The sequence below is a fragment of the Martinezella rhizogenes genome (genome assembly GCF_007002745.1).
GTDB classification, from domain to species: Bacteria; Pseudomonadota; Alphaproteobacteria; order Rhizobiales; family Rhizobiaceae; genus Agrobacterium; species Agrobacterium cucumeris.
The window spans coordinates 57672-173014 of record NZ_SGNY01000010.1; the positions used below are offsets into that span (position 1 = coordinate 57672).

Genomic DNA, 115343 nt, shown 5'->3' on the forward strand with positions numbered 1-115343 from the left:
AGGGCGTCCGTCCGGTATTCGCTACCGGCATCCTTGATCAGCGCAATGATTTCGGCGGTCAATGCGCCGTCATCAATCGGCTTGGGTGCGAGCCCTTGTTGTTCTCTGCTTTTGATCTCAGCCAGGTAATCCAAGTAAAGGTTCATCGCTATCCCAACGTCCTGATATGTATGGAGCCAAAACCCAGCACCACCGAACTGTCACGTCAATAGGTCTGGGTCTTTTACCGGTTTCGAGTACGCCAACCGGGGCCGGCTGACAAGATGTCGCATTTCAGTATAATCGTTTCAATCGTTCCGTTGTCCGACTGTCGCGACAAAAATGGGCGGCCCTTCTGCGAACCGCCCATTCCTATATCAGACCATCGTCTTTTCGGCGATCAAAAGGAGCCGTGAATCCGCCGTCAAAAACGCGGCAATCATCAAAACTCCTCCCAGCTATCCGCAGAGGTGTTCAGTGCGGCATTGCCGGAAAATGCAGCCCTGATCCTGCCGCCGAGCGCGCGCGCCGGAGATGCCGCGGGCCTGTCGGACGAAGAGACGGTGCGGACCGGAGCGGAAGCTTCGTTGTAACCGCCTTCGGACAGCTTGAACTGGGCAATAAGGCCGTTGAGCGAAGACGCCTCGCGTGCAAGGCCGTGGCTTGCAGCCGTGCTTTCTTCCACCATGGCGGCGTTCTTCTGGGTGTCCTGATCCATCTGGTTCACAGCCGTGTTGATCTGCTGGAGGCCGGAGGACTGTTCCTGTGCCGATTCCGCGATCGCCGCGACGTGCCGGTTGATGTCCTGCACTTCGGTGACGATCAGTTCCAGCGCCCTGCCGGTTTCGCCAACCAGCTGCACGCCCTGCTCCACCTGACTGTTCGATGTCGTGATCAGGTTCTTGATTTCCTTGGCGGCACCGGCGGAACGCTGCGCCAGTTCACGAACTTCCTGCGCGACAACGGCAAAGCCCTTGCCCGCATCACCGGCACGCGCCGCTTCCACGCCGGCATTCAGCGCCAGAAGGTTGGTCTGGAAGGCGATCTCGTCGATCACGCCGATGATGTTGGAAATCTGATTGGCGGATGTCGCGATCTGTTCCATCGCCGCGACGGCCTTCTGCACAACTTCGCCCGACTTTTCCGCACCGACCTTTGCGCGGCCGACGAGATGACCGGCTTCCTGTGCACGTTTGGTGGAGTCCTTCACCGTGATGGTGATTTCTTCCAGCGCCGCCGCAGTCTCTTCAACGGCTGCCGCCTGCTGTTCGGTACGTCTCGCCAGATCATCTGCCGCAGACCGGATTTCGTTGGCGCCGGCATCGATGCCACGGGCATTCTGCGCGACCTGGGTAAGGGTCGACTGCAGCTGTTCTGCCGCCCGGTTGAAATCACCGCGAATACCGTCAAGGCCGGCAACGAACGGCTGCACGATCCGATAGGTAACGTCGCCCTGAGCGATCTTCGAAAGCGCGGTGGCAAGATTGTCGACGGCAAACTGTACGTCGGCACCCTCTTTCGCCTTCTGTTTCTCGCGCGCTATCCGGTCCTTTTCAGAAGTCGACCGGTTGGCCTCGGTTTCATTTTCAAGCCGCACACGCTCGATTGCGTTTTCACGGAAGGCCTGAACCGCAGCGGCCATCTGGCCAACTTCATCCTTCCGGTCCATTCCGTCGATTTCGCCTGCCGTATCACCGGCCGCCAGCGATCCCATGCGCTCACGAAGCCGCGCAATCGGGGTGGTGATGCCACGCGACGAGACAAACAGGCCAAGTGCGATCAGGGCCAGGGAAACAAGCGCAATGCCGATCAGGCCCGTCCAGATCGTCGTATCGGTGCTGGCGCTGAGCTGCTGCCGGCCGTCATTCATGACTTGGATAAGCTGCTCGTTGCCGGCACTGATCTTCGGCGACACTTCGCCGATTTTCCGAAGGACGTTCAGCGCCATCTGCTGCGCTTCGGCGGTTTTTCCCGCCTGCATCAGGGTGATGACCTGATTGCCGATCTCCTCGACTTCAACGACACCCTTCAGGATATCGCGGGCGGCATCCGTGCGGGCCGGCACCAGTTCCATGATCTTGTTCTGGCGCTCTTCGAGCTGTTTGCGGTCTGCCCTGAACGTCTTGACCGCCGATTCGAAATCACTGCCGGCGGGATCATTGAGGCTGGCGCGAAGCATCTGCATGCCGAGCGCATTGAGATTGCCGCTGGTCCGGGCGTTCAGCACCGCCGCAAGAGCCTCGTTGGCAATGAAGTCGCTATAGACGCGGTCGGTATTGTTATATTGCAGGCTGACGTAGCTAATGCCGGAAAGCGACATCAAACTCATCAGCGAGATGACAAAAACGACCTTCGTTTTTATCTTGGTATTCTTCAGGAAAGACATGAATGGCCTCGGGGCAAGCGCTCCGCCAGCCGTCCGCATGGGGTGGCCGGGGAGAGATATAAAGAAACATCGCGGGTAGCTGTGCCCTTCATAGGGCTACAAGCGGACATCAACTCAAAACCGCAAAGGCGTGGGTGAGATGGGGGTCCGATTGCTCTACCGGCTCCGCCGATGAAACCTTGGAACCTGCGTATTTTAGATTTCACAAAACCACTGAATGAAGTGTTACCCGGCCCATGCAAGTCATGACAATTTGCGACACTGCTAAATTATTTAGACGCTAATTTTCGTCAGCCGATCTGCGTCTCCGGGTGTCACGAAAGCGTTAAGGAAAGTCATTAGAAACGCCGCCGACCCGTTAAAAAATGCACGGCTGTGCAAAAGCGGGCCAGCGCCGTTCCGATCTTTCCAAAAAGGGTCAGCGCTCAACAATTCCACTCGCCGAGAGCACTGGAGACAGAGATGAAACGCCGCACCTTCATGATATCAGCAGCAGGCGCCGCCGCTGGCCTTGCCATTGCGCCGCGCATGAGCTTCGCCGCCCCGGGCACGATCGACTGGTATACTGGCGCCGACAGCAACATCCTCGATTTCTGGACCAACACGGTCAAGCCCGCTTTCGAGGCGGCAAATCCGGGCATCAAACTCAACCTCGTGGACGCCGGTGATAATGCCGGCATTATCGCCATCGGCGAACGCGCCATTGCAGCAAAGCAGACAGGCACCGACCCGCAGGCTGACTATTTCGAGCATTCCGATCCGCTGCTGCCCGCAGGCGCGATCGATGCCGGCATCTATGTGAACATGGCGAAAGCCGGTCTCTCCAACTATTCGCGCGTCAACCCGCTTGCCATCCGCAGCGAATACAGCCTGCCCTATCGCGGCAGCCAGGTTCTGCTCGCCTATGACACAGCCAAGCTGAAGCCCGCAGATGCCCCGAAGACCTGGGAGCAGCTGGTCACCTGGATCAAGGCCAATCCCGGCCAGTTCGTCTATAACCGTCCCGACAAGGGCGGTTCCGGCGGCAATTTCGTCCGCCGCGCCATCCATCAGGCCAATGGTCTCGACCCCAAGGCTTTCACGGTCGACAACTACACCCAGGAATTCGGCGACAAGGCGCTGGGCAAGGCGTGGGATCTGCTGACCGATATCGCCCCGTCGCTTTATGACAAGGGCGCCTATGCCTCCGGCAACACCCAGTCTCTGCAGCTTCTGTCGCAAGGCGTCGTGACGATGACGCCCGTCTGGTCCGATCAGGTTCTGAAGGCGATCGATCAGGGTGTGCTTCCTGCGGAAACGGGCCTCGTTCAGCTTCAGGATCTCGCGCTTTGCGGCGATTTTTCCCGGGCCGTGGTGCTGGCGAACGGCACCAATCGCGATGCCGCCCTCAAGCTGGCGAATTTCGTTCTCTCCGAAGAAATCCAGGGCGCCATCCTCACCGAACTCGGCGGTTTCCCCGGCGTTTCCTGGGACTATGTCCCAGCCGATTTGCGCAAGCGCTTCGCCGACATCATTCCGCAGACCATTCCGACCTTCCCGGCCGGTAAATGGGAAACCGCCATCAATGACGGCTGGTACCGTCACGTTGCTCCGAACGTCGACCGCAAGTCGTGACCGAGGCAGCAGAAAGAGCGGTCCGCCCGCTCATCGACAATATGGCAGGCAGGAGGCCAATCGGCCTCCTGCTCGTCGCCATTCCCGTTTTCCTGATGATCTGGCTCGTCATCTGGCCGGCCATCAACGCCATAGGGCGCACCGTCTGGCGTACCGGGACCAATGGAGAAACGACGTTCGATCTTTCGAGCTACGTCTTCTTCTTTTCGGATCGCTATAGCCTCGACAATCTTGCCGTCACGCTCTGGACCACTCTGGTCTGCGCCATGCTGCTTCTGGTGATCTGCCTGCCGATCGCGCTTTATCTGCGCTTTTCCCAGTGCCGCCTTTCGGCCTATGTGCAGGCGCTGGCGATCTTTCCGATGTTCGTGCCCTCCATCATCCTCGCCTTCGCCTTCATCCGCGTGCTTGGGCCCAATGGCATGGTGGATATTCTGCTCAACGCGGTCGACCTGCCGAAAATCCGCACGCCCTATCTCACCCCCTGGGGACCGGTCATCGGCCTTGTCTGGGACAATATCCCGCTGACGGTGCTGATTTTGCTGGCGGGCCTCGGCAGCGTCGCCAACCAGTCCGTGGAAGCGGCGCGGGATGTGGGCGCCAACGCGCTGCAGGTCTTCTGGCACATCATCCTGCCGCGCATTTCCAATTCCATTCTCGTGGCGCTTTCCTTTTCGGTGCTCGGCATCTTCTCCTCCTTCACCCTTCCTTATCTGCTTGGCCCCGCATCGCCGGAAATGATTGGTCCCTTCATGCAGCGCACCCTTCGCGATATGCAGGATCCCATCGGCGCCATGACCCAGGCCGTTATCGCCTTCGGCTTCTGCATTGCCTTCGGCCTCTTTTATGTGCGCTCAGTCGCACGCAATCAGGGGAAGTAACATGGCCGCTTTTGCACCGGCGCGCAGGCGCCTCGACTGGCCCGGCATATTCTTCGCCGCCCTTCTGACCGTTGCGATCGTCGGGCCGCTCATCGTCGTCGGCACCTGGGCTTTCACCGAAGTCTGGCGTTACCCCAACGTCGTGCCGCAACAGTTCGGCTTCCGTTTCTGGGGCCAGACACTCGGACGCCCCGATGTATGGAACGCCCTGATGCTGAGCTTTCGGCTGACGACGGTGGTGACCCTGCTTTCGGCGCTGATCTGCCTTCCCGCCGCCTATGCCTTTGCCCGCATGAGCTTTCCCGGCCGCAATCTCTTGTTCTTCTCCTTCCTTGCCGGTCATGCCTTCCCGAAATTCGGGCTGCTGGTGGCAATTGCGGCGATCTTTCTGCAGCTCAACCTCATCGGCACATTCTGGGGCGTCGTCCTGATCCAACTCGTCGGCACGCTGATGTTCATGATCTGGATACCCGTCGCCGCGTTTCAGGCCGTCGATCGCCGCATGGAAGAGGCGGCCCGCGATGTGGGGGCCAGTCCCCTGCGGGTCTTCTGGTCGATCACGCTGCCACAGGCCGGGCCGACCATTGCCGCCGCCGTGCTCCTGAGCTTCGTCGGCACCTTCTATGAAACCGAAGGGGCATGGCTCATCGGCGCCCCCGGCATCCGCACGATGCCGGTGCTGATGATCAGCTACATCAACAACCAGATGGTCATCCAGTATGGCGCGGTCCTGTCCGTCGTGCTCTGGGTGCCGTCATTCATTGCCCTCATGTTCGCCCGCCGCGTCATTGGCGGCGGCGCCTTCGCCCGCGGCTTCGGCGGTTAGGAATATTCATGTCCGTACTTCATATCCGCGGGGTTACGAAAACCTTCGCCGGTGGCACCAAGGCAGTCGACAACTTCTCGCTCGACGTCGCCGATGGTGAACTCGTCTGCCTTCTCGGCCCCTCCGGTTCCGGCAAATCAACGCTGCTGCGCATGGTCGGTGGTTTCGAACAGCCGACCGGCGGACGGATCACCATCGACGGCGAAGACGTCACCCATCTGCCACCCGAGCGCCGGCCCACCGGCATGGTGTTCCAGAGCCACGCGCTCTGGACCCATATGAACGTCTTCAAGAACCTCGCATTCGGCCTCAAGCTGCGGCGCATGCCGGCCTCCCAGATCAAGGGGAAGGTCGAAGCGGTACTCGAACTGGTCGGGCTTTCCGGTTATGGCGAACGCGCCACCAGCCAGCTCTCCGGCGGCCAGCAGCAACGCGTGGCGCTCGCCCGCTCACTGGTCCTGGAGCCGAAAATCCTGCTTCTGGATGAACCCTTCGCCAGCCTCGACCAGCATCTGCGCGAGCGCCTGCGGGAAGAGGTGCGCGATATCCAGCAGCGTCTCGGCATCACCACGCTGTTTGTCACGCATGGACAGGATGAGGCCCTTTCCATGGCCGACCGCATCGTCGTGATGGCCAATGGCAAGACCGAGCAGATCGACCGACCGAACGTCATCTACCGCGAGCCGCAGACCCCCTTCGTCGCCGGCTTCATCGGCACCATGAACCTGATCGAAGGCGTGGTTTCGGGCGGAACCTTCACCCATGCCGGCCTTACCGTGCCACTGCCCGTCTCCGACGGTCCCGCCATTCTCGCCATCCGCCCCGAGGCCGTTGATCTGAAGGCATCCGAGACGCCGCAGGCAAGCGTTCACCGGGTGACCGATTACGGCACCCATGGCCTTGTCGATCTCGATCTTCCCGATGGCGTCAGGATCAAATCGATGGTCGCCCATCCCGATCTCTTCCGGGCCGGACAGGGGGTCGATATCCTGCCCCGCGCCGTCACGGCCTTTCGCGACAACCGGCAAATCTACCGGAGCTGACCATGAACATGCCCATCCTCCTCGAACGCGACGGCCATCGCACCTGGCTCAAATGGCATCGCGGCCGCCGCCGCGCAGCCGATCCCGCCTTCACCGGCGAGCGCATCATCGAGGCCATGTGCCTTGGCGCGAGCATCGAAGTCGATCTCGTCATTCACGCCGACCACGGCTGCGCCGTGCTGCATGATCTGACGCTGGAGCGGGAAACCACCGGCGCCGGAAGGGTGCGAGACGCCTCCGCCGCCAGCCTGCGCCAGCTGCATCTGCGCGACAATCACGGTCAGCCCGTATCCTCAAGGGTGATGCTGCTCGAAGACCTCTGCACCCTGCTCGCCCGCGAGATCATCCATCCCGATGCCCTGCTGCAGCTCGATTTCAAGGAGGACCGGCACGCCCTCACCCCGCAGGTCATCGCGGGTTTCAGCGCAAGCATCGCGCCATTGGCGGGCTCCATGATCCTGTCCGGCGGGGATTTCGACGCCATCGCCGCGCTTGCCGGATCGGTCCCCGATCTCAAGACGGGATATGACCCGTGTGAGGACGACACACTCGCAAGGCTGCAGACGGGCGAAGACTTTTCCAACTTCATCGAACAGGCGCTCGCCACGGCACCGGCTGCCGGAATGATCTATCTCGATTATCGGATCATCCTTGCTGCAGAGGATGCCGGCATTGATATCATCGCCCCCGTCCACGCCGCCGGCCGCCGTGTCGATGCATGGACCATCAACAGCATCACGCCGCAATCGATCACCGATGTCGAGCGGCTGTTGCGGCTCAAGGTCGACCAGATCACCACCGATGACCCGGAAGGGCTAACCGAGGCATTCAGCCGATGACCGTCAACTACACCGCCATTCTGGAAGACATGATCGCCACCACCCGCGAGGCCGGCGCATTGACGCTCCAGCATTTCAGGCGCTTCCGCGACATCGAGATCGGCGTCAAGGGACCGGGCGACTTCGTGTCCGATGCGGACCGGCAGTCCGAAACGCTGATCCGCGAACGCCTGCTCGGCCGGTATCCCTGGGGGTTGACCGGCGAGGAATTCGCTCCGGTTGACGGTTCGGATGCCGAACATCGCTGGCTGGTCGATCCCATCGATGGCACCACCAATTTCATCTATGGCCAGCACTACACCATCACCATTGCGCTGCGCCGCGGCAACGAGACGATCTGCGGGCTTGTCTATAATCCAGTCGCCGACGAGATGTTCACGACGATCAAGGGCGAAGGCGCATATCTCAACGGCGAACGCCTGCGCGTCAATGCCAGCAGCGATATCGCGCTCATGTGCGTCGGCACCGGCCTGCCAACACCCAATCTTTCGCTTTATCCCGGCGCCTACCAGCGTCTGGACGATATTCGGGGCCCAATCGGCGCGGTGCGGGTCGTCGGCAGCGCCGCCAATTCCTGCGCTTACGTGGCCTGCGGCCGGCTTACCGGTTATTACGAGGAGACAGGGTTTGTCGATACCGCAGCCGGTATCCTGCTCGTTGAGGAAGCCGGCGGCATCGTGACGGACTGGTGGGGGCGCGGGCCTGAAATCTATGAGCGGACCGGCACGCTGATCGTCGCCAATGCCGCAACCCACGCCTATCTTCTCGAACGGCTTCGCGGCGTTCCGCCCAAGGACCCCTGAGCGGCACAGCGCGCGTGGTCAGTACATCCGCCGGCACGTATCCGCCAATATGCGGGTCCTGCGAAGGATAGCGTGATCAGTAACCGCCCGTCATCAGCACGGTTTCACCGGTCATGAAACTGCAGGCCTGCGACGACAGGAAGATGGCGGCACCCACCATTTCTTCCGGCTGCCCGGCACGGCCCATCCAGTTCAGCGTCCGGACGTATTCCGCCCAGCCTTCGGGGTCCTCATCACGACGGTGGGCATTGCGGTCGGTGTCGATGAGGCCGGGCGCGAGTGTGTTGAGCAACACATTGTCGCGCGCATAATCCCGCGCCTGACTCTGGATCAGATTGTGCTGCGCAGCCTTGGTGGCGGCATAGGCGGTGACGATGCCCTTCGGACGCAGCTGATTGACCGAGCCGATGGAAACCACCCTGCCCCATTTGCGGGCCGCCATGCGCGGCAAAGCCGCCTGCAGCATATCCACCGTTGAGCCCAGATTGACCGCCAGCTGAAACGCCAGATCGTCCGGTGTCAGTTCCGAAAGCGCGGCGTTGATCTGGGCGCTGGCATTGATGACAAGAATATCGACCGGTGCTATCGCCTCGGCCCGTTCGATGAGGTCACGACCGGCACCGGGTTCGGAAAGATCGCCCGCCAGTTCCTGCGCCGTGCTGCCGCTTGCAAGGATCCGGTGCTGCACGGGCGCGGCAGCGCCCGGCTTTATGCCATGCAGGATGACATGGGCGCCCGCGCCCGCCAGCCCCTCGGCAATGGCGGCGCCTATGCCACGGCTGGAACCGGTGACGAGCGCCGTGCGGCCCTTCAATCCAAAGACGCTTTCGAGACGCATCCTTTATCCTTCAAACAGCGAGATGCGCGCGCCGGCAATTCCCGGGCGGCAGGAAAACAGGCCGCCGGAGAGCGGCGCATCGGCGAGTGTCGAGGCAGGCAGGCGCGTGCGGGCGCTGGTGATGAACAGCGTCGACAGGTCCGGCCCGCCAAAGGCGATGCTGGAAGGGCGCGGCACCGGCATGTCGATCACCTGGTCCAGCTTGCCGTTCGGAAGATAACGGCGCACGCACCAGCCATCCCAGATGGCGCACCAGACACCGCCTTCGGCATCCACGGCCAGACCATCCGGCCGGCCATCGGCCACCGGAATGCGGGCGAATTCACGGCGCTGCGACAGCGCGCCCGTCGCCGGATCACAATCATAGGCATGGATGAGGCCGGGCACGGTATCGACGAAATAGAAGGTCCGGCCATCGGGGCTCCAGCCGAGACCGTTGGAGACGATGATGCCGCCTTCCTTGCGCTCGGATGCGCCATTGGCATTGATGCGATAAAGCGCACCCGTGGGCTTGGAAGCATCGATGCGCATCGAGCCGACCCAGATCGCGCCATCCGGCCCGCATTTGGCATCGTTCAGGCGGTTATCGGCAATGCCAGCCTCCGGGCTGACGAAGGGGGTCAGCCGGCCGGAGGCGAAATCCAGCCATTCGACGCCATCCTGTGACGCCACCAGCAACCGCCCGCCGGTGACCGGAATGACGGCGCTGACCAACTTGCCTGTCTCGCAGGTTTCGTTGCGGCCGGTGGCAGGATCGAAGCGGTGCACCGCCGGATGCAGGATATCCACCCAGTAGAGCGCGTTTTCCCCCTCGTGCCAGACCGGGCTTTCCCCCAGCTGCGCACCCCACGGCAGAATACAGCTGAGTTCGGCGCTGGGGCGGCCCGTTGCCGAACGCGGGCGTGGCCGCGAACTGATCGCCACGGCCCCGGCTGCACCGGTAATGCGGCGGGCGGCAGCAATCAATTCACGCCCGGCGGGATGGATATTGGAGGAATCCAGCCGCGACGACGGCCCGAGCGCGACGAGCACGCCCATCGGCGTATTGTCCCGGCCCATGACAGGGGCGGCGACCGAATTCACGCCCGGCAGATGCTCCTCGTAGGAAATCGAATAACCCCGCGCCCGCGTCAGCGTCAGATCGGCCTGCAGCGCATCGAGGCTGGTAATGGTTTTGGGTGTCTGCAGATCGAGCGTCAGGCGATCCAGCAGCGCGCGGCCAACGGCGGGGTCCTGAAAGGCGAGCAGCGCCTTGCCCGGTGCGGTGCAATGCAGGGGCACGCGGCGTCCCACCTCGACGCGCACCGAAAGACCGTTCGGCGAACGTTCGGCGAGATATTGCGTCATGGTGCCGTCAAGCCGGCACAGTGCAACCGTCTCCCCCAGCTCGGCTGCCAGCCGCTCCAGTTCAGGCGTCGCCGCCGAGACGAGATCGAAGCTCTCCCAGACCTTATGGGACATTTCCAGAAAACGCTGGCCCAGCACATAGGTGCCACGGGCCTCATCCTGACGGACGAGGCCATAAGCGATAAGGGTGCGCAGGATGCGCGCGAATGTCGGCTTCGGCAGACCGGAGGCGCGCAGCAGCTCGGCAAAACGCAACGGTTCCGGCGCATCGGCAACCATGTCGAGCAGGGTCAGGCCCTTGGCCAGTGCCGCCGTGCCGCCCGGCGTCTCCGGTTTCATTGCCTCTGCTCCTTCGCGAGTCGCTGCCGCCTTGCGGCCGCCGCGTCGTCCAGCATCCGGTCCATCGTCCATTCCGCTTCAAACCCCAAAGTGTTTCTGATCCGCTCGTTGGACGTATGGTAATAAACGCCGTCGCCGGGAAAATCGACTGTCACGATGGGCAGGCCGGTCAGCGCCGCAATTTTCGGCAGAAGCGCTGCGAAATCGGCCGGTTCATCGGCACCGAGATTGAAGGTGCCGCCCGCCGCCCCGGGGTGATCGAGAGCAAGCAGAATACCCGCCACCATGTCACGCGTATCGGTTATATGCATACGGAACGGCCGGCCTTTTTCATTGCGCGCCAGAATGTGCGACGGCTCACCGATATCGCGGGACTGGAGCAGTTCGGCGATGGCAGTGTTTCCGAAATTCTGCTGCTGGCGAATGCGCGGCCGCAGGAAAAACCGGGGGCCGGAAAAGAAACTGTCCTCATCCAGCAGCTCCGCCGCATCCTGCGTATGAGAAAACCGCAGGATCACCGTTTCCATGGTGCCGCTTCGCTGGTGAAAGCGCACCAGCTCTTCGCCCAGAAGCTTGGTCAGACCATAGGGCGAATTGGGGCAGAGCGGATGGTCCTCGGTGACCGGCAGGAACTCCGGCCGGTTTTCCGGATAGACCTCACCCGACGAAGCGAAGACGAACCGCCGCACGCCAGCTGCTGAGGCCGCATCCAGAAGCCGGCGCGTGCCCTCGACATTGACGGCGAACATGCGGTCGCGATCCGCCGGAGCCCATGACATGAAGGCGCCCAGATGCAGGACGGCACTCACGCCCTTGATGGCTTCGGACAGCGCCTGCGCGTCCTCCAGCGACCCGACGACTTCCTCGCCGCCGGTTGCCGATGGCCTCAAATCAAAACCGCGAACGGCGCGGCCCTGCGCGCGCAAGGCGGCGACAACGGCACGGCCGACACGGCCTGCCGATCCGGTGACGAGGATCATAGCCGTGCTCCCGTCTTTGCATCGAAGAGATAAAGCTGGGCCGGATCGAAACCGAGCCGGAGCGCCTCATTGCCGGGAAGGCTGCCGGTATGCGAGACGCGCGCGATCAGCCCCTTGGACTTACCCTCCTCGCCATCCGCGACCCTTGCGCCTTCCGCATCGAAATAGACATATTTTTCCGATCCCAGGCTTTCCACCAGCGTCGGACGGACATCGAAGGCAACAGGCGCATCGCCCAGAACGAGATGTTCCGGCCGCAGGCCGACAATCACGCCGCCCTGGCGGCCGACGGCACCGGGCAGAGAAACCGGTTGCCCAAACAGGGTAACAGTGCCGTCACGCAGTTCCGCATTGAGGAAATTCATGCCCGGCGAGCCGATGAAACCGGCAACGAAAAGATTGGCCGGATTGTTGAAAAGCTCGTCGGGTGCGGCGATCTGCTGGATGATGCCGCCCTGCATGATGACGACGCGGTCCGCCATTGTCATCGCTTCGACCTGATCATGCGTCACATAAACGGTGGTGACACCGATGCGCTTGTGCAACGCGCCGATTTCGGCACGCATGTGGACGCGCAGCTTGGCATCGAGATTGGACAGCGGCTCATCCATCAGGAAGGCCTGCGGCTGGCGCACGATGGCACGGCCAAGTGCCACGCGCTGGCGCTGGCCGCCCGAGAGATCCTTGGGCTTGCGATCGAGATAGGGTGTCACTTCCAGAATGCGCGCCGCATCATCAACCCGGCGGTCGATCTCGGCCTTGTCGGTGCCGCGCATCTTCAGGCCGAAGCCGATATTCTGGCGAACGGTGAGGTGCGGATAAAGCGCATAGTTCTGGAACACCATGGCGATGTCGCGGTCACCCGGCGCCAGATCCGTCACGTCGTTGTCGCCGATGAAGATCTGGCCTTCGCTTGCCGGTTCGAGACCGGCGAGGATTTTCAGCATCGTCGACTTGCCGCAGCCGGAAGGCCCGACCAGCACCACGAACTCGCCGTTCTCGATCTCAAGCGAAAACGGCCTGAGCACGTTGAGCGCGCCATAGGACTTGCTGACGTTGCGAATGGAAATATTGGCCATGCTTATTTCTCCGCGCCAGCGGTGAGGCCGCCGACCAAATAACGTTCCAGGAATAGGTAGATTGCGATGATCGGCAGTGCGATGAACACGGATGCGGCGGAAATGTCGTTCCAGTAGGTGACATATTCGCCCTGCATCGTGGTGATGCCGAGATTGGCCGTCCAGTTGTCCGGCGAGTTGACGAGGAAGGTGCGCGCATAGGCATAGTCTGCCCAGCTGAGCACGAAGGCATAAAGTGCGGTGGCGGCAAGCCCCGGTGTGGCGATGGGAAGCACGACGCGCACCATCGCGCCGATCGGCGAGCAGCCGTCGACCATGGCAGCCTGTTCCAGTTCCTTCGGAATGGTGTCGAAATAGCCTTTCAGCATCCAGGTGGCGAAAGGAATGATCATCGTCGAATGCGCCAGAACCAGCGTCCACAGGCTGCCGATCAGGCCGAAGCTGGAAAAGATCGAAAATAGCGGAATGACCAGCAGCGTCGCGGGCAGCATCTTCGCCGTCAGGACGAAGAGGCCCATGGTCGCGCCACCCCGCATGGAATAACGCGACAGCGCGTAACCGGCGCTGACCGAGACCAGCATCGACAGCGCCACCGAGCCGATGGCCGCCAGCATCGAATTCCAAAGCCACAGCAGGATCGGTTTTGCCGCCCAGACGCGGGCGAAGATGTCCCACTGCGGATCGTCCGGCCAGAAGGTCGGCGGCAGGCGGTAAAGCTCATCGGTGGTGGAAAGTGCCGTGACCAGCAGCCAGTAGACCGGAAACAGGATCATCACCAGCGTGAAGATCACAGTCGCGTAAAGGGCAAGGCTCTGTAAAAATGTCCGTTTCATCAAAGCCTCCTCAATAGATCGATTTCGAACGCCGGCCGAGCATCAGGAGGCTCGCGACGATGCAGATCACCAGCGTGAGCACGCCGACGGCGGCGGCACGACCGAAATTGTGATACTGGAACGCCTGGTCATAGGTCATGATCGACAGCGTCTGTGTTGAACGCAGCGGCCCGCCGCCGGTCAGAACCTTGATGATGGAAAAGTCGCGGAATACCCAAAGCAGCGTCAGCACCAGCGTCACGCCCAGCACCGGCATCAAAAGCGGCATGGTGATCCAGCGGAAACGCTGCCACACACTCGCGCCATCGACCTTCGCCGCCGCATAATAATCGGCGGGGATGGACTGAAGGCCGGCTAGACACATGATCGAGACGAAAGGAAAACCCTTCCACACCATGGTGATCGCCACGGCCCAGAATGCGGCCGTGGAACTACTGACCCACGGGATCATCTGATCGGTGAAACCGAGCTTGATCGCCAGCCAGCCGAACAGGCCAAAGGAAGTGTCGAACATCCACGCAAAGATGACGACCGCGATGATTTCCGGCACCGCCCAGGGTAGCGCCATTCCCAGCCGCGCGATGGTGCGGCCCTTGAAACGGTTATTGGCCAGAAGCGCCGTGCTGAGGCCAACCGCGACGCTGCCGGCGGTAACGACGATGACCAGTTTCAGCGTTACCCAGCAGGCCAGCCAGAATTCCGGCGACGAGAACAGCCAGGTGTAATTGCTCAGCGAAAACGGCCGGCTGGCGCCGCCAAGCCTTGGTATCTTGACCTGCTGGAACGACAGGTCGATGGCCAGCACGAGCGGCCAGACGATGATGGCGGCAACCATCAGGACCGCGGGCGCGATCAGAATATAGCCGAGGAGATGTTGCCGGCTGGGACGCGCAAGATCGAAGAACTTGCGACGCCCAGCCCGAACGGGTTCGGTCATGGATGGTCCTCCTGCCGGATGCGAATGATGGCCATGGCCCTTTACGGGCCATGGCAGGACAACGGGATCAGGACGATGGGGGATCAACCCTTGATGGCTTCGGCCTTTGCCTGCATGGTTTTCGCCACCTCCGCCGGATCGAGATCCTGAATGATCATCCGCTGGCTTTCTTCCATCACCATCTTGCTGAACTCGTTGTAGAAAAGCTCAAGCCCGGTCGGAATGCGGTCGATACCGGCTTCAGACGCGGCCTTCATCGTTTCGATCAGCACCGGAAAATGCGGGATGGTCTTTTCAACACCCGAGACATCCGCCTTCGGGCTTGGCGGGGTGTTGCCGCCAAGGGTGGCGTAACTGCGCTGAAATTCCGGCGTCATCGTCAGCTTGATGAAATCCCAGACCAATGCCTTCTGGTCGTCGGGAATATCGGCAGGCATCGCCAGCACGTTGGACGAGCCGCCAAGCGGCGGATGAAGCGGCGGCGCGACATAAACGATGTCACTCTTGGCCGAACCCTTTTCAGTCGTGCCATAAAGCCACGGTCCATCGAGCCGCATGGCCATCTTGCCATCGGCAAACAGCTTGCGCACGTCGCTGGCGCTCATGTCCACCGGGCTGATGCCGCTCTTCATCACGGTTTTCCAGCGTGAAAGGCCCTCGACCATCTGGGGCGTATCGATGGTGATGTTGCCATCCTTGTCAGTCCAGTAGGCGCCGGCATCGATGATGTAGTTCAGCATTTCCGTCAGATATTGCCCCGGACCACCCTTGGTTTCGTGGCCGGTGCCGAACTGGTCGATGATGCCGTCGCCGTTCAGATCCTTGGTCGTGGCTTTTGCAGCGGCCAGAAACTCGTCATAGGTTTTCGGAACCGCGACGCCCGCTTCTTCCAGCAGCTTCTTGTTATAGGCCATGACGAAACCGAAATAGTTGGTCATGATGCAGACGGTTTCGCCGTTCCATTCGCATTTCTGCTGGCCAGCCCAGCCGGTCATGTCGATGCCATCCTTCTTCAGCCACGGGTCGAGCGGTTCCAGCCAGCCGCTATCGGCAAACATCTGGAATTCGAAGGACGCCAGATGCACGATCTGCGGCGGCTGGTTGGCGGCGAAAAGCGTGGTCATCGTATCCGCGTAGGAACTGCGCTCCGCCTTGGTGAATTCGATCTTCACCCCCGGATGCTGTTTCTCGAAGGCGGCGATGGCGGAATGCCACCATTCACCCGTTCCGGCATCATCTGTCTGCCAGGAAATGAACTTCAGCACGGTATCAGCCATGGCGGGCGCACCAGCGCCCATGGTCATCAAAACGGCGGTCGCGGTGCTGAGCGCCAGCTTTTTCATTCTTTTGGTCATGGTTTCCTCCTCCAAAAAACCAAATCAGATACGTTCAATCAGACCGAGCGCCGCCTCCGACGGTCTTACCCCAAGTCCCGGTCCCGACGGCAGGTGATACCTGCCTTCGCGGCAATCCATGTCGCCGTCCAGCAGGCGGCGGTTCGGCTCGAAGATCGAGTGCTGGAATTCGTGTCCCTTCAGCATCGACAATGTCGACGACGCCTGCAGGCTGGCGGCAAGGAAGATGCCGGCGCCAACGGTGGCGTGCGGGATCACGTCAATGCCGTGTTCGGCGGCAAGAGCGCCGATGCGGATGAAATTGGTGATGCCCTTATGGCCCATTTCCGGCTGCACGATCGCGATGCGGCAGCGTTCGATGCGGGCGCGCATATCCCAATGGGTGCGCCATTCCTCGCCGACGGCAATCGGCACGTCGGTATTCTTCGAAACCTTCTCCAGACCGGCAATGTCCTCCGTCCAGACGGGCGCTTCGGCGAACCACGGGTCGAAAGGCTGCATTTCGGCAATCAGTTCCAGCGCCCGTTCCGGCGTCTGGTTCCAGTGCATGTCGGCGGCGACCTTCGCCTGGGGCCCAAGCACCTGCCGGAGATTGGCAATTTCCGCCGCCGGGCCGTCATCGGCCACCGGCGTTGCGAATTTGAAGGCGTTGAAACCGCGATCCTGCCAGTATTTCGCCAGTTCCCCGCGCGCCTTCAGCGTTTTTTCAGGCAGGCCGGAAACATAGGCTGGAAACGTATCTACCCCGCCGCCGAGAAGGTCGCGAACCGATTTTCCGGCTTCCTGCCCGGCAATATCCCAGAGCGCAATATCGAGCGCGGCGAGCGCATCGACGTAAAAGCCGCCGGTATAACCGCGCACCCGCATCATGTCGTAGAGGTCGTCATAAACAGCCGAAGGATCGGACGCATTGCGGCCGATCACGAAACCGGCGAGAAGATCATTGATGAGGGCGGCGACCGCACCGGGGGCGACGATGCCATAGGTCTCGCCCCAGCCGACAGTGCCGGCCTCGGTGGTCATGCGCACCAGCACGCTGCGGTCGAAGGTGGGGTAGACCGTGCGATTGCCCTTGCGCACGATGTAGCCGTTGGGATTGACCACCTCGCCTTCCCTGAGCGCGCCAAGATAGGGCACCTTGCGCGGCTGGGTCAGCGTGAAGACTTCGACTGTTGCGATGGGGCTGTTCATGCGGCCTCCGCGGCAACAAGGCCGAGTTCGACCAGATTGGCGTCAATATCGGCAATGGCCGCCGCATCAAGCTCGGGTGTCGGCGCACGCACGCCGACGCCTTCGATCACGCCGCGACGGGCGAGCACATATTTGGTCAGCCGCATGCGATAGACCGCCTGCAACACCAGAAGCGGCAGGGTGCGGACATAGATCCGGCGAGCCTCTTCCTGCCGCCCGGCGACAAGCGCACGGTCGATGGCCACATGTTCCTCGGCGATCTCCAGCGCCGGCATGGCCGCCGTAGCACCCCGGGCATATTCATCGAGAATGTAACGCGCGCCGCCGCCACCGATGACACCCTTCAGTGTCGAAGGCGCATGGGCGATGATGTGGCTGATGGCCGGGCCGGCGGGAAGCGTTTCTTCCTTGACATAGGTCACCTGCGGCAAGGCGCGCACGATCTCCACGATCGCCTGCGGCGAAAGGTCGGAGCCGCGCGGCGCAGGCGCATTCTGCAGGATGATTTCAACCTCGGGTAGCGCCTCGACGATCCGGCCGAGGAATTCGATCAGCGCCGGCGCATCCGTGCCGACGGATTTGGGCGGCTGCACCATCAGGTGGCGAATGCCGAGCGCCGATGCCGCCCGCCCATGCTCGACCACCTCACGCCAGTCGGCCGCACTGGCGCCGGCCACAACAGGCACCCGGCCGGCCACCGCATCCACGACGATCTTCAGCAGCGTTGCACGCTCGGCGGCATTCAAAGCCTCCACCTCGCTGGCGAAACCGGGAAACACGACACCATCCACGCCCTTGTCGAGCGCAAAGACCACCAGCCGCTTCATACCCGCTTCGTCAATGCCGCCATCAGCCAGAAACGGCGTGGGCAGAACAGGCAAAATCCCCTTGAGGCCAGCCACCATCTTTCTCCTCCCAATTAAGTATCATATTTTGATACCTTGAATTCACTAATTGACACTACATAGACTCGCACCCTATGACAAGCCCCAAGATGAAATGAACGAGGAGGTTCAAGACATGGCAGCAGCGGCGACATCGATCATCGTTGATTGGGGAACGACATCACTGAGGGCGGCGCTCGTTGGTGAAGGCGGCGAAGAACTCGATCATCTGGAAACCGCCGACGGTATTTCGAGCCTTGGCAAGGGTGAGCATGAGGCGGCACTGATGGCGGCACTTGCACCCTGGTTCTCGCGCCACGGGACCTTGCCCGTCGCCGCACTCGGCATGATCACCAGCCGCAATGGCTGGGTTGAAGTCGCTTACGTGCCGTGCCCCGCAGGCCCGGCGGAACTTGCCGCCGGCACGGTGCGCAGGACGCTGCCGAACGGCTCCGACCTCGTCTTCCTGCCGGGTCTCAACGACCCCGCCCGCCAGCCCTTTCCGGATGTGATGCGCGGCGAAGAAACCCAGATCGTCGGCCACGGCCTTGGCGAAGACGCCACCCTCATCATCCCCGGAACCCACAGCAAATGGGCGCGGGTGAAGGCGGGGCGGATCGACGGTTTCCAGACATTCGTGACCGGTGAAATCTTCAACCTGCTCATCAATCATTCCTTCATCGCGCGCGGTTCAACGCAGCCGCCGGTCGATGATCCCGAGGCCTATCGCTGGGGTCTGAAAGAGGCAAAACGATCCGCCGCCATGTTGTCGCTGCTGTTTTCAGCGCGAACCGGCGGGCTTGCCGGCCGGCTTTCGACGGATCAGCTGCGCTCCTATGTGCGGGGACTGGTCATCGGCCAGGAGTTTCGGCAGGCCCGCGATGCCGGATGGTATGCGGAGGGAGACGAGGCAGCTATCGTCGGCAATGACGGGCTGAACGATCTCTATCTGGTTGCCGCAGATGTATTCGGGCTCAGGACATCGATCGGCGCGGACGACATCCTGACAAAAGGGGCGCTCGCCGTCCTCAAACAGACGCTTTCCTGAGCGCCGACCATCGTCGGGTGCAATTCCGACAGATCAGGGTTCAGGCAGAGCCTGTTCCTTTCATGAAACGAGGCGGCCCACAGGCCGCCTCGTTTGGTATCAGCACAAGCCAGACCTCAGGCAGGTCGTTCTTCACCCGCATTCGGCCGCCAGGTGATCAGCCTCTTCTCGGCAACATCGAGAATAAGGTCGATGATGAGAACGAAGACGGCGGGAATGCGGGCCACCAAAGTTTTCGCCGCAAACCGCCCGCAACGCGGACGATCCGGTTGCTCGGAATTCCATCCGCCATTTCCCGATACCGCCCTCCGACGCAATATTTTTTTATGACAGGGTCCTAAAGAGCAAATCCTGCTCGTCTAAACAACGAGAGAGAATTTGAACGTCCCGTCTCTCGGTGTGAGGAGAACCATGTGATGTATCTGACCAGGGAATCTGAAATCGCCATCGGCATTCTGACGAACTTCGTACACGAAACAGAGGAAGCCCATACGACGCGAAAGCTTGCTCATCGGCTCGGGGTCACAAAAGATCACGCCGCAAGGGTGGTCGCAATTCTGGTCAGAAACGGGCTGCTGCAAAGCAGGCGCGGACGGACCGGCGGCATCGTTCTCAATGTCGATCCGGAAAGTCTTTCCGTGGGCATGATCCTGCGGGCAACACAGCCGACGATTGTCAGGCGGCCGCGCACACGCAATGCCAATCCTTCCGGCACGGCAGGCATTTTCCACATGCTGGCGGAGGCAACCTCCGACTATTTCATCGAACTGGCGGACACCTGCAAGATAACCGATGTCACCCCGACGAAGCTCAGCAGTTCAAAGTGTCGCAGCCGACGAATGACGCTGCCAGCGCCATCTGCGGGAGAAACCGAAGCTGTAAGCCGGTTGAATGCGACAATCTGAAATCATGTTGAGGAGAGTTGCATTTGATACGCATCGTCAGAGCCAAGTTACACGGCATCACCGTAACGGGAGCCGATCTTGATTATCACGGGTCGATCACCCTGGATCCTGAGCATTGCGACCTCGCAGGTATCAGGCCTCTTGAATTCGTTGATATCTGGAACAAGCAAAGCGGCGCCAGAATTTCGACATATGTGATTTTCGGCGAGGCAGGATCAAAATGCTGCATCCTGAATGGTGCGGCGGCACGCACCTGCCAGCGTGGCGATCAGGTCATCATATGCTCGTCGTCTTACGTTCAGGAGAGCGCGCTTTATGACACCGCGCCCATGGTCCTCACATTCACGCCGAAAAACGACGTGAAGGATGTTCTGCGCTATCGCGTCAAGGAAACGGCACGTCGTCCCTTCGACTTCTTTATCGAAACCCTGCCCAATGGGCAAAACACCGATATGGAAGACGAGGAGATGGCAGATCGAGCCATAGCCTGAAAAAATACGCCGGCCTTAACCGGCTGGCGCGACTAGCTGCGATAGCCGGACTGTCTGGCGACCAGAGGCTGAGGCTGGTCATCATCTGCCATGGAGATCGTTGCCTGGTGGCGGGACGCCATCAGGCCGCAATCCAGACAACTGACACGGAGATTACTGTCAGGCGCAATCAGGTCGGCAACCGTGAAGCGATCGAGAAGGCGGGCAAAAAAAGACGATGTCGTGGAGACGATGCGGCCAAGCAATGCTTCGGCGTCCGACTGGGGCGATGGGAGGTTATCTGCGCCTTCCCCGAGCAATTCGGGCTGTATCAGCCGCAGCACCTCGGTCAGCTTCACTGCCTCCGGCTCCCTTGCCAGTTTAAGGCCGCCACCGGGGCCTCGTTCGCTCAGCAGCAGACCGTTTCGCGCCAGCAGGGCGACAACCTGATAGGTGTGGTCTTTCGTAGAACCGATTTCCTGCGAGACCTTTTGAACCGATACGATTTCGTTCCCCTGTCGCGCGCATACTGCAAGTATGCCAAAGGCGATTTCAGTCTGCCGTTTCAGATGCATCGTTTATGAACGTCCTCATGACGAGTTGGGGATCGTCGATCCGGTTCTCACACTACCGTGTTATATCGCTCCGTTCAATTGTTCCAGGGATATAAGCCGGCCTCCGGCATGCCGTATGGATGATCCTGCCCTTATTGCCTTACCTCGCGCGCGAGCCAGCGCTGCAGGAACAGGCCGCCCTTTATGGTTTCCTCGATAATCAGCGCCCACCATACGCCCGTCACTCCGAGATCGAGGAACGAGCAGAAAAACCAGGCCATGGGAAGGCCGAGCCCCCATGTCACGGTCAGGCTGACCAAAACCGGCCAGCGGACATCTCCGACAGCCCGCAGCGATTGAAACAGGATCGTGTTGAATGCAAATCCGGGCTGAATGAATATCGTCAGAAACAGCAGGCTGCCGACCAATTCGATGATCGCCGGGTTGTCGGTAAACAACCGGGTATAGGGAACCGAGGCGAGCCAGATCAGCGTGGCTAGCCCGGTTGTTGCGGCTGCCGCGACGCTTGCCGACCGGAGAGCCTGACGGGTCGCCGCGTCAAGCTTGCGTTCGCCGAACCGGTAACCGATCAGAACTTCGTTGCCCTGACTGATTGCCATGACGACAACGATCAGAAAAGCCATGGCAAGCATCGTGTAAGTGCGCCCCAGCACGGCCTCGACGCCGAATCTGGCGACCAGCCCCAGAAGAATGATCTGGTAAAAACTGTAAGCGATGTAATCGGTCACGCTCGGCAGGGCGATTGCGATCATCCGCCGGGCCGTCGCCAGACGCGCAATCGTATCGGCAAGCGAAAAACGCAGCCCGAGCTTGCGCACCAGAACCGGCGTCAGAACGGCAGCGGTCAGCAGGCGAACGCTCAGGGTGCCGATTGCCGCGCCCGTCACGCCCATGCCCGGCAGAGGCCCGGCTCCCAGAATGAGAACCCATTCAGCAAGGAGATAAAAGGCCGATACCCCCACCCCGAATGCCAGGATCAGCCGGCTGTGACCGAATGCGCGCAGGCAGGCCAGACCGGCAGCAATGAAGCCGTTAAAGATCATGGCAACCGCGACGATGTTCAGATAGAGGCCAGCTTCAGCACTCAGCGACGTCGAACCCGCCAGTTGCTCAAGCACAAGGGGACCCGCAACGATCAATGACAGCCCAAGCGCAAGGCCAACGATCGTGTTGGTCAAAAGCGCGACCGCAACCACCTGCCGCGCCGCCTCCACCTCACTCCGGCCAAGGTGCCGGGAAATGACGATGACGGCGCCGATGCCGATAAGTCCGGATAATTCAAACGCTATCAGCAGAACCTGTTTGGCGACAGCAACGGCAGCCGCGGCTTCTGCCGAATAGGCACTTATGATCGCCGTATCAGCCAGATTGACGAAGAAGCTCAGCAGCGAATGAAGCAGGAGCGGAAAGCTCAGCTGGAATAAGGTGGGCTTTCCATGCGTGTTGATGTCTTCTGTCCCGGCGGTTGCGGCGCCCTGTTCCATGGCTGTTATCCTGATCGGCTTCATGGTCAGGTCAGGCGAAATTGCCTGACCTGATGCGCCGCTGCAATTGCCGTTCACGCCCCTGTACCCTGGTGTCGCTTCGCCCCCGTCCACTCTCCGATGGCTCGGCTTTGCCCTGCTGCAGATCGATTATGTGGCCAGCCAGCGTTTGCAGTGTCGGGAAACGGAAGAAATCCGTGACTTCCAGCTCGATGCCAAGCGCATCGCGAACCCTCGCGGGCATGGCGACGATCAGCAGGGAATCGCCTCCCAGCTCGAAAAAATTGTCGCTGACGCCAATATCCTCGCGCTTCAGCATCTGCTGCCAGACTGCGTGCAATGCCTGTTCGACCCGGTTTCCCGGAGAGCTGATTTCGGAAACCGCCCTTTCAGAGCGATCCGGCAGCGGCAGACGCTTGCGATCCACTTTGCCATTCGCATTCATGGGAAACTCTTCCAGAAGAATGAAATGCGACGGCACCATGTAACGCGGCAACCGAGCCGAAAGCGCCCTGCTGAGCCGGATACCCATGGCACCCTTGTCGACCTTGCCGGAGCGATCCTCAAGGAGAACATAGGCCAGAAGCTGCTCCCTGTTCGCATCGAGCAGAACCAGAACCTGATCGACGCCCTCTTCTTCCTGAAGCAGGCTCTCGATTTCTCCAACCTCGATGCGATAGCCGCGCAATTTGATCTGGAAGTCGGTTCGTCCGACGAAGTCCAGATTGCCGTCCGGCCTGCGCACGACAAGGTCACCTGTTTTGTAAAGGCGGGAGCCCGGCGTCAATGTCCGGTCATAGGGATCGGGAACGAATTTTTCGGCCGCAAGCGCCGGCCGGTCCCAGTAGCCACGGCTGAGGCTTATGCCACCAATGTGCAGCTCTCCCGGCACGCCTTCGGGAACGGGATCCATATAGGCGTCGAGGACGAGGAACGAGGTGTTATCCAGGCGACCGCCGATCGGCACCTTGCCGCTTCTGGAATGTGCCTCTTCCACCAGCAATGCACCAGCCCAGATCGTCGTCTCGGTCGGGCCATAGACATTCCAGAGAGAACCGATCTTTTGAATGAGCCGGCCGGCAAGCTGGGCATCGAGAGCTTCACCACCGCATAGTCCGGTGAGGGATTTTTTTCCTTCCCAGCCGCTGTCCAGCAGCATTCTCCATGTGGCGGGGGTCGCCTGAAAATGCGAAATATCATATTCGCCGATTGTCCTTCCCAGCTTCTCGGGTTGAAGCAAAAGGTCCGGTTCGCGCATGACGGCCGTGGCGCCGACGCTCAATGGCCAGAGCATTTCCAGAACGGAGATGTCGAATGCCGGCGTCGTCACCGAGAGCACCCGGTCTCCAGCCCCTATACCGGGGTGGCGCGCCATGGACTGGAACTGATTGAGCAGGCCCGTATGCGTAATCGGCACTCCCTTGGGTCGCCCCGTGCTGCCGCTTGTGTAGAGAATATAGATGTCACTGTTATCAGGCATCGCCGGAAGCCGGGCATCCGGCTGATCTTCAAGATGATGAACAGGATCGATGCAGGCAATGCCAGGGAAAAGCCCCGCATTGTCAGTCAGCACCAGAACCGCTGCGGCATCCTCCAGCACGTAACCGATCCTGTCTGCCGGGTGGCGCGGATCGATCGGAACATAGACCGCGCCGGCCTTTATGATCGCAAGGAAAGATATGATGCAGCTCGCCTGCCCCGGCAGCGAAACCGCCACGCGCATTCCCGGTTTCACCGGCCGGTCCAGTCTCAGAAGCGCTCTTGCGAGATTATTCGACGCCTCTTCGAGCTGACTATACGTCCAGCTCCTGTCCAGGCATTCAATGGCAATCTTTTCGGGATGGAGACGTGCCGCACCGCTTATCAGGTCGTGCACCCTCTTGACCGGGAGAGGCCGCGCCACGAGCGCGCCCGCCGACAGAAGACCCTCACGCTCGCCGGCGGAGATATATTCGAAGGTCGGTAAAAGCGCGTCGGGGGAAGCAACGACCGACCGCAGCAGGTTTTCAAAATGCTCCAGCTGCCGCTCCATTCGCACCGCCTCGAACCGACCGGACCGGTACTCGACGGTGACGAGCGCGCCCGATGCGCGCTCCATGATCATCCAGCTCATGTCGAGCTTTGCTTCCGCGACCGGTATCGCTTCCTGCCTCACCCGCAGGCTGGCATTGCCCAGATCGAAGCCCTGCGCATTCTGCTGCCTGTAGCCCTGGGTCTGGACCTGAAAGGAAATCTGGAATGGCGAATTTTCCACCCCTTCGCGGTTGCTGCCCAGCACATCCATCAACTCCGCAAAGGGATAGTCCTGATGTTCCAGCGCGTTGGCGAAATCTTCCTGTATGCGTCTCGCCCAGTCCCGGAATGACATGGCCGGGCTGAGATCATTGCGCAACACGATCGTATTGGTGAACAGGCCAATCAATCCTGCCAAATCGGGATCGCTCCGACCGGCAACGGGGACGCATACGGCAAGGTCACGGCGACCGGTATAGCGATGGTGCAAAAGCTGGAAAACGGCGGCAAACACCACAAAGGTCGTCGTACCGAGCCTGGCGGCCAGAGCAGACACTTCCGCCATCAGATCCCGCGAAATCTCCTTCACCAGCGTTTCGCTGGCCATGTCAGCCGTTTCGTGGCGGGGATAGTCGGCCGGAAACTCCTGCGGCTCGAGATTTTGCAGCCGGTTGACCCAGTATTGTTTTTGCCGCTCGTAATCCTTCGTGCCGGTCCATTTTTGCCTCGCGCGGACAAAGTCGCCATAGGATTGCGGCAAGGGATCGAGAACCGGTTCCTGACCGTTCGCCACAGCAGCGTAACACAACGAAAATTCGCGCATGAGAATGCCGCGCGACCATCCGTCGGCAACCGTGTGATGAAAGACGAACACAAGAATATGCTCGTTTTCTCCAAGCTGCAGCAGATGCGTGCGCATCAGCGGCGCCTTGGACAGATCGAAAGGGGTGCGGGCGATCCGGCCTATCGCCTCGTCACAATCGGAATCAGACATGTTCCGGCAATCGGAAACGACCAGTTCGGGCACCATACTGCCGTGAACCTGCTGCCACGGCCTTCCCTCTTCGAGCGGAAACGCCGTGCGCAACGGCTCGTGCCGCGCGACGAGAATTTGAAGCGTGCGGATGATGGCGTCGTGGTCCAGCGGGCCATCAATATGCCACCTGAACGGAATGACATAGGCCGAACTATCAGGGTAGATCTTCTGCTGCAGCCAGAAATGCATCTGCGATGACGTCAGCGGCAATCGCCCGGCAGCTCCGCCAGCATCGCCGTCGTCAGGAGCAACATCCTGCCAGGACATGCCGCGTGCTTCAAGCTGCGAGCGCAGCCGTGCCCGCTGCTCCGGGTCAAGATTTGCGATGCGGTTACGCAATAGAGCAATCGTCTCGGCATTCGACATCATCGCTAATCCTTCAGACCGCTCTGGCAATGCGAACCGGCGGGCGGTTTGCTTCCACGAGTTTCAGCAGAAATGGCAGGCTGCCCATGACGAGGTCGTAATCCTGAACGAAATCGATCAGGCAGGCGATTTCATCGACGCCCATCTCCGCCAATGTGTCGACCGTCGACTGGCAGCTTTCCGGCGTGCCGATCAGCGACCTGCCTTTCATGAAACCCTCGATGCCGAACTCGATCAGGCTGTCGAGGTCGTCATCGCTGAAGTTATCGAGCGTAATGTCGACACCCATGCTCCGCCCAAGGCCTTCGAGAAGATGATAATGCGTGCGAAGATAATCTCCGAAAGGTTTGGAAACATTTGATTTTACCTTACCGGCATCATCGCCCAGAAACGTGTGGACCATCATGCTGACGGTTCCCGCCGCCGGATCATGCCCATGTTTTTCCCGCGACTTGCGGTAGGCCTCGATCTTCGGCGCAAGCGACTCCGTCGTCTCACCAAGCAGGGCCGTCAGAACATTGAGGCCACGGCGGCCTGCTTCGATGAAAGTCTCCGTGGACTGGCATGCAACCCAGAAGGGGATGCGCGACTGCACGGGCCGCGGCAGGGTTTTTGCGTCAACGATGTTACCGTCCGCATCCTCGAATGCGACCGCCTCGCCGGCGAGAAGACGGCTGATCTGCTCATAAGAGCGCCACATGGTGCTGCGGCGGTTCCCGTGCGGTTCCTTCGAGAAGACGAATTCGTCTTTGGTCCAGCCGGCCGCAATCGCAATGCCTGCCCTGCCGCCGGACAGATTATCGACGACCGCCCATTCCTCCGCCACGCGGGCAGGATGATGCAGGGCCGCAACGACGCTTCCGGCCCTCAGCTGTACCTTGCGCGTGACCATCGCCAATGCGGCACTGACGATCGAGGGATTGGGGTAGAGGCCCCCAAATGCGTGGAAATGCCGTTCCGGCACCCACAGTGCCTCCAGGTCATTCGCATCCGCAAACTGTGCGCTGTCCATCAACAGGCGGTAGTTTTCCTGACCCGGACGCGACCCGTCACCGTCAAAATAAAAAAGGCTGAATTTCATCAGAATGATCCCGATTGTGTGTGTGCGTTATCGGCGTCTTCAACGCCCGGCCTCGACGTCATCAAGCATCGAGGCAAGCATATCCGCCTCATGGTTGCGGGCGTCGAGACCCTCCTGAATGACCCTGGCGAGGCCGGCGGCCGTCGGTGCGTCGAAAAGCAGGGCCCGCATTGGAATTTCAACGTCGAAGCGCTTTCGAAGCCGGGCGACGACCTGGATGGCGAGCAGCGAATGCCCGCCGAGTTCGAAGAAATTGTCGGCAACGCCGATACCATTTATCCCTAGGAGCTCCGCCATGATGGCGACGACTTCTTCCTCAAGCGGCCCCTGCGGCGCGGCATAGGCGGCCGACACCCCGCTGCGGGCGGATTTCTGGCCGTTCACCGTGGTGTCGTCGGAACCCTGGACGTCCGCTGCCGGACGGTTTTCGAGATCATAGGGCGTGACGACGATTGACGCCGGCGAAGCCTGCGAAAGCACCAGCGCCGTGATCTGCCAGACCTCCTCCGGGGTTATTTCCCGATGGGCGGCATGGCCAGCCTCCGTCGCGTGAACCGACGCGCAGGCATCCCAGTTGACGGATTTCCAGACCGGACCAGACGCGTGCCTTTTTGCGGAGACGAAAGCATCCAGATAGGCATTTTCCGCAGCGTATCGGCCAAGGCCTTTGCCACCAACGATCGATGAGAGCGACGACTGGACAAGCACGAAAATGTCGCTGCGCTGTCCAAGAACGCGATCAAGGGCGTCAATGGTGCCGGATTTTACGGCCTGAAGGCTTTTGGCGTCGAAACTTTCATTGCCGAGCAGCCCGAAATACTGGTCCCCCATCGCGGCCGTGTGGAAAACACCCTTCACGGTGCCGAGGCTTTTTTCTCCCTCCTCCAGTGAGGAGCGAAGCCATTGCGCCTCACTCACATCCCCCGAAAAGAGAAGATAGTCCTTACCGGGGGTTCCGAGCGATCTGAGCGTCTGGATGAAAAGGCTGACCGGATGACGGGGGCTGTGAGATGCAAGCCAGCGCTCCCAGTCCGGCACCAGCGGAATTCCCGTACGACCCGCCAGAATGACTTTTGCTCCAGCTTTGATGAGCGCGCGGGCATAGACAAGCCCCAGCCCTCCCAGAAGTTCGCCTGTGACAAGATAGGTTTCACCGGGCTTTGCAAGGGAACCGGCTTCAACATCGCTGAGTTCGACCCGCTCATGGGAGAGCGCAAACAAAACACCGTCGCGAAGGGCATAAATCTGCTCCCCTTCGACCAGAGGCGAAGAGACGACATCCCGAAGGCATTTTGCGGCATTTGCGTCAGGCAGGCCCTGAACATCGATACTGCGGCACGATAGTCCCGGCAGTTCCTGGCTCAGCATCCGCGCCAGCCCGTTAATCCGGGCTTTGGCGGGCTGAACCTCATCGGCGGCAAAAATACCGTGCATGGACCTGCCGATGAATGTCACATCCGGACGCAGGGCGCCACCGGCAAGCGTTCTGGCAAGAGCAAGCGCAAAATTCCACGCGGCGTCCGGCAGGTCCGTATCTGCCAAGCCGAAACCGCTGATGATCTGATCCGGCGTCCAGTTCTTTTTGGCGAGATCGTCGAACAGGGCAAGCAGATGCTCGGCGCTCGCCGGATCGATCGTATAGGCTTTCTCCGCAGCGCTGAATGTCGCTCCCTCACCCACAAGAACCGCATCGATCCCGTGCGGAATTTCCGGAAGAGCCGCGCCGAAAACAAGCCAGCGACCTTTGGCGGCTGCCGATACGTCGATTTTCAACGGCCGCGTCTTCCACACCGGCTGATGGAACCATTCGGCCATCGGTCTGTGGGTTGCGGCAGCAGCCGTTTCCCGCCCAACCGTGGGTGGCGCAATCCAGTATGATTGCCGCTCGAAATGATAACCCGGCAAACCCACACGGCGGCGCGGCGATCCGTCTTCAAGCGCCTCCCAGCGGACATCGATGCCCGCCAGCCATAGCTGTCCGAACGCCAGCAATGCATGGTCGGCAGCGTCGGTCGTTCCGGCCGCATCCGGCAGGGACGTGACAATGCGGCAATCATCATTCGCCTGCTGGCGCGCCAGCCTTGACAGCGTCGAGCCGGGCCCGACCTCCAGCAGAACGGGAGCGGAAAGTTCGAGAAGATGTTTCATCCCGCCGCTGAAATTTACCGCCCTGCGAAGATGTTCGGTCCAGTATGCCGGGCTGCGGGCCTCTTCGGGTCGCAGCCAGTTTCCGGAAAGATTGGACATCACGTCGATTGCCGGCACAGAGAGAGCGATGTCGTCGAACAGGCCCGCAAACTCCTCAAGGATCGGCTCCATCGCCGCACTGTGAAACGCATGCGATGTCCTGAGCAGCCGGCAGCCGGCCCCGTCCTTCTCCAGCCGTTCGGCAAAACGATGCAGAACCTCCGTATCGCCAGCAACAACGCAGCTACCCGGGCCATTCACGGCAGCTATTTCCAGCCCCTCATCCAGCCGGGCGCGCAGATCAGCCTCGGGCAACATGACCGACAGCATTCCGCCGGCGGCGCAACCCTGCATCAACCGCCCCCGTGCTAGCACGAGGAAAATGGCATCCTTCAGGGAGAACACGCCGGCGAGGCAGGCGGCGACATATTCGCCAACGCTGTGGCCAATCATGGCCCGCGGCTGCAAACCCTTGTGCATCCACATTCTGGCCAGCGCATATTCGACGGCAAATAGCGCAGGCTGGGCACGGTCCGTGCGGTCCAGCCCGGTATCGGAGGCATCCGGCCCTGCAAGAAGCAACGCCCGGATTTGAAGATCGTCCGGTATCCATGACAGGCATTCATCGAGTGCTGCCCGGAAGTGCTCTTCGCGCTCATAGAGTGACCGGGCCATTCCCACATGCTGGCTACCCTGACCCGGGAACATGAATACCAGGCTTGGGTCATGCTGCGGGATCTGGCCTGTGGCGAAACCGGGCCCCGAGGCGACTTTCAGTCTCTCGGCGGCGTCGGATAATGTCGTCGCAAGCGTGATGGAACGGTGGTTGAAGGTCTCTCGTCCCGTCTGCAGCGTATGGGCAACATCGGCAAGGGACACCCCCTGATGTTTTCCGGTTTTCGAAAGCGCATCCGAAAGGGAAGATTGCATTGCGGCGAGCGAGGCCGCCGAACGCGCCGAGAGCGGCAGCAGCAGCGCGCCCGTCTCGCCTTCCGCCGATTCCTGTCGTGCGGGCGCTTCCTCTATGATCACATGGGCATTGCTGCCCCCCATGCCAAATGCGCTGATGGCGGCACGGCGCGGCCTGTCGGCATCGGCTTTCCAGTCGGATTTGCCTGCCGCCACCCGGAAGGGGCCGCTTTCGAAATCGCAGGCGCTGCTGGGCGTCGTGAAGTTGCCGCTTGGCGGCAGGCATTCATGCCGCAGGGCAAGGACAGTCTTGATGAGCCCGCCAATGCCGGCCGCGGCATCCATATGCCCGACATTTCCCTTGAGCGAACCGATGAGGCAAGTCCGGCCTTCGGCGCGAAGCGACGGCCCGTAGATACGGTTCAGCGCGGTCAGTTCGATCGGATCGCCGATCGCAGTCGCGGTCGCATGAGCCTCCACATAATCCACTGCCGAGGGAGCGATGCCCGCATTGGCCAGCGCTTTCTTGAGGACAGAGGCCTGGCCTTTGACGCTCGGAGCCGTCAATCCAACCTTGGAGCTGCCGTCGTTACCGATCGCCGACCCGGCAATAACGGCATAGACCGTATCGCCGGCCGCCCTCGCATCGCCAAGGCGCTTCAGGATCACGGCGCCAACGCCGTTGGTGAATATGGTGCCATTGGCAGCCGCATCGAATGGCCGGCATTGGCCATCGGGAGCACCGATGCCCCCAGCCTCATAGAGATAACCGGCAGGTTTGGGTTGGCCGATGGAGACAGCACCCGCCACCGCCATCTCGCATTCGCCCGAAAGCAATGCCTGAACGGCGAGATGCACCGACACCAGACCGGTGGCGCAGGTTGCCTGAACGCCCACACTCGGACCCTCAAGATCGAGGTGGTAAGCCACGCGCGATGCGATCATGCCGGAAACATTGCCGAGCCCCGCCTGCAGCGGTGCCACGCTGTCGCGCAGGGACGGGTCGGAATGAATATGGGTGAAGTGATAGTTCAGCGAACCGCCGGCATAAACACCCGTGCGGCCCCGGCTTTTCCCGCTTCCGTAACCGGCATGTTCCAGCGCGTTCGAGGCGCATTCCAGAAACACCCGTTGCTGCGGATCAAGCAGCTGGGCTTCCCTTGGCGCATAACCGAAAAACCCGGCATCGAAAGCGGTCGGATCGCTGAACCCGCCCCAGACCCTGACATAGTCGGGCTGCCCCGACAATTGCGGATCGACACCGGCGCTTTGGAGATCCGCATCCGTGACCGCCGTTAATCCGGAGCCGCCGTCAGCAAGCAGCTGCCAGAAACCGTCAATATCATCGGCACCGGGAAAACGGCCCGCGAGGCCGATGATCGCGACTCGCTCGTCATGGCGTTTCTGGAAAATCTCCAGACGCTCTCGCGCGTCTCGCAATATTCCGAGCAATGTCGCCTGATCGGGCTGACTGCCGGCCCCGGCCTGTTGTTTTACGTTCATCGGCGATGGCTCCGATCATCGATTGCATGAAAAGCGTGAGATTATTTTCGGCCTGTTCCAGCCTGCAGAAGCGATGACAGGGCAGCCAGTTCGGACGACAGGTCACTTTCTTCCCCCGCTTCGTCCGACCGGGAATTCTGCGCCGGCGTCTCCTGCACTTGCGTCGTTACCTCGGGGGCGAGGAGATCACTGCACAGATGCTCCACCAGCGCATCGATCGTCGCATGCTCGAAAAACAGCGTCGGTTGCGTTCTGATACCCAATTCACGCTCCAGCGTTCCGGCAAGGCCGACAAGCGCCACGGAATCCAGTCCGAGATCAAAAAAACCGGCATTTGCAGCAGGCAGGGTTCCAGCAGGAAGACGGGAAAGCCATGAAACTTCCTCCCTGATCCACTGCCGAAGCAAAGCCTGATGCCGGGATCGGTCAACCCGAGACAATTGTTGTGCCCAGTCGACAACCGCACCCGGGTCAGCAACCGGCGTGAAACTCGCTTGCGGGGCGGCCTCCCAACGCTCGACCACCTTGAGATTGTCGTTCAGCAAATCCTGGCGGCAGGCAAAACGCCGGACCTTGCCGCTCGGCGTGCGCGGCAGGCTGCTGGGGCGGATGAGGACGATGGTGGCAAGCTTGAGTTTGTGAACACGGGAGATGGCCCCGCGAATGGCGTGCAGAACGGCTTCGGCATCCAGATTGCGCAGACCATCACGGGTAAGCTCGCAGACGAGACCGACCTGTTCCTCACCATCCACATCAAGCGCAAAAGCACCCGCCCGCCCCTGTGCGAGCGCGGCATGCGACGAGAAGGCGGTCTGCTCTATGTCCTCGGGGTGATGGTTCTGCCCCCTGATGATGATGAGATCCTTCAGACGACCGGTAATGAAATATTGCCCGTCATGGCGAAAGCCAAGATCGCCCGTGCGGCGCCAGCCACCCTCACCGGCAATTTTCTGGTCGAAACTTTCAGCGCTTGCTTTTGCCCTCGCCCAGTAACCGGGCGTAACATTCGGACCACGGATCCACAATTCGCCGACCTGCCCATCGTCGAGCAGCCGGTTTTCCTCGGGCTCCATGACAACGATCTCGATATCCGCTCCGGGACGGCCGCAGGCCGCAAGTTCGATTGCATCATGCTCATCCGCACCAGCGGGGAGCGGCAGCGCCGTTCCCTGCTTCGCCAGCGTTTCACGCTCGAAGCTCCGCAATTGCGGCGGATCGGACGGTGCATTTCCGGTCAGGAAAAGCGTGGCTTCGGCCTGGCCATAGCAGCAATAAAAGGCTTCGTGCCGAAAGCCATGGTCGGCAAACAGCGCGCTGAAGCGCCTCAGCGTGTGCGGGCGCACCGGCTCCGCACCATTATAGGCGATCCGGACCGTGGAGAGATCAAGCTGCGCGGCGGCTTCTTCACTGTAGCGGTCAGCACAATGCTCATAAGCGAAATTCGGTCCGCCGATAATGGTTGCCCGGTTTTGCGTCGCCAGTTCAAGGAACCGCAGCGGCCGTCGCAGAAAGCTCGCAGGCGCCATGATCGACACCGGAAATCCGTTGAAGATGGGTGACAGGATGCCGTCGATCAGCCCCATGTCGTGATAATGGGGCAACCACGTCGCGGACCGATCCTCCGGGCCATAATGAAACGCGAGGCTGATCTGCCGCAGGTTGGCCATCAGATTGGCATGCGTGACCATGACGCCTTTCGGATCACTGGTCGAACCGGATGTATATTGCAAAAATGCAATCCGGCTGCCGTCGAGAACCGCTGGAAGGCTCGAGGAAGGCGTAAGATCCTGCAGCGGAATATTGGGATCGGCGCCTGAAGGCGCAAGGCAAAATCCATGGCCGACGGCCCTCTGAAGCGGTTCCAGCAGCTCCTTCAATTCGGCGGCGCACACTATTCCCGAGATGCCGGCGTCTTTCGCAATATGCAACCAACGGTGTATTCCCTCATTCCGCCGCGGCGCCGGGACAGGCACCGGAACGGCACCGGCATGCAGGCATCCGAGAAAGGCTGCGATGAAGGCGAGACCGGGCGGGTAAACGATGAGGACCCGGCCGCCCTGCCCGACAAGACCCGTTCTGGAAACCTCGTCGGAAACAATTTTAACGCGAGCGTTCAGCTCTCCCCATGTCCAGCCATCACTGCGACTTTCGTCGACCGCGCCTGGATCGTCAGGATAAAAACGAAAGGCCTCATCTGCTGGACGGTCGGCGGCGATGTCCTCAAGCCTATGTATTATTGTTATAAAATCTCTTTCCCCAGATGGCTTTCGAGCGAACATCGGTATGATCTGCATCTGAAAAAGCTCCTGACGTCGGGACATCAATATTCGCGACGAGCAACCATAGGATGCTCACCGTTCCAATTGCCCATACTTATCCGCCAGCGGCAGTCGTCGCTGCTCGCCGCGTCTCGATGACAACAATTACCTCTTGCATATAATTCTTGAATCGCCTAGTCAAGAATAAGAAATTGAAATTGACGACCGGTTTCAGGCAGCTGAATATGCAATTGATAGTTGTTTCGCCGATGAGAACACTGCTGCTTGGTGCCAGCCTGAAAGGGCTTATTGCTGGTTCTCCGGATCGCGTGACGCCGATACAGCCAAGGGACGGCTTATGAATTACATCGAGCCAGTCGAAACCCTCATAACCCGGCTTCATCAAAACAATATCCGTGTCTGGATCGACGCCGGCAGCCTGAAATGCTCGGACCCTGACGGTCGCCTGAACGATGCCGTGATGAGCGAAATCCGGACCAGAAAAAACGACATTCTGGCATTCCTCAACATGGCGCACGCGGAGGCCGGTGCACCCGGCCAGACCAATATTCCTGCCCGCCACGAGACCCGCCCGCCGCTTTCATTCGCCCAGGAAAGACTGTGGCTGATCGACCAGATCTATCCGGGCTCTGCATTGCATCACATCTGCATTGCGCTTGACGTTCAAGGCACCCTCGACCTCGATGCGCTGAGGGCGGCGCTTGCCGCTGTCATGAACCGCCACGCGGTGCTTCGCGCCCGCATATACAGCGACAAGGGCGTGCCCGGACAAACCATATCCGCTGATTGTGACACGCCTTTTTCCGTCGTCAGTATTTCACCTGCCGATGCGGCAATCGAAGATGTCATTCATGCGGAAACGAGCAGACCCTTCGATCTTGCCGCCGAACCGCCTATCCGCCTGCTCGTCGTCAAATGCGGCGACGGCCGCCATGTCCTCGTTTTTACGCTGCACCACATATGCGCCGACGGCTGGTCCACTGAAATCCTGCTGAAAGACCTCGGCGCGTTTTACAGCGCGCAGGTGTCCGGCAGCGCGACGCCGGAAGCTGCGTTGCCGATACAATATGGCGACTTCGCCGCATGGCAGCGCCAGCGTCTGGCGGTGGAAACGGCAGGAGCACTCGAGGAATTCTGGAAACGGCACCTTTCGCAGCCTTTGCAGACCACGCAGCTGGTAACGGACATGGCGCGCACCGCAGGCCATGGCCATGCAGGTGAACTGCATGACTTCTCGATCGACAAAGCGACGACCGATGCGCTGCGCAAGATTGCCGCCGCGCATGGCACGACGTTGTTCACGGCGCTTTTTACCGCATTTAACCTGCTGATCCATCGCTATACCGGGCAGACCGATCTGGTGATCGGCACGCCCGTCGCCAGCCGCCCGCATGTGGAGACGGAAGATCTGGTCGGGCTGTTCGTCAATCCTCTTCCTGTCAGATCGCGTGTCGATCCCTTCGGCAATTTTGAAAATGCCCTGCGGCAAACACATGAGACCCTGCAGCAGGTCATCAGCCATCAGGACATGCCGTTCGAGCGCATCGTCGACATGGTCGGCGTGCAACGCGACCCCGACAGCCACCCGCTGTTTCAGATAAAATTTCAGCTCGACGCAGCACCACGCGAGCGCATCCGGCTTCCCGGGCTGGAAATGCGCCGGCTGGCGCGCCAGGACAAGGTTTCGAGGCTCGACCTGTGCCTTGATCTGCGCGAGACGGAGGCCGGGCTTTCCGGCACGGTCGAATACAAGACCGCACTGTTCCGCGCCGAGACGATCGGCCTGTTCGCCAGCCATTTCCAGCAACTGCTGAAATCCATCGTCGCCAACCCCTCCCTGCCGATCGCAACCCTTGCGCTTTTGACACGGGAAGAGCAGCAACAGCGGGTTTGCGACTTCAACAGCACGGCGCAGGAAAACGCTGGCCCGCACTACTTTCATGAGCTGTTCGAAGCACATGTGGCGCGCGCGCCGGACGCCGTGGCACTCATCATGCCGCGCGCGGATGACGATGACATCCTGACATATGGCGAACTCAACGCGCGCGCAAACAGGCTGGCGCGCCTGTTGCAGCGTAAAGGCGTGACGCCGGAAACCGTTGTCGCCATCTCGTTGCCGCGCAGTTTCGACATGATCGTCGCCTGGCTTGCGGTCTGGAAAGCAGGCGGTGCCTATCTGCCTCTCGATCCGGATTATCCCGCGGAGCGGATTGGCGCGATGCTGTTGGATGCACGCGCCCGGCTTGTCGTCAGCCACAGCTCGATCGATCTCCCAGCGACAGCCGACCGGCTCAATCTGGATGAGGATTTCCCCGACGACGAACGCGCCGACAATCTTGAAACGGTCACGCATCCGTCACAGCTGGCTTATGTGATCTACACGTCGGGATCGACAGGCAAGGCAAAGGGCGTCCTTGTCGATCATAGCGGGCTGATCAATCTGACGAGGGACAAGATCCGCGCCTGCGACGTCAGGCCCGGCGATTGTGTGCTGCAATTCTTCAGCTTCAGTTTTGATGCCTCCATTCCCGAACTCGTCATGAGCCTTGGCGCCGGCGCCAGGCTTCTTCTCCTGCCCGGATATGCAACGCTTCCCGGCGCCGAACTGGCCGACATCCTGCACACGCGACAGGTAACGCACCTGACGATGACGCCATCGGCCCTGCTTTCCCTGCCGGTCGACGACCTGCCATCGCTGCGCACCGTTCTGGTCGGGGGAGAAGTTCCTATGCCGGAACTCATCGAAAGATGGGGAAAGAACCGTCGTTTCATCAATGCCTACGGCCCCACCGAAACCACCGTCAATGCCAGCATGGTCGACATGGGAGGCGGGCGCGCCGGCCTGCCGGTGCTGAGGCCTGCGGCAAACAAGCAGCTCTATGTGCTGGATGATAATCTCGAGCTGTTGCCCTTCGGCGTGCCGGGAGAACTTCATATCGGCGGTTGCGGCATTGCCCGCGGTTATCACGACCGGGCGGCCCTGACGGCCGAACGTTTCGTTCCCGATCCATTTGCCACAAACGGGAGAGCGGGCGTGCTCTACCGCACCGGCGATCGCGCCGTGCTGCTTGCCGATGGTCGTGTCCACGTGTCAGGGCGGCTGGACAGCCAGGTCAAGATCCGTGGATACCGCATTGAGCCCGGGGAAATAGAGGCCGGCCTGCTTGCCCACCCGTCCATCGTTTCGGCGACTGTGGCAGTGCGTGACGACGGACGCGGCGGCAAAAGGCTTGCCGCCTATGCGGTTCCTCAAACCGATGAGGACGTGGCAGTCAGACCCACGCCGTCGGAGATCCGCGCATGGCTGGCACACCGCCTGCCGAAATTCCTTGTGCCCGACACGTTCGACTGGCTTGACGCGTTGCCGCTCACCGTGAACGGCAAGATCGATCCCTCAAGGCTTCCCGCGCCGCGCACCGAAACAAACCCCGATGGCCGGGCGCCTGAAGGCGCAACGGAAATCCGGATAGCCAGCGCATTCGGGCATGTTCTGAATATTGATCAGGTTGCCGCAACCGATGACTTCTTCGCGCTTGGCGGCCACTCGCTGCTGGCCACGCGTTTCTGCGCCGTCGCGAAAGAAAAATTCGGGCTCGATATCGGCGTTCTCGATCTTTTCAACGCCTCCACGGTGGAAGCGCTGGCGAACCGTCTGCGGACCAGAGACGCCGGCGATAGCGGCAGCGACGAAGAAACCCTGCTGCTGAAGCGCGATATAAAGCTAGATGAGGCAATCCGCCCGAGTGCGACGGCAAGAGCGGAAAGCGGTACCGCCCACGTCTTCCTGACGGGCGCGACCGGCTTTCTCGGCACCTATCTGCTCCACGAGCTGCTTCGCGACCCGGCGAAAAAAGTCACCTGCCTGGTGCGTGGCGATGACGGAATGAACCGCCTGCGGCAGGCCTTCCGGCAATATGACCTGCCCCAATCCGTGCTGACGGAGCGTGTGACGACATTGTCGGGCGAGCTTTCCAAACCAAATCTCGGGCTTGCCGCGGCAGACTACGACCATATTGTCCGGAATGCCGATTGTATTTTCCACAATGGCGCGGAAGTGCACCATCTGCATCGGTATGAGCGGTTGCGCGAGACCAATGTGCTTGGAACCCGCGAAGTTCTCAAACTGGCCTGCGCCGGGGCGGGGCGGCATGTTCATTACATCTCGACACTCAGTGCGCTGACGCCGCGCCGCGGTTCCGGCAGCGATGCCAGACCTGTCTGCGAACTGGAGAGCGTGGAAGGGTTTGACCCACCCGCCGGCGGTTATAACCGGAGCAAATGGGTGGCGGAGCATCTCGTCAACGAAGCCGGAAAGCGGGGATTGCCGGTGACGATCTACCGACCGGGAGCGATATCCGGCGACAGCGTTACCGGCGCCTTCAACGGCTCGGACATATTGTGCCGTCTGGTGCAAGCCTATCTCTACACCGGCACAGCGCCGGAAGGCGAAAGGCTGCTCGATATGCTGCCGGTCGACCATGTGGCCCGGGCGATTGTCCATCTTTCCGGCAAGCCGGCTTCGGCGGGACAGGTTTTCCATCTCATTCATTCCTCCCCCGTTTCAAGCGCCCGGCTCTTCGAGGCCTGCGAAATGGAAGGGATCGAGCTTAAGCGGATTTCGCAGCGGGAATGGCAGGACATGCTGGGCGATGTGGCGCGTGGAACGCCAGACCACCCGCTTTATCCATTGCTGGGACTGCTGCGCTCGCCTTCCGCCGCCGGCAAGAGCGATGAAAAACAGACGCGCAACTTCGATTGCCACCTCACGCAGGCGGCAATGTCCGACGCACCATTCCGCGAACCGGCCCTGACATTCGAGCTTTTGCGAACATATCTGCGCGCATTTGCCAAGGCCAACTTTCTGAACGCGACGTCCGATGACGCGCGAAAGCAGGGTGAACGATGAGCACAGTCATATCAAGCGAAGCCGGCAATTACGACCATTGGGCCTGGCTCTACAACCACACGCTTGGCCCGCGCTATAGCGAGCAGAAGATCGAGCCCCTGGCACGCGCGGTTCTTTCGCAACTGCCCGACGGCGCTTCGGTTCTCGATCTCTGCTGCGGAACGGGACATCTTGCAAAGCTGATGGCTGCGCGCGGATATGCCGTGACCGGGCTGGATGGTTCGCAGGACATGATAAACCATGCCCGCGGCAATGCGCCCGATCTTGAATTCGTTCTGGGGGACGCGAGGGATTTCACCTTTGAACAACCCTTTGACGGCGTGGTGTGCACCAGCGCATCGTTGAACCACATCCAGAATACCGAAGACCTGCAGAAGGTTTTTTCAAGCGTTCGCCGTTGCCTGAAGGATAACGGAATTTTTGCTTTCGACATCAACCATCCCGGCCAGATGGTGCGCTACTGGCGCGATGTGCCGGCTGAGGGTGAACTCACCGACGATTATGCCTGGCTGATCACGCCTCGATATAATTCACGGTCGAACGAGGGGTCCTTCACGGTTGAAATCCATACGAGGTCAAAAGAGGCGGGCTTCTCCCCGGTGGAGGCGGCATACAGGCTGGCGGCCCGGCTGCTTTCCAATCGCCGGCGGCTCGCTCTCATCGCCCGCTTCGGCATTCCCGGAAAGAACTGGCAGCGTCACTCCGTGACCAACCCTGTCTGGGGGCACAATCTGGAAACCGTGACCGAACTTCTCCGGGCATCGGGCTTTTCGGTGAAAATGCGAAGCACCGATGGCGGTCCGGTGACCGATGAGAGGGCGGTCTACTTCCTCTGCACGAAGATTGCCGGCGACAGCGCGGGGCAGGAAGTCACACAGGAGGCCGTCGAATGAATATTCACAACAATCCCGGCCCAGCGGCTGCCCCCGCGACCGACCCTGTCACCACAATCGTTGCCAGCTTCAATCTCAAGACACCGGGTTCGAAGCGCGCCGCCGCCTATAACCGGGATTTCCTTTCGGACAAGAGCTCGATCGGCCTTCCCTTCACGATGCAAACCAAAGAGGCCCTGTATCCCATCGTCGCCACCCACGCGGAAGGCGCCTATTTGCAGGACATCGACAACAACAGATATGTCGATATTCTCATGGGCCTCGGCACCAATCTCTTCGGCCATAATCCGTCCTTTATCCGCACGGCAATCGAAGCGCAGCTGGCCAAGGGCTTTGCACTTGGGCCGCAATCGGATCTGGCCGGCGAGACCGCGGAACTGTTTTGCCGCATCACCGGAAAAGACCGCGTCACATTCAGCAATACCGGCACCGAAGCCGTGCAGACGGCCATGCGCATAGCCCGTGCCGCAACGGGGCGCGACAAGATCGTGCTGTTCACAGGTTCGTATCACGGCCACTCCGACCCTGCCCTGCATAAGGCGACCAAACTTGAATATATCCGCAGGGGCGCGTTGCTGCGGTCTCATCCGGCATGGCTGGTGGCGCTGAAGCCGCTCCTGAGACGCATGGTGCTGACGAAAGCAGTTCCCGGCTTTTCGGGCGTCGCCCCTTCCTCCGCCCGCGATATCGTGCTGCTTGAATACGGCAATCCCCGTTCCATCGATTATATCAGGCGTCACGGCGAAAGCCTTGCCGGCGTGCTCGTCGAGCCCGTTCAAAGCCGGAACCCGGAACTGCAGCCGCGCGAGTTTCTGCATGAATTGCGAAGCGTGACCGAAAAGACCGGAAGCGCGCTGATATTCGACGAGATGATCACCGGCTTCCGCGTCGCACCCGGCGGCGCGCAGTCCCATTTCGGCATAGATGCTGATATTGCCACCTATGGCAAAATCGCCGGCGGCGGGTTGCCGCTGTCGCTCATCGCCGGCAAGGGGCGGTTCATGGATTTCGTCGATGGCGGAGCATGGGCTTACGGCGACAGCTCCTTCCCGAAAGTGGCCCCGACATTTTTTGCCGGAACCTATTGCCGCCATCCGCTGGCGCTCGCAGCCGCAAAGGCGGTTGCGACGCGGTTGCTGGAAGACGGACCGGCCCTGCAAGAAAGCCTCAACGCCAGGACCCAGGCATTCGTGGAACGGCTGAACGGCACGCTCAAAGATGCGGGGTTGCCCGTTGCGTTCATGAGCTTCGGTTCGTTCTTTGCCATATCCGCTGCCCGCAGCCGCATCTCACCGCAGGCTGTCACCATGCTTTCCTTCCTTCTTCTGACCTCCGGCGTTCACCTTCGTGCCGGAGACCGCGGCGGTTTTCTCTCAACCGCCCACAGCGATGACGACATTACCTTTGTTCACGACGCTGTTCTGCAAGGCCTGACGGCTCTGGCGGACCACCGTCTTCTCGACAGACATTGATCGGAGTGACCACCATGAATTCCCAGACCCCGGCTGAAGACCTGCACTACAACGTCGTGATCAGCGACGAGGAGCGATATTCGATATGGCCGGTCTACAAGGCGGTCCCGACAGGTTGGCGACCGAGCGGCTTTTCCGGATCGAAGCAGGCGTGCCTCGATCATATCGAGGTGGAGTGGACCGACATGCGCCCCTTGAGTTTGCGGCGGCTGATGGACGGCGAGGCCGTAAACACAACCAGCGTGCAAGAATAGGACGTGACCCCATGGACGACCAACCATGGCCAAGCCCGGTGCCCCGCGAGGACGCCGGACCGGACAGGGACTGGCTTGCGCAGGATGCCATTCTTGATCTGCTCCTGCCGGAGGCACTGGTACCGGTAATAGTGCCGGAAGAACACGAAAGAGCCCGCCTGCAGCACATCATCTGCGAGGCCCTCGAAGCGTTCACGCTGCATCATTCCGAATGCCGCGCGCGCATCGCCGCGCTTCTGGGCAACATGGAAAAGCCGATGTCCGACCCCGGCGTCGTGGATATCAGCGGCCTGCCGCTGACGTCCTTTCACGCCAATGACTATGACCGGTATTTCCGCGTGAACCGCATTACCACCGCCCAGCCCGCCCATGTTCTGCTGCGCAGCTTCCTGCAGGTCGCGCTGTCGGTTACCGATCTTTTCTGCCGGGCGCCACACCTGTCGGAAAAGGCCGCTAAAGCCCAGTTTGATGGTTTTAAGGTTCATGCAAGGCTTCTTGCAAGGTGCTTTGGCGTGGAGTGTGCAAGATGACCATTGCTTCCCCCTCGCCTTCCCGGATCTGGCGCGAATTCCACTGGGCGTTTTTCATGAACGTGCAGGGGCTGGTTCTGTGCCTTCGTCGTTTCAATATGCAGGTGCATGAGGGCAACCATGCCGAAGCGGACGGGGAATTGCGGGCCGCCGCGGTGCTTCTGCGCACATCTGCCAGCTCCATGGACCTCGCCGCCAGCTTCAGCAAGGCGGATTACGAAAATACCATCCGCGTCTCCATGACGCCGCCATCTGTCGAATCCGATGATTTCAGCGGGCTGATGTCGTTTGATCACGCCGTCCTCATTCAGGTCTGGCGTGAAATGAAGGACGTGTTCGCCACCCTGCCGGTCGAACTCCATGACGCACATGCGGAATTCGTCGCAGCCTACAAATATCTGGCGGAAGGGCATGTCGGCGTCTGCTCACGTTTCGTCGGCTCCGACGCCGGAAGCCTGCGATACGGCGACCGGAAGGCAATCGATACGCTCCAGCGTTTCGAACGCGGTCGCCTCGGCATGATCGATCCGCCCAAAAAAGGCTGCCCGTTCCACAAGTAACGTGCGTGTTCAATTTCTAATCCAGCGAGAACTGCATATGTCCGACTATACCAGCGCTTCAAACCAGGATCGGAACGCCTTTAGGGTCGCCGTCATCGGTATGGCAGGCCGCTTTCCGGGAGCCTCCGACATTGAGAGCTTCTGGGATAATCTGGTTCATGGCCGGGAGTCGGTCAAGGAATGGACCGACGAGGAACTAATCGCACTGGGTGTGCCGCCCGAGCAGCTTGTCGATCCGGATTTCGTGCGGGCTTCAGCGCCGCTGGAGGGCGCCGACCAGTTTGACGCTGAATTTTTCGGCTACAGCCCCAGCGAGGCGGAAATTCTCGATCCGCAGCAGCGGCTGTTCCTCGAATGCGCCTGGGCGGCGCTGGAGCGCGCCGGATATCAGGGCGACACTTTCGACGGTTCCATCGGCGTCTATGCCTCGAGCGGCTTCAATACCTATCTTCTGAACCTGCACGCCAATGCTGCGGTGCGCCAATCGATCAGCCCCTTTGAACTGTTCGTCGCCAACGACAAGGATTTTCTGGCGACGCGCACGGCTTACAAGCTCAATCTGCGCGGACCGGCCATGACGGTGCAGACGGCCTGCTCTTCATCACTTGTTTCCATCCATGTCGCGGCCCAGAGCCTCATTGCAGGCGAATGCGATATTGCGCTTGCGGGCGGCGTGACGGTTTCCCGTTCGCACGGATATGTAGCGCGCGAAGGCGGAATATTGTCTCCTGACGGGCATTGCCGGGCATTCGATGCGGATGCCGCCGGAACCGTTCCCGGCAGCGGCGTCGGCGTTGTCGTGCTCAAGCGCCTTGAAGATGCGCTTGCAGACGGCGACACGATCGATGCCGTCATCATCGGTTCGGCCATCAACAATGACGGCGCGCTGAAGGCGAGCTTTACCGCGCCGCAGGTGGACAGCCAGGCCATGGTCATAAGCGAGGCCCACGCCGCCGCAGGAATATCGGCCGATTCCATCGGTTATATCGAAGCGCATGGCACGGGAACATCGCTGGGTGACCCCATCGAGATCGCAGCGCTGACGCAGGCCTTTCGCAAGACGACGACGCGCACCGGATATTGCGCCATCGGCTCCGTGAAAACCAATATCGGCCACCTCGATACGGCCGCAGGCATTGCAGGCTTCATCAAGACCGTGCTTTGCCTCAAGCACGGCAGAATTCCCGCAAGTCTTCATTTCAAACAGGCAAACGCAAAGATCGACTTCCCGGCGAGCCCCTTTGCGGTCAATACGGCCCTGCGAGACTGGGATGCGGTGGAAAGCCCCCGGAGAGCCGGCATCAGTTCTCTCGGTATCGGCGGAACGAATGCGCATCTGGTGCTGGAAGAGGCACCAACCGACGCAGGCGCGCGCGCCAAGACGCAACCGGCATCGCCGCAGCTTCTGGTTTTTTCGGCGCGCAATGATGCAGCGCTCTCGGCACTGCTTTCGGCACAGGCGAAAGCGTTCGAGGCGAACCCGGAACTTGCGATCAACGACGTTGCCTTCACGCTGCGTCAGGGCCGGAAGGCTTTCAGCCATCGCCAGTCGCTGGTTGCGGATGATCTGGCGTCAGCCGCAACGGAACTGCACCGTCTTGCCGCGCAAAAACCATCCATTGCCGGCGGCACGCCGTCCGCGGTTTTCCTGTTTCCCGGACAGGGAAGCCAATATGCCGGAATGGGCAAGGATCTCTACGAGCGGGTGGAGCTTTTCCGTGCGCCTTTCGATGCCTGCGCGGATCGTCTTTCCAAGATCATGCAACGCGATTTCCGCGCTGATCTCTTTGCCGGACATGAGGATATCCATAATACGGATTTTGCCCAGCCGGCGCTGTTTGCCGTGGAATATGCCCTTGCAAAGGCATGGATGGCGCGGGGTGTGATACCGCAGGCGCTCCATGGCCACAGCATCGGCGAATATGTGGCTACCTGCCTGGCGGGCGTCTTCGATCTGGATACGGCACTTTCGCTTGTGGTGGCGCGCGGCCGGTTGATGCAACAGGCCGCCCCCGGTGCAATGCTTGCGGTCGTTCATCCCGACGCGCCGATCGACCGCTGGCTTAACGCGGACATCGCCCTGGCGGCCAGCAACGCGCCGGGCCTCAGCGTCGTTTCAGGCAGCACGGACGCCATCGCAAGGCTTGAAACGGAACTCAAACAGGCGCGTTACGTGACGCGGCGGCTGAAGACCGGACATGCGTTTCACTCGCCGATGATGGCGCAGGCCGCAGCGCGCTATCTGGAGGAACTGCGAAATGTCAGGCTTTCCCCGCCATCCATTGCGATGATCTCCAATGTGACGGGAACCTGGCTGAGCGCCTCGCAGGCGACGGACCCGAATTACTGGGCCAGACATCTGGAACAGACCGTGCGTTTCGACGAGGGGATGCGAACCCTTCTCGGCATCGACAATACAGTCTTCATCGAGGTCGGACCCGGCTCGGCACTGTCGGGTCTCGTAAGCGAACAGGCTATCGCGGAAGACCGGATCATACCGTGCCTTGGCCGTGCCAGACCGGAAAACGAGACGGGCCAGTACCTTGCCGCACTGGGACAATACTGGCGGACCGGAGGCCATCTCGACTGGCAGGCCGTATCGGCTGAAGGCGGCCGCGTGCCACTCGCTACCTATCCGTTCCAGGGGCAGCGTTACTGGATTTCCGCCCAGACGGCAGAAAATCACGCGCCCGTCTCCACCGCCGTCGACAGCGCCAGAATCTACCGTCCGACATGGCAGCGCCTGCCGCCGGCAACCCCGGCAGATTGCAGAAACCGCCGTGTCCTGATCCTTAATGAAGGACGCATCGGCAAATCCCTCGCCGCACGGCTGGAAGGCGCCGGCGCTCAGGCCTATCGCGCCATTGAAGGCGACAGGTTCGACGAGTGCGATTTCCGCTGCTTCAGCCTTGCCGGACATTCCGCAGCGGATTTTGCCCGGCTGCTCGATACCCTGGGCGAACGCGGGGCTCTGCCACAGGACATCCTATATCTCTGGCCGCTGAATCCCGGCCGACGGGACGAGGTTACGACCCTGCTCAATCTCGTGCGGGCGCTCACCGCACAGGGGCACAAAAGCAATCTGACGCTGGTGACCAATGGCGCAACGGATGTCACCGGCCTGGAAAATCTCGACGAGCTGCAGTCTCAGTTGCCGGGCATCCTGAAGGTTGCGGGCCAGGAATATGAAGACCTGACCTGCAGGCACATCGATATCATGGTGGCGCAGGACATGGCGGATCAGGCGATTGCGGACCGCCTTCTGGCGGAATTCAACGGAAGCGGCCCGGTGGTCGCCATAAGGGGGCCACATCGCTGGTCGCATGGATTTGCGCCGCTCGACCTGCCTGAACCGCAGGCAGCCGCCCGCCTGAAGAAAAACGGCATTTATGTCGTGATCGGCAATATCGCCGAAGGTGTCGGCACTGCCTGGCTGGATCATCTGGCGAAAATATCCTGCACACGCCTGTCCGTGCTCCAATCCATCAAGGATGCGGAGACCGCCATTCGGTTGGATGCAGCTATCGATACGCGCCGGATCGACTGCAATGATCCTGCTGCCATCGGCGCGGCACTCGATGAGGTGGTGTCGAAGCATGGCCGGATCGACGGAATTTTTCTGAGCATGCCTCAGGCGAACCGGCAGGCGGCAGCGCCGCTCTCAATGATGGACGACACGCATCTCAGTTACAATGAAGCGGTTCGCATCGCGCCGCTGCAGGCGCTCATAAAGGCGATGGAGCAACGGCGGGCAGGTTTCTGCTGCATCCAGTCATCGCTCGCAACCGTCATCGGCGGTGTGGGCTTGGCCGCCTATACATCGGGATATCAGGCGGTGGAGCTGCTTGTGGCTGCCCAGTCGCGCAGCGCGAGAATGCCCTGGTTCGCCATTGGTTATCCACTCATCGATGTGCTGGCCGCCGGCAAACGTTCCTCGCTCGACACCAACGCCTATGCGGTTGCCTCTGATGATGCCTGGGACCTGACGAGAAGGATCATCGAGAACGGCATTACCGGCACAACGATGCTTTCGCGCAGCGACATCACCGTTGCACCGACGGCAGTCAAGAAGGCGCAGCTGTCGAAAGCGGCTGTTTCGGGCCGTGCAAGGCCGGCGATGTCCACACCCTTCATCGCCCCGCGCACCCACACCGAAACCACAGTCGCGGGCATTTTCGAAGAACTGATCGGCGTGAGCGGGATCGGCGTCGATGACGGGTTTTATGAGCTGGGCGGCCACTCGCTTCTGGCCATCCGCGTTGTCGCCAAGCTCAGGGAAACATTCCCGGTCAAGATCGAAATGCGCGAACTCCTCTTCGAAAACCCGACGGTCGCCCGCGTGGCGAGCATGATTACCGCCCATATGCCTGATGAAGGCGACCTGGACGAGATGGCAGCGCTGTTGATGGAAATCGAAAGCCTTTCCGACAGTGAAGTCCAGAGCGCGCTTGGAGGAGCAGAAGCACGATGAACGAATTCTACGCCAAACTTGCGAACCTTTCGCCCGAGCGCCGTCGCCTCATAGAGCAGCGTCTTGCCGAGCGGGGATATCAGTCGGCTCTCGACTCCGCCATTCCGGGACGTGAGGAAGGCGATGGTGATCGGCCCCTGTCCTTTGCGCAGCAACGCCTGTGGTTCATGCAGCAGCTTGAACCTGACAACACGGCTTACAACATGCGCAGTATCCTGCGGTTTCGCGGAAAACTCGACAGGACGGCGCTGGAAGAGGCGCTGGCGAAGGTCGTACAACGGCATGAGCCGCTGCGAACGCGCTTCATTCCCGGCGCCGACGGCTTTCCGGAACAGGATATTCTTGCAGCCGGCGACGCGGCAATCGAATTCCTCGACCTCGCGCAGGACACCGATGCGGAAGCCACAGCCAAGCAGCACATCCTGCAACGGCTTTCCGAACCCTATGACCTGAGCAATCCGCAATTGCGCGCAATGCTGGTGCGCCTTTCGGCCGAAGATCATCTGCTAGCGGTCGGGCTGCATCACATCGCCGGCGACCGGTGGTCCATGACCGTGCTCGCCCGTGACCTCGCGGGCTTCTACAAGAAGACGACCGGCCAGTCACACCATCTGCCTGATATTCGCGTTCAATATGCCGACTGGGCGATCTGGCAGGGAAAGATGCTGCGCGGCCCGGTGCTTGAAAACCAGCTCGCATACTGGAAAAAGGCGCTCGGAACGGATCTGCCGGTGCTGGACCTGCCATTCGACCGTCCGCGCCCGGCCATCGCCACTTTCCTCGGCGCGCAATTTGCGGTTTCCGTCGACCCTGCACTTTCAGGAGAGCTGAGGGCGCTTGCACGGGCACATAATGTCAGCCTCTACGTTCTGCTTCTCTCCGCTTTCAAACTGGTGCTGCATCTCCATTGCGACAGCGACGACATCGTCGTGGGCAGCGAAGTCGCAAACCGCGACCGGCCGGAAACCCAGGCGATGATCGGCCCTCTGGTCAACACGCTGGTGCTGCGTACCGATCTTGCGGGCAATCCGGATTTCTCCGGCCTGCTGCAGCGCGTCGGCGAGACCGTCCGCACCGGCCTGGCGAACCAGGACGTGCCTTATGAGCGGATCGTCGAGGCTCTCAATCCAAAACGCTCCCTGTCCGAGATGACGCCGCTGTTTCAGGCAAAATTCGATCTTCAGCACAATCTGGCAAGATTGCCTGAACTCGACGGTCTTGCCATCGAGACACTGCGCCTGCCCGATGGTGCTGCAAAAAACGAAATCCGCTTCAACCTCGAGGACAATGACCCCGACATCGGCGGCAAGATCGAATATGCAACCGATCTCTTCAATGAGGAGACGGTCGCCACGATCTGGCGGCGTTTCGAACATGTATTGCGCACGATCGCCGAGGACCCCGCCCGCCGGATATCGGAATTCTCCCTTCTTTGCGACGACGAGCATCAGGAGCAGATCCGCCGGTCTGCCGGTCAGGCTCTGGCACCCAACGGGCTTTGCCTGCACGAGGTGCTGACGGCGCAGGCGGCGCGCACACCGGAAAAATCCGCAGTGGCTAGCGAACATGGCGGCCTCACCTATCGGGAGCTCGATCAGCGAAGCGACGCGATTGCCGCTGCGCTCGCCGCCGGCGGGTTTGGCCGCGGCTCCATCGTCGGCGTCTGCATGCAGCGCACGCCGGATCTCATCGCGGCCCTGTTCGGTGTGTTGAAAGCCGGCGCGGCCTATGTGCCGCTCGACCCGGACTATCCGTCCGAGAGGCTTGCCTTCATTGCACGGGATGCGGCCATCAGGGTCGTCCTGACGGATAGCGACCGGCTGGCATTCGACGCCACGGATGAACTGACCCTCCTTGAGGTCGGCAAACTTCCCGATGCGGTCTTTTCCGCCGCTCACGCCTGCGATCCGGCCGATCTCGCCTATATCATCTATACATCAGGCTCGACGGGACGACCGAAGGGCGTGGCGATCACGCATGGCAATGCCGCCGCCCGCATGCAGTGGACCGGCAGCAATTTCACCGGTGACGAGCTGGCAGGTGTCCTGGCATCGACCTCAGTGTGCTTCGATCTCTCCATATTCGAGATTTTCGGCACGCTTTCCTGCGGCGGCCAGGTGGTTCTGGCCAACACGCTCTTCGATCTGCCGCGTTTGCAGCATGTCGCCGAGGTCAGCCTGATCAACACCGTTCCGAGCTTGCTGCGCGAATATCTGCGCCACGACACGCTTCCGACATCCGTTCGCACCATCAATCTCGCCGGGGAGCCGCTGCCGCCGGTCCTGCTTGAAGAACTGGCGAAGAAGGCACCGCAGGCGCGCATACACAATCTCTACGGGCCTTCGGAAGATACGACCTATTCGACTGGTGCGATGGTTTGCGCCGTCACCGGGGAAAAAACGGTTTCCATCGGCGCACCCCTGCCCGGAACGGAAGCCTATGTCCTCGACCGGGCCGGACGTCTCCGGCCTGACGGTCTTGCGGGCGAACTTTATCTCGGCGGAGCCGGCGTCACCCGCGGATATCTGCGACGCCCGGGCCAGACGGCCGAGCGTTTCGTTCCGGACGCTTTTTCCGGCAGGTCGTCCGCCTATCTCTACCGCACCGGCGACCGGGTCAGACGCCGCGCGGATGGCGCGCTGGAATTCCACGGACGTCTCGATAATCAGGTCAAGATCAGGGGCCTGCGGATCGAGACCGGCGAGATCGAGCACCGGCTTGAGGATATCGATGGCGTCAACGAGGCCGTCATTGCAGTCATCGGTGATGAAGCAAGCCCGGAACGCCAGCTGGCCGCCTATATTTCACTTGATGCTGGGCGACAGCTGACGGTGGACGACATCCGCTCTGCACTGGCAAGGCAGCTGCCCTCCCACCTCGTCCCGGCCTTATGGACCATCCTGCCAGCCATGCCGCATCTGCCGAACGGTAAGATCGACCGGAGTGCCCTGCGCGCACTTGAAATAAAGACGCCAGAGGGAAGCGGTACCGCGCCGCGAAACCATGTTGAGGAACGGCTTGCAGCCATATGGCAGGACGTCCTTCAAACCAGCATGATCGATGTCGAGCGCAGCTTCTTCGAGATGGGCGGACATTCGCTGCTCGCCATCAGGATCATTGCCCGTATCAAAGCCGATTTCGGGGTTTCACTGCCGCTGAAGGCAATTTTCGAGACACCGACAATCGCTGGGCTGGCAAACCGGCTTGACAATGAGGCCGCGGACGCCCTCAACGTCGACGGGCTTGCGGTGGTCCATAATCCTGAAGACCGCCATGAGCCATTTCCGCTGACGGATATCCAGCATGCATACTGGATCGGCCGCAACCAGGGTTTCGAGCTCGGCAGCGTCGGTTCCCACGGCTATCGGGAATTCGATATCGACAATCTCGATACGGGTGCGCTGGAAAACGCCATAAACGGTCTTGTCGCGCGCCACGACATGCTGCGCGCGATCGTCGATGCCGACGGGCGGCAGCGCGTGCTGGCAGACGTTCCCCATTATGCCCTACCGGTGGCGGACCTGCGTGATGCGGCCGATCGCACTACGTGCCTGATGGACATCAGAAACAGGCTGTCTCACAATATTTTCAAGGCGGACCGCTGGCCGCTGTTTCACATCGAAGCTGCCCGGCTCGATGAAAAAACGACGAGGCTGTTCGTCAGTTTCGATGTTCTCATCGGTGACGCCTGGTCGCTGAAATTGATGGGCACCGAACTCGCGGCGCTCATGCAGAAACGCGCGCTTCCCGAAATCGGACTGACATTCCGGGATTATGTTCTGTTTGAGAAATCCGCGCATAACAGTGCGGCCTATGAGCGGGCGCGGGAGCACTGGTCTGCCCGGATAGCCACCCTGCCAGCCTCACCGGATCTGCCGCTGGCATGCAACCCATCGCAGATCGAGCATCCGCGCTTCACGCGTCGCCGGGGCCGGCTTGCCGCGAAAGACTGGTCACGCTTCAAGGAACTGGCCCAGAGCGCCGGCCTCACCCCGACAGCCGCGATCATGACGATCTTTGCGGAGGTTCTGGCGCGCTGGAGCAGGCGTCAGGATTTCACCCTCAATCTCACCGTCTTCAATCGTGAGCCGGTTCATCAGGACGTGGAAAAGATCGTCGGCGATTTCACGGCGTCACTCCTGCTGGGGCTCGATTTTTCGGCCCGCGCCGACTTCACCACGCGTGCCCGTCAGGTTCAGTTGCGCCTGATGGAAGATCTGGAACACCGGCTTTTCAGCGGTGTTTCCGTGCTTCGCGAACTGGCGAAACAGAACGGGCGCTCCGGCGGTGCCCTGATGCCCGTGGTTTTCACCAGCGTTCTGGGCCAGTCATCGAGAGACGACAACGCTCCACGTCTCGATACACGACTGGTGGACAGCGTCAGCCAGACGCCGCAGGTCTATCTCGACCATCAGGTTTCCGAAGATCAGGGCGAGCTCGTCTATAACTGGGATGCGGTCGAGGAACTCTTTCCGCCTGCCATGCTGGACATGATGTTTGCCGCCTATGAGACCCTGCTGCGGGCGCTGGCCAGCGACGACGCGGCATGGCAGACCGAGCCTGATATCGTTGATTGCCAGGCGTTCGAAACGCTGAACAACAGGGCGAAAATCGCGCTTCCCGACGACACGCAGCTCCTGCATGAGGCATTTTTCGAGAGAGCTGCGGAAAGCCCTGACAAGATCGCCGTCTGCGCAGGCAGCATCGAACTGACCTACGGACAAGTGGCGGAACGGGCGCTGGCGCTGGCGGCTGATCTACAGAAGGCCGGTGCAGGTCCGAATGACCGGGTTGCCGTTTCTCTGCCGAAGGGCACAGGCCAGGTGATCGCCTGCCTCGGCATTCTGGCAAGCGGCGCGGCCTATGTGCCTGTTGACCCAGACCTGCCTGCACAGCGGCGTTTCGAGCTTGTGGAAGACACGGCGGCCGATCTCGTCATCGCCGAAGGAGGTGACTGGCCGCAGCGGGTAACGGTGATCGCGGTTCCCGAAGATGGCGGAGCCAGACCTTCACCCTCAGTGACCAAACCATCGGATCTTGCCTATATCATCTTCACCTCGGGTTCGACCGGCAAACCGAAAGGTGTGATGATCGATCATCGCGGTGCACTGAATACGATCCTCGACATCAATCGCCGCTTTGGCGTTTCCACTGAGGACCGGGTTTTCGCGCTCTCGTCGCTGAGCTTCGATCTTTCGGTCTACGATATATTCGGTCCGCTTGCGGTTGGCGGCGCCATCGTCATTCCCGTGCGCGAGGAAGTGTCGGACAATGCCCGCTGGATGAAGCTTCTGCTGCAACATCGCGTGACGGTATGGAACTCGGTGCCGGCCCTTGCGCAATTGCTGCTGGCCGAGCTGCCGGCGCTCAATGAAAAGCCACCTCTGCGCCTGATCATGATGAGCGGAGACTGGATTCCCGTCAGCCTGCCTCCTTCCCTGAAAGCACAATTGCCAGATGCCGATCTCATCAGCCTCGGCGGGGCAACCGAGGCTTCCATCTGGTCGATTTTCCACCCGATCGGGGAAGCACTGCGGGACTGGACGAGCATCCCCTATGGCCAGCCGCTGGCAAACCAGCGCTGGTATGTCCTCGATGATCAGGGGCGGCCCTGCCCGCCATGGGTCACGGGCCGGCTATTTATCGGCGGCATCGGTGTCGCGCGTGGTTACTGGGGGCGGCCGCAGCTGACCGCCGATCGCTTCATTCCCGACAGTTTTGCGGACGAAGAAGAGGCTGGAAATGGCGCGCTGCTGCTTTACGAAACCGGCGATCTCGGGCGGCTGCGGCCGGAGGGACTGCTGGAGTTTCTGGGGCGTGAAGATTTCCAGGTGAAGGTCAACGGCTTCAGGATCGAGCTCGGGGAAATCGAGACCGCGCTGCTGCAAAATGAAAATGTCGCCGAAGCCGTGGTAACGACGACAGGCCAGCCACCTGCCCTCGTTGCCTATATCGTTCCAGATACCCAAGGCAGCCTCATCGGCAAACTGGAAGCGAAGGCCGGCCGGTCAGGCGATGGTAGATTGGGCGATGCCGGAAGGACCATCGATTTGGCCACGCCGGACGGCCTGTTCCACGAAGCGATCGCCCGGCAAAGTCATCGCCGGTTTTTGACCGCCCCGGCAGAGCTTCAGAGCGTCGGCCATCTGCTCGCCAGCATAAGGGCCTTCAATGTCCCCGGCACACCGCTGAAAAAGGCGCTTTACCCGTCAGCGGGCGGACTTTATCCGGTTCAGACCCATATTCTGGTCCAGGACGGCCGGATCGACGGGCTGTCCGCCGGCTGGTATCGTCATCATCCCGCCGAACACCGGCTGGAATTTCTGGCGGCCGTTTCGCAGGAACAGATCGCGGCAATCGCTGGCAAAAGCGACGATATCGTCAGGCAAAGCGCTTTCCTCGTGGTTTTCGCCGGCCTCAAGGCGGCCATGGCGCGCAGCTACGGGCAAAAGGCCAGAGACTTCTGCCTGCTGGAAGCCGGCCATATGGCGCAGGTGATGATGCTGCATGCACCGCGTCTCGATATCGGCCTGTGCGCGGCCGGCGGCGTCGATCTGACCGCCATCGCATCGGCACTGGCAACCGAAGAAGACGAGGAGCCGCTTTACGTGCTCGCCGGCGGGTCCATCGATCCCGCATGGAGCACACAGTGGCAGGCATCCGCTCAAATCCGGGGTGAAACCCTCTCTGAGCGGCTGCGCGCCTTTCTTGCCGCAAAACTTCCCGCCTATATGATCCCGCGCGAATTCGTGATCATGGAGCGGTTGCCTCTCAGCGCCAACGGCAAGGTTGACCGAAAGGCCCTGCCCGCACCGGGCGCGAGAGCACACCACAGCGTTGCTCCGGCAACCGAAAACGAGGCCGCATTGCTGGCGATCTGGCACGAGCTCCTGTCCAGTAACAGCGCCGGCGTGGAGGACAACTTCTTCGAAGCGGGCGGCGATTCCCTGACGATCATGCAGCTGCTGTCGCGCATAAGGCAGGAGTTTTCGGTGCACCTGACGCTCGCTCAGCTCTTCGGGGCCACCACCGTCAAAGCCCAGTCGGAATTGCTCGACTCTCTTTCACCGTCCCTGCCGGGCGGCGTGGAGGCGGGAATTTCCCCGATCGCCGCGCAGGCATCCGTAAGCGACCTTTCCGATGATGACGTGGATAAAATGCTGGAGCAGCTGCTCTCCGGCCAAAAGGACCAGTAGACGTGAACACGATGGATATTTCCCGACTGACCGCAGATGAAAAGCGCCAGCTTCTGCAGCGCATGATGGCCGGACAGCAGGCATCCGAAAAAAAGAATTTCCGCCTGAGCCATGCTCAGGAACGTATCTGGTTCGTCGAGCAGATGCAGCCCGGCTCAGGCGCATATTCGATACCTCTGGCCATCAGGCTGAAAGGTCCGCTCGACCGCGACAGGCTGAAGGCCTGCTTCGATATCGTCGTAGAGCGCCATGAAAGCCTGCGGACGGTTTTTAAGGTTATTGACGGAGAGCCGTTCCAGGTCATTTCCTCCCGGTCAACGGCAGACTTCAGCTTTCACCAACCGGGCGATGACGAGACCGCACGCGATGCCGCCATAAGCCGCTTCGCGCGGGAGCCGTTCGAGCTCTCGCAAGGTCCGCTGTTTCGCGTTGGCCTGTTTTCCGTTGCACCTGACGAGCATATCCTCGTCATGGTCATCCATCACATCATTTCCGACTACGCCTCGTTGCAGATCCTCATCGACGAGGTCCACAGGCTCTATAGCGCGTCCGGATCTCCTGCCACCGGCCAGCTTCCGGCACTCGATATCCAGTATCGCGACTATGCCGAATGGCAGCGCAACGGCACTGCGGAGCTTTCCGGCCAGGTCGATTACTGGCGCGAACAGCTTCGTGATGCACCGCTGCTGCTTCAACTTCCGTTCGATTTCGCCCGGCCGGTGACGCAGGCGTTTCGCGGCGCCCGGCACAAGTTCCACCTTGGGCCGGAACTCTCCGCCGCCATCAAGGATCTGGCGAAAAGCCGGAAACTGACGGCATTCATGGTGCTGCTGGCGGCCTATCAAATTCTGCTCGCCCGCCTTTCGAGATCCGACGACATCTGCATCGGCACGACGGCATCGAACCGCAACAGGGCGCAGACCCGCAACCTCATCGGGCTGTTCGTCAACAATCTCGTCATGCGGACGCGTCTGCAACCGAATGACACTTTCGATGCGCTGCTCGAACGGGTTCGGGAGACGACGCTTGAAGCCCTTTCGAACCAGGATGTCCCCTTTGAGCAGGTGGTGGATGCGCTGAATGTCGAGCGTGACATCGGCCATAACGCCCTGTTCCAGTCGACTTTCGTGCTTCACAACGCCTCGGGTGGAACTTTCGACCTCGGCGATATCAAGGTCACGCCGATCGCGCTCGATTCAGGCGCCTCGCGTTTCGATCTCAGCCTCGACATGCATGAGGGACGAGGGAGCGAAGGTTTCAGCGGCATTTTCGAGTTCAATACCGAACTTTTCCTGCCTGAGACGGTGGCACGCTTCTCAGACTATTTCATGAGACTGCTCGGCGGGCTCGTGTCGAATCCCGGCGGTCGCATCGCCGAAATCGACCTGCTGGACGAGACAGAGCATGTGGCTATAGCGGCTGCCAACCGGACGACCACTGCCTTTCCATTGAGAGATGTCGCAGCACTGCTGGAAGAGACGGCGAAGGCACGCGGCTCGTTTGCGGCCGTGCGCTGCGGCGACCGGCAATATTCCCATAGTGATATCAATGATGCCGCCAACCGCGTCGCGTCCGGTTTGCGTGATCGCATCGGCAACGGCAAATCCCATCCCCGTATCGCCATCTGCCTGCCACGTTCCGAAAATCTCGTCATCGCCATCCTCGCGGTGCTGAAACTCGGTGGCCATTATGTGCCTCTCGACCCCGGGCACCCGGCGGAACGGCGCTCACTCATTCTCGAGGACTGCAAGCCTGACATCATTCTCGTCAGCGAGGCTGACGATGACGCTGCGAAAGCGGCATATCCTGCCGATTGCATGGCGATTGAACCTCTGCTGCGCGCAACCGGCTCCTTCAGCAATCCGCACCGCGAGACGTTGCCTGACGATCTGGCCTATATCATCTACACATCGGGTTCGACGGGCAGGCCGAAAGGCGTGCCGATCCGACAGAAAAGCCTGGTCAATCTTCTGACCAGCATGGCGAGACGGCCGGGCATGACCGCTGAAGACCGGTTCCTCGCCGTCACCACGCCGGCCTTTGACATCGCTACCCTCGAGCTTTTGATGCCGCTCATGGTCGGCGGCCTGCTGATCATCGCCGAAGCCGATGATGTCTATGACGATATGGCCCTTTCGGAGCTTATCCGGAACCATGGCGCGACGATGATGCAGGCAACCCCCGCGACATGGCGACTGATGGCCGATGCCGACTGGAAGGCTCCGGCGGGTTTCAGGATGCTTTGCGGCGGCGAAGCGCTCGAGCCGGGCCTTGCCCGCCGCCTGCTGGAGACCGGTGGCGAATTGTGGAACCTCTACGGCCCGACCGAAACGACCATCTGGTCCACCTGCACTCGCATAACCCCCGAACATCTGGAACTCCCTGCCTTGCCGATCGGCGGGCCGATCGCCAACACGCAGCTGCATTTGCTCGATGACGCGCTGATGCCGGTGCCCGCAGGCGTTGTCGGAGAACTGTATATCGGTGGCGAAGGTCTGAGCCCCGGCTATTTCAACCGGGACGATCTGACGTCGCGCGCATTCGTTCAAGGCCCAGCCGCAGGCGCGAACGGTCGGCCTGAAACGTCAAGGCTATACCGAACCGGTGACCTGATGCGGCGTTCCGCCGCCGGGCACCTTCTTTATGTCGGCCGCGCCGATTTTCAGGTCAAGCTTCGCGGTTTCCGCATCGAACTCAGCGAGATCGAGGCGATCCTCGCCTCGCAGCCATCCATAGAGCAGGCCGTCGTTACCCTTTGGCAGGATGAGGAAGGCTCGGGCAATCTTGTCGCCTATTGCCGCCGCGGGACAGGCGTGGTGGATGAGGAAGCGATCCGCACAGCGCTCGCGTCACAGCTTCCCTCCTACATGCTTCCCTCAGCCTATGTCTGGATGGACAGTTTTCCATTAAACGCCAATGGCAAGATCGATCGCAAGCGGCTTGAACGACCGAAACAGATCGTCTCGTCAGCCGCCTATGCCGCTCCGCGCGATGGCACCGAGCAGATGGTTGCGGCCATATGGCGTGAATTGCTCGGCGCCGAAAAGATCGGCCGCGACGACAGTTTTTTCACGGTTGGCGGCCATTCCCTGCTGGCGACGCGGATGCTGGCGCGTTTGCGGACGTCCTTTACCATTGACCTGCCGCTGCGCACCATTTTTGAGAAACCCAGACTTGCGGAATTGGCCGGTGCCATCGATGCGCTGGTGGCCATCACCGGACGCGGATCGGAACCGGGTTCATCCGGACTGGCAAAGCGGAACCATACCGGCCGAACACCGCTGTCGCATGCACAGAACAGGCAATGGGCGCTGGCGCAGCTTGAACCGGACAGCCCGCTTTATAATATTCCGTTTGCCCTGAAGATCAGGGGACCGCTCGATTTCGCAATCCTCTCGCATGCGCTGGAACTGACGGCGCAGAGACAGGATATCCTGCGCAGCCGGTTCGTCTCCGTCGATGGCAAGCCATTCGTCGAGACTGACCCCGAGATGATATTCCGGATCGTGCCGGAAGAGATCGGCGATAGGGAACTCGAGGCTGCCCTGCTCGATTGCGCGCGCCGGCCATTCGATCTTGCCGTTGCGCCGCTGCTGCGCATTCACGCCTTCCGCACCGGCCCGCAGGACCATGTTCTGCTTTTCATTTTGCACCACATCATCGGTGACGCCCTTTCCGCGGAAATTCTGCTCAACGACGTTGCCGAGTTTTACGGGTCCCTCTTAAAGAAAACCGCACCGCCAGACGGGGCGCTGCCGCTACAATATGCGGATTTTGCAATCTGGCAGCGGGAACAGGACACGAAGGGCGAGGTCGATTATTGGCATAAAACACTTGCGGGCGCTCCACCGCTGCTGGAGTTGCCGACGGATTTTGTGCGGCCCGCCATACAGGGCTTCTCGGGTGACAGCATTCGCTTTTCGCTCGACACAGTTTTGCTCGCAGGATTGCGAAAACTCTGCGACCGCGAAGGCGCTACCCTCTTCATGGGAATGCTGACAGCATTTTCGACACTGCTCCAGCGCGCCAGCGGCATGCGCGATATCGTCATCGGGACACCGATATCCGAGCGGTTCCACCCCGATCTGGAAAACATCATCGGGATGTTTGCCAATACGCTGGCGATCCGATTACAGACCCAGGGCGGCGAGAGCTTCAACGAAGCACTGAAGGCAACCCGCGACATGGCATTAAGCGCTTTCGCCAACCAGGCCGCGCCGTTTGAGAAAGTGGTTGATGCGCTCTCACTACCCCGGACATGGAGCCACAACCCGCTGTTCCAGGCCATGCTCGTCTCGACCGTCGAAACCCGGCGCGAAGCCATTTCGCTTGCCGGCATGGATTGGGAAAGACTGGTGCTTCCCGATACGTCGTCGCGTGTGGACCTGACATTGTTCATCCATGAAACGGCGCACGAACTTTCGTGCCGTCTGGAATATCGCAGCGATCTTTTCCGCCGCTCAACCATGGAATCTCTTGGTGATGCGCTGGTCGCCCTGCTTGAAAAGATTGTCGAACATCCGGATGTGCCACTCGACAGGCTCTCCCTGCTGTCGGGCAGCCAGCAGAAAAGGCTGCGGCAATGGAACGAGACGGAGGCGGCATTTCAGCCGCAGCGGCGCTGCCTGCACGACTTCGTGAAAGCGAGTGCTGACGCCAATCCGCAGGCAATAGCAGTCACTGATCAGGACCGGAGCCTGTCCTATGCCGAACTTGACCGAAGAGCCGACCAGCTCGCCAGCGGGCTCGCCGCAGCCGGCATAAGCAGTGGGAAACGCGTCGGCATTCGCCTGGAAAGAAGCGTGGGGCTGGTGGTCGCCATATTGGCCGTTCTTCGCACTGGCGCGGCCTATGTGCCGCTCGACCCGCGTTACCCCGCCGACCGCATAGAATTCATCGCCGCCGACGCCGATCTGGCGCTCATTCTGGTCACGACAGAGGATGATGTTTCGGCTGTCGGACAGAATTTCCGATGCATGACACCGGATATGGTGGAAAGTCTGGCAGGCGGGATCGTGCCAATGCCGGCGACATCAGGCTCCGATCTTGCCTATATCATCTACACATCAGGCTCGACCGGCAGGCCGAAGGGCGTGGCCATCGAGCATCGCAACGCCGTTGCTTTCGTGCAATGGTGCCTGCACAGCTTCACCGGCGACCAGCTGTCCGGCGTGCTCGCCTCCACCTCGATCTGCTTTGATCTTTCGATCTTCGAAATATTTGCGACGCTTGCGGCGGGTGGACGCATCTTCATGGTGGACGATCTCTTCGCTTTCCCGAGCGCACCGTTTTCAGGTGAAGTAACGCTGGTGAACACCGTTCCGACGCCAATGTCCGAGCTGCTCAAACTCGGGCCCCTGCCGGAGAGCGTGAGAACGGTTTGCCTTGCGGGAGAGCCGCTGCCGCGTGAACTTGTCGCGCGGATATACGCCAACGACCATGTCGAAGGCCTCTATAACCTGTACGGCCCCTCGGAAGACACGACGTATTCGACGGTGGCGCCGGTGCCCAAATCAGGAGAATGGTTCGGCATCGGCGTGCCGATTGCCAATACCCGCGCCTATGTGCTCGACGGCGAGCTAAACGAGGTGCCGGTTGGAATTCCCGGTGAATTGTTCCTGTCCGGCAGCGGGCTGGCGCGTGGCTACTGGAACCGGCCCGGCCAGACGGCCGAGCGTTTTCTGCCCAACCCTTTTGCCGATTGTAGCGAACACCGCGTCATGTATCAGACCGGCGATGTCGTGCGCAGACGTGATGATGGTGGCCTCGATTACATGGGGCGCGGCGACCGGCAGTTAAAGCTCAACGGTTTTCGTATCGAACCGGGTGAAATTGAGGCCGTATTGCTTCAGCAGGAAGGGGTGCACGAGGCCGTTGCCGGGCTCTGGCGCGACGCTTCCAATCATCCGCGCCTGGCAATGTGGATTGCCGGCGATCCTGCCCTCGAAATCGCCAAACTTGTCGCAATTCTCCGGCAACGCCTGCCCGAGCATTTCATTCCCGTGCTTGCGACGAGGCTCGACGCACTTCCACGCCTGCCGAACGGCAAGCTGGATAGATCCGCGCTGCCGGATCCGGCAGCCCATGGCGAGCGCTCCGGTGAAATTGCAAGTCCGCTCAATGACCAGGAAAACGTGCTGGCGCAGATATGGCAAGGCTTGCTCGGTTGCGGAGACATCCGGCGAAACGACAATTTCTTCTCGCTCGGCGGCGATTCCATCCTTGCCATCCAGCTGGTTTCACAGGCCCGCCAGAAGGGGTTGAGGATGACCCCGCGCGACGTATTCCTCCACCCCACGCTCGCATCGCTCGCAGAAGCGACACGCACGGAAAGCACTGCGACGGCCGAAAACGGTGATGCCGATGGCGAAGCTACGCTCGGCGCTATTCAGCGCTGGCTGCTGGATCAGGACCTGCCCGATCTCTCCCACTGGAACCAGGGACTGATCCTGAAACCCACCCGATCTCTCGATCTCGACCGGCTGGAAAAGGCGATCGCCAGAGTTCTCGATGAACATCAGTCGCTTCGCGCCAGATTTTTGCGTGAAAACGGGCAATGGCAACAGAAATTCGCCTCTCTTTCGGCGATGCCCCTCATGCAGCGACTGGCCGCCACGGATGAGAACGACGTCACGGATTTTGCCAGAAAGCTCCACGCCAGCTTCGACCTTGGTGCCGGGCCTCTTTTCGGCGCGATTTTCGCGACATTGCCCGATGGTTCCGGGCGCCTCATCCTCGCGGCCCACCACCTCATCGTCGATGGCGTGTCCTGGCGAATGATCGTCGCGGATATCGAGCGGCATTATCTGGAAACGGGCACCATCCGCTCCGGCGCGGTCGCGGCGGGCGGCTGGAACAACCGGCTTTCGCGGTCGGTGCTTTTCGATGGAGAGGAAGCATATTGGCGCGGCATCTGCGAAGAAGACGTGCAGGCGCTGCCGCTCGACAACCAGAGTGGCAGCAATACTCAATCGGATGCGGTGACGTACCGGCAGACGATCGATGCCGAAACAACAAGGCAACTGCTTCGGGATGTGCCGGAATGCTTCAGCATCGCCTCGAACGAAGTTCTGGTCGCAGCCCTTTATCTGGCGCTGCGGCAATGGAGCGGAAAGCCACGCCTGCGCCTTGAAATGGAAAGCCACGGCAGACCGCACCTGTTCGAGGATATCGACGTTTCCGAAACGGTGGGGTGGCTGACCGCGCTTTATCCCGTGTTGTTCGATACGCCCGATGACGCTACGCCAGACCGCCTGCTTCTCGACGTCAAGGACACCCTGCGGCGAATTCCCAATAATGGCGTGGGTTTCGGTGTTCTGAAATATCTTCGCAACAGGGGTGAGCATTTGGACTACGGCCAACCGCAGGTCCGCTTCAACTATCTCGGCCAGATGGATGCCATGTTCGGCGCCGACAGCCTGTTTGCTCCCTCCGGCATAACATCCGGTCCGATGTACGGCCCCGTCAACCCGCGCGATACGATCCTCGAGATCAATGCCATGGTGGTGCGCGGCGAATTGCAATTGCAATGGGTCTATGGCGCGCAGCTGCATTCCGGGGACACCATCAAGATGCTGGCTGGCCATTTCCGGGACAATCTCGAAACGCTGATCCAGCATTGCCTTGATGGTTCAGATGCTGGTTACAGCATTTCTGATTTCCCGCTGATGGATCTCGGCCAGGACGAACTCGACAATCTGCTTAAGAGCTTGTGACACAATGGACAATCGCCCACTTGAAAGCCGCCGCCGCCCGGCTATCGAAAACATCTATCCGCTGTCACCGATGCAGGAAGGATTGCTGTTCCACTCCATCGCCACGCCTGACGAAGGCGTCTACGTGCCGCAGATCGTCCTGCAACTGAAAGGCGCGGTCGATCCGCAAATCATGCATGATTGCTGGAGCGAGATGGTGTCGCGCCATGCCGTTTTGCGCACTACATTTCACTGGGAAGAAAGAGACGAACCCTTTCAGGTGGTCCACGGCGATGCCAGCCTTGCCTGGTCGCAGCTGGACTGGTCCAGTCTTGATGTAGAGGAGCAGCAAAGCCGCCTCGGCGCGCTTCTGTCCACCAACCGGCGGCAGGCTTTCGATCTGAAGACCGCTCCGCTGGTCCGCCTGCAATGGATCGACTATGGCGGGGAAAATTCGCGTCTGGTACTTCAGTATCATCATATTATTCTCGACGGATGGTCGGCGGGCCGCATCATCGAAGACGCCTTCAGGACCTATCAGAGACGGTGCGGCTCATCACGTCCGCCGCTGCCCGCACCACGGCCCTATGTCGATTATATTGCCTGGCTGAAAAGCAGGAAGCGTGAGGCGACGCGTGCGTTCTGGACGGACTACACTGCCAGCATCGACGGTCCGTGCAGGATTACCCGCGACGCCACCGGTGGCGAGGCGGATTTCTCCAGTCATAACCTCACCTGCGATCCCGCAGTCTCCACGCAGGCGGCAAAACTGTGCAGGGACATGGGGATTACCCCCAATACCCTGCTGCAGGCCGCACTTGCCATCGTCATGGCCCGAAAAACCGGCAACAGACATGTCGTCTTCGGTGCGACAACGGCCGGGCGTCCACCAGAACTACAGGGTGTGGAACACATGGTCGGCCTGTTCATCAACACGTTGCCGGTGTGCATCGACGTTGAAAAGGGCAACCTTGCCCCATGGCTGCAGACATTGCAGAAACGCCAGTCCGCCTGTGCGGAGCATGACTATCTGCCGTTGCGCGAGATACAGGCCGGGCGGGGCGATCTTTTCGACTGCCTGCTGGTCTTTGAAAACTATCCCGTGCCCCGAGAAATATCGGCGGAAGCGACATTCGCCGTGACCGGCGTCGACGTCGATGAATGGACCCACTATCCCCTCACCCTGTTTGCCGCTGCCGACGCCACGAAGATCGCGATTTCCGCCCGATACGACAGGCGCAGTATTGCCGTGCAGGAGGTAGAGGCTTTCCTGAATGAGCTGGAGGCGACAATCGGCGAGATGGCCAGCGGCACTCCAACGGTTCCGCACGTATCCGATACGGATGCAAGGCCGGTGCATGTCGACAGGCCTGCACTGCCTTCGGCGGAAACACGCGACGATCAACCCCCTTCCGCTACCGCCTGGACGGAAACGGAAGAAAGGATCGCCCGGATCTGGGCAGAGGTTCTCAAAGTCGAGGCCGAGCGCAATAGCGATAATTTCTTCGACCTCGGTGGCCACTCGCTTCTGGCTGCCCGGGTCGTCAACCGGGTGCGGCGAGAATTTGCGATCAATTTTCCCGTAAAAGTCCTGTTCGACCGTCCGGCCCTTGTGGCATTTGCGGCATTCATCGACGCGCTGAAAGCAACCGCCGCGCCCGTGGGCGAACACAATGCGATTGAAATATGATACAAGGACACACAATGACAGTTCGTCCCAGGTTGATCTGCCTTCCGCCAGCCGGCGCCGGCCCGAGCCTGTTCCGGTCATGGGTTCATTCTGAGAGCGTCTTTGACGTCACCCCAGTCGCCCTGCCGGGTCGCGAAGCACATTTCACCAAGCCGCTGCCGCGCGATATCCAGAGCCTTGCGGAACATGTGGGACACGAAATCTCCGGGCTGCTTCAGGCCCCCTATGCCCTGTTCGGTTACTCCATGGGCGCTGTGGTGGCCTATGAGCTGCTCCGGCACCTCTCCATCCGGGGCCTGCCGCTCCCGGAAGCACTCTACATTCTGGGCTCGAACGCGCCCGACCGTGTTCTCGAAGGGCGTGAGCCCATTCACGTCATGACGCGCGAGGATTTTCACCAGTCGCTGGTCGAAATCGGCGGTACGCCGGACGAGATATTACGCGACACCGAGGCGATGGCTCTGTTCGAACCCGTTCTGCGCAACGATTTTCGTATTTGCGAGACTTATGAATTTACGCCCCCGCATGTCCCTGTTACGCTTCCGGTACATGTATTCGTGGCCGATGCCGACCATCTGGTCAGCTGGAATGCGGCGCGTGCGTGGGAAAGCTGTATCGGTCAGGATGTCACCATGCATCGGATCGAAGGGTCGCATATGCTTGCTCCGCAAGCGTTTGCGCACTTCATCGGCAAACTGAGCCAGCTGTGGCAAAACGATGCGATGCAGGCAGGGGCTGTTTCAGCAAGAGAGGCATGAGCCTGATTTGAGATGCGAATCTGACGGATGCGGCGGACAATGAGACATCATGAAACTGCCGGCGTCCCCGAAGCCAGCGATATTCTGACGGAAGCGACCGTTCTCCAGCAGTCCATGTGGCCCGAAGTGCCGTGCAGTACCGGCGCGATGCTTCCCGGCTGGACAACCGCTGCCGAGCTGTTTTCCAGCCCTTCGGCATTGCAGGAATTCCTGGATTATGAAGGGTCGTTCGATCCCGGCGTCGACCTCAAGAGCCGCGCCGCATTTCTGATGAGCGACTATTGCTACATCTTCTTCATGGCCACAGTTCCGTTGCTGGTTGGCCGCGGCATCGTGCCTGATATGTCGCCTGATGCCTTTTCGCTGCAGTTCTATACCCATCATGGCGAGCACGACGGAGAGCCGATGACGGTGCGGCGGGCCCGCGTGAGGCTGTTGTCACCGCAGATTTTTGCGGATCGGGATGACGGGCCGCATTCGACGGTCACGGACCACGCAGGCCTCTGCGAGCATTTCAGGATGGGCGTCGAGCAACATTTCCATCCACTGGTGGAAGCATTGGCAAAAAGAACCGGCTTTTCGAAGAATGCGCAGTGGCGGCTGGTGGGAGACGCCATCGCCGGCAGATTTCTTGACGTCGGAAGACGGTTCGGCTGTCTCGCCGATGCGCTGTCGACGGCAATGGCGATCGTCAAGGTACAGGGATCGCCGCTGAACAACCGTCAGCTGGGGTATTTTGACCTTACCCTGCATGACAGCGCATTGAAGGAACCATTCACCTACACGTTTCGCGCGCGGGGTGGATGCTGCCGGTACTATACCGTTGTGGGTGCGGAAAAGTGCCCGACCTGCGTATTGAAGTCGAGCGATGAACGGGACGCCTGTCTGCTGCAGGAAATGCGCGCCCATTTCTGCCTGAAGTAGAATTATTATTTTTCATAAATTTATTTCGACTTGAGAGTCCCATAGCCCCTTCCCTGTTCGTCTTCAGCATGAGTGGGCGGATATTGCCGCCTTTTGTCTGAATAGCTTATCGAGCGCGCGGGAGCGGGGGCTTCAATGGAATGCAAGGGAATTAACGGCAGAACGGCTCGAACCGGTCTGGCTGGATGGGTGGCAATGCTGCTCGCAACTTCGGTTTCTGCTCTGGCCATGCATGTGCCGGCCGCAGCGCAGGGCACCGGCCAGGCAAGCGCTTCGCCGCGACAGATTTCGATTGCCGCCGGGCCGCTCACCTCCGCCCTCAATCAGCTTGCCACACAAACCGGCCTGCAGATCATGTTTGACGGATCGATTGCCAATGGCAAAAGGTCCCGCGGTGCCTCCGGCAATCTGACGCCGTCCCAGGCGCTTGACGCAGTGCTTGCCGGCACCGGCGTCCAGTCGCGTTTCGCCGGTCAAAATCAGATCGTCCTCAGCGTTGCCGCAAATAATACCGATGCTGTCGGCAGCGACGGCACGACGGTGCTGCAGGCGATCACGATTTACGGCGCCCGCAATGCCACGACGCTGGCCAGCACGTCTTCGAGCATCGGTATCGTCACCGCGCAGGAAATTGCCGATGGGCAGATACACAGTTTTCGCGACAGCTTCCGGCGCATGGCGAACGTGATGGATGCCGACTGGGTGGATGGCGGCTTCATCATTCGTGGCGTCAATTCGGAAGGCCTGGTTCCCGGCGGAGCGCCGCTGGCGTCGCTTTACGTCGATGGCGTTCAGCAGACGGTGCGCGGCGCACGGCGTGGCGCGCGCGGATTGTTCGACGTCGAGCAGGTCGAGATCTATCGCGGCCCTCAGTCGACCCTTTCGGGACGCGCCGCCATGGCCGGTGCAGTCTACATCAAGACCAAGGATCCGACCTTCGAGAAGGAAGCCGAGGTTTCGGCCACGATCGGCACCGGCAATCTCTACGGCACCGCATTCATGGTCAATACGCCGCTGATGGACGACCAGCTTGCCGTTCGCATCTCCGGCGAAATCCAGAGAAGCGAAAACGACATCAACTATCCGACCTTTGTGGGTTACGATCGATATAACGATTTCACGCACGATCTCTACTACCAGATCCGCGGCAAGGTGCTGTTCGAACCGGCGGAAATGCCGGAAACGCGCGCCCTCTTCAGTTACTCATTCTCCCATGACGACCCCTATGTCCGCGACATTGGCGGCCCGGCAGGCGCATCGCGCTTCCGTTTTGATGAGAAACGCGGCGATTATCAAATCCCTGCCTACATAGAATATCGCCCGACCGAAGTGCATAATGTCGGACTGGAAATCACGCATGATTTTTCAGACGAGTTGAAGCTGACCTCCCTCTCAACCTTCAGCTATTCCGACACCGACCGCTTCTCGCCCAACTATGGGACCGCGGGCGAAATCAACACCTATCATGGATACTACAAGGAATTTATCGCCTCGCAGGAGCTGCGCCTCAACTATGAAGGCGACAAATGGGACTGGGTCGGCGGCGTCTATTTCTCCTATGAAGACGAGAAGAATTTCTACGACCGTACCATTCCGCTAAGCGCCACCGTCAACCGCAACCAGTTCCAGCGCAACACGCAGAAATCGTTCAATGCCGCCCTGTTCGGCGAGGCGACATATGAATTCGTTCCGACCTGGAAAATCACCCTTGGCGGACGCCTGGACTATACGGATCAGGACATAACCCAGTATCTTCTGCGGACGCAGCCGCTTGGCGGCACCCGCACGGTTCTGACGGACTATGCAGCATCCTTCCACGAGACCAACTTCGTGCCGAAAATCGGTCTGTCGAAGGAACTGACGGACACCCAGACTGTCGGGGTTACCTATTCCCAGGGGTTCCGGACAGGCGGCGCCAGCTACGATTCCTTCCGGCGCACTTCCTACACCTACGAACCCGAAACGGCCTCCACCTATGAACTCTTCTACAAGGGAACATTCCTGGACGACCGGCTGACCCTAAACTCCAACATCTTCTACACCAAATATTCGGACCAGCAGGTCCAGATGCAGCTTGATCCCACGGACGCAACGACCCGCCGCATCATCAATGCCGCATCGTCGGAAGCATGGGGCTTCGAGTTCGAGCCATCGTTCAAGGTAACCGACAATCTCGAGACCTTCGCCTCGCTCGGTTATGTCCATACCGAGTTCAAGGACTTCAACGACCTTGCCTACGGCAATCTGTCCGGCCTGCCCTTCCCGGAAGCGCCTGAGTGGTCACTCGGCCTTGGCGCCCGCTACACCTTCGATAATGGCGTCTATGTCGGCGCGGACGCGAAATATACGTCGAGCTATCTGGCGCGGCTGGGCACCCTGCCGCACGACTATCTCGACAGCCGCTGGATCGTGAACCTGCAGGCCGGCTACAAGACCGAGCGGTGGGAACTCAACGCCTTCGCACAAAACCTTCTGGACGAGGAATATTTTGTCTACAACGACAATGATGTCGCCGCCACGCTCGGCGAGCGCCGCAGCGTCGGTCTGAACCTGAAGGTCAAATTCTGATCCATTTCCTGCGCGGCTTCCACGCCGCGCAGGTTTCCATTTCTGGAGTAAAGAATGATCCTGCGATCGTTTGTCATCTTGCTGATCGGGCTTTTTGCCTCCGGTGCCTCGGCGCAATGTCCGGGCAAGTCGGTCACATCAGGGGTTTATGACGCCCCCCTCTGCGTGCCGGATGCACCGCGCAGGATCGTCGCGCTTGATCCGTTCTACAATCTGGGAATGGCGCTAGAGCTGGGCCTGCCGCTGGTCGGCGCGCCGCTTTTGACCGTTCAGGACCGCGATCTGAAGAAAAAGGCCGAGGCAGCCTCTGTCTCCGATATAGGCGACGCGCGTCAGCCGAGCCTGGAACGCATCGTCGCCCTGAAACCCGATCTCATCATCGGCGACGCAACGCTGCATGGCCAATCCTACCAGAACTTCGCCAAGATCGCGCCGACCGCCCTCATCGACGCAAAGGACTGGAAGGAACATTTCAGCACCCTGGCGATGATTACCGGAAAAAGCGCCGATGCGACCCGAATGCTGGCGGGCTACGAACAACGGGTCGCCGCCATCAGAACCAAGACAGGCTCCCGCACGATGTCGGTTCTGCGGGTAACGCCGAGCGGCTTTCATCTCTATCTCGACGGCCCGGCCGCCTATGCGCCCTATGCGGTTCTGCGTGATGCCGGCGTCAAGCGAAGCGCCTACGAAACGACGCAGGATAATACCGTCTTCAAGCGGCCGGAATGGGAAGACCTCGCCCTTCTCGACGGCGACATCCTCCTTTACGTCGTTGCCGCCGGATATGACGCGAACCAGGACGATGCGCTTGCCGCCCGCACGACCAGCAACCCGTTCTGGCAAATGTTGCCGGCGGTCGCCTCTGGAAACGCCCACCGGGTCACGCGCGAAACATGGATGGGCTTCAACGGCATCGGCTCCGCAAACAGGGTCCTCGATGACATCGAGCAATATCTGCCGGGCAAACCGTGATACCGTTTCGCAGACCGTCAGGAGCAGACACACCGATCCATTCCCGCCGTGCAGAGTTTTCCTGTGCGGCACTGCTCGTTCTTGCAATCGCATGCCTGCTGGTTTCTGCGGTCGTAGCCATAACGGCCGGGCCAAACCCCATGTCGCCGTCGACGGTGCTGTCTGCAATCTTCCGCTTTGACGGCTCGCGCGATCATCTCGTCGTAACATTGCTGCGCCTGCCCCGCGTTGCAGCGGCGATGATCGCCGGAGCCGGCCTTGCGGTATCAGGCGCAATCATGCAGGCGGTAACAAGAAACCCTCTGGCGTCGCCGGGTCTTCTTGGCATCAATGCCGGTGCAGCTTTCGCGGTCGTCGCCAGCCTGACGATCCTTGGCGCTTCGGGTGGGAATGGGCAGGTCTGGTATGCTTTTGCCGGTGCGGCACTCGCAGCACTGTGCGTTTTCTTCATCGGTTCCGTCGGCCGCGTCGGCGCGACCCCGCTGGCGATGGTGCTGGCCGGGGCGGTGGTCGCAACATTCCTCACCTCGCTTACCACGGCAATTCTGATCTTCGACCAGACGACACTCGATGCGGTGCGCCTGTGGACCGTCGGTTCCTTGAGCGGCCGGACGATGGATCAGGTCTTCACCGTCATGCCTTATTCGCTTGTCGGCCTGTTCGGATCACTTGTCCTTGCCCGACATCTGACGACCTTGAGCCTTGGAACCGATGTCGCCACCGCGCTTGGCCAGAACCCGGCCCTATGGCGCAGCCTGTCGGTCGTCGTCGTCATTCTCCTGTCCGGCAGCGCCGTCGCACTTGCCGGACCGGTCGGCTTCGTCGGTCTCGTTGTGCCGCACATCGTGCGCCTGGCAATCAGCGTCGATTACCGCTGGGTCGTTCCCTTCAGCGCCGTCATCGGAGCGACCATGGTGGTCGTCGCCGATCTCGCCGGACGGATCATCCTCGCCAACCAGAGTTTTCCTGTTGGCGTCACGATGGCGCTGATTGGAGCGCCGTTTTTCCTCTGGCTGGCGCGTTATCGCACGGGGGCGGATAAGCCGTGACACGCGCGATAACTGTTCTGATCATTCTCAACCTGCTGGCCGTGGTTGCTGCAATGATGTGGGGTGACCAATCGATTGCCTGGCGTGACGTTGCCAATGCGGTCATCGGCGGGGCCTCACCCGACCTGCAGATGATCGTCATCGAATTCCGGTTATCGAGGGCGATCCTGGCCCTGCTTGCGGGGGCAGGCCTTGCCGTTGCGGGGACGATTTCGCAAACCGTCATGCGCAATCCCCTGGCGGAACCCGGCGTTCTCGGCATCAATGCCGGCGCAGCGCTTTTCGCAAGCGTCGTGATCATCGTTTTTGCCGATGTTTCACCAGCCGTTCTGCCGTGGGCAGGCTTTGCGGGGGCCGTCACCATGGCGGCGGCGGTTTACGCCCTGTCCTGGAAACGCGGAACCTCCTCTCTGCGGATCATCCTTGTCGGCATCGGCTTAAGCGCGCTTGCCGGCGCGGGAACCAGCTTTCTGACCGCATTCGGCAATGTCGTTGATGTTCAGCGCGCGATGATCTGGCTTTCGGGCAGCGTTTACGGCGCCGACTGGAGCAAGGTCCAAAGTCTCCTGATCTGGCTCGCCGCTCCGCTCGCCCTGAGCTGGTTCTCCTGCCGGCAACTGGATCTCATCCGTTTCGGCGACGATGTGGCGACAGGCTTGGGACAGAGGGTCAATCTCATGCGGGCATTCCTGATATTGCTCTGCACGTTGATATCGGGAGCGACCGTCGCCATGGTCGGGCTGGTAGGTTTTGTCGGACTGATCGCCCCGCATATTGCAAGGCGGATCGCCGGCCATTCCCATCGAACCCTCATTCCCGTTGCCGGGCTGACAGGCGGTCTTCTGCTGTTAATTGCCGATATTGTCGGCCGCACCATCATCGCACCGGCGCAGCTGCCGGCCGGTATCGTCACGGCCCTGCTGGGTGCTCCATTTTTTGCCTATCTTCTGAAGGGTCGCAGGCATGTCTGAACACCATCGCCTCGCGACACGAGCGCTTTCCCTTGGATATAACGGCTCCGTCATCGTCGACGACCTGAACCTGGAAATCCCATCCGGGCGCTTCACCGTTCTCGTCGGCCAAAACGGCTGCGGCAAATCCACGATATTGCGCGCGCTTGCCGGGCTTCTCGCCCCGATGAAGGGAGAGATATTTCTCGATGGCAGGCCGACACGCAAAATGCCATCGCGAGAACGGGCAAAACAGATCGGCGTCCTCACGCAGGGGCCGCAGGCCCCGGAAGGGCTGACGGTCGCCGAGCTGGTCCGTCAGGGGCGTTATCCGCATCGCAGGCTTTTCGAGCGATGGTCCGGCCGTGATGAGGATGCCTGCGCCCATGCCCTTGATCTGACCAACATGACGTCGCTCTCCGGCCGACAGGTGGAATCCCTGTCAGGCGGCCAGCGACAACGCGCATGGATCGCCATGGCGCTCGCCCAGGAAACGGACATTCTTCTTCTCGATGAACCGACGACGTTCCTCGATCTCGCCCACCAGATCGAGATACTGGATCTGATCCGGCAGCTTGTTCGTGATCGGGGTCGCACCATCGTCGCCGTGCTCCATGATCTCAATCAGGCTGCCCGTTACGCCGATGAGATTGTTCTCATCAGGGATGGCAGGATATTTGACGCCGGAACGCCAAGCGCCGTCATTACCGACAGGAATGTTCTCGATGTCTTCGGCGTCAACGCCGTCATCATGCCGGATCCGCTTTCGGGAACGCCGATGTGTGTCCCCGTCCCGTCCCGCAGCTGAGGCGAGCTGCGACCTGTGGCGGCCTCGCAACATTGGTTAGCTTTTTCGTAAATTACAATACTGCCTCGCGCATCCCCACTCCTTCCTCCGCAAGGCCAAAAGATGTAATGAATCCAGACATAAACATGATAAAAAATATCCTCTTTTGTGCGGTGAAGGATTTTTTCTCGACACAAACCGTAAATCATTGCACTTGCATCGCTTTTTTCCCGCCAGTAGAAATTCCTCCACGGCGATGATGGGTCAAAACTCTGCTGCCGGATGATGACTTGGGTCGGACGAAGGCCTTGGAGAGCTGCGGTTTGCGCTCCTTGTTCGCCCCTTCAGTTGTCGCAGATTGCAGCTTGCGGAGGATCAGGAAAGCGATGCGGACGTCGACGGCCAGCCTCAATGAAAGTGACGGAATCGACCTGCTGAACAGGGCGATCGTCGAGCATTACGGCGATATCATCAAGGCAGTGGGCGGACGCAGCCGGTCAGACGGGGCCGCGCGGGAAATCGTCCACGATCTCTACGTAAAACTGGCATTGCAGCCGGACGCGCTCTCCGGCAAACGGTCGATAAAAGCATTTCTGTGCCGCGCCGCATCCAATATGCGGATTGACAGGATCAGACGCGAGCAGTTCGAGTCCCGGCTTTTCTCCGGCTCCGATGAAGATGCAAGGGCAGTCGTCGCGATGGACAGCGCTCCCGATCAGGGACTGGCGGTCGAGGCGCGGCTGGCGATCCTGAAACAGGCCATTGCCGACCTGCCCGAAAAACGGCGGACGGCATTCGTGCTGCACAGGCTGCATCATTTTTCACCGGACCAGATCGCCGCAAAGCTGAAAATTTCACGCAATATGGTCGACCGGCACCTCAGGCGCGCGCTCAGCCATTGCCTCGACCGCCTTTTCGAAATGGAGTAAACATCCCAATCCACGCAGTTCATTCGTCTACACATTGGAGAGCATAATTGGAGCGTTCCGTGCAACGTAGACGTCTGACGCGCGACCAGCGCAAGCGAAACAGAGATGCGGCCGACTGGGTCTTTCGCAACCGCGACCCCGAACAGCCCGAAACGGAGCGATCTGAGTTCCGTCGCTGGATGGAGCAGGATCCGGAGAACTGTCGGGCCTACACGGCTGCGAAGCGCATTCTCGGCGAAGCGAGAACTGCGATCCGCTCCGATGCCGGGCTTCGTGACATGCCGGTTGAGACCTCACCACGCGGACGCAACGCGATCATCTCTTCAATCGTGGCAATCATTTCGGCTGGCGCACTCTTCATTGCGCTGGATGGCCCCATGCGTCTGAGCGCGGATGTCATGTCCGGTGCCGGCGAAATGCCGGAAGTCACGCTGGAAGATGGTTCGCGGGTCCAGTTGAACGCATCTTCGGCAATCGCACTCGATTTCACCAGCGGCCGAAGGACGGTTCGGCTCCTGCGCGGGCAGGCCTTCTTCCAGGTGGCTCCGGATGAAAAACGTCCCTTCTCCGTCAGCACCGAGGACACGCTGGTAACAGCCCTCGGCACGGCTTTCGATGTTCGCCAAAGCGCGACGGACACGCGTGTTGCCGTAACGGAACATTCCGTAAGGGTAGAGTTCAAGACTGAGGGCAGTACCCCGGTGAAAATCGCGGAAGGTGAAGAAATGCTTCACCTGAACGAGACAGGCGAAAGCACGATCCGGAAAACCGATGCCGCGACTGCCCTCGCCTGGCGTCGCGGCCAGCTCACCGTGGACAACGTGCCGCTTTCCTATGTTATCGAGGAAATACAGCGGCATTTCCGCGGGCGTATCGTCATAGGAGATGAAGCGACCGCTCGACGGGTCGTCAGCGGCACGCTCTTCGTTACCGATACGGAGGGGGCGCTGAACTTCCTGCGCACCGCCCTCAAGGTTCAGATATACAAGATTGGCCCCATCATCGTCGTAACGTCCTGAGCCGATTGGCCGGGCTGCGGACTGTCCGCAGCCCCGATTTTTCCGTGGGGATCGCGGATGCCGTTCACGCCTGAAAGGAGTGGATCACGCCCCGCCCACTGGCCTGAAATCTGGCGGTCAGGCGCGCATCACTGCCTATCGCACGGCCTGCGCGGATTTGATGGAATCCGCCAGAATATCCAGCCCAAGGTCGATTTCGGCATCCGACACGGTCAGCGCCGGAGCGATGCGGAAAACGCCGCCCATGCCGGGCAGCTTGACGATATTCATGCTCATGCCGCGCAGCATCGCCTCCTGCATGATGCGCGCACCGAGTTCGAAACCCGGAGCCTTCGTATGCCTGTTGGCCACGACTTCCAGTCCCAGCAGCAGCCCGCGACCGCGCACGTCGCCGACGCATTCGAACCGCTGCTGCAAGGATAAAAGCCCGTCCTTCAGGCGCTTTCCGCGGGCAATCGCCTGTTCCACCAGACCGTCACGCGCCACCACATCGAGGACCGTCACACCGACAGCCGCCGGCAGCGGATCGGATACATGCGTCGTATAGAACAGGAAGCCCCTCTCGAAGGCCTTTTGCTCCACTTCGGCGCTTGTCATCACGGCTGCGAGCGGCAGGCCGGCGCCGAGCGTCTTGGAGAGCGTCATGATGTCAGGCGTCACGCCATCGCGCTGGAAGGCGAACATGTGCCCCGTCCGGCCAACGCCGGTCTGGGCTTCGTCGAGGATGAGCAGCATGCCACGCTCCTCGCATTTCTTCTTCAGGGCGGCGAGATAACCGAGCGGCAGTTCGAGAATGCCGCCGCTTGAGAGGATGGGCTCGGCAATGAAGGCGGCGAGATTGCCGGTCGACTGGCGATCGATCAGCTCGAAGGCATCGTCAAGCTCGGCCTGCCAGTCATTCGATCCATCCGGGTTGCGGAAGCGTGGGCGATAGGCATTCGGGGCCGGAATGACCAGCGAACCGGCTGTCGCCGGGCCATATCCCCTGCGACCGGCACTATAGGTGGCAGATGCCGCAGCGCCGGTCATGCCATGCCAGCTCTGGGCAAACGCCACGACCTCATGGCCGCCGGTGACGAGCTTTGCCATGCGGATCGCCGCTTCATTGGATTCCGCCCCTGTCGTCAGCAATTGCACGCGGTCGAGACCGGGCGCCAGCGCCGCCAGCCGTGCCGCAAGTTCGACGACGGGGCGTGACAGCATGCCGGAGAAGAGATGCGCAACCGAGGCCATCTGCCGGTTGACGGTGGCGACAATATCCGGGTGGGTGTGGCCGATCAGGGCGCTCATCTGGCCGGAGGTGAAATCGAGAATGGCGCGGTCATCCGCATCATAAACGAAACTTCCCGCGGCGCGTTCGACGATGATCTCTTCGAAGGCCGGCCCATAACGGGTCAGGTGTTTGTTGGCGGCAGCCCAGAAGGCCGGTTCATCGTTCAGCGAAATGGCGCTTTTCGAAATGTTGTCCATGACACGTTCCCCAAAGAGGTGATCCTGAAGAACGGTAACAGGCCCTTGCGCAGGCAGTCCAATTGATAGTATCTGAAGCAGATATCGATAATTTTGATATCTCCAATGCTCGACCTTACGCTTCTCAAGAACTTCGTCATCGTCGCCCGCGCCGGCTCCATCAGCGTTGCCGCCATGCAGGTCGGGCGCACACAATCAGCCCTCAGCACGCAGATGCAGCGGCTTGAGGAGCAGGTGGGCCACAGCCTGCTGCAACGAACGGGTTCTGGGGTGCGGGTGACTGCGGCGGGAGAAAAACTGCTTGCGCATGCCAATGCGCTGCTTGCCCGGCACGATGAAATCCTCGCGGATATGAGCGAGGCTATCCTTCAGGGGACCGTCAGCCTTGGATGCCCGGAGGACTATTCCATCGCCTTCCTGCCGGAACTGCTGCGGGGCTTCTGCGCAACCTACCCGAAAGTCGACCTGCGGATGGTCTGCGCGCCAACCATAGAGCTGCATCCGCTGCTGCGCCGCCGGCAGATCGACATGGCGCTGGTCTCACAGGCCGACCCTGATCATCCCGAGGTTCTGCGCCGGGAGAGTTTCGTCTGGGTGGCGGACAGGCCGGAACCGGATCTGCTGGCCAAGGACGTGCTGCCGCTGGCGCTCTCGGCACCGGCGACGCTCGATCATCGCGCGGCCTGCGATGCCATGGAAAGTGCCAATCGCCGCTACCGGGTCGCCTTTGCCAGCACCAGCCTTGCCGGCCTCATCGCCATCGCCCGCTCCGGCCACGCCATCAGCGTGCTGACGAGAACAGCCGTTCCGCCCGACCTTCATATCGTCAGCGATGGCCTGCCGCCGCTGCCGACGATCGGAATAGCCATCGCATTTTCCGATCCCCAGACATCATCGGCGGCCAGGGCGCTTGGTGATCACATTCGAGCGGTTCTTCCGGGCCTCAGTCTTTAGCGTGATTTTCCCTGGGCCGAAGCGCCGAGGCTGAGGAGATGATAAAAGACGATGGCGCCGATTGTCGCCGTGCCGATGCCATCCAGCGTGAAACCGCCGACATTGAGCTTGAAGTTGCCGGCACCCAGCACCAGCGCGATACCCACGGTGATGAGATTGCGCGGCTCGGAAAAATCGACCTTGTTCTCGACCCAGATGCGCCCGGCGGTCGCCGCGATCAGGCCGAACACCACGACGGACAGGCCGCCGATGACGGGTCCCGGTATCGTCTGGATCAGCGCGCCGAATTTTGGCGAGAAGCCGAGAATGATGGCAACCAGCGCCGCAACGATGAAAACCAGCGTCGAGAAAATGCGGGTAATCGCCATGACGCCCATGTTTTCGGCATAGGTCGTCATCCCGGTTCCGCCAAAGGCACCGGAAAAGATGGTGGCGATGCCATCACCGATGAAGGCGCGGCCGAGATAAGGATCGAGGTTGCGGCCGGTCATCGCGCCGATCGCCTTGATATGCCCGAGATTTTCCGCCACCAGAATGACGACGACAGGCGCGATCAGTGCGATTGCCGAGGCGGAAAATACCGGCGTGGTAAATGTCGGCAGTCCAAACCAGGATGCGGCCGCAACGCCTGAAAAATCCACGGGCTTGCCGAGACCGAAGCCGTTGGCCAGCACCAGATAGGCGATATAGGCAATGGCGCCACCGAGAAGGATGGGCAGGCGTCGCGCCATGCCGGGCGCATAGACCGCGATTGCACCGACGGATGTGACGGTCAAAATCGCAATCCAGCGCGACAGCTGGTCGCCATCGGGATTACCGGGGCCGCTGCCGGACGCGCTGGCAATGGCAATCGGCGCAAGCACCAGACCGATCGCCGCAACGATTGCACCGGTCAGGACCGGCGGCATCAGCCGTTCAATCCAGTTGTGGCCGGCAATCATGACGATGACGCCGATCAGGGCATAAAGCACGCCCGCGGCAATGATGCCGCCAAGCGCAAGCGCGATATTCGGGCTCGCCGCACCGGCGGCGGCACCGGTTGCCACCAGCACGGGACCGATGAAAGCGAAAGACGAACCGAGATAGCTCGGCACGCGGCCACCGACGGCGATGAAGAAGATCAGCGTCGAGATGCCCGAAAACAGGATGGAGACGTTCGGATCGAACCCCATGATCAGTGGCGCAAGCACCGTGGAGCCGAACATGGCGACAACATGCTGCAAACCGAGAACTGCGGTCTGCCCGGCGGGCAACCGCTCATCCGGCATGATGCGCCCTTCGGTTTTCAGTCGCCAGCGCGGAAAATAGCCACCTGTATCGCTCATCGTCGTCTGTCCCCCAGAAAGCGGCCGACGCGATTTGGCGAACGTCCCCGTTGCAGATCGCAGCCGCATAAAAGATTTGTCTTTATGTGATATGCGACCGTCGTTCCGGGCCGAATCGGTGGCGGCGCATCCTGTCTTCGGTAGCGCGATTGCCGGCTGCTGTCATCGGGCATCAAGGGGTTACCCACCCCTCAGTTCAGCCAAACCGGCGAACGGGCTCAATCTCACAGATCGATGTCATCACCTTGCCGCGCCCTTCACCCTTGGCGCGGTAAAGCGCTTCGTCAGCGCAGCGGAAGGCCTCATCGCAGGACGTTTCAGACCCGACGACGCTGCTCAATCCGAAGGACGCTCCGATGATCATCATGCTGTCATCGACAACATAGGGCTCGGAGAGAAGCACGCACAGCTGCCGGCAGCGCATTTCGGCTTCGGCAAGGAAAATGGCGGGCATCAGCACGGCAAACTCGTCCCCGCCCAAGCGGAACACCACGTCGCGCTCCTGACAGGCAGCGCGAAGGCGGGTGGCGACCGCCTTGAGCAAGGCATCCCCGGCGGCGTGTCCGTGGCTGTCATTGATCGCCTTGAAACCGTCGAGATCAAGACAGGCGACAGTCAGGTCTCCCTGCTGCGATAACCGGGAAAATTCGGATGCGACGAGCGACCTGTTGGCCAGCCCGGTGAGGAAATCATGGGTGGCAGCATGCCGCATCTGTCTTTCGGCCTCGACAAGCGAATGAACCGCACGGCGGGAAATCCGCACCGCGAAGATGCCACCGGCTATGAGGACGACAAGAACCGTGACGGCAAGCGGCATGGACTGACGGAGCAGATCCCGCGCCGGGGTCAGCGGCTGCCAGGACAGCGCCTGTGCCTGACCATTCGGCCCCATGGCGATTTCCACCCTTGCGCGGTCTGCCGGAACGCTGCCGGCCGGCCCGACGGAAGCATCGTCCAGAAGGAATCGGTTTCCGAGAAATTCCTGCAGGCTGCCGCCGATGGGGATTGCGGAAATGAGCACCGGCGCCCGTTCACCCCGGGGTGTCGCCGTCCTGAAGTCCGACTGGAAGAGGCTGGCTGTCAAAAGGACGGCGTCATCACCGATCACTTCGATCTTGCTGAAGGCGATCGGCTGCGGAATGCCCTCCGGCCTTTCGCCGCGTTCCTTTTCGCGCACGGCATCCACAAGCGAATGCGCGTCCTGCGTCACCACGTCCGCCCCACGGGCAAAAAACGGGCGTTGCAGCACCTCATCATCCGTCTTCGAATAGATCAGATCGCCGTCGCCGTTGAGAATGCTGACGAAACGTGTACGCGACGTGCCGATGAGCGACCGTCCGATATTGCGATCGGTCCACTCAAGGTCGAAGAGATTGTCGATCTTGGCGATGGATTCGTCCCAGATTGTCCATGCGGTCAGCGCAAACTCCACGTCGGAAATCCATATGGAGATGTTGCGTCCCACCAGGGTTTCCTGCCGCTCACGAAGCTCCGCATCGAGACGCGCAACACCATAATAGGGAATGGCCGCCAGCCCTGCCAGCAATATGGCGATAAGCACTGCGGCCGGTCCGGCAAGCCTGAGTTGGGTGAAACGCATCGTCATCTATGGTCCGATTATTTGTCGGATGTCATTTTCGACAAGGCACGTTTCACCGCGGTTACCGCAATGGGAATTTCAAGCGGGTCGGTTAACACTTGGTTCCCGACACTGGCAGGCGCTTTCGGCGGGAACGAGGCTTGTCGCCTCCGCGGCGATGCGTAGCCGGTCGTGATCGACGTTTCCACGCCATTACTCAGCCACAGCTTGCCGCACCCTCATATTGTTCAGCTGCAACAAAACCGCGAATGCTGCCGTGCTCATGATCCCGAGCACCGCAAACACCGCCTGCGGGCCGATACCGCCCATCAACGCCGCCAGAACCGGGGGAGCCAGGGCGTTGATAAGGTTCATCGGCAGTGCGATGGTAGCCATCGCGGCCGCGTAGTCGGATTTTTCAAAAAACACCAGCGGCATGGTTGCCCGCGCCACCGCGAAAGCCCCGCTACCGACGCCGAACAACATGAGATAACCACCCACGGCGAGAAACCCCGCTCCTCCGAGCCATATCGCAACAAGGCCCACGGGGATCATCGCACCCGATACGACCGCAGTGGACAATCCGTCCCATCTTCGCCCGCCCACGAGATCGATGACGCGACCGCCAACCTTGAAAACACCAAGCAGCGAGGCGACAGCGACAGCGCTTGCAAGTTCCATTCCCATCGCCTGCAAAAGCTGTATGCCAATGGCATCAATGCCAAAGGTGACAAAGCTGTTCAGGGCGATGGCAGCGACCAGGAACATGAAGACCCGTCCCTTTTTCCGGTTGCCATGACCCGCTGCCGCAGGAGGCGCTTGATGTGTAGCCGGCAAACCGAACAATACCAGCGGGCAGACAACCATGGTCATGGTGCCGGCATAAACGAAGACGACAGCGCGCCACCCCAACCCATGGTCAAGGAACGTGGTGACTGGCCAGAAGATGCTGCCGGCCAGTCCGGTCACCAGCATAAGTGTCCCAATCAGGCTGCGTGCCTGATCCTCGGCATATTCGGCAATATAGGCATAAGCGGAGGTTGTGAGGAACATCGCCCCCGCAAGCCCTGTCAGGGCCCAGCTCATCCAGAACATCGTGAGGTTCACAGACAAGCCAAGCAGGGAGAGGCCTAATCCCATGAGGCCGGCGCCGGCCGCCATGACCTGACGTGCGCCAAACCGGCGGAACGCCCGACCGACCCACGGCGCGGCAAGCCCCATCGCCCCGAACATCACGGAGGTTCCAACAAAAACCGATGGAAGGGAGGTCGCAAACTCCGCCGCGACCGGGCCGGCAAGCACCGGCAGAATTCCCACCGAACCCCAGCCGGTAATCTGGGTGATGGCAATGAGGAGAAGAACATATTGGCGGCGCATCAATCACGCTTAAAGCCGAAGCGTGATGTTCTGATGACAGGCAATCAAGGCACAGGGCCCCAAAGATGATCGGTCAGCGCAGACGACACGGGAGCGGTGAACTCCCGCGCCGAAGTTTTCTCACTCCGCCCTGTCGAGCGCCGTCAAAATCTCATAGGCCAGGGCGACACGATCCTCATTGGGATAGTTTTTGTTGGCCAGAAGGACGACGCCATGTTTCTGCTTCGGTATGAAAGCCACATAGGCCCCAAAACCATTGGTGGAGCCCGTCTTGTTGATGAGGACGTCCTGACGCGGCTTCATCGGCGGGGTGATTTCGGAGACCGGAACCGTCTTCAAAAGGGCGCCGGAATTCGCGTCCACCAGCGTCTTCAGGGCAACGGGATAGGCATATTGTTCCCAGACCATGTCCTGCACCATCGCGCCGACACTGAAATAACCCGTGTGTGTGTTGAGAAGCGCCTGCTGCATTTTTCCGTCCAGTGTCTCAAGGCCCATATTGGCGTTGACGAAACGGATCATGTCGCTTGCCGATGATTTGACGCCGTAAGCCTCCGAAGAAAGGATGGCCGGTGTCACGCGCGCCGGGTCGCCATTTCTCTTATAGCCTTGGGCGTAATCCGCCATCTTTGCCTTGGGCACCACGGTGAAGGTGTTCTTCAGCCCCAGCCCGGGCAGCAGCGTGTCTTGCATCGCGTCATCAAAGCTCTGGCCCATGGCCTTTGCGGTGACGTAACCGAGCATTCCGATGCTGGGATTGGCATAGGTGCGGTGGGTTCCGGCCTTGTATGAAGGTTTCCAGGTCTTGAGATAGGTCAGCAGCTGCTGTTCTGTCTTGACGTTGTCCGGCACCTGCAGCGGAAATCCGCCTGCGGTGTGGGTGCCGAGATGCATCAGCGCGACATCGCCGAACGGCTTGCCTTTCATCGACGGAAGATAATCCGCGACCTTGCCGGACAGCGACAGCTGGCCGTTCATCTCGGCATAGGTGCTGAGCGCGACCGTGAATGTCTTGCTGATCGAGCCGAGCTCGAACAAGGTCTGTGGCGTGACGGGCTGGCCGGTGCTTTTGGACATGACGCCATAGGTGAAGACGTGATTTTCGCCATTAATACTGATGGCGACGGCCAGACCCGGAATGCCGTTTTTCTGCATGACCGGCTTTATCGCGGCATCCGTTATCGCCTTCAGCTTCGCTTCATCGGCGGCAGAAGCCTGTGTGAACAGGCCGGCCGAGAGCAGTGCTGCAAGGGCGATATGTCCGTGATTGAGTTTCATCTTTCGCATTCTCCAAAACCTCAGGTAGATGACCGGCGTTTGCGCCGCCCCCAGCGAAAGAGCTTTAGCTGCCCTACATTGCACGAACAAACCATGATATCTCGGAAGAGATACAAGAAAATCTAGGTCTCAAATGGTTCGGCAATTTCTTCCCCTGAACGGTCTTCGGGCCTTCGAGGCATCCGCAAGACACCTCAGCTTCACGCGTGCAGCCATCGAACTCTGCGTCACGCAGGCGGCGGTGAGCCAGCAGGTGAAGGTGCTGGAAAAGCGGCTGGGTGTCTCGCTGTTTCAACGGCTTCCACGCGGGCTGAAAATCACCGCCGAGGGTGAAGCGCTTCTGCCCACCGTCACCAGTTCCTTCGACCAGATGGCGACTACGCTCGACAGGATCGAGGCCGGACAGGTGCGCGAATTGCTGTTTCTGGGGGTCGTCGGCACCTTTGCCGTCGGCTGGCTCCTGCCGCGATTGCAGGAGTTTCAAAAGCAGCATCCCTTCATCGATATCAGGGTTTCCACCAACAATAACCGGGTGGACATGGCCGCCGAAGGGCTGGATTTTGCCATTCGTTTCGGTCAAGGCTCATGGCACGGCACCGATGCCTTCCGGCTTTTCGATGCGCCGCTTTCACCCCTCTGCACGCCCAAGCTGGCGGAGACTTTAAAAACGCCCGCCGATCTTGTCGAGGCGACGCTTTTGCGCAGCTACCGATCCGACGAATGGAGCACATGGTTTTCGGCCGCCGGCGTGACGCCGACAGCGCAGGTGAATGCCGGGATCGTTTTCGACACCTCGCTCGGCATGATGGAGGCCGCGCTGCAGGGGCTGGGCGTGGCGCTTGCGCCGCCATCGATGTTTTCGCGGCATCTGGCGTCCGGGGCAATCATCCAGCCCTTCCCCGTCACCATATCGCTTGGAAGCTACTGGCTGACCCGGCTGCAATCAAAACCGCAGACATCCGCCATGCAGGCCTTCTCGGACTGGATGTCGACCCATGCCGACTTTGCCTGAAAAGGCTTACAGCAATGCCAGCAGAACGCCGCCGGCAGCACAGATCACCACCACGACCCATGGCGGCGTCTTCCAGACCGTCAACAGGATGAAACCCGCAAGCGCCAGCGTGAAATCCTTGGACGTGAAGATCGCGCTGGTCCACACAGGATCATAAAGTGCGGCGCCGAGAATGCCGACAACGGCGGCATTTGCACCCCGCATGGCCGCCTGCGCCAAAAGATGCCGGCGAAATCCTTCCCAGAAGGGCAGCGCGCCGATGAGAAGCAGCATGCCCGGCAGGAAGATCGCGACAAGGGCGATGGCCGCACCGAAAACGCCGTTCGGCGGAGGCCCCACCACCGCGCCGAGATAGGCGGCGAAAGTGAATAGCGGGCCGGGAACGGCCTGTGTCGCGCCATATCCGGCGATAAATGCATCCTCCGTCACCCAGCCGGTGGCGACGACTTCGGATTGCAGCAGCGGCAGAACCACATGCCCGCCGCCGAAGACCAGTGCGCCGGCACGATAAAACGCATCGAACAAGGAGAGGCCCTGCGATCCCGCCACCGCCGCAAGCAGCGGAAGCAGGCCGAGAAGCAGGATGAAGGCCGCGAGTGCGATATATCCGACGCTTTTTGGCACCCGAAACTGAAGATGGGCAGCTTCCCGCACCGCACCGTTACGACAGAAGACAAGCCCGGCAATGGCACCGACGGCAAGTGCCAGGATCTGCCCGAAGGCTCCGGCCAGAAACACCACGCAAACGATGCCGGAAAGCGCAATGCTCGCCCGCTGCCGATCCGGCGCAAGGCTTTTTGCCATGCCCCAGACCGCCTGCGCCACCACGGCGACGGCGACGATCTTGAGGCCATGCAGCAGGCCGGTGCCAACCGGCCCCTCGATGGAAGCGGCAATGGTGGCGAACAGCAAAAGCAGGATGGCGGATGGCAGGGTAAAAGCCGTCCATGCCATGAGAGCGCCGAGCGGCCCGGCCCTCAGAAGCCCGAGCGCAAAACCGACCTGGCTGGAGGCCGGCCCGGGAAGAAACTGACAGAGCGCCACAAGATCGGCATAACCGGCCTCGTCGATCCATTTGCGCCGCACGACCAGCTCATCGCGAAAATAACCGAGATGGGCGATGGGACCACCGAAAGAGGTGACGCCAAGTTTCAGGAAGGCGGCGAAAACTTCACCAGAGGTGCCGTTTTTTTGGCTGCAGGTTTCGGCTGGCACTGCTTGCGTTGACGGCTTCACGAAAAGCTCCCTGAGCGTGCAACGGCTATTCGTCAACACAGATGGGCCTCAAAAAATCATGTCGATATCAGACACTATTGCGACAGGGATATGAAGGGGCCCGTCACGTCGACGCCGGAAAGTCGCTGACTTTCCGGCGTGTCCTGATGTCATAAGCAACCGCTACAGCAGTTCAGCGAAGTGGGATATCCATCCCCGCTCATCGGTGCCGCCGGAGAAACCGGCCGCACCCAGAGTGATTTCATACTGCTTGCTCTTCCTGTGGATAGTTACCGCGACCGCGATCGGTGTCTTGGGTCTCCATGTAAAATTACTGTCCGGCCCCGGCTCGAGATGGCTGAGGGATTCGAGCTGAACGGCGTCGAGAAACATGACCGTGCTTTTTCCGGTTTTGTAGAGAGACTCCCACCGCGCCTGAGCAACGGCATTTGCCGCCTCGGCGAAGACATCGCCATCCTTCCCGGGATCAGCCAGAGCTGCCTTGCGCCATGCCGCGAGGATATTGAGGATGTCGTTCATGTCGAGTCCCAGCTCCGCGAGAAACTCGATGGTCTGGGTGTTGCCAAATGTGTTGTAACCGTCCTCGCTGAAAGGGCGAATATGCTTGATCATGAAGTCGCTGAGAATTGGCATATTGTGTCTCCTTTGGACATGAGCCAGCTGTTCCCGGCCTTTGATGGTAAGGACAGGTTGGCATGGTTTTGAGGGGTTGCTGGGTGCCGGAATGCCTCCGGCAAGACGTTCGGTGCCGTTACGCGCCTTTGCGCGCAGCCGACATTCCGCTTACGGGCTTAACCGAAGGTAATGGCGGTGTGGCCGGCCATGCCGAGGAATTCCTGCAGGCCAATGCGCGTTCTGCTGCCGCCATGCCCTGTCGGCCATGGATCGAGGATATGAAGTTCGAGATCCTTGCCTGCATCGGTATAGCCGTAGACGACGTAATAATGGATATGCGTCCCGATGACGAAGACGCGGTTGTTGTCGATCTCGCCTCTCACGATTTCCGGCGTCAGATCGGCGACGAACCCACCCCCGGTCGTTGCATGGTCGAAGGCGTTCCATTGGCTGGAAACCAGCCTGACGATATTGCTGTCAGGATTGGCGCCGCCCATTTCATCGATGGCAGCGGATTGATCCAGAATAAGCGCCAGCTCCCAGCGCTCCTGAACCTCCGGGTCGACGGTCGCAAGCGCTGCGGTGTTGCGTCTTGCGATGGCATATTGCGTGGTGGCGGCAAGTTCACGATAGGCCCGCACCATCTGCTCCACGGCGGCAAAGCACCAGGACGGCGTTTCCTGAGCGACCAGCACCGGAGGGTTGTTGACTGTCGGCATGATATTCTCCTTCCTTAAAGTGACGCGGCACGGGTTGGACTTCGATGCCGTCCGGATGCCGGTCGTTGATCTTGCATCGGGTAATGTCTTGACGTTTCGGTCTTGTTGGCCGTCCTGCCGGCAATTGCGCCGGCAGGACATTGCCCATGATCTCGAGGCCAAAGGGGACGACCAGTGGCTGGGATCATGGAGACGCTGCCTGCCGGGCCGGGACAGGAGCGGCAGTTGCACAAGCGTCAGGCGCTCTTGTTCAGATCCTGACGATAGGCCTGCAACGACGCAATTTTTGCATCCGCTGCGGCTTCGCGTTCGGCGACGATCTCGGTGAGTTTTTCCGAGGCGACCGACAGATAGGTCTTTAGCTCGCTGCCGGTGAGATATTTACCGCTCAGCTTGTTCAGCTTGGACCAGCCATCCGCAAAACTGCGACTGAACCTGTCGCAGACGATCACAACCGCATGCCATTGACCGGTTTGCCTGACGAAAAACTCATCGACGGAGCGGACGAGCTGCGCGAAGCGGTTCTTTCGAATGACCTCCAGCTCGGCGACACTTTCGATGCCGCTGATCTGGTGCTGGGCATCATCGGCGATGGCCTGCATGAAGTCGGCGAAGGTCTTGAAGAAATACGCGACCTCCTCGATGATCTCCTTCATGCGCTTGAGGGCAGATAGGCTGACGTTCAGCGACTGGACCGCAAGCTGGATTTTATCGTCTTCAGTCTGCTTGCCTTTAAGCAGGGCGTTGATTTTCACCAGTTCGGCCGATTGGGTGCGGCGTTCCTTTTCATAGGCTTCCGCCTTGTCGATCATCTGCATCTGGATTTCGCGCAGGCTTGCCGCCTGTTGCTGTTGCTCATCGGAAAGCTTGCCAAGCCCCTGGTCCAGGGCTTTGAGCGAAGCCTGCAGGCTGGAAACAATGGTTTCCTGTTGTGCAACCTTTTCTTCTTGCGTCTTGAGTTCGTCAGAGCGGGTCTTCAGACGCTTTTCGAGTTCGGCAAGCTCAACCGCCTTGGCCGATTTCGGATCGGCGCCTGCGGCCTCTTCCGCCAGCTTCGACTTCGATTCCTCCAGCGATTTGACATCGCCCTTCAGGACGTCGCGTTTTTCCTGGCTTTTGCGCAGTTCGGCTTGCTTTTCGGAAAGCTCGGTCTGCTTGGCGGCTGCATCGCTCTTGCCGCCGCCGGTCGCCGGGTTGCGCGAGCCTCCGCCCTGTCCCTGCCCATCGGCATCCTGCCCACCCTTGGGCTGCCCCGAAAGCGCGCCGCCGACCGAAGACGCCAGCATCGAGGCCGGACCACCAGCCACCATGGCGATGGCGGGAATAGCGCTTGAGATCATCTGCGCACCGACCCGGATGATCGACATGACAAAAGCGCGCTGCTCTGCCGTATTGGCGCGTTTCTCGTATTCGCTTGCTTTCTTTTCAAATTCAGCGACCTGCACCTTGAGGTCGTTGACAAGCGATTCAAGCTGTTCGCGTCGTGCGCCCGCTTCGGTGATTTCCTTTTCGATCGCGGCCTTGTCGATGAGCCGTTTGCTCAAAACGGTTTCGCTCTTGTCCGTGGTCTGCACCGTGTCCTTGATGATGACATCATAGGTGGACGCGATAACCAGAAGCTCGTTGCGAACACCCAGCGCCCTGTCGCGGACGTTTTTGGCGAGTTTAATCAGATCATTGGAGACGAATGCCTTGACCTCGGCCTGGTCGCTTTCCTCCCGGACGTCGAGCCAGTCCGGGAACAGATCGGCGATCGCTTTGCCGATCCTGCCGGCCTCATCCATCGCGCTTCGCATGGTGCGCTCGCTTTGCTGCTGCGCCGTTATCAGCTTGTTCATGATCGCGCTGATGCGCACACGAACGTCGCCTTCCTCCTGCGGGGTGGTGTTGTAGGCGATGTAGAGCAGATCGATCGCGTTGTCGGTATCGCGCTTGGCCCGCTCGACATCGTAAGTTCCCTGGATCTTGTCGACATAGGACCGGACAAGCGCCGTATCTGACTTGGGAAGATTAAACTTCGGCAGCGAAAGGATCGTATCGACACTGGCGTCGATCTCGCTTTTGATTTTGGCTTCGCGGCTTTCAAAGGTCACAACATTATTCATTTTCATGCTCCTGTTGATGTGTGGTTACGGAGAGTCATGGGATTGATCGTTCACGATCCGCATTGTTTCTTCGCGTCATCCGGCAGTCCGGCCTCGGTGGAGGAAATGAACTGCGGTACGTCCTTGGTCAGGCCGTCGATCTCGGCGGACAGCCGGTCGACCTGACGTATTTTCGCGTCGTCAGGATTGACCTCGCTCGCTTCCTTCAGAGCATTGGTGAAGTTGCCGACCTGAATGTTGAAGTCCTGAACCTTGACGTTGATGGTGGAAATCGCCGCTTTGAGCCTGGTGATCTGCTCTTCCAGATTTTTCACCGCGCTCTGGTTTTCCGCGTGGCTCTGCTGCGCCGCTATCAGCTGGCGGCGATTGTTTTCGAGCTGGTTGCGAACGCCCTCAAGCGCCGTCCGGGCGTTGTCCAGCCGTGGCTGTGCGATGCGGTATTCCCGCTCCGCGTCATTCATCCATCCCAGCGCCTTGACTGCGGCGTCACCGGCCTGGCAAATTCCCGGCAGGAAGAAGAGGACGCCGCTGCATATCGTTACTCTCTTGGCCTGCTCGTCCCTTTCCCTTCGGGCTTTTTCGAACACGGCCTGACGCGCCCTGACGTTCTCGCTCTCAGACTGAACCAGTTCTTCATAACCCTTCACGGCCGTTTCGGACTGCGCTACCTGCCGTTCCAGCTCGATCTGCAGGTACATGGCCTCTCCCAGCGACCTCTCCCGTTCGGCGCTGAGCTGCTGTTGCGCCGTCAGATGTTCCATCAGGCACACGGATCGGCGACCGAGCAGCTCCCGGCTGGCTTCCGCCTGTTCAAGTTTTGACTGGAAAGCCGCCACCTGTTCGGTGGTGAGGGCGGCCGCATTTGCAATGGCCGGCTGGCCCAGGGACGGTATATCAAACTGCATCGCGATTGCCGCAAGGCCGGCAAAAATAACATGTCGAAGTTGCATCGCTTTATCCTCCTTCTGAGAATTGTGGTGAATGGACGTGCCGCGGCCCAGCCGGCATTGCTGCCGGACGCGCCAGAAACTCGGTAGAAACATGCGGATGCCAGGCGGCTTCGGAATGCACTTTGCGTCACTCCGTCAAGACCGAAAAAACAACCATCAAAGATTGTGTTTTCGATTGCCCAACGAAAGATATCCTGTCCGAAGCCGAATAAAATTATGCAATAAAAACAGACGATAACATTGTTATTATCGCCGCTCTCACAAACCGTTCCAAAAGGGCACATATTTCAATGCGCTCTTTAACACTCAATTTATGAGAGTATTTTTTAATACCCTCAAGGAGAGCGGCGCGGGAGTGCAACAAATTGCACGCATCTCCCGAACCCGGAACATTTCAGCTGTCATGCGGGCCTGAACGGCCGCAGCCGGCGAGCAAAACTCATATTTTGAAATTCGCCATAAAGTAGCGAAACTTAAGATTCCGTGGGAGAAAGGCCTCTGGAAAAGCAGTTGCGCAGGATTCAAAATCGCTCCCGCAAGGAGACCCCGTTCGGCCGCAGCCGGACATGCTTCAGGAGAGGCTGACACCCCTTGCGAACCGGATCCTGAACGATGCCGCTTTTGACGAGACTGTCATCCGTCTTTGCGGGCAGATATCGATGGTCTTCAAGCAGGAGCCACGCCTCGTTCGCGTCATCGGTGATTTCGGCGCATTCGCAACGATCCTGTGTGCCATTTGCCTGGCATCGATCCATGGCGGGCAATTTACCCTGGCTGCAGTTCAGGCGGTCGTAGTCCCTCGAGGCTGGGCCTCCAGCCGCAGGACACGGGCCTTGATCGACTGGCTGGAACTCGAAGGCGCCGCCCGGCGGCATCAGCCCCGTGGCGACAACCGCGAACGTCCATGGTCGTTGTGTGGCTGGCTGACCATGGCCATCGAAACGCTCGCCGAGGCTTATCTTGCCGCAGCCGCGCCATGGGAGGCGCAGCCGGTTCTGGGCAGGCCGGCGAAAGATGACATCGGCGTCAACACCCTTGTCGATGGTGTCGGCTGGCTTTTGAAGCAACAGCAGGCGCTCACCCCCATATCAATGGAAACCCTGATGTTCCTGGGCCATGCCCCCGGATTTCCTCTGCTGCTGGATCTGCTGTCTGCGGCGAAAACCAGCAGATCAGATGCGTCAGATTGTGAATTTTCCCGCAAGGCGGCTGCGCGCGCCTATGGGATAAGCCGCGCCCACGTCACCGCCCTCTTGGCCAAGGCGGAACGCCTGAGCATTCTGAAGAGGAACGGATCCCGCATATGTCTGAGCGACAGGACATTGCAGAATGTACAAGGGGATATCGCCCATCAACTGGCATTCGTTGTCGTGTGGCTGGGGATTTTGAGGGACTGACCGCGTCAGCGCCTGCTCACCGCAATGGCACCCCTAGGAAAACCGTTGCCACCGGGTTAGAAGAGGCAACATCGGATCCGTGACATGACCTTGCCTGAAACAACCCCTGCCGCCGTGGATGCCACAATCGAGGATCGCTCGCTGCTGATCCGCGAATCCCTGCGCAATGCCATCATCGACCGGCGGCTCGCGCCCGGAACCAAACTGTCGGAAGCCGAGGTTGGTGCACTCTTTGATGTCAGCCGCACGGTGGCGCGCGCCGCGTTGCAGATTTTGGCCTTCGAGGGGCTGGTAAAGACCGAGCGTAACCGCGGAGCCTTCGTTTCCACGCCCTCGCCGGAAGAGGCGCGCCAGATTTTCGCCTCACGCCGCCTGATCGAGCCGGGCATCATCGCGGCGGCCGCGCAGCGCATCACGCCTGCGGATATTGTGCGGTTTGAGCATCACCTCGTCGACGAGGCACACTATATGAATGAACGGGGTCCGGCCGCGCGCCGGGCGGAAATAAAGGCCTCGGGCGATTTCCATCTCCTGCTGGCGGCCCTGTCCGGTAACGTCATCCTCCAGCGGTTCATGGATGAACTTGTCGCCCGCTCATCGCTGGTCGTCGCCCTTTATGGCCGCTCGGGTGTTTCGAGCTGCGGCCACAATGAACACCTTGCCATTCTCGAGCTTGTCGCAAAGGGTGACGCAAAAGGCGCGTCAGATCTCATGATCCATCACCTCGATCATATCGAGGCCGATCTCGATCTGCAGCCGAAGCAGGGTGTCAGCCTGAGAAACGCGCTGGCACCACTTTCCTGATTGCCGGCGGATATCGATGGCGGACAACGTCCGTTGCGCCAAAACGAATGCTCTAGTTTGCCTTGAAGCGGTCGAAGGCGGTGAGGTGCTTGACCGGGGGATCGGCCTCCCAGCGATAGATCTCGGTCCGCAGGAAATGCAGCTCCTCATCGAGCTTTTCTTCGGCCACTTCCACCCACCAGGCTTTGGGCCGGCCATCCGAACCGTCTGACCAGCGATAGCCGCGCTTTTTCAGATGATCCTTCATGTCGAAGGGGCTGTTTTCCGCATAAATGCGAACCCGGGAGCGCTGGCTTGCCTGGTACAGTTCTGCGAAGGGCGCTTCGTCCTGTCCCGCACGGGCGTGACCCAGCACTTCCAGAAGCGCAAAACAATCATCGACGGCGCGATGGCCATCGTGGAAGTAACCGGATTGTCCGATGAGATAGGCAAGTTTGCTGCCCTCAAAACCCCGCGCCCGCCAGTCGATCTCGGAAACCGAACAGGCCCATGCCTTCTCGCGGAAAATCGGCGAGAAGGCCTCGCAGAACGGACGGTCAAAGCCGGCATTATGGGCGATGATCAGATCCGCCCGGGCAACAAGCGCGCTCAGGCGGTCCATGTCGATCACCTGTCCGGCGACCATCTCGTCGGTAATCCCGGTCAGGCGCGTGATCTCTTCCGGGATAGTGACGCCGGGCTGCCGCACGCCGCCATAAACGCCGGTAACATCGCCGATCGCGCCATGATCGTCGAATGTGAAGGCGATGACGCCGATCTCGATGATTTCGTCGGTTCGATGATTGAGGCCCGTGGTTTCGGTATCGAGGATAATGCCCTGACGGGGGAACTCCGGCCGCGGTTTGTCGACGACGGTACGCGGCATGAGCCGGCGTGAAACACGGTAATTTCCGGTGGATTCAAGATATCCGGCAAGCGTCTCGTCATCCGCGACGTTCTTCTGCACCGTTTCGCGGCCGGCCGCTTTTCGCCCCCGTTCACCCTGGGGAAGCCGCGCTGCCGCGGAACCGAAAAAATCCAACTGGGAGCTCATTATGCGCCTGTCCGCCATATCCGGAAATCGTGATTTAAGTAGTCCAGCATATGTGCAGAGGCTCATGGTAACAACAGCGGTTGCTTTCATCCACAGAAACTGAGCCACACAGTTTGCACCATCACGGCCGCGCCGGCTTTAACATGATTATTTAAGTTAAGTATTGAATTCGCATCTGCCACGGGGTATCGCCTGAAGTCCAATCTCCAGGTCGGTCATGACGCAGCGCGACAAATTCCTTTCGGCATTCCTGAAAACCCAGTCGGATATCAAGCGATATCTGACGCGGATGACGGGCTCGCGCGAGGATGCCGAGGATCTTGCCCATGAGGCATGGATCAAGCTGGCGAGAAACAGCTCGAATGCATCCGCAGCACCAGTGCCTTATCTCAAGCGCATCGCCAGGTCGCTGGCCATCGATCACGGGCGGGGCCGCAGGCACCGCGCCACGACCGAGCAGATCGAGGATGCCCTTTCCATTCGCGACGAGCGCCCGGGTCCGGACCAGCAGGTAATCGACCGCGACCAGATCCGGCAGCTCATGCGGGTCATCGGTGAACTTCCTGACCGACAGAGAAAGATGCTGGTCGCGGCGCGGCTGGAATTTCGTCCCTATGCCGAAATCGCGGAAGAGTTCCATGTCTCCACCCGCACGGTGGAAATGGAGATCAATCGCGCCCTCAACTACTGCATCGAGAAAATGGGACATGAGCGGCACAGATAATTTTCGGATTTACCGTTTGTGATCGTTAGAGCTAATGAGGTTCATGTGAAATTCCGGCATCCAGACGGTTTTTTGATAGGGGTTGCGTGTTGAACGAAGGATCCGATGCGCTCAGAAGAAAGGCCACGACCTTTATTGTCAGGCTGCGCTCCGGCGCGGCCACGGTTGAGGATACGGAGGCGCTCCACCACTGGCGCAGCCTCAGCGCCGATCACGAACGCGCCTTCGTCGAGGCGTCGGCGCTCTGGCGCGATCTTGGCCCGGCTCTGGAAGCGCAGGCGCAGACCCGCGTCAAAGCCACATCCAGACGATCCTTTCTGGTGGGCGGCAGCCTTGCCGCGGGCCTTGCCGGTATTGCCGTCGCGCTGCCGGAACTCGGTTACCTCCCCTCCATCGGCGCAATGCTTGCGGATTTTTCAACTGGTGTCGGCGAGCAACAGAATGTCAGCCTGCCGGATGGATCGACCGCCTTTCTCGATGGCGGCTCCGCTCTGTCGCTGGAACGCGGCGAACGGCGGTTCGATCTCACGGCAGGTGCTGCGGTCTTCACCGTTCAGCAGGCGGCGAATATTCCTTTTGTGGTCAAAGCCGGCAATGGCCGCGTGCAGGCCTCCGGCGGCGCCTTCAGCGTCACCCATAATGCCAGCGGCGTAACCGTGGAATGCCTGTCCGGCCCGCTCAGCGTCCACTGTCTCGGCGATGCGCAGCTGCTTCCCGGAGAGGCAATCGTCTATTCGGACGCTGGCCTTGGGGAAAAATCCGCGATCGACCTCGAGACGGCATCGGCTTGGCGTGAAGGCATGCTGGTCTTCAACAACCGTCCGCTGGAAGACATCGTCGCGAGCCTGAACCGCCACCGGCGCGGCAGGATCATCATCACCCGTCAAAGCCTGCGCTCCCTGCACGTCTCGGGCGTCTTTCAGCTCAACCGGCCGCAGGACATTATCGCCCATCTTGAAGAAACCCTGCATCTTCATGCGGTCGGCGCAGGCGGAATCCTGCTGCTTGTCTGAAGCCTCTCGAACCGGAGACAGCGCTGGATTCCGGACGATCCAAAAATATTACAAAAAAACTCCACAAATCTTTTCGGGTTCATGCGCCTCGGTCGTCTTCCCTATCAGAGGCCGCAGCAAGGCGGCGAAATGGAAGGGAATACGGGGATGACTTTATTGGCGACGGGACATAAATCCGGTGGTCGCGAACGGCGTTTGAGGCTTGCAGCATTCTGCGCATCACTGGCCTGCTCCGTATCCTTGGTTGCCCATACCCAGGCAGTTGCGCAGGAGCTGCGCCAGTTTTCCATTCCCGCCGGGTCCCTCGATGTGGCGCTGACGCGCTTTGGCGCTGCAAGCGGTATCCAGATTTTCTACGACGCATCGCTGACACGCGGGCTCAAGACCTCCGGCGCGGCCGGCTCCCTGCCGCCGCGGGAAGCACTCGGCAAGCTGCTTGACGGCACCGGCCTCAGCTTCCGCTTCACCGCGCCCGATCGCGTGACGGTTTCCAACGCCTCACAGGCACCGGAAGCAACCTCTGCGGATGGCTCGCTCGTTCTCGAAACAATCACCGTCACCGGCAAGTCAGGACGATATGGCAGCCCGGACGCACCTTATAGCAACGATGCCCCGACCGCCTTCATTTCGGGCGAGGATATCGAGCGCTTCCGCGGCTCAAGCCCGGCCGACATGTTTCGTGGCACGGCCGGCGTCATGTCCGGCGAAGCGCGAAACGGCGCCGGTGCCATCGACGTCAACATTCGCGGCATGCAGGGAATGGGCCGCGTCGCCACGACGGTCGACGGCGCTGAAAATTCCGTGACGGTCTATCAGGGGTACCAGGGCGTCTCGAACCGCACCTATGTCGATCCCGATTTCATCGCCGGTGTCGACATTACCAAGGGAGCCGATGCCGCTTCCTTCGGCAATGCCGGATCGGTGGCGATGCGAACGGTCGGCGCCGACGACATCGTCAAGCCGGGCGAGAAATGGGGGCTGAAGGTCAAGGGCGGCTTCGGCACCAATTCATCAAGCCCGACGGAAGGCGCATTGAGCGGCTACAGCTACCAGTCTGGCGCAGGCACCGCGACCCCGTCTGCCGATGGCATGGACAGACCCGCCTTCCTCAAGCCGACGACCGGTTCCGGCAGCGTCATCGGCGCTTACAAGGGCGAGGATATCGATGTCGTCGCCGGATATGCGCATCGCCGTCAGGGCAATTATCACGCCGGCAGCCATGGTCCTGTCGCGTCCCCGAAAAACATCGGCGACACGAAATATTGGGGCGGCACTCTGCCCAACACGATGATCAATGAAGGTCTGGCCAACTATCGCGGCGGCGAGGAAATCCTCAATACCGAGCTGGAAACGCAATCGCTTCTGGCGAAGGTCACGGCGCGTCTGTCAGACGACCAGACATTCCAGATCGGTTACATGGGATACAGAAGCGAGGCCGGAGACAGGCTTGCCTCGCGGCTGACCTCGAATACCGGACAGGCGCAGCAGCAGGAACAGACCGTCAGCACCAGCCTCGACACATTTACCGCCAGATATAACTGGAACCCCGAAGACAACGACCTCATCGACTTCAAGTCGAATTTCTATTTCAACCATCTTGAAGTCCGCAACCCCGTGCGCGGCGGGCGTGGCCTGACACCGGAGAAGATCGGCCTGCCATCAGGCTTCCGGGTCGGCACCGATACCAATATGTGGGGAGCGGAGATTACCAATCGCTCGCAGTTCAGCCTGGATTACGGCGATTTCGACCTGAATTACGGATTTTCCTACCGCGCCGAAGACACCAATGGTAGCAACCACACCGCCGTACTGGAGGGCTGGCTGACCCCGCGCGACGCCATTCGCCATGAAGGTGCAGCCTTTGCCAAGGCAGCTTACAAGCCGGTGGACTGGCTTACCCTTAATGGCGGCCTGCGATACTCCCATTACTGGGTAGAAGACCGATTTGATCCCTATGAGCGTTATCAGGCGCGGGACAAGCCGGTTGACCTGAAAGTGGATGACGGCGGTTTCAGCCCATCTGCCGGAGTGACGCTGGAACCGTTCGACAACACCCAGTTTTACGTCAATTATTCGAATACGCTGCGCTCGCCATCCATCATTGAATCCGTCTCGGCTTTCAACAGCGTCATTGCGAATGCCGGCGTCCTGCCGGAGCGCTCCAGCAACTGGGAAATCGGCACCAACATCATTCGCGACGGCATCTTCTCCGAAGATGATACCACCATGATCAAGTTCGGTTATTTCAACTGGGATGTGAAGAACTACATCTCGCGCACCGTCGTGACCGAACCGCAGCTGACGCTGAATATCGGCAATATTCCGCGCGCCAAATTTTCCGGTCTCGAAGTTTCCGGCCGTTACACCAATGGCGGATTTTCGGCCGATCTTTCCGCCAACTACTTCCTGAATGTCGAATATTGCCGCACGACCCAGACCTGCGACAGCAAGTCTCTCTATGGCGACTATGCGACGAACCATGTTCAGCCGGAATATACGGTCGACCTGACGCTTTCGCAGAAATTCCTCGAGGACCGGCTGACGGTCGGCGGCCGCGTCTCCTATGTCGGCCCGCGCGCCATCGGCCACGGCGACGTCACCGCGCAAGGTGCGTCGCAATTCATCGCACTTGTCGACTGGGAGCCCTATACGCTGGTCGATCTGTTTACCGAATACAAGATCAACGACAATATGACGGCGAGCCTGCGGGTGGAGAACCTGTTCGACCGTTTTTATGTCGATCCGCTCGGCCTCGTCACGCAGCCCGGTCCCGGCCGCACGATCTATGCCAGCCTTACCGCGACGATCGGCGGCGGCGAGGCCCTGCCCGGCCTTTCCCCCTTCAGCAGCCCGACGGACGCATCCTTCGTGCGTGACTGGACCGGCTTCCATGTGGGCGCCCATGCCGGCGGCGATTTCCTGAATTTTGCCGGAAATACGATCTCGCTGGATGGCACATTCAACGATGCGGCCGCACGGGAATCGGCCGATTTCAACCTGCGGGGCGGCGCGTTTGGACTGCAGGCCGGTTATGACCGGCAGCTGGAAAACGGCTTTGTCGTCGGCGTCGAGGCCGATTACACCAAGACCTATCTTCGTGGCCTCGAAAAGTTCGGTTCCACCGATCCGGTGCTGGCAAAGAGCGGCCACGTGGACGCAACGACCAGCTACGATATCGACTGGACGGCCGGTCTGCGGGCGAAGCTCGGTTATGCCGTGAATGACAGGCTGCTCGTTTACTCCACCGCCGGCCTGGCGCTGGCGAAAGAAACCCAGTGGCGCGACCAGTATATTTCAGACGGCGCGAGCGCGACCAATCCTCTCGGCTCTGAAACGACGGCATTCTTCGTGGAGAAGGCTTCCGGAACACGTGCCGGCTTCACCGTCGGCCTCGGCGCGGAATATGCGCTGAACGACAACTGGTCGATCCGTGCGGATTACAGCTACAGCCATTTCCGCGCCAAATCGTTCAAGTTCAAGAACGCCCGCGCCGGCACCGGCAAGGATTATCGCACCAGCGAGCAGACGGGCACGGAGATGGTCGATCCCGGCTTGAAGAATGATCCGAACATGGCCTGGCTCTGCGATTCCATGCCGGAAGTCTGCGAGCCCTATGAATCCCCGATCTACGAATATGTAGACCATGCCGGGACATCCGGAATTGCAAACGGTCGCAATGCCTCGAACTCGTTGAACCTGCATGCCATCAAGGTCGGGCTGAACTATCGCTTCTGAGGAAACTTTCCGCAAACTTTCGAGCCGTGCGCCTACCTGGCGCGCGGCTCACCGAAACATGAGATTGCTCACGAAACCGGACGATTGAGAATGGTTTCGCAACTCGCCGGATTGCCGATGATCTCGCTGGTCTTGATGATGGAGCCGGCATCTGCCGTGATCTTGATGATGCAATCGCGGCGGTGTTCCTTGATTTTCATGCCCTCGGTCTGCGTCATCTGGGTCTGTCCATCCACGGACTTGTATTCACGCCGGTTGCTCAGCCCGGCATAGGTCTCCACATCAACCTTCAGCCAGTAGGATTCGGTTGCGCCCTTTTCGATAACCACCTTGTTGGGGCGGCCAAGCCTGGCAATGGCCGCATCCCGCGGCTGCCCCACAAAGGCTGCGACCGTGCGGGAAATATCGGTTTCTCCGGTTGAGGTGCAGGCGCTGACAATCACCAGCGCAGCCGCCAGACATCCGGTCTCAAGCCATCTCATCTTCAATCGTCCCCTCGCAAGATATCGCCCGCCGCATAGGTCGCCTACTGCCGCTGTGGCGCAAATCTAGGGTCAATGATTTCATGCTGAAAGGAGGGCGGACAGAAATCCCGATCAACTTGTTATGATCGACGGGCGTCAGCCTTCTTTATCTGTTGCGGAACACGGTGCAGGGGACGCCGGCCTGCCGGATCTCTCCGCAGAGCCTGTTGGCTTCGCCACGGGTCTCGCGGCCGATGCGGGCGGCATAACGCGGGCGCGAACCGAAATTCCCGCCTCTTTGCCTGACGATGAGGGCACGTTCCGCATTGAGCGGTTCCGACAATCCGCCAATCGCGCGGGTAAACAGCCGGTTCGCCACCGCCGGATTGTAATGCGCCGCAAGCTGCACCCCCCAGGGCGCCCAGTCGGCCGAGGAGATGAGAACGGGATCGTTCATGGTGCGGGTGTCGGCGAGACGCAGGCAGGCATCGAGGAAGGACCGGCCTTCATCCAGCGCCGGGGCGGCCTTTTCCGGCGGGTTGTCTTTCCAGTTTTCGACAGGATATCCGGTGATGGCAAACACGTAATCGCGGGTTTCCATTGGCAGGCGGCCGGTGGCGATGAATGTCCGCAACCCCGCCTCGCCGGCATTATAGGCCGCAGCGGCAAGACCGAAATTGCCGAATTGACCATTCAGCTCGGAGAGATAACGCGACGACGCCTCAAGCGCGGCAATGATGTTGAAGCTATCTTCGAGACCACGCAGCCTTGCTGTTCCGGGCATGAACTGGGCGATGCCCTCAGCCCCTTTCGGGCTGACCGCATCGGCGCGGAACAGGCTTTCGCGCCAGATCAGCCGGGCGAAATAATCCGGCGGCACGGCGTAACGTCCGGCCAGCACCTCGATGGCATGACACAGATCGCTATTGTAGCTGCCGACCCGAATGCAGAGTTCCGGCGCAACGGCATGGCTATATGCGCAGGTGCTTTTCCCCTCCGCCGGCTCTTCAGCCCGGGCAGCACCGCCCGCTGTCGCCATCAGGCAGAAGACCAGAGCGACACGGCCTGTCCATATCCCTGCCCATATACCTGCCAAGCAAACGACCCCACACTTCCAGACGCAAAGCACCGATTATCGGGTGATCGCGAAAATATGCCCCGACCTTCGGCCTTGATCAATGGAAGTTTCGGTTTCGCGCTGCCGATGCGCATCTGCGCTATCAAAAGGCTAGACGCAAAACATCCAGCCGACCCGATTGCCGGGCCGGCTGGACGCTCTCATTTACCCGCTCCGGCGAGAAGCCTTCTAGAACTCCTGCCATTCATCATGATTGACGGCGACCGCAGCAGAACCACGCGCCGCAACGGGGCGGGATACCGGACGACGGGGATGGGTCGGCGCCGGCCGCATCTCCGGGCTGCTGCGCAGCGAGGATGCCGAACGCGGCGCCTCATCGAACCTGAATTGCCCCAGAAGTTCGAACAGGGCGGCGGCTTCGCGGGCAAGGCTGTGGCTGGCGGCAGTCTGCTCCTCCACCATTGCAGCGTTTTGCTGTGTGCCCTGATCGACCGTGTTGACCGCCTGATTGATTTCGGCAAGCGCGGTGGACTGTTCACGGGCGGCTTCGACAATCGCCACGACATTGCTGTTGATATCACGCACCTGTTCCGCGATTTCCTGCAGCGCCGATCCCGCCTTGGTAACAAGGCCGACGCCGTTTTCCACCTGCGAGCCCGAAGCATTGATCAGGCTCTTGATTTCCTTTGCAGCGGTTGCCGAGCGCTGCGCCAGTTCGCGCACTTCCTGCGCGACGACTGCAAAACCCTTGCCCGCCTCACCCGCACGCGCCGCTTCCACGCCGGCATTCAGCGCAAGCAGATTGGTCTGGAAGGCGATCTCATCGATCACGCCGATAATGTTGGAAATCTCGCGCGATGATTTTTCGATCTGATCCATGGCGCCGATCGCATCGCGCACCACCTGGCCCGAATGTTCGGCATGGTCGCGGGCCCGGGCGACGATCGTGCCGGCCTCTTCGGCCCGGCGGCTGGAATCGTTGACGGCAGTGGTGATCTCCTCCAGCGCCGCGGCAGTCTCCTCGATGGAGGCGGCCTGCTGTTCCGTGCGTTTGGCGAGATCATCGGCAGCGGAGCGTATCTCGTTGGAGCCCGAGGAAATCGCGCCGGCATTTTCAGATACCAGCGTCATCGCTCTCTTCAGCTTTTCCGAGGCCGCGTTGAAATCCGTCCGCAATCTCTCAAGCGAGGGGATGAACGGCTTGTCGATGCTCTGCGACAGGTCGCCATCAGCCAGGTCCGTCAGACATTGGGCGAGCTTTTCGACATTTTCGACACGACCGGTCACGTCGGTCGCAAATTTGACGACCTTGAACACCTTGCCGTTCAAATCGAAGATCGGATTATAAGAGGCCTGAATGAAGACCTTGCGGCCGCCCTTGCCGAGCCGCATGAATTCATCCGCCACGAGATCACCGCCCGCGAGCCTTTCCCAGAACTGCTTGTAATGCGCCGACTGCGTGTAGGCCGGTTCGCAGAACATCGAATGATGCCGGCCCTGAACCTCCGACAGTGAATAACCCAGTGCCGCCAGAAAATTCTCGTTGGCGGTCAGGACATCGCCACCAGGCGAAAACTCGATGATGGCCTGCGCCCGCGACAGGGCGTCGATCTTGCCCGCATCTTCCGCCGCCTTCAGCTTGCGCCCGGTGATGTCGGTGGCGATCTTGATCACCTTCACCGGCTTGCCGCGGCGAAACACCGGATTATAGGAGGCCTCGATCCAGACCTCCCTGCCACCCTTGCCGATGCGCTTATATTGCTGCTGATCGAACTGACCGGCGGAAAGTTTTGCCCAGAAGCTCTTGTAGTCCTGCGAAGCCACGACGGCCGGCTCGACGAACATGCTGTGATGCCTGCCGATGATTTCCGCAAGCTCGTAACCGAGCGCACGACAGAAATTCTCGTTGGCGGTAAGAATTTTCCCGGAAAGGTCAAACTCTATAATGGCCTGGGATTTGGAAAGCGCGGCAAGAACCGCGAAAGCATTGGCACCACGATCAAGAAAACTCACGCGCAATCCTCCGATGGCAGATTAATGATTTCCGTTGAAAATCATTCAATAATATTACTGTTACATTCTTAAATAATATTTAAGGATAAAGATGCTGCCAGTTGAGTTCGATTGAAAAACTCAAACTGAATTTAAACCAGCTTTCGTTTCTTTCCGCAGCCGTTTCCCTCTGCCAAAGGGCCATTGGGCGGGCGTAACAATCGCGTATTATTCCTGTTTATACTCTGGCCATCAGACGAATCGGCTAAGGCTGTCCTTTGCAGATACGTTGCGGCTTGCCGGTATTTCCGGGAGAAACCATGATCGATGTCGTAACCGCACTCGCCGTGTGGGCCTATATTGCCGGATTTCTGTTTTTGACGGCGCGGCTGGCAAGGCAGACGGGCGAGCCGATCTGGCTCTTCGCAAAGGATCGCGAACGACAGGCCGTTCCCGCCATGCTCTTTCGCCTCGCTTTTTTCCTTGGCGCTCTGCTGCCGCTCGTCACCCTGTGGCTGGAGCCGCAAAATCCGGTCTGGCTTCTGAGCCGCAGCGATCTTGGCACCGCAACCCGGATTGGCGGCATGGCGATGGTGCTGGCCGGCGGCCTGATCGCGCTTTATGCGCAAAACCATATGGGCCGGTCATGGCGCATCGGCGCGGCCGAGGGTCATCTTGGCACAATCGTCGACAGCGGCCCTTTCGGCCACTCCAGAAATCCCGTCTTTGTCGGCCAGATCGTGCTGTTTGCCGGGCTGGTGCTGGTGTTTCCATCGGTTCTACAGCTTGTTGTCGCCATCGCTCTTGTCATCGCCGTGTCGCTGCAGGTCACTATTGAAGAACGTGTGCTGACGAAAGAGCTTGGTCCGGCTTATGAGGCCTATCGGCGCCGGGTGCGGCGCTGGCTGTAACGGCCGCCAAACCGAAGCCGTGGCGCGGCCTTCAGCTTTTTCGGAACATTCGTCTCCGACAAGCATTTTATGCCGAATGGGGGGCCGGCCACGGGCCGGCAAATTTCCTTGCCTGTTCAGGCAAGACGAAAATCAGTTCCAACCTGGAGGAGCAAGCAGATGAAAAAGAACACGATCTGTATCTGGTACGACAAGGACGCCGAGGCCGCCGCCAGATTTTACGCCGAGACCTTTCCCGACAGCGCGGTAACCGCCGTTCACCACGCGCCGAGCGATTACCCCTCCGGCAAGAAGGGCGATGTGCTGACGGTGCAGTTCACCGTGGCCGGCGTATCCTGCATCGGTCTGAATGGCGGTTCCGCCTTCAAACAGACCGAGGCTTTCTCGTTCCAGATATCGACCGAAGATCAGGAAGAGACCGATCGCTACTGGAATGCCATCGTCGGCAATGGTGGCGAGGAAAGCGCCTGCGGCTGGTGCAAGGACAAATGGGGTGTCTCCTGGCAGATCACTCCACGCGTGCTGATGGACGCCATGGCTGCCGGCGGCGCTGAGGCCAAACGTGCCTTCGAGGCGATGATGGATATGAAGAAAATCGACGTCGCCGCCATCGAAGCCGCACGCCGCGGTTGACGCGGACGGCTTACTCAGCAGCAAGTAGCGAAGCGATATTTCAAACGTAAGTCGCTAAAATATAAGGGAAAATTCGGATTTTCCGGTTTTATCACACTTTTCCCGCCGCGCAGATCGCCCTGCGCGGCAAGTCATCATAAAACGTTCAACAAAATGTAAGCGATCCGTCAAAGACGGCTGTTAGCAGAGCCCGTGGCTTCGTGCTGGGAACATGATGTTCTTGCCGATCAGGCCATTATTCCATCAACGGGGCTCAACTCATGAAATCTTCCGCTCTGACCTCTTTCGTGGCCGGCGTCGCCATTGCCGCCGCCTTCGGCGCCACGGCTGCCCACGCAGAAAAGACCAAGTTCGAATTCTGGTACGGCCTTTCCGGCGATCTTGGCGATCGCGTTCAGGAAACCTGCAAGAAGTTCAACGACTCGCAGGCTGAATTCGAAATCGTCTGCACCTCGCAGAATGATTACGACGCCACGCTGCAGAACACCATCGCCGCCTATCGCGCCAAGAAGCAGCCCGCCATCACCCAGATCTATGATGCCGGCACGCTGGACATGATGCTGTCCAAGGCTTTCGTTCCCGCCAAGAAGCTGATGGCCGACAACGGCTACAAGATCGACTGGGACAATTATTTCCCCGGCATCGCCAACTATTATGCCACCGCTGCGGGCGAGCTGAACTCTTTCCCTTATAACTCCTCGACCGCGATGTTCTATTACAACATCGACGCTTTCGAAAAAGCCGGCATCACCTTCAAGCCGGACACCTGGGAACAGGTTCAGGAAGCCGCCACGAAGCTCAAGGCCGCCGGCTTTGAATGCCCGCTGGCCTTCAACTTCGACACCTGGATGCTGATGGAGCAGTTCTCGGCCATCCACAACCAGCCGATCGCCACCAAGGGCAACGGTTACCAGGGCCTCGACGCCGAACTGACGATCAACAAGACGAAGTTTGTTGATCACGTCAAGTTCTTCAAGAAGATGCAGGACGAGAAGCTGTTCGTCGTCAAGACCAAGCAGCTCGGCATGGACATCCTGCCCGCCTTCACCTCGCAGACCTGCCAGATGTTCATGACCTCGATCGCCAATCACGGCACCGTCGCCAAGACCATGCCGGAAGGCGTGAAGTGGGACGTTGCCATGCTGCCGGTCTGGAAGGGCACCGAACGTCATAACTCGCTGGTCGGCGGGGCGTCGCTGTGGGTCATGGCCGGTCGTCCGGACGCCGAATACAAGGGTGCAGCCGCGTTCCTGAACTTCATCGCCCAGCCGGAGATGGTTCAGTGGTGGTCGACGGTCACCGGTTACATCCCGGTCACCAAGACCGGCTTCGACGCCATGAAAGCCAATGGCTTCTATGACAAGGCTCCCTATAAGGGCCGCGAAAAGGCGATTGAAAGCCTGACCTTCACGCCGCCTTCGGAATATACCCGCGGTATCCGCCTTGGCGGTTTCACGCAGATCCGCAAGGAAGTCGCCACCTCGCTCGAAGCGATCTTCATGCAGAATGCCGATATCCAGGCTGAACTCGACAAGGCTGTCGAGCGCTCCAACGCCGGCCTGCGCCGCTTCGAAAAGACCTATGCCGGCGCCAAGCTGAACTAAGTTTCTGCAAATTTTCTAAAGACTTGCCCGCAAAGCTTCAAGCTTTACGGGCAAGTCCGCCCATTTCTCCAGCATTGCCGGTTTTTTCATGGAAAAGCGCGCCGTCTTCAAAAGCACGTGGTTGCCCGTGCTGTTCGCCCTGCCGCAGCTTCTGCTGATCTTCCTGTTCTTCTATTGGCCCGTGGCAGCGGTCATCAACTGGGCCTTCACGCTCGAACCGCCCTTCGGCGGCGCTGCGGAATTTGTCGGCCTTGCCAATTTCGAGGAAACCTTCCTCGATCCGCTTTACTGGCAATCCGTGCTGGTCAGCATGGTTTTCGCCATTGCCGGCCCGTTCTTCACCATCCTCATCGGCCTCGTGCTGGCGCTGTGCGTCGATCGCGCCCTGCCCGGATCCGGTTTCTTCCGGGTGCTTTATATCCTGCCCTATGCCATCGCGGGTCCTGCCGCCGGCATGGCCTTCCGCTTCATCCTGTCACCCGAGCGTGGTCTCGCCGCCTCCCTCAACGCCTGGTGGCCGGATATCTGGAACCCGGCCAAATACGGCGAACACGCACTGATCCTCGTCATCGTCATCTTCATCTGGAAATGGGCCGGATACACCTTCATCTTCCTGTTTGCCGGCCTGCAATCCGTTCCGCGCTCGCTGACGGAAGCCGCCGCCATGGACGGTTCCGGCCCCATCCGCCGCGCCATCGATATCCAGGTGCCGCTGCTCGCGCCGACCCTGTTCTTCCTGACCGTGATCATGATGACCGAAGGCTTCGTCGGCGCCGACACGTTCGGCATCGTCGCCACCACCACCGAAGGCGGCCCCAACCGCGCGACGGAAGTGATGGTCTACCGCATCGTCAGCGAAGCCTTCGAGGGGCTGAACTATTCCGGCGCCTCGGCGCAGAGCCTCGTCCTCATCGGCCTCATCATGGTTTTCACCTTCATCCAGTTCCGCTTCGTCGAGCGGCAGGTCCATTACAAGTGAGGCGGCGATGATCCAGCGCACCCCCTATGCCGACGCCCTGACCTATATTCTGATGGTCGCCGGTTTCCTTCTGCTCATCGGCCCCTTCGTCGTCATCATCGCCGGAGCGAGCCAGACGATAACCCAGGTCAACAGCGTACCGTTCCACTTTATGCCGCAGGGCGAGTTTCTCGCCAATGCCGAGACAGCCTGGAAACGCGCCAATCTCGGCAATGCGCTGTGGAACAGCATGATCATGGCGACGCTCGTCACGATCGGCAAGGTCGCGCTTTCGGCGTTTACCGCCTTCGCCATCGTCTTCTTCCGCTCGCCGCTCAAACATCTGTTCTTCTGGACGGTGTTCATCACCCTCATGCTGCCGCTCGAAGTGCGCGTCGTGCCGACTTATTCGGTGGCGGCCGATCTTTTTCAGCCGTTCCGTTCCATTCTCGGCCTGTTCGGCATCGAGGTGACGGTGGAGTGGAACCTTCTCAACTCCTATGCGGGCCTCACCCTGCCGCTGGTCGCCACCGCCACCGGCACCTTCCTCTACCGGCAGTTCTTCATGACCATCCCGGACGAGCTGGCGGAGGCCGCGCGCATGGACGGTTCGGGCGCGATACGTTTCTTCGTGGAGATGCTCCTGCCATTGTCACGCACCAACATGGCGGCGCTCACCACCATCATGTTCGTTTATGCCTGGAACCAGTATCTCTGGCCGCTCCTGATGGTCACCGACCCTTCCTACAAGACGGTGATGATGTCGCTACGGGCGCTGTTGCCCGCCGAAGACGGCACGCCGGACTGGAACGTCACGCTCGCCGGCTCGCTCATCATCATCACACCGCCGCTTCTCGTCGTGGCCTTCCTGCAACGCTGGTTCGTCCGCGGTCTCGTTTCGTCCGAGAAGTGACGGCGCGCGGTTTTCAACAACAAGGTTTCCCATCATGGCTCAGATCGATATCCGCCAGGTCCGCAAATCCTACGGCAAGACACCCACCCTGCATGGCGTGGATCTCTCTTTCGAATCCGGCGAATTCGTCGTCATCCTCGGCCCCTCGGGCTGCGGCAAATCCACGCTTCTGCGCATGATCGCCGGGCTGGAAGACATTACATCAGGTGAAATCGCCATTGGCGGGCGCGTCGTCAACAGGCTCGAGCCGCGTGAACGCGGCTGCGCCATGGTGTTCCAGAATTATGCGCTTTACCCGCATATGTCGGTCGCCAGCAATATCGGTTATGCGCTGAAGGTTGCCGGCGTCGCCAAGGCCGAGCGCCTGCGCCGCATCGAAGAAACCGCAAAGATCGTCGGCCTTACCGATTTTCTGGAACGCAAGCCGGCCGCCCTTTCCGGTGGCCAGCGCCAGCGCGTCGCCATGGCCCGCGCGATCATCCGCGAACCGCAGGTGTTCCTGTTCGACGAGCCGCTCTCCAACCTCGATGCCAAGCTGCGCGTCACCATGCGCGCCGAAATCCGCAAGCTGCACCAGCGCCTGTCCGCCACCTCCGTTTTCGTCACCCATGACCAGGTGGAGGCGATGACGCTGGCCGACCGGCTGGTGGTGATGAACAAGGGCAATGTCGAGCAAGTCGGCCATCCGCTCGACATCTATCATCGCCCGGCCACCACCTTCGTCGCATCCTTCATCGGCTCCCCGGCGATGAACCTGTTCACGACAAGGGTCGAAGTCGAATCACCTGCCGTGATGCTGGGCGGCGCGGCGGTCAGGCTCTTCCCTGAGACCGGTCTCGAACTGCGCGGCCGCGACGTGACGGTCGGCATTCGCCCGGAACATTGCCTTGTCAGCAAGGAAGAGGGTGCTGGCGTACCGGCGATCGTCGATTTCGTCGAAGAACTCGGCTCCGGCCGCATCGTGCATGCCGAGATCGCCGGCGAAACCTTTTCCGCCGCAATCGGCGAAGACCTTTCGGTCAAACCCGGCCAGCGCATCCACCTCACCATGCCGCCTGCGCACCTGCATTTCTTCGACCCGGCTACCGGCAAGAGGATCGAAACGGAAGGAGCGGCCGAGGCCAGTAACGTCGGCAAGGAGGCATTGCTGGCGGTCTAAAAGACAAGGCCTTTCGGCTTACCCCTTCACGCCTGACGAAATCATGATGGCCTCCGTCACGCGGCGCTGGAAGATGACGTAAGCGATGATGACCGGTAGTGCTGCCAGCATCGCAACGGCCATCAGGCGGGCATAAGCGACACCGAAGGCGTCGTTGACCTGGGTGATGCCGACGGGGATCGTCATCATGTTTTCCGAGGTGACGACGAGGAACGGCCAGAAGAAGGCGTTCCACACCGAAATGAAGGTCACGATCGCCATGGCGGTCGTGATCCCCCAGTTGAGCGGCAGATAGACCCGGAACAGGATCGTGTATTCGCCGCCGCCATCCAGCACCACGGCTTCGCGCATCTCCTTCGGCACGCTGTCGAAGAACTGCTTGTAGACGATGATGACGATGGGGGTGATGAGCTGCGGCAGGATGATGCCGGCCCAGGTGTTGATGAGGTTGAGGTTCTTCATCAGGATGAATTGCGTGACGACAAGCGTCTGCGCCGGCACCATGAAACTTGCCAGCACGATGCCATAGAGCAGCCGCCGTCCCGGAAAGCGGATCTGCGACAGCGCATAGGCGCACAGCATGGAAATGAACAGGACGGAGACCGTGACGATGACAGCGGTGCCGATGGAATTGACATACCAGGTCAGCAGCCGCGTGTTGAAGATGGCGTTCACATAGGCACCCAGCTGGAACTCATCCGGCAGCAGCGATGTGTTGCCGGCGACATTTTCATCGGAGCGAAGCGACGTGACAAAACTCCAGTAGAGCGGAAAAATCCACACCAGCGCCGCCGAAAAGGTCAAAAGGGTGAGAACAATATTCTCGAGTTTTCGGGTCGGGCTCATGAGTTCCTCCGGATGCGCAGCAGCTGGAACTGAAGAACGGAAACGATGACGATCAACAGGAAAAGCACGGTCGCGACGGCCGAGGCATAACCGCCATTGTTCATCTGGAAGGCCTCCCGGTAGACCTTGAGGAGAAGCACAAAGCTGGAATTGAAAGGGCCGCCGCCGCTCAACAAGTAAATCTGGTCGAATATCTTCAGTTGCAGGATCAGTTGCAGCGTCAGGACAAGGGCCGTCACGGGCCACAGAAGCGGCCAGGTGACGCGGCGGAAGCGTTGCCAGGTCGTCGCGCCATCCAGTGCCGCCGCTTCATAAAGTTCGGCCGGAATATTGCGCAGGCCGGCAATGAACAGCAGCACGTTAAAACCGTTCGTCCACCAGATGGTGACGACAGCGACCATCGGCATCACCCAATAGGGGTTTTTGAAGACGGCGACCGGCTTGCCCGCCAGCAGCGAAATGACCGGTTGCAGAACACCGAACTGCAGATCGAGCATCCATGCCCAGATCTCCGTCACCACAGAAACCGGCAGCACGTAAGGCAGGAAAAACAGGCTCATGGCGATTGTCTGCCCGATGCCCGACAGCCGGCTGACGGCAAGCGAAATCATCAGCGCGATGATGGTGGTCGGCACCACGGTCAAGAGAACGAAATAACCGTTGTTCTTCAGCGAGGTGACAAACAGCCGGTCGCCCAGCAGTTTCGCGTAGTTTTCAAACCCGACCCAGTTTCCCTCGCCGATCAGCGGCGCATCGGTAAAGCTGATGCGCACCATCTCGATCAGCGGATAAAGGAAGAAAGTGGCGAAGACGACGATGAATGGCGTCACCATCGACAGCGCGATCAGCGACTTCTTCCGCCGGTTTTCAATCATTGCCATGGAATGCCTCCGGGCCTCTGCGCATTGCGCGATGCCCTCCAGCCATCGGGGCCGGAGGGCAGGCGTGGATTATTTGAGTTTGCCCTGAAGTTCGGACTGGATCTGCTCGACGGCTTCCGCGCTGCCGACAAAACCCTGAATGGCCGGTGCGATGACGTTGAGTGCCGCGTCATAGGCCGGAGAGGCAACCCCGGTAATCGTGGTCTTGGGGTCAAACACCGCCGCCTCCGCCAGCGTGGCATAGGTGGCGTTGGGCTGCATGGCCTTATATTCGGGACTTTCGGTAATCGATTTATAGGCTGGAATATGTCCGGCATCGGCCCAGCTGATGGCGTGTTTTTCCATCCAGCCGATCACCGTCATGACGGCGGCGCGTTTTTCGCCGGAAACCGTCTTGTCACCTTCATTGGGGATGGCAAAAGCATGGGAATCCGCCCAGGTGGCGCGTTTGCCCATCAAAGGCGGCACTTCCACCGCGCTCCATTTGAAACCGAGCTTGCCGTTCTTTTCCAGATCCTTGTAAGTCGGCACTTCCCAGACGCCATTCAGCTGGAAAGCAGATTTGCCGGCGGAAAACAGCGCCACCGAGGCCTCATATTCCGCCTGTTCCGGCGCCCAGCCGTTTTCCCGCCATCTGGACATGGTGTCGATGGCTTTGGTGGCCTTTTCGGCATTGTCGCCGGCCAGAACCTCCTTGCCGGTGACGAGTTCGCCACCCTGCTGCGACAGCAGCGTGTAGAACACCCGCCACACTCCGCCTTCACCGCCCGACTGATAGGTGATCGGCGTCTCAACGCCATTTTCCTTCGCCCAGGCGAGCGCCTTTTCGAAATCCTCGATCGTCTTTATGCCGGTCAGCTTGCCTTCGGCATCGAGATAGGGAGAGCCCTTCAGAAGATCGGCGTTGTAATACAGAACAAGGGCGTGAATATCGAACGGCACGGCATAAAGCTTGCCATCCTGGGTGGCCGCCTCCACCGGCGCGCTGAAGAAGTCTTCCGTCTTCAGCCCGGCATCCTCAAGATCCTTCGCGGTGATTTCGCTCAGCACTTTTTCTTCAAGGCCAAGCGGCGCGCGCGACAGGTGATAGGTCATGATATCCGGCCCAGAACCCACCGCAGAGGCCGTTCTGACCTTGGTGTAAAAGGGAACGCCCCATTCCAGCGTCGTGCCCTTGATCTGGATATCGGGATGTTCCTTGTTGAAGGCCTCGATCAGCGCTTTCATGCGCACGCCGTCACCACCGGCCAGAAAGTCCCACCAGATGATATCCTGCTTGGCAAGCGCCGGCATGGCGGTCAAACCCAGAACCGTGCCGATAAGCAATGTCTTGATCAATCGCATCGTCATTCCTCCCGTTTCTTGAAACACCCCGTCAGGGGATGGTTTGCTGCATCGAAAGGCGCCTCCTCGCGCCTATCGCAACCTTTTGCCGTCGCTGTCGAAAACCAGAATCCTGTCCGGCGAGGCGCTGAGCGAGACGGACCGGCCATCCAGTTGCTCGCGGGAGCCCTGCCGCTGCACGATAAGCTCCTTTCCCGCCCCGGTGCGGGTGTAGAGGTAAGACAGATCGCCAAGCTCCTCGGCCACCTCGACGATTACGGGCAAGACGCCCTCATCCGTGATCGCCAGATGTTCCGGCCTGATACCGATCTCCAGCCGCTGGCCGGGCGACACCGGCTGCGACAACCGCGCTTCGAGAGGCCGCTCGCCGCCTTCGAGCACAAGCGTCACGCGGCCATCGCGCTGTTCCACCACATCGGCCTGCAGGAAATTCATCGCTGGCGATCCGATAAAACCCGCCACGAAACGATTGTCGGGATCGTCATAAAGCGTCAGCGGCGCGCCCGCCTGCTGCACGATGCCGCCCTTCAGCACGAAAATCCTGTCGGCAAGCGTCATCGCTTCCACCTGGTCATGCGTGACATAGATCATCGTCGCGCCGAGCTTGCGGTGCAGCCGCGTCAGTTCCAGCCGCATCTGCACGCGCAACTCGGCGTCCAGATTGGACAGGGGTTCATCGAACAGGAACACTTTCGGCTGCCGCACGATGGCGCGGCCGATGGCCACACGCTGCCTCTGGCCGCCTGAAAGCTGGGAGGGCCTTTTGTGCAGATGCTCGTCAAGCTGCAGGATACGGGAGGCCTCACCCACCCTCTCATTCACCTCCGCCTTCGGCCGGCGGGCAAGCCGCAGGCTGAAAGCCATGTTCTCGAACACCGTCAGATGCGGATAGAGCGCATAATTCTGGAAGACCATCGCCACGCCGCGATCCGCCGGTTCGACCGCGGTGACATCACGGTCGTCAATGGCGATGCGGCCGCCACTGGTTTCCTCAAGCCCGGCGATCATGCGCAACAGGGTGGATTTTCCGCAACCGGAAGGCCCCACGAACACCGCGAAGCTGCCGGTCGGGATTTCCATCGAGACGTCCCGGATCGCTGCGAACGATCCGAAGGACTTGGCGATATTGTTGAGACGGACACCCATCACCGCCTCACTGAACCTTCAGGCGCAGCACATGGTAGGACAGGGCCGGCACGGAGCCTTTGAGTGCCCCATCCTCGACAGCGACGCCACTGCCCGGCACCGGCACGACGCGGTCGGGCTGGTCGGGGCCATTTCCAACCCGCAGGTCATATCCCGCCATCGCAAGATGCAGGCTGAGGGTGGCGGATGAAAATCCGGTGAGGCTGACATTGATCTCCGCCGCCTCGGTGAGATGGCGGTTGAGGACAAACAGCGTCACCACGCCTTCTTCCTCGCTGAAGACCCCGGCAACATCGAGATATTTGACGTCGTCAGCAGCGTTGCAATCGTAGGTCGGGCAATCCACTGCAACATTCAGCGCAACACCACGGCCATAAAGCGAGGCAAACTGATAGGGGTAATAGATCGTCTGGCGCCAGGCCGGCCCGTTCTTTTCCGCCCGGATGGGGGCTATGACGTTGACGAGCTGGGCGATGCAGGCGATGCGTACCCGGTCTGAGCGGCGAATGAACTCATTCAGCAGACCGGCAACGAAGAGCGCATCCTCGAAATTATAGGTCTCTTCCAGCAGGGCCGGCGCTTCCGGCCAGTCCCAGCTCTTGACGCGTTTGCTGTCGTCTTCGCGGATGTGATACCAGACGTTCCATTCGTCAAAGCAGATGGAAACATCATTCTTGGCGCGCTTCTTGGCTTTCACATAATCGATGACGCCGGCAATCGTCTGGATATAACGGCCGGTCTCTTCGATCTTGCCGAAATAATTCAGCGTGTCGCGGCTGTTATTGCCGAAATATTTGTGCAGCGAGATATGATCGACATTCTCGTAGCATTCCTCCAGCACCTCGCGTTCCCATTCGGGATAGGTCGGCATGCCGTCATTCGAACTGCCGCAGACGATCGCTTCAATTGTCGGGTCGAAGCCCTTGAAAGCCTTGGCGGTTTCATTGGCGAGCCGGCCATATTCCACGGCCGTCTTGTGGCCGATCTGCCAGGGGCCGTCCATCTCGTTGCCGAGGCACCACATCTTCACGCCATGCGGTTGCTCGGTGCCGTGGCTGCGGCGCAGATCGCTAAGCTCGGTGCCACCTGGGAAATTCACATATTCAAGGAAGTTGCGGGCATCATCCAGACCACGGGAGCCGAGATTGACCGCAAGCATCATCTCGATGCCGGCCATAGAGGCCCAGTCTGCGAATTCATTGATGCCGATCTGGTTGGTTTCCTTCGACCGCCAGGCAAGGTCCAGACGAATAGGCCGCTTGTCGCGCGGGCCGATACCGTCTTCCCAGCGATAGGCCGAAACGAAATTGCCGCCGGGATAACGGATGGCGGGAATCTTCAGGTCCTGCACGAATTTCAGGACATCCCTGCGAAAGCCGTTCTCATCCGCCTGCGGATGGCCGGGCTCGTAAATCCCGCCATAGATCGCACGCCCCATATGTTCGATGAAGGCGGAATATAGGCGATCGTCGATACGCCCAATCCGGAAGTCCCGGTGGACTGAAACCCGCGCTTTCATAGGTTCTCCTCCCTGCGCATTTATATCATGAAATATGGTATAAACCATATTTGATAATATAGTTGCCGAGGGAATCCGCGCCTGTCAACCGCGAAAATCATACTTTTAAAATTTGAAGGCTCAGTCTGCCGTGCGCAGGCGCAGGACGATGTCCTGATCGTAATTTCCGAAACCCCGGCCGAAGATATTCAACCCGCCCGGATGTTTCGCATCAGCCTTGACCTCGATGCGCAGGCGGATGGAACGATGGCTCACCAGATCGATATCCGCCAGCGTCACATCCGAAATGCGGGTGCCATCGACATAGGTCCCCTGCGCCGTGATGCGCCAGGTTTTGAGCATTCCATATTGCGAACCGGAAAGTTTCCACCAATCGGGCGTAAACACACCCCGCTTGTCACCAAAGTCGCCCGGCGAGGTCCACACGCCGATCTCCCTGCCATTGACGGAAAGGGTTATGTCCGACGGCCAGTTGCTGTGCGTTCCCGGCACCTCGGAACTGACCTCCATCGAAAACTCGATTTCTTCGACGTTTCGGCCCTGAATCTTGGCATTATTGGGGAATTGATATTCCACGAAGCCCGACGTCAGCCACAAGAGCGCCGTCTTCATGCGGTCAGGATCCATGAAGGTATCGGGCACATCCAGAAGCCCGATAATACCATCAGGCGAACAGATGCCGCAGGGTGCCGTTACCGAACTCTGGGTGTAAAGACCAAGCGGCATGGCCACCGCTATGTAATTGGAGGCCGCCGGTGTCTCGGGTTTTCGGAAGGAAACGATGAGTTCGTCGCAGGTGGCGAAGCAGATTTTCTGGCTGCCCTTGCGCGCCTTGCGCGTCTCGGTTCGCAGCAGCCCCGCCTCTTCAAGAACGGCCACGCCGGCGGATACCGTGGACTGAGGCAGGTTCAGCCGCTGCGCGATCTCGTTGACATTCAGACCGCTCGTCTCGTGCAGCAGCTTCAATATCTGCACGCGGATCAAAGATGCGGCCGCTTTCAGGACATCGAATTCTTTTTCAGCATCAACCAGGAGGAAATTGGGGGCCATTCTCTAATCTTCAGATTTATCGATCCAGATCAGGATTTCTGGCTTAAATACCCTATACTTGTCCAGTGTTGTTTATCGTTCGGGCATATCTGAAGGTTAAAGACATGAAAAAGGCATCGCCGCGCAGCCTTGGCCGCGTGGCGATGCCCCTTTGTCGTCAACCGCGCTTGCGCAGGGTCCGCGTGCCGGTGTCGACAAGATTCTGCGCCGCTTCATCCACGCTGGCGCGACCGAAGGCGAGCGAATCGGCAATCGGTCGCATCACGCCGCGGTCGAACTCATTGGCGCCGATGGGGGCGGGCTCCGGATAGGGATCGAGTTTGCCGGAAAGGCTCTCGATATAATCCACCGTCTTGCGCTCGGTCTCGTTGAGGCTTGGCAACACCGCCTCACGCACCTTCTTTGCCGGCGGCACGCCGCGCTCGACACCCAGCACCTTGCCGGCATCGAGATCATTGACGAAGAAGTTGATAAACTTCGCCGCCGCTTCCGGATTGGTGGAGGTGGACGAAATGCACCAGATGAGCCCCGGCCGGTAATAATGCCCGGTCGGCTTGCCAGCCCCCTCACCCGGCAGCATGCCGATGGACAGCGTCTTCTTGTTCAGCGCCTGATAACCCACAAGCTGGTTGGAATAGGCAAAACCGATGGCGGAATTGCCAAGCGTCAAGGCGTTGGATTCGATGGTGTTGTCATCACGCGTCTGGATATCGGCGGAAACGCAGAGCTTGTCCTCGCGCAGCTTCTCCCAATAGGCGAACCATTCCTTGGCGTCTTCCTTGTTGAAGCCGATGGTGCCATCCTGAAACAGCAGCTTGCCGCGCTGGCGAAGCCAGACATCGAAGACATAGTGGTAACGCGCACCATAGGGCACCGCCCAGTAATTGCGCCGCGCCGGGCCGTTCTTCTTGAAATCGCGCGCCAGTTCCGCCAGCGCCGTCCAGGTGATCTGCCCTTCCGGCATGGAAACGCCGGCTTCCTTCATCGCTTCGGCATCATACATCATGCAGAAGGAATTGAGCCCCAGACCGACGCCGTAGAGCTTGCCGTCGATGCGGCAAAGATCGATCTCGCTCTTGCCGAAGCTGGAAAGATCAAGCGCCGAGCCGACGAACTTGTCCAGTTCCATGCAGGCGCCACGGCCGGAATAATCGGCGATGGTGGATGGTTCCAGCTGGAAGATATCGGCGACATTGCGTCCGGCCATCGAGGTCGCAAGCTTGGTCCAGTAGTCGGAGCCGGCGATCATTTCGCCGCTGACCACCGTCTGCGGATCGGCCTTCTGGTAAAGGGCGATAACGTCATTGGTGCGTTTGTTGCGATCGGCTGATCCCCACCACACGCAACGAAGCCGCGTCTCGGCCGCCAGCGCGCGGAAACCGCCCGCCGCAACCCCAAGACCGGCCAGCGCCGCCGTCACCAAAAATCCACGTCTGTCGATAGTTTGCATCTGCTCCTCCCGCGTTTTGCAAATTTTTCACTGACTACTTAATTCTTGCAAATTTTCTGTATTTGCAATATTTGCATCATAATAGATTTTTTTGCAAGCGCAGGAGACGACATGAACGATACGCCCGACATCAGCCGCCCGCGCCAGTCGGATATCGCCCAGCGCGCCGGTGTTTCCATCAGCACCGTCTCTCGTGTTCTCGCCGGGGAAAAAGGCATCAGCGCTTCGATCCAGACAAAGGTTCTGGGGGTTGCGGCGGAACTTGGCTATCCGCTGCGGCCGGTCACCAGCCAGGCCGGCGGCGTGCCGCTGGAAGGCAAAAAGGTTCTCGCCTTGATGTCCGCCGAAAGGGCAACCGGCGATATCGGCGCTTTTTATCACGATATTTTCGACATGCTGCGCAGCCTCGCCCAGACGGACGGGTTTGAACTCGA

The 115343-nt window shown here is 60.2% G+C and carries 80 protein-coding genes and 1 pseudogene (2 of these 81 cut by a window edge); 42 read left to right on the top strand and 39 right to left on the bottom strand.

What is annotated here, in order from left to right; all coding sequences use genetic code 11:
* Both EXN68_RS23165 and EXN68_RS23170 read right to left on the bottom strand, forming a co-directional pair.
* Positions 1-146, bottom strand: the beginning of a protein-coding gene (locus tag EXN68_RS23165; protein ID WP_142843090.1) for a bifunctional aconitate hydratase 2/2-methylisocitrate dehydratase. The gene continues 2644 nt to the left of window position 1, outside the view; the window shows 146 of its 2790 coding nt (coding positions 1-146); it begins with the start codon at positions 144-146; its stop codon lies off the left edge, out of view.
* A 275-nt stretch (positions 147-421) separates the two neighbouring features.
* A complete protein-coding gene (locus EXN68_RS23170) occupies positions 422-2365 on the bottom strand; it encodes a methyl-accepting chemotaxis protein (protein ID WP_142843092.1) in 1944 nt (647 codons plus the stop codon).
* Between the two features lie 462 nt (positions 2366-2827).
* On the opposite strand from EXN68_RS23170, the gene EXN68_RS23175 reads away from it, so the two are divergent.
* From EXN68_RS23175 to EXN68_RS23200, 6 genes are read left to right on the top strand one after another with little or no spacing between them, the layout of a single operon-like run.
* Complete coding sequence (locus tag EXN68_RS23175) at positions 2828-3979, top strand: extracellular solute-binding protein (RefSeq protein WP_142843094.1); 1152 nt, start codon at positions 2828-2830, stop codon at positions 3977-3979.
* Positions 3980-4020: 41 nt separating this feature from the next.
* A complete protein-coding gene (locus EXN68_RS23180) occupies positions 4021-4860 on the top strand; it encodes an ABC transporter permease (protein WP_237681469.1) in 840 nt (279 codons plus the stop codon).
* A gap of 1 nt (position 4861) precedes the next feature.
* Entirely contained in the window at positions 4862-5686 is an 825-nt protein-coding gene (locus EXN68_RS23185) for an ABC transporter permease (RefSeq protein ID WP_110760116.1), read from the top strand.
* Between the two features lie 8 nt (positions 5687-5694).
* Positions 5695-6729 (top strand): ABC transporter ATP-binding protein, encoded by a 1035-nt coding sequence (locus EXN68_RS23190; RefSeq protein WP_142843098.1) that lies wholly within the window; start codon positions 5695-5697, stop codon positions 6727-6729.
* 2 nt (positions 6730-6731) lie between these two features.
* Positions 6732-7568 carry a glycerophosphodiester phosphodiesterase gene (locus EXN68_RS23195; RefSeq protein ID WP_142843099.1) on the top strand — a complete coding sequence of 279 codons (837 nt, stop codon included), beginning with the start codon at positions 6732-6734 and terminating at the stop codon, positions 7566-7568.
* Entirely contained in the window at positions 7565-8371 is an 807-nt protein-coding gene (locus tag EXN68_RS23200) for an inositol monophosphatase family protein (RefSeq protein WP_142843101.1), read from the top strand. Before EXN68_RS23195 ends, EXN68_RS23200 begins: the two co-directional genes overlap by 4 nt.
* A 76-nt stretch (positions 8372-8447) precedes the next feature.
* On the opposite strand, the gene EXN68_RS23205 is transcribed toward EXN68_RS23200, so the two are convergent.
* The 9 genes from EXN68_RS23205 to EXN68_RS23245 all read right to left on the bottom strand — a co-directional run bounded on the left by EXN68_RS23205 (position 8448) and on the right by EXN68_RS23245 (position 18175).
* Positions 8448-9209 carry an SDR family NAD(P)-dependent oxidoreductase gene (locus EXN68_RS23205; protein ID WP_142843102.1) on the bottom strand — a complete coding sequence of 254 codons (762 nt, stop codon included), beginning with the start codon at positions 9207-9209 and terminating at the stop codon, positions 8448-8450.
* 3 nt (positions 9210-9212) lie between these two features.
* The gene (locus tag EXN68_RS23210) at positions 9213-10895 is read right to left on the bottom strand and encodes an SMP-30/gluconolactonase/LRE family protein (RefSeq protein WP_080839107.1); all 1683 of its coding nucleotides are present in this window, start codon (positions 10893-10895) and stop codon (positions 9213-9215) included.
* A complete protein-coding gene (locus EXN68_RS23215) occupies positions 10892-11875 on the bottom strand; it encodes an NAD-dependent epimerase/dehydratase family protein (RefSeq protein WP_142843104.1) in 984 nt (327 codons plus the stop codon). The genes EXN68_RS23210 and EXN68_RS23215 overlap by 4 nt, the downstream gene beginning before the upstream one ends.
* The gene (locus EXN68_RS23220; protein ID WP_142843106.1) at positions 11872-12954 is read right to left on the bottom strand and encodes an ABC transporter ATP-binding protein; all 1083 of its coding nucleotides are present in this window, start codon (positions 12952-12954) and stop codon (positions 11872-11874) included. Before EXN68_RS23220 ends, EXN68_RS23215 begins: the two co-directional genes overlap by 4 nt.
* 2 nt (positions 12955-12956) lie before the next feature.
* On the bottom strand, positions 12957-13787 hold the full coding sequence (locus EXN68_RS23225) for a carbohydrate ABC transporter permease (protein WP_046800465.1): 831 nt from the start codon (positions 13785-13787) through the stop codon (positions 12957-12959).
* 10 nt (positions 13788-13797) lie between these two features.
* The gene (locus EXN68_RS23230) at positions 13798-14724 is read right to left on the bottom strand and encodes a carbohydrate ABC transporter permease (RefSeq protein ID WP_142843108.1); all 927 of its coding nucleotides are present in this window, start codon (positions 14722-14724) and stop codon (positions 13798-13800) included.
* A gap of 83 nt (positions 14725-14807) precedes the next feature.
* Entirely contained in the window at positions 14808-16079 is a 1272-nt protein-coding gene (locus tag EXN68_RS23235) for an ABC transporter substrate-binding protein (RefSeq protein ID WP_142843110.1), read from the bottom strand.
* A gap of 24 nt (positions 16080-16103) precedes the next feature.
* Positions 16104-17270 carry a mandelate racemase/muconate lactonizing enzyme family protein gene (locus EXN68_RS23240; protein WP_142843111.1) on the bottom strand — a complete coding sequence of 389 codons (1167 nt, stop codon included), beginning with the start codon at positions 17268-17270 and terminating at the stop codon, positions 16104-16106.
* A complete protein-coding gene (locus EXN68_RS23245; RefSeq protein WP_080820104.1) occupies positions 17267-18175 on the bottom strand; it encodes a dihydrodipicolinate synthase family protein in 909 nt (302 codons plus the stop codon). Before EXN68_RS23245 ends, EXN68_RS23240 begins: the two co-directional genes overlap by 4 nt.
* 115 nt (positions 18176-18290) lie before the next feature.
* Here EXN68_RS23245 and EXN68_RS23250 point away from each other — a divergent pair, with 115 nt between their 5' ends.
* The gene (locus EXN68_RS23250; RefSeq protein WP_142843113.1) at positions 18291-19202 is read left to right on the top strand and encodes a 2-dehydro-3-deoxygalactonokinase; all 912 of its coding nucleotides are present in this window, start codon (positions 18291-18293) and stop codon (positions 19200-19202) included.
* Between the two features lie 116 nt (positions 19203-19318).
* Here EXN68_RS23250 and EXN68_RS23255 read toward each other — a convergent pair.
* Positions 19319-19420, bottom strand: a pseudogene (locus EXN68_RS23255) (ABC transporter permease); the annotation flags it as partial.
* Between the two features lie 198 nt (positions 19421-19618).
* Here EXN68_RS23255 and EXN68_RS23260 point away from each other — a divergent pair.
* Both EXN68_RS23260 and panD read left to right on the top strand, forming a co-directional pair.
* On the top strand, positions 19619-20107 hold the full coding sequence (locus EXN68_RS23260; RefSeq protein WP_142843115.1) for an Rrf2 family transcriptional regulator: 489 nt from the start codon (positions 19619-19621) through the stop codon (positions 20105-20107).
* 23 nt (positions 20108-20130) lie between these two features.
* Positions 20131-20598, top strand: a complete 468-nt coding sequence (gene panD, locus EXN68_RS23265; protein ID WP_142843117.1) for an aspartate 1-decarboxylase — start codon at positions 20131-20133, stop codon at positions 20596-20598.
* Positions 20599-20630: 32 nt separating this feature from the next.
* Here the strand turns inward: panD and EXN68_RS23270 are convergent, their stop codons facing one another.
* The 6 genes from EXN68_RS23270 to EXN68_RS23295 form a co-directional block, all read right to left on the bottom strand.
* Entirely contained in the window at positions 20631-21152 is a 522-nt protein-coding gene (locus EXN68_RS23270; protein ID WP_110760108.1) for an Rrf2 family transcriptional regulator, read from the bottom strand.
* Between the two features lie 131 nt (positions 21153-21283).
* Positions 21284-22714, bottom strand: a complete 1431-nt coding sequence (locus tag EXN68_RS23275; RefSeq protein ID WP_237681462.1) for an MATE family efflux transporter — start codon at positions 22712-22714, stop codon at positions 21284-21286.
* On the bottom strand, positions 22668-26054 hold the full coding sequence (locus EXN68_RS23280) for a non-ribosomal peptide synthetase (protein WP_142843119.1): 3387 nt from the start codon (positions 26052-26054) through the stop codon (positions 22668-22670). Before EXN68_RS23280 ends, EXN68_RS23275 begins: the two co-directional genes overlap by 47 nt.
* A gap of 10 nt (positions 26055-26064) precedes the next feature.
* Complete coding sequence (locus EXN68_RS23285) at positions 26065-27132, bottom strand: LLM class flavin-dependent oxidoreductase (RefSeq protein ID WP_142843121.1); 1068 nt, start codon at positions 27130-27132, stop codon at positions 26065-26067.
* Between the two features lie 39 nt (positions 27133-27171).
* Positions 27172-31731 (bottom strand): type I polyketide synthase, encoded by a 4560-nt coding sequence (locus EXN68_RS23290; protein ID WP_142843123.1) that lies wholly within the window; start codon positions 31729-31731, stop codon positions 27172-27174.
* A gap of 41 nt (positions 31732-31772) precedes the next feature.
* Complete coding sequence (locus EXN68_RS23295) at positions 31773-34052, bottom strand: AMP-binding protein (protein ID WP_161991465.1); 2280 nt, start codon at positions 34050-34052, stop codon at positions 31773-31775.
* Between the two features lie 295 nt (positions 34053-34347).
* On the opposite strand from EXN68_RS23295, the gene EXN68_RS23305 reads away from it, so the two are divergent.
* From EXN68_RS23305 to EXN68_RS23395, 19 genes are all read left to right on the top strand, one after another.
* Complete coding sequence (locus tag EXN68_RS23305) at positions 34348-38916, top strand: non-ribosomal peptide synthetase (RefSeq protein WP_142843127.1); 4569 nt, start codon at positions 34348-34350, stop codon at positions 38914-38916.
* Positions 38913-39809, top strand: coding sequence for a class I SAM-dependent DNA methyltransferase (locus tag EXN68_RS23310; protein ID WP_142843129.1), 897 nt, complete (start codon positions 38913-38915; stop codon positions 39807-39809). The genes EXN68_RS23305 and EXN68_RS23310 overlap by 4 nt, the downstream gene beginning before the upstream one ends.
* Positions 39806-41281, top strand: a complete 1476-nt coding sequence (locus EXN68_RS23315) for an aminotransferase class III-fold pyridoxal phosphate-dependent enzyme (RefSeq protein ID WP_142843130.1) — start codon at positions 39806-39808, stop codon at positions 41279-41281. The genes EXN68_RS23310 and EXN68_RS23315 overlap by 4 nt, the downstream gene beginning before the upstream one ends.
* Before the next feature lie 14 nt (positions 41282-41295).
* Positions 41296-41535 (top strand): MbtH family protein, encoded by a 240-nt coding sequence (locus tag EXN68_RS23320; RefSeq protein ID WP_142843132.1) that lies wholly within the window; start codon positions 41296-41298, stop codon positions 41533-41535.
* An 11-nt stretch (positions 41536-41546) separates the two neighbouring features.
* Positions 41547-42065: a siderophore biosynthesis protein gene (locus EXN68_RS23325; RefSeq protein ID WP_142843134.1), complete on the top strand. Its 519-nt coding sequence runs from the start codon at positions 41547-41549 to the stop codon at positions 42063-42065.
* Complete coding sequence (locus EXN68_RS23330) at positions 42062-42625, top strand: siderophore biosynthesis protein (RefSeq protein WP_142843136.1); 564 nt, start codon at positions 42062-42064, stop codon at positions 42623-42625. The genes EXN68_RS23325 and EXN68_RS23330 overlap by 4 nt, the downstream gene beginning before the upstream one ends.
* A gap of 37 nt (positions 42626-42662) precedes the next feature.
* Positions 42663-47096: a type I polyketide synthase gene (locus EXN68_RS23335; RefSeq protein WP_142843138.1), complete on the top strand. Its 4434-nt coding sequence runs from the start codon at positions 42663-42665 to the stop codon at positions 47094-47096.
* Positions 47093-54292, top strand: a complete 7200-nt coding sequence (locus tag EXN68_RS23340; protein WP_142843140.1) for a non-ribosomal peptide synthetase — start codon at positions 47093-47095, stop codon at positions 54290-54292. Before EXN68_RS23335 ends, EXN68_RS23340 begins: the two co-directional genes overlap by 4 nt.
* An 11-nt stretch (positions 54293-54303) precedes the next feature.
* Complete coding sequence (locus EXN68_RS23345) at positions 54304-62007, top strand: non-ribosomal peptide synthetase (protein WP_142843242.1); 7704 nt, start codon at positions 54304-54306, stop codon at positions 62005-62007.
* A 4-nt stretch (positions 62008-62011) separates the two neighbouring features.
* A complete protein-coding gene (locus tag EXN68_RS23350; RefSeq protein WP_142843141.1) occupies positions 62012-63676 on the top strand; it encodes a condensation domain-containing protein in 1665 nt (554 codons plus the stop codon).
* Between the two features lie 14 nt (positions 63677-63690).
* Entirely contained in the window at positions 63691-64434 is a 744-nt protein-coding gene (locus EXN68_RS23355; RefSeq protein WP_142843143.1) for a thioesterase II family protein, read from the top strand.
* A gap of 39 nt (positions 64435-64473) precedes the next feature.
* The gene (locus EXN68_RS23360) at positions 64474-65358 is read left to right on the top strand and encodes a ferric iron reductase (protein WP_237681463.1); all 885 of its coding nucleotides are present in this window, start codon (positions 64474-64476) and stop codon (positions 65356-65358) included.
* Between the two features lie 195 nt (positions 65359-65553).
* The gene (locus EXN68_RS23365) at positions 65554-67926 is read left to right on the top strand and encodes a TonB-dependent receptor (protein ID WP_237681464.1); all 2373 of its coding nucleotides are present in this window, start codon (positions 65554-65556) and stop codon (positions 67924-67926) included.
* Between the two features lie 54 nt (positions 67927-67980).
* Complete coding sequence (locus EXN68_RS23370) at positions 67981-68901, top strand: iron-siderophore ABC transporter substrate-binding protein (protein WP_142843148.1); 921 nt, start codon at positions 67981-67983, stop codon at positions 68899-68901.
* Positions 68902-68936: 35 nt separating this feature from the next.
* Positions 68937-69950, top strand: a complete 1014-nt coding sequence (locus EXN68_RS23375) for a FecCD family ABC transporter permease (RefSeq protein WP_404944531.1) — start codon at positions 68937-68939, stop codon at positions 69948-69950.
* Positions 69947-70921 (top strand): FecCD family ABC transporter permease, encoded by a 975-nt coding sequence (locus EXN68_RS23380; RefSeq protein ID WP_142843152.1) that lies wholly within the window; start codon positions 69947-69949, stop codon positions 70919-70921. The genes EXN68_RS23375 and EXN68_RS23380 overlap by 4 nt, the downstream gene beginning before the upstream one ends.
* Positions 70914-71708: an ABC transporter ATP-binding protein gene (locus tag EXN68_RS23385; protein WP_142843153.1), complete on the top strand. Its 795-nt coding sequence runs from the start codon at positions 70914-70916 to the stop codon at positions 71706-71708. Before EXN68_RS23380 ends, EXN68_RS23385 begins: the two co-directional genes overlap by 8 nt.
* A gap of 365 nt (positions 71709-72073) precedes the next feature.
* Positions 72074-72616 carry an RNA polymerase sigma factor gene (locus tag EXN68_RS23390; RefSeq protein ID WP_142843154.1) on the top strand — a complete coding sequence of 181 codons (543 nt, stop codon included), beginning with the start codon at positions 72074-72076 and terminating at the stop codon, positions 72614-72616.
* Positions 72617-72675: 59 nt separating this feature from the next.
* On the top strand, positions 72676-73635 hold the full coding sequence (locus tag EXN68_RS23395; protein ID WP_237681466.1) for a FecR family protein: 960 nt from the start codon (positions 72676-72678) through the stop codon (positions 73633-73635).
* Between the two features lie 135 nt (positions 73636-73770).
* On the opposite strand, the gene EXN68_RS23400 is transcribed toward EXN68_RS23395, so the two are convergent.
* Positions 73771-75105 (bottom strand): aspartate aminotransferase family protein, encoded by a 1335-nt coding sequence (locus EXN68_RS23400; protein ID WP_161991466.1) that lies wholly within the window; start codon positions 75103-75105, stop codon positions 73771-73773.
* 105 nt (positions 75106-75210) lie between these two features.
* Here EXN68_RS23400 and EXN68_RS23405 point away from each other — a divergent pair, with 105 nt between their 5' ends.
* Positions 75211-76059: a LysR family transcriptional regulator gene (locus EXN68_RS23405; RefSeq protein WP_142843158.1), complete on the top strand. Its 849-nt coding sequence runs from the start codon at positions 75211-75213 to the stop codon at positions 76057-76059.
* Here EXN68_RS23405 and EXN68_RS23410 read toward each other — a convergent pair.
* The 4 genes from EXN68_RS23410 to ampC form a co-directional block, all read right to left on the bottom strand.
* Positions 76056-77384 (bottom strand): solute carrier family 23 protein, encoded by a 1329-nt coding sequence (locus EXN68_RS23410; RefSeq protein ID WP_142843159.1) that lies wholly within the window; start codon positions 77382-77384, stop codon positions 76056-76058. The genes EXN68_RS23405 and EXN68_RS23410 overlap by 4 nt on opposite strands.
* Before the next feature lie 196 nt (positions 77385-77580).
* Positions 77581-78990 (bottom strand): GGDEF domain-containing protein, encoded by a 1410-nt coding sequence (locus EXN68_RS23415; RefSeq protein ID WP_142843161.1) that lies wholly within the window; start codon positions 78988-78990, stop codon positions 77581-77583.
* 186 nt (positions 78991-79176) lie between these two features.
* Positions 79177-80340, bottom strand: a complete 1164-nt coding sequence (locus EXN68_RS23420; RefSeq protein WP_142843163.1) for an MFS transporter — start codon at positions 80338-80340, stop codon at positions 79177-79179.
* 120 nt (positions 80341-80460) lie between these two features.
* On the bottom strand, positions 80461-81618 hold the full coding sequence (gene ampC, locus EXN68_RS23425) for a class C beta-lactamase (protein ID WP_142843165.1): 1158 nt from the start codon (positions 81616-81618) through the stop codon (positions 80461-80463).
* A gap of 133 nt (positions 81619-81751) precedes the next feature.
* On the opposite strand from ampC, the gene EXN68_RS23430 reads away from it, so the two are divergent.
* Positions 81752-82630, top strand: a complete 879-nt coding sequence (locus tag EXN68_RS23430) for a LysR family transcriptional regulator (RefSeq protein WP_142843167.1) — start codon at positions 81752-81754, stop codon at positions 82628-82630.
* A 6-nt stretch (positions 82631-82636) separates the two neighbouring features.
* On the opposite strand, the gene chrA is transcribed toward EXN68_RS23430, so the two are convergent.
* From chrA to EXN68_RS23455, 5 genes are all read right to left on the bottom strand, one after another.
* On the bottom strand, positions 82637-83866 hold the full coding sequence (gene chrA, locus EXN68_RS23435; protein ID WP_404944530.1) for a chromate efflux transporter: 1230 nt from the start codon (positions 83864-83866) through the stop codon (positions 82637-82639).
* A gap of 162 nt (positions 83867-84028) precedes the next feature.
* Positions 84029-84499, bottom strand: a complete 471-nt coding sequence (locus EXN68_RS23440; protein WP_142843169.1) for a hypothetical protein — start codon at positions 84497-84499, stop codon at positions 84029-84031.
* A gap of 158 nt (positions 84500-84657) precedes the next feature.
* The gene (locus EXN68_RS23445) at positions 84658-85200 is read right to left on the bottom strand and encodes a hypothetical protein (RefSeq protein WP_142843171.1); all 543 of its coding nucleotides are present in this window, start codon (positions 85198-85200) and stop codon (positions 84658-84660) included.
* A 236-nt stretch (positions 85201-85436) separates the two neighbouring features.
* Complete coding sequence (locus tag EXN68_RS23450; protein WP_142843173.1) at positions 85437-87305, bottom strand: tyrosyl-tRNA deacylase; 1869 nt, start codon at positions 87303-87305, stop codon at positions 85437-85439.
* A gap of 50 nt (positions 87306-87355) precedes the next feature.
* On the bottom strand, positions 87356-88255 hold the full coding sequence (locus EXN68_RS23455) for a hypothetical protein (RefSeq protein WP_142843175.1): 900 nt from the start codon (positions 88253-88255) through the stop codon (positions 87356-87358).
* Positions 88256-88821: 566 nt separating this feature from the next.
* Between EXN68_RS23455 and EXN68_RS23460 the strand changes: the two genes are divergently transcribed.
* Positions 88822-89652 carry a hypothetical protein gene (locus EXN68_RS23460; protein ID WP_142843176.1) on the top strand — a complete coding sequence of 277 codons (831 nt, stop codon included), beginning with the start codon at positions 88822-88824 and terminating at the stop codon, positions 89650-89652.
* An 84-nt stretch (positions 89653-89736) separates the two neighbouring features.
* Positions 89737-90456 carry a GntR family transcriptional regulator gene (locus EXN68_RS23465; RefSeq protein ID WP_142843178.1) on the top strand — a complete coding sequence of 240 codons (720 nt, stop codon included), beginning with the start codon at positions 89737-89739 and terminating at the stop codon, positions 90454-90456.
* 52 nt (positions 90457-90508) lie between these two features.
* On the opposite strand, the gene EXN68_RS23470 is transcribed toward EXN68_RS23465, so the two are convergent.
* Positions 90509-91489, bottom strand: coding sequence for a 3'-5' exonuclease (locus tag EXN68_RS23470; protein ID WP_142843180.1), 981 nt, complete (start codon positions 91487-91489; stop codon positions 90509-90511).
* A gap of 217 nt (positions 91490-91706) precedes the next feature.
* On the opposite strand from EXN68_RS23470, the gene EXN68_RS23475 reads away from it, so the two are divergent.
* The 3 genes from EXN68_RS23475 (at position 91707) to EXN68_RS23485 (ending at position 96961) form a co-directional block, all read left to right on the top strand.
* Complete coding sequence (locus tag EXN68_RS23475) at positions 91707-92213, top strand: RNA polymerase sigma factor (protein ID WP_142843181.1); 507 nt, start codon at positions 91707-91709, stop codon at positions 92211-92213.
* A gap of 86 nt (positions 92214-92299) precedes the next feature.
* Entirely contained in the window at positions 92300-93226 is a 927-nt protein-coding gene (locus tag EXN68_RS23480) for a FecR family protein (RefSeq protein WP_142843183.1), read from the top strand.
* 156 nt (positions 93227-93382) lie between these two features.
* Positions 93383-96961 (top strand): TonB-dependent receptor domain-containing protein, encoded by a 3579-nt coding sequence (locus EXN68_RS23485; RefSeq protein WP_237681467.1) that lies wholly within the window; start codon positions 93383-93385, stop codon positions 96959-96961.
* A 68-nt stretch (positions 96962-97029) separates the two neighbouring features.
* Here EXN68_RS23485 and EXN68_RS23490 read toward each other — a convergent pair whose 3' ends face one another.
* From EXN68_RS23490 to EXN68_RS23500, 3 genes are all read right to left on the bottom strand, one after another.
* Positions 97030-97443 carry a hypothetical protein gene (locus EXN68_RS23490; RefSeq protein ID WP_142843185.1) on the bottom strand — a complete coding sequence of 138 codons (414 nt, stop codon included), beginning with the start codon at positions 97441-97443 and terminating at the stop codon, positions 97030-97032.
* 148 nt (positions 97444-97591) lie between these two features.
* Positions 97592-98464 carry a lytic transglycosylase domain-containing protein gene (locus EXN68_RS23495; protein ID WP_142843246.1) on the bottom strand — a complete coding sequence of 291 codons (873 nt, stop codon included), beginning with the start codon at positions 98462-98464 and terminating at the stop codon, positions 97592-97594.
* Between the two features lie 267 nt (positions 98465-98731).
* Positions 98732-100516, bottom strand: coding sequence for a methyl-accepting chemotaxis protein (locus tag EXN68_RS23500; RefSeq protein ID WP_142843187.1), 1785 nt, complete (start codon positions 100514-100516; stop codon positions 98732-98734).
* 299 nt (positions 100517-100815) lie between these two features.
* On the opposite strand from EXN68_RS23500, the gene EXN68_RS23505 reads away from it, so the two are divergent.
* The 6 genes from EXN68_RS23505 (at position 100816) to EXN68_RS23530 (ending at position 106673) form a co-directional block, all read left to right on the top strand.
* Complete coding sequence (locus EXN68_RS23505) at positions 100816-101406, top strand: methyltransferase family protein (protein WP_142843189.1); 591 nt, start codon at positions 100816-100818, stop codon at positions 101404-101406.
* Between the two features lie 159 nt (positions 101407-101565).
* The gene (locus tag EXN68_RS23510) at positions 101566-102039 is read left to right on the top strand and encodes a VOC family protein (RefSeq protein ID WP_046800437.1); all 474 of its coding nucleotides are present in this window, start codon (positions 101566-101568) and stop codon (positions 102037-102039) included.
* A 260-nt stretch (positions 102040-102299) separates the two neighbouring features.
* Complete coding sequence (locus EXN68_RS23515) at positions 102300-103643, top strand: extracellular solute-binding protein (RefSeq protein WP_142843191.1); 1344 nt, start codon at positions 102300-102302, stop codon at positions 103641-103643.
* Between the two features lie 88 nt (positions 103644-103731).
* Entirely contained in the window at positions 103732-104622 is an 891-nt protein-coding gene (locus tag EXN68_RS23520; protein ID WP_046800436.1) for a carbohydrate ABC transporter permease, read from the top strand.
* Positions 104623-104629: 7 nt separating this feature from the next.
* On the top strand, positions 104630-105514 hold the full coding sequence (locus tag EXN68_RS23525; RefSeq protein WP_142843193.1) for an ABC transporter permease subunit: 885 nt from the start codon (positions 104630-104632) through the stop codon (positions 105512-105514).
* 34 nt (positions 105515-105548) lie between these two features.
* A complete protein-coding gene (locus tag EXN68_RS23530) occupies positions 105549-106673 on the top strand; it encodes a sn-glycerol-3-phosphate import ATP-binding protein UgpC (protein ID WP_142843195.1) in 1125 nt (374 codons plus the stop codon).
* 18 nt (positions 106674-106691) lie between these two features.
* Here EXN68_RS23530 and EXN68_RS23535 read toward each other — a convergent pair whose 3' ends face one another.
* From EXN68_RS23535 to EXN68_RS23565, 7 genes are all read right to left on the bottom strand, one after another.
* A complete protein-coding gene (locus EXN68_RS23535) occupies positions 106692-107519 on the bottom strand; it encodes a carbohydrate ABC transporter permease (protein WP_046800433.1) in 828 nt (275 codons plus the stop codon).
* Positions 107516-108400 (bottom strand): carbohydrate ABC transporter permease, encoded by an 885-nt coding sequence (locus EXN68_RS23540; protein ID WP_161991467.1) that lies wholly within the window; start codon positions 108398-108400, stop codon positions 107516-107518. Before EXN68_RS23540 ends, EXN68_RS23535 begins: the two co-directional genes overlap by 4 nt.
* 69 nt (positions 108401-108469) lie before the next feature.
* Positions 108470-109744 carry an extracellular solute-binding protein gene (locus tag EXN68_RS23545; protein ID WP_142843197.1) on the bottom strand — a complete coding sequence of 425 codons (1275 nt, stop codon included), beginning with the start codon at positions 109742-109744 and terminating at the stop codon, positions 108470-108472.
* 72 nt (positions 109745-109816) lie between these two features.
* A complete protein-coding gene (locus tag EXN68_RS23550) occupies positions 109817-110890 on the bottom strand; it encodes an ABC transporter ATP-binding protein (protein WP_142843199.1) in 1074 nt (357 codons plus the stop codon).
* Between the two features lie 7 nt (positions 110891-110897).
* Complete coding sequence (gene arfA, locus EXN68_RS23555) at positions 110898-112409, bottom strand: arabinosylfuranosidase ArfA (protein ID WP_142843201.1); 1512 nt, start codon at positions 112407-112409, stop codon at positions 110898-110900.
* A gap of 120 nt (positions 112410-112529) precedes the next feature.
* A complete protein-coding gene (locus EXN68_RS23560; protein ID WP_142843203.1) occupies positions 112530-113459 on the bottom strand; it encodes an ArsR/SmtB family transcription factor in 930 nt (309 codons plus the stop codon).
* A 157-nt stretch (positions 113460-113616) separates the two neighbouring features.
* The gene (locus EXN68_RS23565; protein WP_142843205.1) at positions 113617-114909 is read right to left on the bottom strand and encodes an ABC transporter substrate-binding protein; all 1293 of its coding nucleotides are present in this window, start codon (positions 114907-114909) and stop codon (positions 113617-113619) included.
* A 111-nt stretch (positions 114910-115020) separates the two neighbouring features.
* Here EXN68_RS23565 and EXN68_RS23570 point away from each other — a divergent pair, with 111 nt between their 5' ends.
* On the top strand, positions 115021-115343 hold the beginning of the coding sequence (locus EXN68_RS23570; RefSeq protein ID WP_065116507.1) for a LacI family DNA-binding transcriptional regulator. Its footprint extends 742 nt past the window's final position; only the first 323 of its 1065 coding nucleotides appear in the window; its start codon is at positions 115021-115023; its stop codon lies beyond the right edge, outside the window.

What these genes read in the sequence shown, in the direction of transcription:
- EXN68_RS23560 (WP_142843203.1), bottom strand. Translation starts at nt 113,459, where the DNA reads ATGGCCCCCAATTTCCTCCTGGTTGATGCTGAAAAAGAATTCGATGTC.
- EXN68_RS23235 (WP_142843110.1), bottom strand. Translation starts at nt 16,079, where the DNA reads ATGACCAAAAGAATGAAAAAGCTGGCGCTCAGCACCGCGACCGCCGTT.
- EXN68_RS23415 (WP_142843161.1), bottom strand. Translation starts at nt 78,990, where the DNA reads ATGACGATGCGTTTCACCCAACTCAGGCTTGCCGGACCGGCCGCAGTG.
- EXN68_RS23365 (WP_237681464.1), top strand. Translation starts at nt 65,554, where the DNA reads ATGCTGCTCGCAACTTCGGTTTCTGCTCTGGCCATGCATGTGCCGGCC.
- EXN68_RS23410 (WP_142843159.1), bottom strand. Translation starts at nt 77,384, where the DNA reads ATGAGCGATACAGGTGGCTATTTTCCGCGCTGGCGACTGAAAACCGAA.
- EXN68_RS23490 (WP_142843185.1), bottom strand. Translation starts at nt 97,443, where the DNA reads ATGAGATGGCTTGAGACCGGATGTCTGGCGGCTGCGCTGGTGATTGTC.
- EXN68_RS23340 (WP_142843140.1), top strand. Translation starts at nt 47,093, where the DNA reads ATGAACGAATTCTACGCCAAACTTGCGAACCTTTCGCCCGAGCGCCGT.
- EXN68_RS23550 (WP_142843199.1), bottom strand. Translation starts at nt 110,890, where the DNA reads ATGGGTGTCCGTCTCAACAATATCGCCAAGTCCTTCGGATCGTTCGCA.
- EXN68_RS23330 (WP_142843136.1), top strand. Translation starts at nt 42,062, where the DNA reads ATGACCATTGCTTCCCCCTCGCCTTCCCGGATCTGGCGCGAATTCCAC.
- EXN68_RS23510 (WP_046800437.1), top strand. Translation starts at nt 101,566, where the DNA reads ATGAAAAAGAACACGATCTGTATCTGGTACGACAAGGACGCCGAGGCC.
- EXN68_RS23430 (WP_142843167.1), top strand. Translation starts at nt 81,752, where the DNA reads ATGGTTCGGCAATTTCTTCCCCTGAACGGTCTTCGGGCCTTCGAGGCA.
- EXN68_RS23370 (WP_142843148.1), top strand. Translation starts at nt 67,981, where the DNA reads ATGATCCTGCGATCGTTTGTCATCTTGCTGATCGGGCTTTTTGCCTCC.
- EXN68_RS23170 (WP_142843092.1), bottom strand. Translation starts at nt 2,365, where the DNA reads ATGTCTTTCCTGAAGAATACCAAGATAAAAACGAAGGTCGTTTTTGTC.
- EXN68_RS23565 (WP_142843205.1), bottom strand. Translation starts at nt 114,909, where the DNA reads ATGCAAACTATCGACAGACGTGGATTTTTGGTGACGGCGGCGCTGGCC.
- EXN68_RS23290 (WP_142843123.1), bottom strand. Translation starts at nt 31,731, where the DNA reads ATGAACGTAAAACAACAGGCCGGGGCCGGCAGTCAGCCCGATCAGGCG.
- EXN68_RS23180 (WP_237681469.1), top strand. Translation starts at nt 4,021, where the DNA reads ATGGCAGGCAGGAGGCCAATCGGCCTCCTGCTCGTCGCCATTCCCGTT.
- EXN68_RS23280 (WP_142843119.1), bottom strand. Translation starts at nt 26,054, where the DNA reads ATGATGTCGAATGCCGAGACGATTGCTCTATTGCGTAACCGCATCGCA.
- EXN68_RS23230 (WP_142843108.1), bottom strand. Translation starts at nt 14,724, where the DNA reads ATGACCGAACCCGTTCGGGCTGGGCGTCGCAAGTTCTTCGATCTTGCG.
- EXN68_RS23240 (WP_142843111.1), bottom strand. Translation starts at nt 17,270, where the DNA reads ATGAACAGCCCCATCGCAACAGTCGAAGTCTTCACGCTGACCCAGCCG.
- EXN68_RS23225 (WP_046800465.1), bottom strand. Translation starts at nt 13,787, where the DNA reads ATGAAACGGACATTTTTACAGAGCCTTGCCCTTTACGCGACTGTGATC.
- EXN68_RS23535 (WP_046800433.1), bottom strand. Translation starts at nt 107,519, where the DNA reads ATGAGCCCGACCCGAAAACTCGAGAATATTGTTCTCACCCTTTTGACC.
- EXN68_RS23545 (WP_142843197.1), bottom strand. Translation starts at nt 109,744, where the DNA reads ATGCGATTGATCAAGACATTGCTTATCGGCACGGTTCTGGGTTTGACC.
- EXN68_RS23245 (WP_080820104.1), bottom strand. Translation starts at nt 18,175, where the DNA reads ATGGTGGCTGGCCTCAAGGGGATTTTGCCTGTTCTGCCCACGCCGTTT.
- ampC (WP_142843165.1), bottom strand. Translation starts at nt 81,618, where the DNA reads ATGAAACTCAATCACGGACATATCGCCCTTGCAGCACTGCTCTCGGCC.
- arfA (WP_142843201.1), bottom strand. Translation starts at nt 112,409, where the DNA reads ATGAAAGCGCGGGTTTCAGTCCACCGGGACTTCCGGATTGGGCGTATC.
- EXN68_RS23195 (WP_142843099.1), top strand. Translation starts at nt 6,732, where the DNA reads ATGAACATGCCCATCCTCCTCGAACGCGACGGCCATCGCACCTGGCTC.
- EXN68_RS23320 (WP_142843132.1), top strand. Translation starts at nt 41,296, where the DNA reads ATGAATTCCCAGACCCCGGCTGAAGACCTGCACTACAACGTCGTGATC.
- EXN68_RS23260 (WP_142843115.1), top strand. Translation starts at nt 19,619, where the DNA reads ATGTATCTGACCAGGGAATCTGAAATCGCCATCGGCATTCTGACGAAC.
- EXN68_RS23310 (WP_142843129.1), top strand. Translation starts at nt 38,913, where the DNA reads ATGAGCACAGTCATATCAAGCGAAGCCGGCAATTACGACCATTGGGCC.
- EXN68_RS23405 (WP_142843158.1), top strand. Translation starts at nt 75,211, where the DNA reads ATGCTCGACCTTACGCTTCTCAAGAACTTCGTCATCGTCGCCCGCGCC.
- EXN68_RS23420 (WP_142843163.1), bottom strand. Translation starts at nt 80,340, where the DNA reads ATGCGCCGCCAATATGTTCTTCTCCTCATTGCCATCACCCAGATTACC.
- EXN68_RS23200 (WP_142843101.1), top strand. Translation starts at nt 7,565, where the DNA reads ATGACCGTCAACTACACCGCCATTCTGGAAGACATGATCGCCACCACC.
- EXN68_RS23285 (WP_142843121.1), bottom strand. Translation starts at nt 27,132, where the DNA reads ATGAAATTCAGCCTTTTTTATTTTGACGGTGACGGGTCGCGTCCGGGT.
- EXN68_RS23360 (WP_237681463.1), top strand. Translation starts at nt 64,474, where the DNA reads ATGAGACATCATGAAACTGCCGGCGTCCCCGAAGCCAGCGATATTCTG.
- EXN68_RS23445 (WP_142843171.1), bottom strand. Translation starts at nt 85,200, where the DNA reads ATGCCGACAGTCAACAACCCTCCGGTGCTGGTCGCTCAGGAAACGCCG.
- EXN68_RS23335 (WP_142843138.1), top strand. Translation starts at nt 42,663, where the DNA reads ATGTCCGACTATACCAGCGCTTCAAACCAGGATCGGAACGCCTTTAGG.
- EXN68_RS23210 (WP_080839107.1), bottom strand. Translation starts at nt 10,895, where the DNA reads ATGAAACCGGAGACGCCGGGCGGCACGGCGGCACTGGCCAAGGGCCTG.
- EXN68_RS23345 (WP_142843242.1), top strand. Translation starts at nt 54,304, where the DNA reads ATGGATATTTCCCGACTGACCGCAGATGAAAAGCGCCAGCTTCTGCAG.
- EXN68_RS23355 (WP_142843143.1), top strand. Translation starts at nt 63,691, where the DNA reads ATGACAGTTCGTCCCAGGTTGATCTGCCTTCCGCCAGCCGGCGCCGGC.
- EXN68_RS23295 (WP_161991465.1), bottom strand. Translation starts at nt 34,052, where the DNA reads ATGTCCCGACGTCAGGAGCTTTTTCAGATGCAGATCATACCGATGTTC.
- EXN68_RS23450 (WP_142843173.1), bottom strand. Translation starts at nt 87,305, where the DNA reads ATGAATAATGTTGTGACCTTTGAAAGCCGCGAAGCCAAAATCAAAAGC.
- EXN68_RS23175 (WP_142843094.1), top strand. Translation starts at nt 2,828, where the DNA reads ATGAAACGCCGCACCTTCATGATATCAGCAGCAGGCGCCGCCGCTGGC.
- EXN68_RS23515 (WP_142843191.1), top strand. Translation starts at nt 102,300, where the DNA reads ATGAAATCTTCCGCTCTGACCTCTTTCGTGGCCGGCGTCGCCATTGCC.
- EXN68_RS23185 (WP_110760116.1), top strand. Translation starts at nt 4,862, where the DNA reads ATGGCCGCTTTTGCACCGGCGCGCAGGCGCCTCGACTGGCCCGGCATA.
- EXN68_RS23220 (WP_142843106.1), bottom strand. Translation starts at nt 12,954, where the DNA reads ATGGCCAATATTTCCATTCGCAACGTCAGCAAGTCCTATGGCGCGCTC.
- EXN68_RS23530 (WP_142843195.1), top strand. Translation starts at nt 105,549, where the DNA reads ATGGCTCAGATCGATATCCGCCAGGTCCGCAAATCCTACGGCAAGACA.
- EXN68_RS23215 (WP_142843104.1), bottom strand. Translation starts at nt 11,875, where the DNA reads ATGATCCTCGTCACCGGATCGGCAGGCCGTGTCGGCCGTGCCGTTGTC.
- EXN68_RS23470 (WP_142843180.1), bottom strand. Translation starts at nt 91,489, where the DNA reads ATGAGCTCCCAGTTGGATTTTTTCGGTTCCGCGGCAGCGCGGCTTCCC.
- EXN68_RS23540 (WP_161991467.1), bottom strand. Translation starts at nt 108,400, where the DNA reads ATGGCAATGATTGAAAACCGGCGGAAGAAGTCGCTGATCGCGCTGTCG.
- EXN68_RS23495 (WP_142843246.1), bottom strand. Translation starts at nt 98,464, where the DNA reads ATGGCGACAGCGGGCGGTGCTGCCCGGGCTGAAGAGCCGGCGGAGGGG.
- EXN68_RS23205 (WP_142843102.1), bottom strand. Translation starts at nt 9,209, where the DNA reads ATGCGTCTCGAAAGCGTCTTTGGATTGAAGGGCCGCACGGCGCTCGTC.
- EXN68_RS23440 (WP_142843169.1), bottom strand. Translation starts at nt 84,499, where the DNA reads ATGCCAATTCTCAGCGACTTCATGATCAAGCATATTCGCCCTTTCAGC.
- EXN68_RS23455 (WP_142843175.1), bottom strand. Translation starts at nt 88,255, where the DNA reads ATGCAACTTCGACATGTTATTTTTGCCGGCCTTGCGGCAATCGCGATG.
- EXN68_RS23305 (WP_142843127.1), top strand. Translation starts at nt 34,348, where the DNA reads ATGAATTACATCGAGCCAGTCGAAACCCTCATAACCCGGCTTCATCAA.
- EXN68_RS23520 (WP_046800436.1), top strand. Translation starts at nt 103,732, where the DNA reads ATGGAAAAGCGCGCCGTCTTCAAAAGCACGTGGTTGCCCGTGCTGTTC.
- EXN68_RS23460 (WP_142843176.1), top strand. Translation starts at nt 88,822, where the DNA reads ATGCTTCAGGAGAGGCTGACACCCCTTGCGAACCGGATCCTGAACGAT.
- EXN68_RS23250 (WP_142843113.1), top strand. Translation starts at nt 18,291, where the DNA reads ATGGCAGCAGCGGCGACATCGATCATCGTTGATTGGGGAACGACATCA.
- EXN68_RS23400 (WP_161991466.1), bottom strand. Translation starts at nt 75,105, where the DNA reads ATGGACAACATTTCGAAAAGCGCCATTTCGCTGAACGATGAACCGGCC.
- EXN68_RS23505 (WP_142843189.1), top strand. Translation starts at nt 100,816, where the DNA reads ATGATCGATGTCGTAACCGCACTCGCCGTGTGGGCCTATATTGCCGGA.
- EXN68_RS23465 (WP_142843178.1), top strand. Translation starts at nt 89,737, where the DNA reads ATGACCTTGCCTGAAACAACCCCTGCCGCCGTGGATGCCACAATCGAG.
- EXN68_RS23390 (WP_142843154.1), top strand. Translation starts at nt 72,074, where the DNA reads ATGCGGACGTCGACGGCCAGCCTCAATGAAAGTGACGGAATCGACCTG.
- EXN68_RS23270 (WP_110760108.1), bottom strand. Translation starts at nt 21,152, where the DNA reads ATGCATCTGAAACGGCAGACTGAAATCGCCTTTGGCATACTTGCAGTA.
- EXN68_RS23325 (WP_142843134.1), top strand. Translation starts at nt 41,547, where the DNA reads ATGGACGACCAACCATGGCCAAGCCCGGTGCCCCGCGAGGACGCCGGA.
- EXN68_RS23525 (WP_142843193.1), top strand. Translation starts at nt 104,630, where the DNA reads ATGATCCAGCGCACCCCCTATGCCGACGCCCTGACCTATATTCTGATG.
- EXN68_RS23350 (WP_142843141.1), top strand. Translation starts at nt 62,012, where the DNA reads ATGGACAATCGCCCACTTGAAAGCCGCCGCCGCCCGGCTATCGAAAAC.
- EXN68_RS23190 (WP_142843098.1), top strand. Translation starts at nt 5,695, where the DNA reads ATGTCCGTACTTCATATCCGCGGGGTTACGAAAACCTTCGCCGGTGGC.
- EXN68_RS23475 (WP_142843181.1), top strand. Translation starts at nt 91,707, where the DNA reads ATGACGCAGCGCGACAAATTCCTTTCGGCATTCCTGAAAACCCAGTCG.
- EXN68_RS23385 (WP_142843153.1), top strand. Translation starts at nt 70,914, where the DNA reads ATGTCTGAACACCATCGCCTCGCGACACGAGCGCTTTCCCTTGGATAT.
- EXN68_RS23315 (WP_142843130.1), top strand. Translation starts at nt 39,806, where the DNA reads ATGAATATTCACAACAATCCCGGCCCAGCGGCTGCCCCCGCGACCGAC.